Below are 115,343 nucleotides of genomic sequence, written 5' to 3'. Positions count from 1 at the left end.
CCACATCATCGGCGGCATGTGCGAGACCGATTATTCCGGCTATCCGGATTGCCGCGATGAGACCATCAAGGCGCTGCAGTCGGCGCTGAGCCTCGGCATGGCCAAGCCATTCGAATTGCACACGCCGCTGATGTGGCTGGACAAGGCGTCAACCTGGAAGCTCGCGCATGAGCTCGGCGGAGCAGGGCTGGTCGATCTGATCCGCGAACACTCGCACACCTGTTATCTCGGCGAGCGCGGCGTGCAGCACGACTGGGGCTATGGCTGCGGCGAATGCCCGGCCTGTGCGCTACGCGCCAAAGGCTGGCGTGAATATGCCGGGCGCTAGCACTTTTGCGCTCTAGCCAGGGCGTGGACTCATTGGCGCGTAGCCAAATCCGGATTGATGCGAACTCTCGGCATGGTGGAGTCGGCCGGACTTACAACTGGTTTGACCCGACGTTGATCTCCTGTCCGCGTTTCTCCTGTGATATTAATCACGCAATCGGCCCAAATACGGCGGCGCGCTTTGTCGGATGACCGACATTGGTCGGACTCCGCGATGATTCTCCCGCTAAACCTGATTTCACAGAGCCCCGCTTGACGGGTCCATGCGCGACCGGCGCCACAACGGCGCAATGGAATTTCGACGGTCGCTATTTGGGCTGCGGGGAGATTTGGGTTGTCTCATTTTGTAGCGTCTGAAGGCGCGCTGGAAACCGGTGCGGCCGTTGTTGCGCGCAAGCGATCGATTAGCCGCTTTGCGGCGCTGACCTTGGCCGCGTTGTCCCGCCGCCTGCTGGGCACCAGCTCCATGGTGGCGCTCGGACTGGTCCTGGCGACATCGACGCCATCGCGCGCCATCGACTGGACCGGCGGCACCTCAACCGACTGGTTCATCGGCACCAACTGGTCGGCCGGCGTTCCAACCAGCGCGGACGTCGCGACTATCGACACGGTCGCGCCCAATGCCACAGTGGTCGGAGCGGCCGGCGCGCAGGCGAGCCTTGTCCGTGTCGGCAATTTCGGCACCGGCACGCTGACAATCCAGAGCGGCGGCAACTTGAGCGACGTCAACGGCTTCCTTGGCTACAATCCCGGCTCGACCGGCACCGCGATGGTTGATGGCGCCGGCTCGTCCTGGACCAATTCCGGCCCGCTCTATGTCGGCCCTGGCGGCACCGGCACGTTGACGATCCAGAACGGCGGCAAGGTGAGCAACGTCACCGGTGTGCTCGGCGACAATGCCGGCTCGACCGGCACCGCGACGGTCGATGGCGCCGGCTCGGCCTGGACCAATTCCGGCAACCTCTATGTCGGCAATTCCGGCACCGCCACGCTGACGATCCGGAACGGCGGCAAGGTGAGCAACGTCACCGGCCTTCTCGGCAACAGTGCCGGCTCGACCGGCGCAGCCACGGTGGATGGCGTCGGCTCGTCCTGGACCAATTCCACCGACCTCTATGTCGGCAATGTCGGCGCCGGCACGCTGACGATCCGGAACGGCGGCAAGGTGAGCAACGTCGGCAACGGCTTCCTCGGCATCATTGCCGGCTCGACCGGCACCGTGACGGTCGATGGCGCCGGCTCGGCCTGGACCAATTCCGGCTACCTCCATGTCGGCTATTCCGGTGCCGGCACGCTGACGATCGCCAATGGCGGCGCCGTCTCGACGACTTCGGGCATGCAGATCGCCAATTTTGCCGGCTCGACCGGCACGCTCAATATCGGCGCCGCCTCCGGTCAGGCCGCAGCCGCGCCCGGCACGCTGACGACCCCCTCGGTCACGTTCGGGGCAGGCACCGGCCGCATCGTCTTCAACCACACCGCCTCGAACTACAGCTTCGCGCCGATTATTTCCGGCGTGGGGTCGGTGACGGTGGAGAACGGCACCACGATCCTGACCGCAACCAGCACCTACAGCGGGCCGACCACGGTCAATGGCGGCACGCTGGCGGTCAACGGCTCCATCGCCAATTCGGCGGTGACGGTCAATGCCGGTGGCACGCTCGGCGGTAACGGCACCGTCGGCAATACCACCATCAACGCCGGCGGCGTGCTCGCGCCCGGCAATTCGATCGGCACGCTGACGGTCGGCGGCAATCTGGCGTTCGGCGCCGGCGGCATCTACCGCGTCGAGGTCTCGCCATCGGCCGCCGACCGCACCAACGTCACGGGCATCGCGAGCCTGACCGGCGGCACCGTGCAGACGAGCTTCCTGTCCGGAACCTATGTCCGCAAGAGCTACACCATCCTGTCGGCGGCCGGCGGCCTCGGCGGCACCACCTTCAGCAGCGTGAGCAGCGGCATGCCCGGTTTCAACGTCGGCCTGAGCTACACGCCGTCCGATGTGCTGCTGAACCTCACGGCCTCGCTTGGCCTCGGCGGAGCATTGGGCGGCACTCAGCAGAATGTCGCGGGCGCGCTCAACAATTTCTTCAACACTGGTGGCGCGCTGCCGCCCGGCTTCGTCAGTCTGTTCGGATTGAGCGGCGGCAATCTCTCAGCGGCGCTATCACAGGTATCGGGCGAGACCGCGACCGGCTCGCAGCAGACGACCTTCAACGCGATGAACCAGTTCATGGGATTGCTGACCGATCCCTTCATCGACGGTCGCGGCGATGGCGTTTCGGCGGGATCGTCGGCGGGCGCATCGGCCTACGCCTCGCAGGACAGACCGCGCTCCGGTGCGGCGCGGGACGCCTATGCGATGTTCACCAAGGCGGCCGTCATGGCCGATCCGTTCGCGCAGCGCTGGAGCGTGTGGGCGGCGGGCTATGGCGGCTCGCAGACCACGGACGGCAACACGTCACTCGGCTCCAACAACACGACCAGCCGCATCGCAGGCACCGCCGTCGGCGCCGACTACCGTATCTCGCCGAATACGCTGGCAGGCTTTGCGCTGGCCGGCGGTGGTACGAACTTCAGCGTCGTCAATGGCGGCTCTGGCCGCTCCGACCTGTTCCAGGCCGGCGCCTTCATCCGGCACAATGCCGGTGCGGCGTATCTCTCCGGCGCGCTGGCCTATGGCTGGCAGGACATCACCACCAACCGTACCGTGACGGTCGCCGGCATCGACCAGCTGCGCGCGCAGTTCAACGCCAATGCGTGGTCCGGTCGCGTCGAGGGTGGTTATCGTTTTGTCAGCCCAGGGATGGGCGGGGTGGGCATCACGCCTTATGCCGCAGGCCAGTTCACCACGTTCGAGTTGCCCGCCTATGCCGAGCAGGCGGTAACCGGCGTCAACACCTTTGCACTCGCCTACACATCAAAGAGTGTCACTGATACGCGCAGCGAACTCGGTCTTCGCACCGACAAATCATATGCGATGCCGGACGGAATCCTCACGCTGCGAGGGCGCCTGGCGTGGGCGCATGATTTCAATCCCGGCCGCAATATCGGTGCGACGTTCCAGACGTTGCCGGGCGCATCCTTTGTCGTTGGCGGCGCCGCGCAAGCCACGGACTCCGCGCTCGTCACGGCTTCCGCCGAAAAGAAATGGCTGAACGGCTGGTCCGTCGCCGGCACTTTCGAAGGCGAGTTCTCCCAGCTCACCAGGAGCTACGCCGGCAAGGGCGTCGTGCGGTATGCGTGGTGAGGTGACGACTTCCGGTTTTGATGGCCTAGTGAAATCCGAACGAGTGCGGCAACCACAGCGAGATCGCGGGGATGTAGGTCACGAGCATCAGCACCGCGAACATCACGTAGTAGAACGGCCAGATCTCGCGCATGATGTCGTCGACCGAAACCTTGCCGATCGCGCAACCGACGAACAGCGTTGTGCCCACCGGCGGCGTCAACAGGCCGATGCCCAGGTTGAGCAGCATGACGATGCCGAAATGAACGGGGTCGATGCCGAAGCTCTTGACTACCGGCAGCAGGATCGGCGTGCAGATCAGCAACAGCGGCGCGAGGTCGAGCGCGGTGCCCAGCACCAGCAGCATGATGTTGAGCCACATCAGCAGCACGTATTTGTTAGCTGAAATCGCGACGAAGAATTCCGTCATCTTCGCGGGCATTTGCATGATGGCTGCGATGTAGCCGAAGCAGGATGCGGTAGCGACCAGCGTCAGCACCATCGCCACGGTCTGCAGCGTCCGGTAGGCGAGCTGCGGCAGTTCCGACCATTTGTAGTCGCGGTAGATGAACATGGTGACGAAGAACGCCCAGACGCAGGCCACCGCGCCGGCCTCGATCGGCGTAAAGACGCCTGTCAGGATGCCGCCGAGCACGATCACAAGCGTCACGATGCCCCAGAGGGCGTCGACCAGCATTTTGGCGGCCTGCCGGATCGGCACCGGCTCGCCCTTCGGATGCTTGTCGCGATAGGCGTAGAACAAGCACAACAGCATCAGCGAAAAGCCCAGCAGCAAGCCGGGCAGGATTCCCGCCAGGAACAGGCTCGTGATCGAGACGACCCCGCCGGTCGCCAGCGAATAGATCACGGCGTTGTGGCTCGGCGGAACCACGATGGCCTGCAGCGAGGCGCTGATGGTGACGTTGGTTGCGAAGACACGCGGGTAACCCTTTTTGGCCATCTGCGGGATCATGACCGAGCCGATCGCGGACGTATCAGCGACGGAAGATCCGGAGATGCCGCTCATGATCGTCGTTGCAAGGATGTTGACTTGCGACAGCCCGCCGCGCATGCGCGTGAATCCGACGATGACGGCGGCAAAGTCCACCAACCGTCGTGCCATGCCACCCTCGGCCATGATCGCGCCGGCGAGGACAAAAAACGGAATGGTCAGCATCGATACCTTGCCGACGCCGCTGGACAGTTGCTGCATGATCGCGGCGACCGGAAGGTCGATCCACAGCGCGCCGACCAGCGCGGACAGCGCCATGGCATAGGCGATCGGCATGCCGATGGCGAAGAACACACACATGCTGAGAAGGAGAACTGCGATATCCATCGGACGTCCGTGCTGGAAGAGAAACGCTATTCGATAGGGACGTGAGGATCGCCGCCGCTTGACGGCGGAGGCCCGATGGTCAGCCGTTCGATCACGAACAGCAGCATCATCGCGCCGCTGACCGGGATCGGCAGGTAAGTGATGCCGACGGAAAGCCAGGGAAACTCATCGACTGAATTTCCCCAGGTCGCCAGCGCGAGCTTCATGCCCCACACCAGCATGAAAACCGCCACGGCACCCATCAGCAGTTCGCTGATCACGGCAGCTGCCCCGCGCAGGCGAGGGGGCAGGAGATCGGTGCCCACCGTCATGTTCATGTGGATGCGCTGGCGATAGCAATTCGCGGCGCCGATGAAGGTGATGCCGACCGTCAGCAAGACGGCCAGCGGCTCAGGCCAGGACGAGGCGCTGTTCAGGACGTAGCGGGTGTAAACCGCCCATGGAATGATCGCGGAGACCAGGACGAGCGCCACGCACGCAACCACGGCGCCGGTCCAGTAGACCGCATTCATGGCGCTGCGGAACAGCCCGGCGCCGGGATCGCCGGCCACGCCGGACTGCGTGCTCATCCGCCAGGTCCTACTTCACGGCGTCGATGCGCTTGACCATCTCGGCATATTTGGCGCCGTACTTGTCCCACACCGGCTTGACCGCCTCGCGCCACGGCTTCTTGTCGACGTCCATGATCATTTCGGTGCCGGCGGCCTTCATCTTGTCGATCGCGACTTTCTCCGCCTCGTGCCACAGCACGCGCTGTTCGGCCTGGCATTCCTTCGACAGTTTCTTGATCAGCGCCTGATCAGCCGGCGTCAGTTTCTGCCACGAGATCTTCGAGAACACGAGCAGTTCTGGAATGATCAGATGCTCGGTCATGGTGAAGTATTTTGCCACCTGGTTGTGGTTTTGGGCGATGAAGGAGGGCGGGTTGTTCTCCGCGCCGTCGATCACCCCGGTCTGCATCGAACTGAAGACCTGGTCGAAGCCCAGGGCGACGCCGTTGCCGCCAAGCGCGTTCATCGTATCGACGAACAGCGGGTTGCCCATCATGCGGACCTTGAGGCCCTTCAAATCGGCCATCGTCTTGATCGGCCGCTTGCTGTTGTAGATGTTGCGCGAGCCCGCATTCATCCAGCACAGTGCGATCAGGTTGGTCTTCTCGTTCGCCGAAATCTTCGCCAGCAGCTCGTCGCCGATCTCGCCATCGATCACCGCTTCCATGTGCTTGGAATCGCGGAACACGAACGGCATGTTGAAGACGTTGACGTCGTCCACGACCGGGCCGACGGCGCCGACGGAAATCCGGGCCATCTGCAGCGCGCCGAGCTGGGCCTGCTCGATCATCTCCTTTTCGCCGCCAAGCTGCATCGACGGGAACATCTGAATGGTGAGGCGGCCGTCGGTGGCGGTTTCCAGCTTCTTGCCCATGCGCACCACGGCCTCGACCGTCGGATAGCCGAGCGGATGAACGTCCGATGCTCTGATGACCATTTTGGTTTGGGCGAACGCGCTTCGCGCACCGCCGATGCCGCCTGTCGCAGCCAAAGCAAACGTCGCGGCGCCAGCTCCGAGAAAATCTCTTCGCTTCATGATTGTCCTCCCTCGATGTTTTATTTGTCGCTGCCGGCATCGTTGGCCGACAGCCTTATTTTCGTGAACAGACTATGCAGTCCGGATTGGCGAAGTAAACAGGGACCGATGCCGCGACAGATTAATTATTGGATCGAATGATCCATTGATTGGATGGTTCAGGCACCGTCGGCCAATCGCGGGCGATCGACACGTTGGAAATAACGGGCCTCGAAAGGCGCATAGGTGAGGCTAGCCGAAATCACCTGGCGCCAGCTCGATCGGCGCGCCGTGCGGGGTGCGGTCGGCAGCGTGATCCCAGGCATCGCGATAGCGGTGCAGGACATCCGACGTCGTGACGCCTTTGGCGGCGACGAGCGTCTCCAGCGTCGCCAGCCAGTGCTGGTAATAGGTCTCGCCGGTGTCGGGATCGCCGGCGGCCTGGGCGCGCTTGATCTCTGCGCCCAGAGTCTCTGCCCACTCCCTCCAGGTGAAAACCCCGGCCTCGTGCAGTGCCAGCGCCATCGCAAAGGCGCGGGCTTCCCAGGGCTCCCGGAACACCGGGCCATCCTCGTCGCGCGGCACGCCGGGGACGGCAACCGCCGCCCGCATCGCCTGTTGCGGGGTCAAATTCATCACACGCGCTCCAGATAGGATTCCCAGGCGTCGACCGAGATGCTGAGCGTCGGATCGGTGTCCTTGCCCCACAATTCAGGTCCGTCGAACCGCACGGTATAGAGCCATTGCGGGTTCTCGCCGACGCCGAGCGAATTGAGATCGGCGAACACGTGGCACCCGTGATTGAGCTCGATCGTGCCGAGATGCCCGCGGACATATTGCGGCAGCCGCGTATGTGTCTGCGGATGAATCTCCTTCATCCGCACCGTTTCGCCGACCGCGAACAGCGCTGGCGACGTTGCCGTGCGTTCGGTCGAGGCGCCACGCCGGATCGTCGGCACGACGTCCTGCGGGGGGAGGGTCTTTACGTCGGGCTTGGGCGGCGAGAGCACCTTGCCGGCCTTGATTTCCTCTGATGTCACCAGTCCGCGTTCGATCATCAACGTTTCCAGACCGGCGAGCCAGATCTGGAAATAGCTCTTGCTGAGGTAATCCTCGGGCGGGCGGTTTTCGCGCGCAAAGCGCGACATGTCGATGTTCCAGCCGCCGGGACGCGACATCGCGACCGTCAGCGCAAAGGCACGGCGCTCCCATTCGCCATGAAACACCGGCTCGTTCGGTTCGGGCACGACGGGCCCAAACCCTTTGGCGCCGCCCATGTCGTGCGCGCCGTCCATCAGGCGGTCTCGCCGGGCTGTTTCGGCAGTCCGGTGCCGATCATGCTGTCGCGGGTGACGAGTTCGGCCAGCTGCTCGGCGCTCCAGCCGTCGGTGCCTTTGGGCCGCATCGGCAGCACGAGGTAGCGGATTTCGGCGGTGGAATCCCAGACGCGGATCTTAGTCGTCTCGGGCAGGGCGACGCCAAAATCCTGCAACACGCCGCGCGGATCGGAGACGGCGCGCGAGCGGTAGGGCGCGGATTTGTACCACACCGGCGGCAGCCCGAGCACCGGATGCGGATAGCAGGAGCAGAGCGTGCAGACGACCATGTTGTGCTGGTCGGGTGTGTTCTCGACCACCACCATGTGCTCGCCTTGCCGCCCGCTATAGTCGAGCTCGGCGATCGCCGCCGTCGCATCCTTCATCAGCCGCACGTGATAGGCCGGATCGCTCCAGGCTTTGGCGACGACGCGGATACCGTTGCGCGGGCCGATCTTCTTTTCATACAGGTCAATCAGGAGATCGAGCGAGGCCGGATCGACATAGCCCTTTTCGGTCAGGATCGATTCCAGCGCGCGCACCCGCAGCTCGGTCTCCGACAATTCCGAATGGTCGTGATCGTGGTGGTGATGATGGTCGTGGTGATCGTGGTCATGGCCTGTCATGCGGCCAAGATAGTCGCAAAATCCGGGCTATGTCGAGGCGAAGACTCTGCTAGCATTTGGCCATGGGGATTGGGGCAGGGCGCATCGCAATCGCGGCGGCAGCGGCCATTTCGGCCTGGCTTCCGATTTGGCTTCCGGCTGGCGATGCGCGCGCCGCCAACGGCGCCTATGCGGTCGACGCCGCCGACGTTGGCGAAGTCGGATCCTGCAAGGTCGAGAGCTGGCTGCAGGCCGCAACCAGTACGGATTTTACGGCCGTGGCCAATCCTTCCTGCGTGGTCGATGTTTTCAGGCCGGTGGAATTGAGCATGCAGTCCGTCCGGTCGCGCGGCGACGGCGACTGGAGCACGAGCCTCGCTCCCAAGGCCAAGTGGAACTTCATCCCGACCGGCGTCGGAAGGTTCGGGCTGTCGTTTTATGCAGGCGGATCATTCGACGCATTGACCGGAGATAACCTCACCGCATTCGCGGTCGTGCCGGTGACGTACAGGCTGTCCGAGACGATGCGGATCAATCTCAACGGCGGCTGGATGTGGGACCGCATGGCCGATCGACATTACCTGGTCTATGGCGCCGGCTTTGACTGGAAGCTCACGGACACCTTGCAGTGGACCATCGAAGCGTTCGGCCAGGCCGGCCAGTCGGACGAGCCGAGCGCGGTCCGGCCGCGATTCCAGACCGGCATTCGCTACCGGCCCAACGATATATTCTCGGTCGACCTGATCTACGGCCACAACATATCGGGCGAAAACGCCAACTGGATCACGCTGGGCACCACGATCCGCTTTCCCGTCCCGGGAGGCAAACCCGACCACCAGCGTACGGGCCATTTGTGAGAAAAGTTTGAGCAGGCGCCGCCCAGGGGCCTAATTGCCTATCCATGGCCGTCGCCGTCCACAACGAGGGCCATCAACTGTGTTGCGTTCCCGATCGTGGCGAGCCGCCGATAGTAGTCGGTGGGTGGTCCGCCGCCAAGCTTCCAGGCGCCGTCATACCATCTGTGGAGCAACGCCTCCTGGATAGCCCGAACATCGCCCCTGACAACGGCAAGCCGAACGTCCTCCGGAATTGATCGTGCCGCGTTGCGTAGCTCGGCCTCGGTTTGCAATCTCTCAACTTCATCAGCCGAGCGGCCGCTTTCATCCCAGAAGAAAGCGGACCGCATCATGGGAACGATTTTGTCAGTCCACAAGAATTGCTTGCCTCGCCATGTCGCGTAGCCGGCGTGCGCAAGCGCTTGCATGAGATCCTGCACGTCGGGGTCGGCATCGAACCGCTCGCGCCCGGAGGATATGGCGCCGAAGTGGCCGGCGCACTCCAGCCAGGTCGTCAGGACTTCTTCAAACGAACACGATTCGATGAGATCCGACGAGACGCGCTCCGTCACCACGGCGGCAATCTTGCTCGCATCGACCGTCAGCATGAAAAAGCCGGCGTAGAGACAGCGGTGCTTGTCGTCCGTTACCGGGTTTCCCTCGCTGTCGATCGGTTGCGCGACGCCCAATCTAAAGAGGAGCACGCAGGCGCTTTCGAAGCTATTCAGAAAATGACCCCAAAATCTGCTTCCAGCGACGGCCCGCAAGGGCTCGGGTGAGCCGGGCAGCGCAGTGCGTGGTGGTTTGGGATGTTCCCACCTATCGACGGCATATCTCGCAATGCCGGCGGCGAGGGCGCCATAGAGTTCTGGGCTGTCCATGGGCGGAAGAGTAGGCCAACGGCATTAACGAAAATCCAGCACCACGTTGCCAGGCGTGGTCGTTAGACTGCGCGCCGACCGCCAACCGACGGTGCGCTTCCGCGCCACGCCTTCGGCACCACCATCCGCTTGCCGGCGCCGGGAGCCCAACCCGAACATAAGCACACCGGCCATTTATGAGCTAAGCTTGCCCGAAATAACGGGCAGGGAGACGCGCGTGACCAGGTTTGTCACCATTGAAAGAGGCCTTGGGCCCGATGGCCGTATCGCCGTCGTCCGCTTCGACCGGGGCGATGGCATCAACGCGATGTCGCCGGAGGCGATGCGCCAGCTTACCGAAGCCGCCCGCAGCTTTGAGGATGACGGCGCGACCTCGGTCGTGGTGCTAACCGGCGCCGCCAAGGCGTTCACGGCCGGCTTCGATCTCAAGGACCCCGAGGGCCGGGCGCGGAAAACCATGGACCTCGGGACCCTGCGCCGTCACCTGAAGCTCGGGCCGCGCCTGACGCGGGCCTGGCAGGACATGGAACAGATCACGATCGGGGCCATCGAAGGCTTCTGCGTCGGCGGCGGCGTCGCGCTGGCGGTGGCGCTGGATTTCCGCGTCATGGCCCGCGACGCCCATATGCGCGTGCCCGAGATCGGTCTCGGCATGAACATGAGCTGGCAGAGCGTGCCGCGCATGCTGCACCTGATGGGACCGGCGCGGACCAAGCAAGCCGTGATCCTGGCCGACCACCGCATCACGGCAGCCGAGGCTTATGAATGGCGGCTGGTCGAGGAGGTCGCCGAACCCGGCAAAGCGTTCGACGCCGCGATGGCGCTCGCCGCCAAGGTCGCGGCTCAGCCGCCGCTGTCGGTCGCGATGACCAAGCTGACCGTCAACCGGCTCACCCACGCGCTCGACGATCTCACCAGCCACATGGACGTCGACCAGTTCGCGCTGGCGAGCCTGAGCGAAGACCACAAGGAAGGCGTCGCGGCGTTCCTGGAGCGACGGAAGCCGAAGTTCAGGGGACGGTAGCCCATACCAAGAGGCCAAGCGCAAAATCACGAAAACAACCCCATGCAAAGAAAGGCCGGTTCGGCTGCCGTATACCCGTAATTCGCATAAGGTATATTATGGAATATTTATATCTACAATTAGATCAGATATTTAGCGAGAACTCCTTTCAAGCCAGGTCAGACTGGCCCGGTTTCTTCGATCCAGAACGCGGCCCCAGACAGATCGCAAAAACAAACGCATGACTGCTCGCGGCTGTGTCCCGAAAACCGATATTGCCGCGGCCGGCGGACGCTGCAATAAGCCGCCCCGGGGAGATCGCTCGCAATGCCCACGCAGCATCCGGTCCGTACAGGATTGGGTCTCAAGAACAACAACCCTCAAGGGAGAAACCAGATGAGCTTTTCACGACGCACGCTTCTCAAGGCATCCGCGGCATCAGCGGTTTTGGGTGGCATCGGCGCCCCGTTGGTGGCGCGTGCCCAGACCGCCGAATTCACCTACAAATACGCCAACAATCTCCCGGACGGCCATCCGCTGAACACCCGCGCCAAGGAGATGGCGGCGGCGATCAAGGCCGAGACCAATGGCCGGTTCGACCTGCAGATTTTCCCGAACAACCAGCTCGGTTCCGACACCGACATGCTCAGCCAGATCAGATCCGGCGGCGTCGAATTCTTCACGCTGTCAGGCCTGATCCTGGCGACGCTGGTGCCGGCGGCGTCCATCAGCGGCATTGGTTTCGCTTTCCCGGATTACGACACGGTCTGGAAGGCCATGGATGGCGGGCTGGGCGCTCACGTCCGCGGCGAGATCACCAAGGCCAACCTCGTGGTCATGGACAAGATCTGGGACAACGGGTTCCGCCAGACCACGTCGTCGAGCAAACCAATCAACGGGCCTGAAGACCTCAAGGGCTTCAAGATCCGGGTGCCGGTTTCGCCGCTGTGGACCTCAATGTTCAAGGCGTTCGATGCAGCGCCCGCCTCGATCAATTTCAGCGAAGTCTATTCCGCGCTGCAGACCAAGATCGTCGAGGGCCAGGAAAATCCGCTGGCGATCATCTCGACCGCCAAACTCTACGAAGTTCAGAAATTCTGTTCGCTGACCAACCACATGTGGGACGGCTTCTGGTTCCTGGCCAACCGCCGCGCGTGGGAAAAACTCCCGGAGGATGTCCGGACCATCGTCGCCAAAAACATCAATGCGGCGGGCGTCAAGGAACGCGAAGACGTCGCCAAGCTCAATGCCGGCTTGCAGCAGGAATTGGCCGGCAAAGGCCTTGCGTTCAACCAGCCCAATGTGACGCCGTTCCGCGACAAGCTTCGCTCGGCCGGCTTCTATGCCGAGTGGAAAGGCAAATACGGTGAACAGGCCTGGGAGCTGCTGGAAAAGTCCGTCGGCAAGCTGTCGTAGCCGGATAGGGGTCTCAGACCCCTATCCTGTCTTTGGTTCATGCTGTGGTGCAGGGCGCTGCGATGGCTCATGCCGAACTGACCGAGAACGTGACCGGCGAGGTGGTTGAGCCCCCTCGCCGCCGCTCGCTGCTCGCGTCCATTGAAAACTTCCTTGGGATGCTGGTTGAGATCCCGGCAGCACTCCTGGTGGTCGCCGAGATCGTCATCCTGTTCGCGGGCGTGGTGGCGCGTTACGGGATGCACCGGCCGTTGATCTGGTCGGACGAACTGGCCTCGATGCTGTTCCTGTGGCTGGCGATGCTGGGAGCTGCCGTGGCGTTCCGGCGTGCCGAGCACATGCGGATGACGGCCGTGGTTGCGAGCGCCAAGCCTGCGCTGCGCGCCTATCTCGATCTGGTCGCGACCTCGGCCGCGCTGGCGTTTCTCTTGATGATCGCCTGGCCGGCCTTTGAATACGCCTATGAGGAAAGTTACATCACCACGCCGGCGCTGCAGGTCACCAATATCTGGCGGGCGGCGGCGCTGCCGGTCGGCATCGCCCTGATGGCGCTGTTTGCGTTGCTGCGGCTGATACGGGCGGGCAACGTCCGTACCGTTTTCGCAGCCATCCTGTCGGTTGCGCTGGTCATTGCGGTGTTCTGGCTGCTGAAGGGCTCGCTCAGGCCGCTCGGAAACCTCAACCTGATCATTTTCTTCGTCGGCGTGGCCGGATTTTGCGTGTTCGCCGGCGTTCCCATTGCGTTCGGCTTCGGGCTGGCGACCTATGGCTATCTGGCGCTGACCACCAATACGCCGCTGATGGTGCTGGTCGGCCGCATGGACGAAGGCATGAGCCATCTCATCCTGCTGTCGGTGCCGCTGTTCGTGTTCCTGGGGTTGCTGATCGAGATGACCGGCATGGCGCGCGCCATGGTGGCGTTCCTCGCAAGCCTGCTGGGCCATGTCCGGGGCGGGCTGCATTACGTGCTGGTCGGCGCGATGTACCTGGTTTCCGGCATCTCCGGCTCCAAGGCCGCCGATATGGCTGCCGTCGCCCCGGTGCTGTTTCCGGAAATGAAGGCGCGGGGCGCCAAGCCGGGCGATCTGGTCGCCCTGCTCTCGGCCACCGGCGCCCAGACCGAAACCATCCCGCCGAGTCTGGTGCTGATCACGATCGGCTCGGTCACCGGCGTATCGATTGCGGCGTTGTTCACCGGCGGCCTGCTGCCGGGCGTGGTGCTGGCGATCACGCTGTCGGCGCTGGTCTGGTGGCGCTACCGCGACGAGGACCTGACCCACGTCGCCAGAGCCAGCGGCGGCGAGATCGTCCGGGCGTTCATGATCGCCCTGCCCGCCGTGGCGCTGCCCTTCGTGATCCGCTACGCCGTGGTCGAGGGCATCGCGACCGCGACCGAGGTTTCCACCATCGGCATCGTCTATGCCTTCGTTGTCGGCTACCTGATCTACGGGCTGTTGATCTACCGCAATTTCGACTGGCGGCGGATCATGCCGATGCTGGTGGAAACCGCGTGCCTGTCGGGCGCGATCCTGTTGATCATCGGCTGCGCCACAGGGATGGCCTGGGGCCTGACCCAGTCAGGATTCTCGCGGACGCTGGCGGCGGCGATGACCGGCCTGCCCGGCGGTTCGGCGACCTTCATCGCGGTGTCGATCGTGGCCTTTGTGATCCTCGGCAGCGTGCTCGAGGGCATTCCGGCCATCGTGCTGTTCGGGCCACTGTTGTTTCCGATCGCGCGTGCCGTGGGTGTCCACGAGGTTCACTATGCCATGATCGTTATTCTGGCGATGGGTATCGGGCTATTCGCGCCGCCGTTCGGAGTGGGCTATTATGCTGCCTGCGCCATCGGACGCGTCGATCCGGCCGAAGGGATCAAGCCGATCTGGGGTTATCTGCTGGCGCTGATGGTCGGACTTATTATTGTGGCGATCTTCCCGTGGATTTCGATCGGGTTCTTGTAGGTTCAATTTTACTGACGGGACAAAGCCGATGAGCGCAGCCCAAACTCCAGACCAAGGTCAATACAGCATCGGATTGGACAAGACGCCGGCGAATTACGTGCCGCTGACACCGCTGAGCTTCCTTGCACGCAGCGCGGCCGTTTATCCTGACGCTGTCAGCACCGTCTACGAGGGCCGCGTCTTCACCTGGTCGCAGACCTATGGGCGCTGCCGGCGCTTTGCCTCATACCTCGCCGGCCGCGGCATCGGCCATGGCGATACGGTCGCGGCGATGCTGCCGAATATTCCCGCCATGAACGAATTGCACTTCGCGGTGCCGATGGCGGGCGCGGTGCTGAATGCGCTCAACATCCGGCTCGACGCGCCCTCGATTGCGTTTCAGCTCGATCATGGCGGCGCCAAAATCATCCTGGTCGATCCGGAGTTCTCCGGCGTCATCGCCGAAGCGCTGACGTTGATGAAGGGGCCCAAGCCTTTTGTCATCGACGTCGACGATGCGGCATTTGCCGGCGGCAAGCGGATCGGCGAACTCGAATATGAAGCGGCGGTGGCGCAGGGCGATCCCGGTTTCGTTGCGCGCCTGCCCGGCGACGAATGGGACGCGATTGCGCTGAGCTATACGTCGGGCACCACGGGCAATCCGAAGGGCGTCGTGACCCATCACCGCGGCGCCTACCTCAATGCTGTCAGCAACATCCTGGCCGGCAATCTCGGCCAGCATCCGGTCTATCTCTGGACGCTGCCGATGTTTCACTGCAACGGCTGGTGCTTTCCGTGGACCGTCGCGGCTTCCGCCGGCGTCAATGTCTGCCTGCGCAAGGTGGACCCGTCGAAGATTTTCGAACTGATCCCCAAACATGGCGTCACCCACATGTGCGGCGCGCCGATCGTCTACAACACGCTGATCAATGCGCCGGACGCCCCGAAGGGCGCCAAGGCGCGGCCCGTGGTCGGATTGATCGCGGGCGCAGCGCCTCCCGTTGCCGTGCTCGAGGGTGCCGAGAGCATCGGCATCAAGCTGACGCATGTCTACGGCCTGACCGAGGTCTACGGCCCGGCGTCGGTCTGCGCCGAGCAGCCGGGCTGGGATGAACTGCCGGCCGATCAACGCGCCCAGCTCAAGCGTCGGCAGGGCGTGCCCTACCCGCTGCAGGAAGGCGTCACCGTGATCGATCCCGAAACCATGCGCGAAGTGCCGCGCGACGGCGAGACCATCGGCGAGGTGATGTTCCGCGGCAATATCGTGATGAAGGGCTATCTGAAGAACGAGAAGGCCACGAGCGAGGCGTTTGCCGGCGGCTGGTTTCACACCGGCGATCTCGGCGTGCTCGATGAGAGCGGCTACGTCATCATCAAGGACCGCTCCAAGGACATCATCATTTCCGGCGGCGAAAATATCTCCTCCGTCGAGGTCGAGGACGTCCTCTACAAGCACCCGGCCGTGCTGTTCGCGGCCGTGGTGGCCAAGCCCGATCCGAAATGGGGTGAAGTGCCCTGCGCCTTCGTCGAGCTAAAGGACGGCGCGACAGCGAGCGAGGCCGACATCATCGCGTTCTGCCGCGGCCACATGTCCGGCTTCAAGACCCCGAAGACCGTGGTGTTCGGCGTCATTCCAAAGACGTCGACTGGGAAAATTCAAAAATTCCTGCTGCGTAATCAGGTCGACTCGGCGAAGGCGATTTCGGCTTGAGTTCGTAGACCGTAGGGTGGGCAAAGGCGCCTAGGCGCCGTGCCCACCATCGTTTGTCAGATTTCCTCGAGAGTGGTGGGCACGCTTCGCTTTGCCCACCCTACGAAGCTACGCCTGCTCTCGCTTCACCGGCGGGTAATACTGCGGCGCCTCGGCCCGTTCGTACATTCCGTAGTCGCGCATGACTTCGAAGACGCGGAAATATTCCGTCGTGGGATCGGCAAATAGCCCCCCACCGAATGCGGCACCGCCCGCTTCGTTCGGCACGTCGATCAGGTGGGCATACTGACCTTCGCGATAGACGCTCGTGAACGCGTCACGGCGCCAATCGGTTGCGACTGGAAGTTCGGCGCTTCGCGATTCCGCCGCCAGCACATAGGTCGGCGGACGGCGCGAAGGATCGTTGTAGGGCGTCCGCTTCTTCGGCTGCCAGACAGGCTGTCCCGGCCTTTCTTCGTGAATGACCTGAGCGACGCGAATACGGTAGTCCGAAAAGACTTTCTCGCGGCCGATGGTCTGGACCTCGTGATGGTGGCCTTGCGCCCGCCAGGCCGTCAGAGCCGCCTCGTCCTGCCATATCTGGTAGGACAGCAACAGGTTTTCCTGTGTCAAACTCCTGAAGCGGTCAATGAAAAGACAGCCACCCATCGCCTCAAGCTCGGGCTTCAGTGAAGCGGCGAGATTGAGATACTGGTCCCGGCGCCCGGGCCTTGTCTGAACTCCGAAGAACAGGCCAATCATTACGCTACCCCTCTTTCTTCCCAACGTAGTCCGTTTGCTCCACCCGCTCCAGCGTCAACCGTCATGGGCCGGATCACGCCAGCCTGTAGAGGCTGCGCAGCACTTCATAATCCTGTTGGCGATGACAAGAAGCGGCGCGGCTTGAACCGCGCTGGGACGATCTAGCTCTTTCCGCTCGCCGGCGGCTGCTCGACGAAAACGACCACTGTTCCCTTCTTGACGCTCTTGCCCAGCAAGCCGGCATCCCAATTGGTCAGCCGAACGCAACCGTTGGATTCAGACTTGCTGACCGTGGAAGGGTTGGACGTGCCGTGGATGCCATACCCCTCCGCTGAAAGCCCGATCCAATAGATTCCCACGGGGTTGTTCGGGCCGGGTTTGATGTTGAACGCCTCTTTTGATTTGACGCCCTTGAATTTGTAGTCGGGATTATAGCGGTAGTTCGGATTGGCATCGGCGGACACGACCTTGAGCGTGCCGCTCGGGGTTGGCTTTTCCTTACTCCCGACGGTCGCTGGAAAGAATGCGACAAGCTCGCCGGACGAGGCAAAGACCTTGACGGTCTGGCGCGATTTGTCCACCTCAATCCGCTCAGCCTTCAATTTGGCGTCGTTGCCGGCCACGGCCGTGACCATAACGACTTCACCTGCCTTATCGAACTTCTTTCCGGGGTTCAGCGCTTCCAGCAGTCCCTCACTCATGTGAAATTTCTCGGCAAGGCCCTCGCGCGGGCTCACATAGCCAACAGTCTTGAGGTCCTGCATGGCTTCCATCCTGGCGGGAAGCTTTTCAAGGAAGGGTCCCTTAATATCGTCGCTGGAAATCTTGTACTCGATGACGACGGCGTCCGAGCTTGTCCCGGCAAGCGCCTGCCATACCTCCGGTGTCAGTGCCTGAGCCGGCTTCAAGCCCTTCGCCTCGGCGAAAGCCTTCAAGGCCTTCTGCGCGTTTTCGCCGAGCTTGCCGTCGATCTCTCCCGGAGAAAAGCGCGCGCGATCGAGCAGGACCTGAACCTTGACGACGAGCGGATCGGCTTTTCTTTCTGCCGGAGGTCTTGCAGATTCAAATTCTGCATTGTTGATCGATGCGGCGTCCATTCCGGCCGCCGGCAACATCAGCCAGACCCACAGGACCGGCGCGACCAACAAGCGGCGGATCATCTCTGCTCTCCCGAAACGGAGCTTTCGATGATAATCGGTTCGTGCCGACGAAGTTCCTCACGCCGCCCGGGCCTTAGCCCGCCCGCTCCAGCGTCAGGCGCATCCCGTCAAAAGCCGGAATCACGCCGGCCGGGAGGCTCTGGCGCAGCACCTCGTAATCGAGGTCGGAATGCATGTTGGTGATGACGGCGCGGCGCGGCCTGAAGCGCTCGATCCACGACAGGGCATCGTTGACGCTAAAATGGCTGGGATGCCCAGCGTAGCGCAGCCCGTCGATGATCCAGAGCTCGAGGTTTTCGAGGGCATGCCAGCTCTCCTCGGGAATGTCGTGGAGGTCGGGCGTGTAGGCGGCGTCCCCAATGCGAAATCCCAGCGCGGGAATCTTGCCGTGGTGAACCAGGAAGGCGGAAAGCTCCACCGGCCCTCCCTTCCCCTGTGTTGTGTGGCTCTCGCCGGCTTCGATCGAGTGACGCGTCAGGATTGGCGGGTAATCGCTGCCCTCGGGCGCGATGAAGCAATAGGAGAACCGCGCCATGATGTCTTTCGCGGTCGACTGATTGAAGTAGACGGGAATGCGGCGGCGCTGGTGCAGCACGACCGAACGCAAATCATCGATGCCATGGGTCTGGTCGGCGTGCTCATGCGTCAGGAACACCGCGTCGATATGGTCGACATTGGCGTCGATCAATTGCTCGCGCAGGTCAGGCGAAGTGTCGATCACGATCCGCGTGGTGCCGTGGGCGCCCGCGCGCTCAACCAGCAGCGAACAACGGCGGCGACGATTCCTGGGGTTGCTGGGATCGCAGGCGCCCCAACCCAGCGCCGGACGCGGCACGCCGGCGGAGGAACCACAGCCCATGATCGTCAGCGTCAGCGTCATGCGGTCGCTTTCGGCGCGGGTACCTTGGAGAACAGGCGAAAGAAGTTTTCGGTGGTCTGCCGCGAGATCTGCTCAAGCGAAACCCCGCGCGCCTCCGCCAGCACCTTGGCTACCTCGACCACGTAGGATGGCTCGTTGCGCTTGCCACGGAATTTGCCGGGCGCCAGATACGGCGCGTCGGTTTCGACCATGATGCGATCGGCCGGCAGTTCGGCGGCGAGTTCGCGCAAGGCTTCCGACTTCTTGAACGTCAGGATGCCCGTGAACGAGATCGAAAGTCCCAGCGCGATCGCCCTCATCGCCAGTTCGCGTCCGCCGGTGTAGCAATGCAGCACTGCACGAAACGGTCCCTTGGCCATTTCCTCTTCGAGGATGCGACCGCAACCTTCATCGGCGTCGCGGGTGTGAATGATCAGCGGCAGGCCGGTTGCGCGCGCGGCGGCGATGTGAGCGCGAAAGCCGCGCTCCTGCGCTTCCGGCGAGCCGTCGTCGTAGAAATTATCCAACCCCGCCTCGCCCAGCGCGACCACCTTGGGGTGCTTCGTCAGTTCGATCAGCTCGGCTGCCGGAATGCCGTCTTCCTCGTCGGCGTGATGCGGATGGGTTCCGACCGAGCAATAGACGTTCGGAAACCGCTCGGCGATTTGCAGCAGGCCGCCAAGCCGCCTCACCCGCGTCGAAATGGTGACGATGCGGCCGATTCCAGCGCTCTCGGCGCGCGCGACAATGCCGTCGAGATCCTCGGCGAAATCGGGAAAGTCGAGATGACAGTGGCTGTCGACGAGCATGGCGTTCGAACCGATCAATCTGCCTTTGGTTCGACGTAGCGCGGAAACACCCCGACCGGCGCCGGCAAGACTGTACCTGCGGCGATGCGCGTGGGTAGTGCCGCAAAATTACGCGACTTGATATCTTGGGGGATACCGAGGCTGTCCAGCAGCTTGCCGGAGGATTCCGGCATCACAGGCTGTGCCAGGATGGCGACCTGACGCACGACTTCCGCGGTCACGTACAACACAGTCTTCTGCCGCGCCGGATCGGTCTTCGCCAGCGCCCACGGCGCCTCGCCCGCAAAATAGCGGTTGGCTTCCGCCACCACGGCCCACACGGCGCTCAGCCATTGGTGGATCTGCTGCGTCGCCATCGCCGTGCGCGAGGCCTCCAGCATGGCGTCGGCCTGCGCCAGGATTGCCTTGTCGTTGTCGCTGAACTCGCCGGGCTCCGGCAGGATGCCGCCGAGTTGCTTGGCGATCATCGAAAGCGAACGCTGCGCCAGATTGCCGAGATCGTTGGCGAGGTCGGCATTGATACGCGCGACGATGGCCTCGTGGTTGTAGCTGCCGTCCTGGCCGAACGACACTTCGCGCATGAAGAAATAGCGTATCTGATCGACGCCGTACTGCGCCGCCATGGCGAAGGGATCGACGACGTTGCCGACGGACTTCGACATCTTCTCACCGCGGTTGAGCAGGAAGCCGTGGCTGAAGACACGATGGGGAACCTCGACGCCGGCCGACATCAGGAAAGCGGGCCAGTATACGGCGTGGAAACGCACGATATCCTTGCCGGTGACATGCAGATTGGCCGGCCAGTAACGCCGGAAGTCGGCGCCTTCGACATCCGGATAGCCGGCGGCCGTGATATAATTCGTCAACGCGTCCAACCAGACGTACATGACATGAGACGGGGAGCCCGGCACCTCGATGCCCCAGTCGAACGTCGTTCGCGAGACCGATAGATCCTTCAGGCCGCCTTTGACAAAGCTCGCAACTTCATTGAGCCGCTCGCGCGGCAGCACGAAGTCGGGCACGTCAGCATAGAGGGCGAGCAACTTGTCCTGATAGGCCGACAGGCGGAAGAAATAGGTCTCTTCCTCGGTCCACTCGACCGGCGAGCCCAGCGGCTCGCGGCGAACGCCATCGTCCCCGACGGTGGTTTCCGCTTCGTCGAAATAAGCCTCCTGACGCACCGAATACCAGCCGGCGTACTTGTCGAGATAGATATCTCCGTTCTTCTCGATCGCGCTCCAGAGTGCCTGGCACGCCCGCTTGTGGCGCGGTTCGGTGGTGCGGATGTAATCGTCATAGGAGATGTTGAGCGCGGCCATCATGTCGCGAAAGCGCGCGGAGTTGCGATCGGCAAGCGCGATCGGCGTGAGGCCCTCGGCGACCGCGGTTTGCTGCATCTTGAGGCCGTGCTCGTCGGTTCCCGTCAGAAACCGCACGTCGAAGCCGTCGAGCCGCTGAAAGCGGGCGATCGCGTCGGTGACCATCGCGGTATAGGCATGCCCGATGTGCGGTATGCCGTTCGGATAGAAGATCGGCGTCGTGACGAAGTAACTGTTGCGTGGCGTCGCCACCGCCGGCGTGGCAGCCTTCGGGCGCTTCGGCGCGGACGGCGGCTTTGCGGCCGGGACTATTTCCCTGGGCGCATTCTCATGCGTATTCTTGGGAGTATTGTTGGGAGTATTCTTGGGCGCGGTGGCGCGCTTCTTCGATGTCGTGTTCTTTGCGGATTTCTTCGACGATTTCTTCGCAGGTTTCTTGGCGGCCTTCTTCGCCGCCGACTTCTTCAGGGCTTTCTTTGCCGTCTTCTTCACGGATTTCTTGACGGCTTTCTTGGCAGCCTTCTTCGACGCCTTGCGCGATGTTTTGACAGCGCGTTTTTTAGCGCCCGCCTTTTTGGTGGTACGCGCAGGCGAAGACTTGCGGGCCTTGGCCTTCTTCTTTTTGGAGGTTTTCTTTTTAGCCTTCGCCACCACGAATTTCCTTTAAACGTTCAAATCAGATTGTCCGGATTATATCGAACGGAGCGTCACCGCGTGGCTTCCGCGAGCATCCCGAACACCGAGAAAACCAGCGGTTTTCGTTCCAGATTATACGATTCCGTATCGCGCGCGGCGCGGATGATCTTTTCCCATACCTCCGCCAGCCGTGCAAGGCGCGGCAGGTTGGCGTTGGCGTTATCCGCGCGCAGCTTTTCGCTGATCCAGCGATCGACGCCATCGACGAAGGCCGCAAGGGCCACGCGGTCGCTGCCGCCGAGCGCGTCGCCGAGCGCGTGCAATTCGCGCGGGTCGACATTTGGCAGGGTCGCCAGCAGCGCCGCGGTCCGTTGCTGCAGCTTGAGCGCATCGCCGCCGAGCAGCGTGACCGCGCGCGAGACACTGCCCTCCGCCGCCTCTGCCGCTTCCGCAAGCGCGGGATCATCGACCATCATGTTCCCAGCCTGTGCGGCGGCGTCGATAACGTCTACGGTCGCCAGCGGTCGCAGCGGCAATTTGCGGCAACGGGACAGGATGGTCGGCAGCGCCCGCGCCGGCGAATGACTGACGAGCAGGAACAGCGATCGCTGCGGCGGCTCCTCGAGAATCTTGAGCAGCGCGTTCGCCGCGTTAGGATTGAGCTCGTCGACGGTATCGACGATGCAGACCCGCCAGCCGTCGACCGCCGCGGTCGAGCCGAAGAACGAGATCGTCTCGCGCGTCTCGTCGACGGTGATGACGGTGCGCATCACGCCGCGGTCGTTGAGGCTGCGTTCCAGCACCAACAGCCCGCCATGGGCGCCATTGGTAACCTGCCGCGCAACGGGATCGGCGGGATCAACGGCCAGCGTCTCCGCGCGTTGCGCCGATGGCGACAGCGGGTTGGGATGCGTCAGCACGAACCGCGCCATGCGATAGGCCAGCGTCGCCTTGCCGATGCCCTGCGCGCCGCCGATCAGCCAGGCATGCGGAATGCGGCCGCTGCGGTAGGCGTTGAGCAGTGCGATCTCCGCATCGCGATGCCCGAACAGGTCTGGCGTTTCGCGGGGATGCCGGACCGCGGTGTCCTGCTCAACCTTGCGGGCACTCATGCGGAACTCGCCGTCGAGGAAATAGCGAACAGGTGATCGCGCAAGGCCTTCCAGACACGGGCGGCAACCACGTCCGTATCCGCATTGGCATCGATCAGCGCGCAGCGCTGCGGATCTTCCGCGGCGATCTGCTGGTAGGCATCGCGCAAATCCTGGTGGAACTTGACGTCCTCCGCCTCGAAACGGTCGGGCGCGCCGGTGCCGCGGCGGGCGGCAGCGCGCTTCAGTCCGACTTCAACGGGGATATCAAGGATGATGGTCAGGTCCGGCTTGAGGTCGCCGATGGTGACCCGCTGCATGGCGTTGAGCACGGCGGGCGAGACCTGTCCCAGCCGACCCTGATAGGCACGCGTCGAATCCGAAAACCGGTCGCACAGCACCCAGATCCCCTGGCTGAGCGCCGGCTGAATCACCGTGCGCACATGGTCGTCGCGGGCGGCGGCAAACAGCAGCGTTTCCGCCTCCGGCCCGAGCAATTTGCCCATGCCCGACAGCACGAGATGACGGATGATTTCGGCGCCCGGCGAGCCGCCGGGCTCGCGGGTGACGATCGCGCGCAGCTTTGCCGTTGCAAGGCGGTCGGCAAGTTTCTTGATCTGCGTGGACTTTCCGGAGCCCTCGCCGCCTTCGAACGAAATGAACTTCCCGCGTCCCGAAGGCCGGCTCACCGTTGCTTCGGCCATAATCAGAGCTTCTCTGCGCTCGCGCGGAACATGCCGATGACAAGCTCGCTGGCGCCGTCGATCGCCCGGCGCATCGTCGAACCGGTCGCGACCGCCTCCGCAGCATAGACCGGCGCCTCCATCGCTACATTGCCGCCGCGCCAGACCCGCACCACGCCGACCGGCTGGCCCTCGGCGACCGGCGCACGCACCGGGCCGCTATAGACCAGGCGCGCGATCAGTTTTTCGCTGCCGTTCTTCGGCACCATCACCTTGATCGGCTCGCGGCTCGCCAGCTTGACCGACCGGCTTTCACCGCCGAACACCTTGGCGTATCCGACCTGTTGATTGGCCGCGAACAGCGTCCGCGCCTCGAAATTGCGGAACCCCCATTCCAGCATTTTCTTGGCTTCCGACGCGCGATCGTCGGGGTCTTCAAGCCCGTTGATCACGACAATCAGCCGGATGTCGTTTTGGACGGCGGAGCCGACCATCCCGTAGCCGCCGTCCTTGGTGTAGCCGGTCTTCAGCCCGTCGGCGCCACTGAGCGAGTTCAGCAGCGGATTGCGGTTCTGTTGCCGGATCTTGTTCCAGATGAATTCCCTCTCCGCGAACAGCTTGTACATGTCCGGATAGGTTTGAATGATATGGCGCGCGAGGACAGCCAGTTCGCGCACTGTCATCTTGTTGGCGGGATCGGGCAACCCGTTGGAATTGCCGAAGGTCGACCTGGTCATGCCGAGCTCGCGTGCCCGCTTGGTCAAGAACTCGGCGGCAAAGATCTTCTCGTTTCCGGCCATCCCCTCGGCGAGCGCGATGCAGGAGTCGTTGCCGCTCTGGATGATCGCGCCCTTCAGCAGATCGTCGACCGAAACCTTGCTGTTGAGGATGGCAAACATGGTCGAGCCGCCCGCCGGCGCGCCGCCTTTGCGCCAGGCGTTTTCGCTGATGCGGTATTCGTCGGTCAGTTTGACCTTGCCGGTCTTGACGGCGTTGAACACCACCTCGGCCGTCATCAGCTTCAACATGCTCGACGGTGCCCGCAGCTCGTCGGCGTTCTTTTCGAACAGCACGCTGCCGCTGGTGCCTTCGATCAGGATCGCGGTCGGCGCGTCGCCGTCAAAACCGCCCTCCGCTTCCTTCTTGGCGCCCTGCACGCTGTTGTTGGCGGCGTAGACAATCCCGCCCCAGCCGACGGCCAGTGCCAGGGTGGCCGCGATCAGGCCCCGCCACGGACGTGCGGCCGCGGCGTCAGATTTGCGGGAAACGGGTCTGTCGGCAGCCATTGGCGATGTCCTGAATCCCGGCGTTCTAACAGTTGGAAGTATCGCAAACAACACAGGTTTTCGGACTTGTGGATCAACCGATCCAATTGCGGCGCCGACCGAACGACCGTATCCTTCGGGGGCGCTGCAATTTCCCGACAAGATACGAAAAACGGGGCGGAAACGCGATGCCATCCTCACGGACCATTTCTGCCAACGGGATCGAGTTGTTTGTGCTCGAGCAAGGTCAGGGTCCGCTGGTGCTGCTCTGTCACGGCTGGCCGGAATTGTCCTATTCTTGGCGGCACCAGATCCCTGCGATCGCGGCAGCCGGTTTCCATGTCGTGGCGCCGGACATGCGCGGGTTTGGCCGCAGCAGCGCGCCCGCCGAAATCGGGGCTTACAGCATCTTCGACAATGTCGGCGACATGGTCGCGCTGGTGTCGGCGCTGGGCGAAAAGCAGGCCGTCATTGTCGGCCATGATTGGGGCGCGCCGGTTGCCTGGCACGCGGCGATGTTCCGCCCGGACGTTTTTACGAAGGTTGCTGGCCTCAGCGTACCGCCCCCGTTCCGCGGCCGTGGCCGGCCGCTGGACAGCCTGCGTGACGGTGGAATCACCAATTTCTATTGGCAATATTTTCAGACCCCCGGCGTTGCCGAGGCCGAATTCGAGCGCGACGTCGCCTTGACCATGCGCCTGGTCCTCGGGCGCGGGGTGTCCGACCCGGCCGCGCTCTACGTCACCGAGGGCAAGGGCTTTCTCGGCAACATCGGCCCCGTCGTGAAGCTGCCGGATTGGCTCGATGAGGCCGACATCGCCTATTTTTCCAAGGTCTATAGGGAGTCGGGCTTCCGCGGCGGACTGAACTGGTACCGCAATCTCGACCGCAACTGGGAACTGACCGCCCCTTGGCAGGGGGCGCAGATCCATCAGCCGTCATTGTTCGTCGCGGGATCGAAAGATTCCGTCATCACCGGCCTGATCGGCGCCAAGCGCGTTACCGAACTGGAGCGGGTGCTGCCCAACCTGCGGCAAAAGCTGATCATCGACGGCGCCGGTCACTGGGTTCAGCAGGAACGGCCCGATGAGGTCAACGCCGCTTTGATAACCTTCCTGAAGAATCAGTAGAGCCCGCGCCCGCTCAGAACCTCGCTCGGGCCGCGCGGATCGATCGGCAGATACGCCGAGCGCGGCGTGGCCGCATAGCCCGGCTCGTTTTCGTAAGAGACCGCACGCGGATTTTCCAAAGCCCGGCCCCGGGTGCGGTTGGAGGTCGACATTTCCGAGGTCGCATTGATCGAGGCGTAGTCCGCCGACGTGTTGCCGAGGCTATAGGGCCGTCCCTCAGGCATCGGAACCTCGCCCCGGATCCGGCCTGCGGATGACGGCATCTCGGGAACGAACGGCCGGGCGGAAGCCACCCGCACCGTGGACGGTGACGGCGCCGGAACGCCGGTCCGCAAAGTTGCCATCAGCTGGCGATCGTCGGAACCCTCCAGGGGGGCCCGCCCAACATACTCAACGCGGACCTTGGCGACGCCATTGCTTTTGAAATCAAGCAGATCGGCCGCCTTGTTCGAGACGTCGATGAGGCGGTTGCCGTGGTATGGGCCGCGGTCATTGACGCGAACCACCAGCGATTTGCCGTTACGCAAATTGGTGACGCGGGCGTAGCTGGGGATCGGCAGGGTCGGATGGGCTGCGGTCAGCGAGAGCATGTCGAATACTTCGCCATTGGCGGTCAGTCGGCCGTGGAAGTCGTCGCCATACCAGGAGGCCATGCCCTCCGCGCGATAGTCGGGGTCTTCCTCGGGCACGTAGACCCGCCCAGCAACGGTGTAGGGTTTGCCGATTCGGTAGGTGCCGCCGCCCTTCGGCACGGGCTCGCCCATCGCCACCACCCGGGGGCTCGAGGAAACGCCGTACTTGGGATCGACGCGGCTCGCGAACTTGCCCGACGAGGCGCAATTGGCAAGGAAGAGACAGGCGCCCACGGCAGCAGCGCCACGCGCCACCCGGACCATCGATTTCGGCCGTCGAATCCCCATTTGCCCCAATTACCATTCCTACGGCCGCATGCCTACGTTGAGGCTGCATGGCCTGATTCCTTGATACGGCCCACCTCCGCACCAAGTCGTAAAGATATCGCAACCCGAACACGGCGGAAATGCGGTGCGCGCCGCCGTGGTGAATCAATGGTTGCTTCCGGTGTGGTCGCCTTGGGTTTGCCGTGGTCCCCCGGCGGTTTACGGGCTTCATTGTGACGATCGCCCATAGACCACCCCTGCCCTGTCCCGCTTTCAGACAATCTGTTGCACCAAATCATCACTCGGCCCGGATCTGTCGTTTCGGCCACTGAATCTTTTTGACTGTGCAACGTCGCAGTCGTTCTGTGCGTGCAGGGGCGCAAAGGATTTGTGCGATGATTGAGACGGTTACAGCAATTATGGGCCTGGTGAGCGCGGCGATTTTCCTGGCCCATGCGTTTGAAGGCTATCGTTCCCGGGCCTGAGTTTCAGGTCCTGCCTGGGGCATTGGCCCCGGGCAGAAAGACGCATCACCTCTTTCGAGGCGGGAGATTCGGAAAGCTTTAATAAATTCGGACGAGCATCCAGAGTGGCAGGTGTTTCATGCGCAACCACGATTTGGTCTCCAACGGATTCCTCGCACTGACCACGGCCAGCCTGGTGCTGCTGTGCTCGAGCTTGCTGGCTTTTGCGCTCGGCTAGGATCGCAAGCCCTCCCTCGCCCAGTGCGTTTCGCGGAACTCCTTGTGCGCCTCACCTTGCGCCATCAAAACGGATCATCCTTGTCCCCCGTTCGGATCACATCTCTGAATCGGAGATCGCCTTCGGTTTGGGCGGAACGAACAAGCTCAGGCCTGGTCAAATTTGCCACTCAGATGACCGCCATTTGCTCGAAGGCCCGTGGCTGCGTGCTGCTCACGGAATAATGCCTAGGTCCCGCCCCGCAGCCACCGGCCGAATGATGCCATAGCCGTAATCGTAGTTGGGCACAGCGCTGCCCGCAGGCAGCGCCGTCGCCTGCAACACCCCAATCATGGTTGCCGGATCCGTCGCCGTCGGCGGCCGCCGGGTTCGCAGCGCGGCGACGCACCCGGATGCGACAGCGCATGCTGTCGACGTTCCCGTGTCCGGCGCGAAGCCGCGTGGGCCCCGCTGGATCTTCGAGCCGAGAAACTGCGTGTAGGCGGTGATGTCCGGTTTCTGCGGAGGCATGCCGGCGATAGACGGCCCTTGCGAGGAATAACAGACGCGCACGTCGTTGACGTCACAACCGGCGAGCGTCAGCACTTCGTCATATGCGTTGGCGCCCATGATCGTTCCCGCCGTCAACTGCAGACACACAGCACTTGGGCAGCCGCTTCCGCAATTGCCCGCAGCGAAAACCACGTCAGCGCCGAATGCGTTGAGAAACCGGATGTACAGTCTGAAGATGTGATTGGGATTGTCGATGTAGCGCCGCGGGTCGGCGGGCGGATATTCGTCGAGGCTCGGATGAAATATGCCCCAACTATTGTTGACCACGAGCGCGCTCTGCGCAATGAAGCCGAGCGCCCAGCGCCAGAGCAGGACCCAATAACCGCGCATCATTTCCCCGATCGTTGCGCTGACGGTGTGCTCGCCGGCCGGCCGCCCAAGCAGTAGCGGATAGTCGAGCAGCGTCACATTCGGGGCAACCGCGAGCACGCCGTAGGCGCACATTGTGCCGTGACCGATGCGATTCCGGCCCGGGCTCGTCGCCACGGTCGGTGGCGTCCATGAATTGCCAACATCGAGCGCCGGGTTGAAACCAAGCTGCCTGGCGAGGTGCCGCCTGTAGATGCCGGTATCGACGATGGCGACGGCAACGTTCCCACCATCAAGGCCGTTGTCCTGCAGCGTCTCCGTGTCGAGGTCCTGCCGAACCGCATTCGTGTCGCCCGTGGCCTGGCTTGCGCCGTTGGCATACTGGCCAATTAGATCCGGATCCGACCAGACCGGTTCGCCATCGTTGAGACGCAATTTGGCGAGGCTGTCTGGAGCAACGTAGGCGCGGATCAGGAATTTCCTCGAGTTCGCCGGCGCGAGGAGTGCGTGCGCTTTTTCGCCCCTTTCCTTGATCAAGACCCCCGGTTGGTGATCGGCGCCGTCCCAGATCGGCACTGCGCCGAACTCACTGTCGATTAAAAATTCGAGCGTCGCGTTCTCGTGCGCGTAATCCCGCATCGTGTCGGCTGGGCTCTGGCCTTCGAGCAAGTCATTCGCGGCCTGGACGAGCGCGGGGTGACTATTGCGCTGCGCCAACACCCGTACATAGCCGATACCTTCCCCAGGTTTCATGGCGACCTCCCGGTCCCGTGGTTTAGGTTGCCCGCGATCTCACAGCCATTCGGCCTGCGCGAGCGCGAACGTGGCCGCGTAGAATGGGCAAGCCACGAGGAAAGGTTTCAGGGCGCGCGCTGCGTTCGCGCCTGCATCGATGTCCTCACGATAGTGCAGTCCAGCGATTATCCGGTTCATCCCAACTCGCGCGGCCAACGCTGCCAATGGCTGGGCGTATTGAGGCAGCAGGTCGGCCAGGCATGCGGACGTGAGCGTGCCAATGAGCGCGTGCCCGGCAGGATAGGCTGGGTGCCCCGGGACCGGGACTGGCGGATACAGCGTCGCGCAGACCTGGTTTGGACGCGGCTGGTACCAATAGGGCGGCGGGCCGCCGCCAGCCAGGTTCGGATATTGGAGTTTGAGCTGGACCATCGCGAACTCGCCGACCCGAGCCATGAGCTTGATCAGCAGGAACGTCTGCGGATGGGACGCGCGGCTGATGTTGAGAAGTTGCAACCAGCGCAGCTGAAAATTCTGGTTCTCCTCGACGATTTCGCCAAGCGCTTCCGGCCGCTCCGCGACGGCAAGCACCAAGAGCTGGTCGATCATCGCTGACGTAACCGGATAGGTGGGTGCCGGCAGCGCGACCGCCGTCTGCCAGTCTTGGCCTCCGATCCGCGCAGCCAGGAACTCCGGCAGGATCGCTATAGCGCGCAGATCGGGATCCCATTCAGCGTCCCTGAACTTCGCGTTGTAATCCCGCGGTATGACGATCTCGGCAAGGGGCCGGTCGGCCCGCATGGCAAAGACGGGCGTTCCATCGCCACCGCCCGAACTACCCGCCCAGTTTCCTCCGAACCAATTGCCACCAAACCAGTTTCCTCCGAACCAATTGCCCCCCATGACGGGACCCTCCTCTGGTTCGCTGCCAAATGCAGCGCGGTTTCAATCTGGCAAACCTGCCTGCCGTAAATGATCAATGAAGCGCTCCCGCAGACCTGCTCTGAAAGGGCATCGCTCACTGTAGGCCGAAAGTTTGAATCGAGGCTGTACGTCAAGAAGCGTCTTGGTAACGGTCCGCGCTTCCGCGCTTTGGCCCGTCGCGATATAGGCGGCTGCTAAGACACGCAGGTTAGCGGACAACCGTCCGTTCAGAGTTGCGGTCTTGCGTGCCCATACAACCGCCTCATCGTAGTTGCCATTGATATAATGCGCTTGGCCGAGGAACATCAGGTAAAAATAGGCCTGCGTGTCGGCTGGCGATAGACGCAATCCTTGTTCAGCGCGCTTAATCGCCGATTGACCTTCCTCAAGGTACCCGTACACGCCACTGCTAAGGGTCCAAGCCATAGCATTCCCGGGTGATGCGCTCAACGCCCTATCGAAGAGGTCGAGCGCTGCACCGTAGTCCTTGAACAATAGCGCCTTTGAGTGACCAAGAACGGCTAACGCGAAGCCGTCGGCCGGCGCACGATCGACCGCGGCAGCGGCAAGGCGCGCCGCTTCCGCCGCATCGGGACCTCCCTCGGCGCCCCAGCCTTGCGCGACATTATGAATGTGCCAGAGCGCTGCATAGGCATAGGCAGTCGCATAGTTCGGATCCGCGGTAATCGCGGCTTGTAGCAGCTCGCCTGCTTTACCGAAGTCATAGAAATTCATGCGATACATGAAGTCGATCGCCTTCATGAGCAACTCGTAGGCATTAAGATTGTCCGACCGCTTGTGGAGCGCCCGCTTCAGCTCGGCCTCCCGCACCTGAGGTGCGATGCTCCACACGATGCGCGTCGCAATGCGGCTCTGAAATTCGAACAGTTCGGATACATCCCCGTCATATTGATCTGCCCACAGCACGATGCCGGCTTCGACGTCCTTCAACTCAACTCCAATGCGAAGCTGCTTGTCGGCTCGGCGGATGCTGCCACTCAAGACGTACCGGACACCGAGTTCTTGGCCGATTCTCTGGCTGTCGATCAGACCGGTGCGATAGGGAAACGTGGACGTGCTGGAAATGACGAATAGGCCACGAACACTCTGAAGCGCGACAACGATCTCGTCGGCTGTCCCATCGCCGAAGTAATCGTCCTCCGGGCTCCCTCCCTGCGTGCGAAACGGCAGTACCGCGATAAAGGGAACCTTGGCCTGCCGACTCGCCCTGCCGCCACTCGGCGGTAAACGTTCAGCTTCTGGTAGCAAAAGAGAATAAGCATGCACAGGTCGCGACAGATGCTTGAGGCGGAGTAAGCCCAGGTCTTCTACTGAAACTTCGAGCCGGTCCTTGATACCCTGGTACATGTCGTGTGAAAGTACCACGCCGCCCGCCGGCGCTGACTGCTCGAGCCGCGCCGCTATATTGACGCCCTTTCCGAAGATGTCTTCTGATTCAACGATGGTCTGCGCAACGTTGAGGCCCATCCGAAACTGGATCTTCCGATCGTACCCCTCTCGGCTCTGCGCCGTGGCGACTTCGTGCTGCATGGCCACCGCGCACCGAGCGGCATCAAGCGAGGAATCGAACGAGGCGAGAAAGCCGTCGCCCGTATTCTTCACGATCTTGCCGCGGTAGGAGACGATGCACGGGTTGATCACGCCGAAGCGAAGTGTCCGCAGGCGGATGTGAGTAGTCTCCTCCGCAACCTCGGTTAGGCGAGCATAGCCAACAACGTCGGCGGCCAGAATAGCGAGCACGCGCCGCGTTGGCGGAACTTCGCCGATATCGGTTCCCGGATGGTTCACCGCATCACCGCACTTGTCCCGCGCTAGGCGAGTGGTGACAGTATAGCAGAACCAGCCGCTCCTGACATCGCCTGCTGATCGTCGATGAGCGAACTTAGATTTAGGAAAACATGGCAAGGGTAGTTGGACTATGCAGTTTGTGCCATCGCTTCCGGCGGTATTGGCAGGCTGGAAAAGTGGGCAACTGTATCCAACTTGGCGCGGCCCAAGCGATCTTCTTCAACCATTTGCCGTCGAGGCGGGAGATTCGGAAAGCTTTGATAAATTCGGACGAGAATCCAGAGTGGCCGGTGTATCATGCGCAACCACGATTTGGTCTCCAACGGATTCCTGGCACTGACCACGGCCAGCCTGGTGCTGCTGTGCTCGAGCTTGCTGGCTTTTGCGCTCGGCTAGACCCGCCGGTAGGCAACTGACGGGCCCAGTGCTCCGGCATCAACGCGGGGCGCATCCGACGAATCCTCCACTTGGCATTGAAGGTTGGCCGCCAATCAGCACTTGCTCAACATAACGTGCCGCCGCATGCGCACTGCGGGTTATCGCCCACCTCTCCGCCTGCGCGCAGACAAGCGATCTATCCAACCATCGCCAGGGTAATATGATTCCCGCTCAGGTGTTGCAGCGCGGTCACACACGCTTCCGCGCGATTTGATAGAGTGAATCGGGTCATACGATTAAAGGGTGCTGGGAATGAAGCGTTTGTTGCTTGGTTTGGTGATCGCGGTCGCCACGGTTGCATCAGCTCAAGCGGCGGATCTCGCGGCAAGGCCGGTAAAGGCTCCGATCGCCGCGTCGGTCTACAGCTGGACTGGTTTCTATATTGGCGGCAATTTCGGTTATGGAGTCGGGCACAATTCCAGCGAACCGTTCTTCGGCGCACCTCCGACCGACAGGGTAACACTCGCCCCGCGCGGCGTGCTCGGTGGCCTACAGATCGGATATAATTGGCAGGCAGGCAATTGGGTGCTCGGCGCCGAAGCCGACTGGCAGTGGACGGACCAACGGGATTCGTATTGCTTTAACTGCATCAGTTTCCCTCCTGGCGTTATTGGTCGTGGCGTCGCCCAGGAGATGCCGTGGTTCGGAACCGTGCGCGGACGGTTGGGATATGCGGCCGGCCCGGCCCTGTTCTATGCCACCGGCGGCTTGGCGTATGGGGAAATCCGGCAGACCCTGGATTGCTGTTTCGGCGCGCCGACCGCGACCGCGACGAATAGCAAGACCGGATGGACGGCCGGCGGCGGCGTCGAGGCCGCGCTGGCCGGCAACTGGACTGCCAAGGTCGAATATCTCTACGTCGATCTCGGCAGTGTTTCGAACACGCAGATCATCCCTCTCGCCTTCGGCGGTGGTACGCAAGTCGCCACCAGCGACGTGCGCAACCATGTCGGACGCGTCGGCGTGAACTATAGATTTGGCGCCCCGCCGGCCCCGGCAGCTGCGCCTATGTTCGCCAAAGCTCCCGTTCTGCTCGCCTACAACTGGACCGGCGCTTACGTCGGCGGCAATGTCGGCTATGGCGTCGCCCGCAATGCTGGCGTCCAGACCTTTGCACTTCCCAACGATCAACTCACCATCTCGCCCGATGGCGTCGTCGGTGGCGCGCAGGCCGGCTACAATTGGCAGTCCGGCAGTGTCGTGCTGGGTCTGGAAGGCGACTTTCAGTGGAGCGGCCAGAAGGACACGATCTGCAGACTATGCCAGCCGACGCTGGGCACGCTGACGCAGAATTTCACCCAGGAGATGTCGTGGCTCGCAACGGCGCGCGGACGGCTGGGCTATGCCGCCGGACCCGCGCTGTTCTACGTCACGGGTGGTGCTGCGTTCGGTGAGATCAAGACTACCATCAACCAGCAGAGTCCGCCCCTGAACCAGACATCGCAGTTCAACAGCACCAAGACCGGCTGGACCGTCGGCGGCGGCATCGAGGCCGCGCTCGGCGGCAACTGGAGTGCCAAGGCCGAGTATCTCTACGTCGATCTCGGCAACGTCACCTACACGGTAACCCAGCCTGGATTCGGCCCCCTCACGCTGGCCACTGACGTGCGCGATCACGTCGGACGCGTCGGTGTGAACTACAAATTCGGAAGCGGTCCGGTCGTCGCCAAGTATTGAGACGGCGAGCGAGCGGCGTTGGCAGCAACTTTCGCCCGGTCGACCACAAAACCTGCCTCGCATCGACCCGCGGACGACGTGCCCTGCTCTCTCGTCAGGAGCGTCATCCTCAAATTGGGTCCAGGTTCGCATTGCGTTCGACTCCGCCCTACGCTAAGCGACTGAAATTACTGGTTTGGAAGGGTGGCCGAGTGGTTTAAGGCACCGGTCTTGAAATACGCCCAGCCCGATATGGTCCCGTCTTGCCTGATACCGGTCTGTTTGTTTTTCCGGCGATTTCTGGCGGACCTTGTCCCGGTGAATTTGGCTGATTAGGTCTAGTCCTGCGCTGTTTGGGTCCAAACTTGGGTCCAGCACACGAATAGAAGGACAGGCGACGTGGGTGCATTCGTTTTTGGCCAAAAATGGCCCGATGAATTGGCTCGGGGCGGCAATACGTATTGGATCGGCTTCGACCACACGACAAGCCGAATTCAGCGGCCCGGGGTCTTCGTCCTGGGCAAAGAGTGCACGTCGATTGCCGAAATCGAAGCCATTGTATCTACGCTGCATCGAGAGCTTGACGAAGCGCTGAACCAGGCGCGCGAAAAGCTTGAACCGCAACCTGCAAGACAGGGCGAGTTCCAGGCGCAGGTGGGGCCGCAGCGTTCTGGCAGACGTCGCTAGAACATCGAGCGAGACCCCGAGAATGGCGAATGATGATCCGACCAGTCTTAGGATGGGCTTTGGCTACCACCAGGCCCGAGCCTCTGGCCTTGGCGGAGTGCGTACGGATCGATCTCCAAACCAAGTGAATAGGTACGTCAGCGCGAGCAAGGCTGCCCGAGAAATACAACGTGCTTGAGGCTGATCCAGACTGGCGCCCATTTGTGGCGCATTGGCTTCAGGCCGGTCTCGGAGCGCCCGAGGTTGCCTACATGCTGTCTCTGGCCCAAATCTATGCGCGCCAGACGGCGCGCGGGTTTTCCCTAAAGACCAAATCGCATTATCGCCCCTACATTTATTGAGACTTGCTTGCCGGTGCCTGCCGCCCGGGCACGTCTTGGCCAATGACGTTCCTTACCTCGGGGCGAAGGTCCGCCCCGCCACAGCGCCAAACGCTCCTGTGAATAGCGGGAGAAGGCCCGACAATCCTCGGTAGGTTCCATCTTCGCGTGTCAACGTTGGGGACACCCCGATTCGGAGGGAAGCGAAATGACTGCCGCGCCGGCTATTGATGAGATTTGGGCTCGAGACCGTCTTGGGAGAGCGGCAGATGCTGGATTTCTCAAATCGTTTCTCTTGAACCGCATTGTTGAGCGGGAGAAAGCTGGCCTCCCCGCCTCTTACGTCCTCAACATAGATGCTCAATGGGGACAGGGAAAATCGTTCTTTCTTTCCCGTTTCGGTCAAATGTTGCGGGGTGATGGATTCCTCGTTGCCGAAGTAAATGCCTGGCAGGATGACCATGCTGACGATCCACTTTTGTCCGTCATGGATGCGATCGACATCGCCGTTACTCCTCTGGTGAAGCGCGAGAGGCGCGCGCGAGACCGCTGGAACGAGGCCAAGCGAACTGGTGCCGCCATAGCAGTCGCGGCGGCCAAGGGCGCCACCATCCAAATTGCAAAAAAAGTCATCGGCTCTGGAATTGAGGAAATTGGCTCCATCTTGCAAACCGGTGTCCCCGCCGACTCCGACAAGGCCGCTGACGCATTAGCAAAGTCCTTGGGCGACATCCTAGACGAACAGGGCAAAGCCTTACTGGCTACCTTTCGCGAAGGGAAAAGGACCATTGCAAAATTTCGCGATAGCCTCTCCGAATTCCTCAAGGTGGCCGCCGCCAAGAATCAGCCGCTCCCTCTTTTCGTCCTAGTCGACGAACTCGATCGCTGCCGTCCTCCCTTCGCAATCGCAATGCTGGAGCGAATGAAGCACCTCTTCGAGATCGACCAGGTCGTTTTTGTCGTCGCCACAGATACGGTACAGCTCAGCCATTCAATCGGCGCCGTCTACGGCGGGGGTTTCAACAGCGGAGGCTACCTTTCGCGATTTTTCAATCGTACCTATTATTTCGATGAGACCTCAAAAGGGGATTTTGTCCATGGCTTGTTTGAGCAGATACCACTCGATCCCGCCAAGATTTCGCTTCCCGAAAGCACGGATATTCCAAGTTATTTGACCGGCGGCTTTGATTTTTTTGGACTGTCTCTTCGCGATATCGAACAGGTCTACGACATACTCCGGAGCGTCGTTACCGCATGGAATAGTCAGTTGAAGCTTGAAATGGCCGTCCTATTTCCCCTAGCAGTCGCGCATCAACAGAAGCAACATCTGGCGCTTGACGGCAACTTCGCCACGAGCCTCAACCGACTTGCGCAAAAACTGGGCGGAGATCAGTTCGAGTGGAGAATAGCCTTCAGGCCACTTCGACGCGGTGAACAGCCTGCAAGCGTTTCGGGCGTCACTCTAGCTAGCGATTTCGTTGTGCACTCCGAGCGAGGACTGAACAATCTAAACGATGAGGTGACGGCGCTGCACTCGAGATGGGTTGTTCAAAGGTTGCAGGAGGAGTTTATTATGAGTCCCGCCAATCGTTCGACCGCGGCAAAGGTGCCGTCAGCCATTCGGCGATATCCCGATATGGTGCGCAGCGCCGGCAGACTGCTGCCGCAACAATGACGACATGAACCACATCGGCCCGACCCTTAGCTTCGTGGCAAGAAACCCGCCGGTTCGCGCCGGCGGGCTAGACGATCGGCGAGCCTTAGTTGGAAGTGGTCGCGGCAGGACTCGCGTTTTCAATGCCCTCGCCTATCTAAACCGGATGCGTACGAGTGCCTTCGAACCCTGCATCCCGACCCGCGCCACCAAGGTTCCGACCTCCAAAAGCTGGATCCATGAGGTGAAGCACGATGGCTACCGGCTGATCGTGCACCGCGAGGGCAAGCGGGTGCGGCTGTTCACCAGGAATGGACACGACTGGAGCGACAAGTACCCAATGATCACCGAGGCCGCGCTGCGCATCCGGTCAACGTCGTTCGTACTAGATGGTGAAGCCGTTCTGCTAGCCATCGACGGCATTTCCGACTTCGACGGCTTACATTCCCGCAAGCACAATGACGAGGTGCAGTTCTACGCCTTCGACATGCTGGTGAGCGACGGGATGACATCCGGAAGCTGCCGCTGACCATGCGGAAGACCAACCTCGCCCGGCTGCTGGCGCGGCGTGTGGACGGCATCTTCATTTCGGACTTCGAGCGCGGCGAAATCGGGCCAGAACTTTTCCGGCACGCCTGCCTCATGGGCCTGGAGGAATTGGTCTCCAAGCTGGACGATCGGCCTTACCGTCCCGGTCGGTCTCCTCATTGGGTCAAGGTCAAAAACCCCGCCTCGCCGGCCATGAACCGCGCGAAGGATGCTTTTTCATGAACGTCTGGGTCTACGTCGATACCAGCAACCAGGTGGGAGACCCCGACCATCTGCAAATATTCGCCAGCGAGGCCGCAGCCGATGCATGGTTTCGAGATCATGATCCTGAGGGTGTGGCGTTCGAATATCCTGTCAAAAATAACGGTCCGAAACGCGCGTTCCCCTGATGGAGCGGCGCAAACGGCCCCGGCGCGGAGAACGCCACACCAAGGCCGCCAACCCTGAGCAGGGGTTTTCTCCCGGTCGGGGGCTGAGGAATCTACCGGGAGCGCAGAATCGATTCTTGGGGCGCTTAGGAGTTCCAAAGAAACGGCCCCAGCGTGCGCGGTGGGCGAACACTGGGGCCGGCATTTCCTCGAATGAAGCTCGGGGGGACGTTGCATCCATTCGGTCGTGCACAACTAAGCGATCCGGTCAGGAATTGTTCCGCTCCCTTAGCGGTCGGCTCATTTCGACATTCCTACGGAGGATAACGTCTCGGTGAACGAAACCGATTGCCTTCCCCCACGCAGTCGTCCGGAAACGAAGCTGGCGCAGTCTCACCGTCACAGGCAACAGGGGATTTTCAAAATGATTGCTCTCACAGTCACCGCCATTTTAGCCGTCTGTGCCGGAACATTGATCGCGCTGGCATCGAGCGATTTCGGCCCCGAACTAGTCCTCGCCGTTGTCAGCCTCGTATAAGTACGGCAACAAAGAAAAAGCCCCGCCTTCACCCGGCGGGGCTAGTGGGGTTGGTGCGTCTCGAAAAACGCAGGGCATACTTGCCGGTTTTCCCCGAGTCTCCATCAGGAGAACTACTGACTGGTCCGAACTAATTCGGGGCACCCCGACGCATGGTAGCCCCGCCTGCGCACCATCGGCACACAGGCGGGACAACTAGCTCGCCAACGTGTACGCCTTTCGGAGTCGTTCTTGGATTGCCTCTATGCGGCTTGCCCAACGGCCTGCCCTGGCATTGCGAGTCGTTATTGCTCGCCAACCTGCATTCGCCGTTGGCACAATCGCGATCGAGATCCCGTGAAGAGGAAAGTCGTCGAACGCCTGCAACTCCTCGTAAAATAACCATGCGAGATCAGTGCTCGAAATTTTGGTTTTCGCCATCCTTGCTGGCTCGCTGTTAATAAGGCTCGGCCGGTTTGAGCCGGGCACCGGTGATGAAAAGTGCTTAGATAAAAAAACAACTCTAGCGCGAGTGTCAGTGATTCAGCCAGCGTTTCCAGTCAAAATACGACCCGTAACAGCGCGGATACCCCACCCGTGCGCGCCCAAGCGCACAGGTGGGAGCACTATCAGATGCCAGCGAGGCACTTCCCAAGAATGGCAAAAGCAATGCTGCCAGGCGAGCATCGAGCCTTATCGATGCTCGCCTATGTTTGGCGGCGGACGCGCGAGGCAGAAACAGGTCCCGCGAGTTTGAAGCAGGCGCGGCCCGCGTACAGTCGGATCAGGCGCATTCGGTCAGCACCGGCTCGTTGCTCTCCCTGTCGCAGTCGTCGAGCTCGCGATCGTTGATGTCACCCAGGACGCCGCAAACCGTCCAGCCAAGGGACGGCTCTCCGTCCCCGTCCGGCTCCGCGCCGTCGTGCTCGTCCTCCATGTCTCTCATGCCACTACAGGCCCAGCGCTCTTGGTCCCCCCACTCTTGCCGCTCCAGCGAACCGAGGGATGGTTCGTCATCGCAATCGTCGCCCTCGGGATCGGCAACGTTAGAACCTTGAGGCCGGTCCTGATTGAATGACTTCGATTGCCATGGGGTGCGGCCCAGCCAATCGCCGCCGATCGTGACTGGCTCTAGAAAGCCTAGGGACGGCTCCGCGTCGGCGTCGTCGCCCTCGTCCTCGGGTTCGCAGTCGATCGCCATATGGTTCTCGGTGCTGTCGAGAAACCGGATCAGCCGGTCAATCTCGTCTCTGGCGTCCCTGCGGAGCTTGCCGATCGCTCGGAACAGTTGTTCGGGCGTGATGTCGGTCGGAAGGAAAAGCGAATCCTGGGGGCTCCTGGAGTCGCTGGCGGGGGTATCTGAAGACGTGTTTAGGGGTGGCGTGCTATGCACGCTGTCAGCCTGGGTCATTTGGATTCCAGTCCTTCGTGGCTCGGGTTAGAGCCGGGGCGGAAGTTACAGCTTCCCCTCGGCTCGGTTATTTGCTAAACATTAAATATGAAGAAGTCAATAGTTGCTAAACAGAAAAGCCGCGGTCGGCCTGCAACAGGCCAGACACCCATGCTGGGTTTTCGAGCTACAGACGAACTGCGCGGCAGAATTGTGCATTGGGCGGAGTTTCAGACCGACACACCGAAGCTGTCGGAAGCCGTACGCCGGCTGGTCGAACTTGGCCTAACCGTGAAGACGAAATCGGCGCCTTCGGAGCGACAGCGCGCGGCCCTCGCGGATCTCGCATCAAAAGCGATTGATAGTTTGACGGTTGGCACAGCTGACGGTGAAGAAAAGGCAAGCCGGAAGCGTCGCTTGATCAAAGGGCCGGAAGAATTTCGAGAAGCCCGCGTCGATCGCCCAAAGAAGAAGTGACGCCGATGGACGGAAAGATATTCAACAGCGAAGGAGATTACGTCGCCTTCGTCCGTGCGAATGCAATTTATGATCTATCCGGCAACAAGCTATATGAACTCAGGGGCCAAAATATCTACAAGACTACCGGCGAACTAGTAGGACATCTAAACTCGACAGGTGCGGACAAGCGGTTGGACAAATCGACGGACAAATTGTTTCCTAGAAGATAGATCGGCCGGCTCGTCGAACTGGGACTGAAGTCAAAAGGGAAATAGCTGCAGAGGAGTTGTCCGATGCGTAAAGCCCGCGATTTTGACGCTGTTGAATATCTGCTGATCGCGGGCCTTTCAGTCGTTTGGGGCGGCGCGGCATGTCTGGCAGTCTTAACGATGTGGGGCTGAAGGCGAAGGGGGAAATAGATGGACCTGCTTTCGTCGAAAAACTTCCCGCACCGGCTTGTAGAGCTCGGCCTCACCGTAGGAACGAAGGCCTCGCCCAGCCAACGGTTGAGAGTAGCGCGCGCCGATCGCGCCAAGGATCTAGCCGGGAAGACAATCGAAAAGATCATCGATCCCGCGGCAACGTCTGAAGAACAAGCCCAGCGCAGACGGCGGCTAACGAGAGGGCCTCCGGAGTTTCGTGAGGCTCGCGTTGATCAGCCGAAGGCCAAAGGGAAGTGAGCGCGGCGGGCAACGACGACAAAAGCCCGCTGATCGATCTCATTAGCTGCATCGTATGCAACCGAACGATGAAGCTCGAAAAAAGCTCCCCTGACGATGAAGGAAGAGACATCATTCAATATCGATGTGGACTGTGTAACAGAATTGAGCAGGTGCGATTATTGCGCCGAAGTCGAGATTCGACGGACTGATCCAGCGATTTGCCAAGCCCCCTCAGGGGCGGCTTTCGCACGATTGAGTTTGCCCTCGCTCGTTCACTTCGGGGCCTGAAGGCCTGGAGATGAAACCCATTCGTTGATATGGGATGCCATCTCAATCTGGCGCGCCCTGCGGATCAGGTCGTCTCGCTTGACGCCGCTCGGTATGCCTTCGGCCTCGCTGCGAAGGCGTTTGGCCTCCGCACTGCGAAAGCGTTTAGCCTTCTCAACCATGCGCTCTTCTAATGGTGCAGTTTGTGTGAAATGGCGTCGCTGCATCGCGCTGCTCCATTCCATTGAGAGGAAGGCGGGAGCGCGACCGGCGTTCTCATCACCGATGGAGGCCACTGGCGGTGCGGTGATCCCTTTCAACGGCCCGGACTTCTGTCCGGTTCCCGACAAGCACCGATTTAATGAAAGTTCCGGAGCGGCGGGCGCCCTGTTTCTGTGGCGCCACGATCGATATGGCGGTAACCGACCGTCACGTTCACGAAGCGCACATGGATTCGCAGCACGCATGAAGTTCAGCACTGACCGCCCCTATTCCGATCCTGAAAAGGCCGCGCGCAAGCTGCTTGAAATCGCCAACGCGACCGAGCCGGTAGACGGAAAGATTTACATCGAGAAGATAAACGCGCCGATGCTCTACCTGGAGCGCGCCACCCCGGCCGAATACAAAGCCGGCCTTGATCTGGCGATATCGCGCGGTTGGCTGGTGCTGCACGAGAGCGGCACCTTCGTGAAGTTCACGCCAGCCGGTGCGGAGCTGTTTGCATAGGCAAACCTGCGCGCAAATCGTGTTGATCTAGATCAATAATGCCTCAGCTCGGCCGGGTCGAAATCCCGGGATGAACCAGCGCCAGCAACGGGACTGGGTGCAACTCGCGGGATACGCCTCGCTGATTCTCGCGATGGTGGCGCTTGTTGTTGTTGGGGTTTCCCTGACTTCACCGTAGCCTTGAGCAGCTCAAAATGGCTTCGGCAGTCGCGCTTGCGCCGCCCGCGAAGCGGTTAGTTAGGACGGGTACCAATTGCCTCTCGACTCAGGGCGAATACCGCATCGGTCGCAGCCAAATCGGACCGCGCCAACGCTGTGCCACTGATGTCGACGGCGCTTAGTCATGGACCAAAATTTTTTTCGCTGTCGCTTAAAGAAACGGCCCCAGCCCTCGGGAGAGGCAACTGGGGCCTGGTCGGCTAGGGATTAGATAGCCTCATACGTCGGGCTGAGTGACGCATTGCAGACCTAAGTCTCGGCGGTCGCCATCGTTCCCTAATGTACCTGGCGCGGTACTGGTCCTGTTTCGACCCGCATTTGAAATAGTTCCTCCCCATCAAACTTTTCCCGGAGTGAGCAATAATGACCACTATGTCGGCTGCGGGACATGCCAGATTATCCCGATCACCGCACCGCCTTCGGCTTCCATCGGTGACTGAGAGTGTTGCGCTCCCGCCAGACCAAAAGGGATGCACATCACATGCCCCAACCCCATGCCCGTCCTGAACCGTCGCTGATTCCAATTGAGCGGCCCCGCTGCCCCCAATGTTCTAAACGAATGATGCTTACGAGCATCAGCCCGGCCTCAGAGGGTTATGACAGCCGGACCTTTGGATGCCCCAGTTGCAATCACACAATGATGCGCACCGCCCCGTGCGATTCGATGTCGGACAAGTCGGGCTGGCAATACAGCAGCCTCAAAGCCCCGGAGTGAAGTCCATGCAGCGCCGCCGTTTCAACCACAGCACGACACTTGAAGAACGCTTGATCGATTTGGCTCGACGGGTTCGGTCAGATGTGGAGACGCTTGCGCCATGCAGTGAGCGCGACGATTTGATCCAGAAGCTTCGCCAGATTGAAACGGCACTTGATATGAGCGAGTTCCTGTTGTTACCCACTAGCTCAAATCGCTCGTAAGGCCGCCTCAGTTGGCGGCCTTTTTTCATTCCTGAACCGCAAAAAGAGCGGCCCCAGCAGGGGCTGGCTGTGCTGGGGCCGCCCATTCCAGCCGCAACGCCGAAAAATGCGCCAACGGCGCCAAAATTAATGCAACTTGGTTGGATCGTCCCCGGCTACTTTGAAGTACCCCGAGGCCTTCGAGAAGCACGTTGCGCGCCCCGGAACCCCTGGGCCGGAACAAGAAGTGCAAATGTCATTCTAGGTTCAAAATATCAGCCTAACGTATGGTTTTTTGTAATGGACTAAAATTTTTTATCATGGAGTGAAATTGTGAGTGATGTGCAGGAATTTGATAGATTGGTCGGCGCTCGGTTCAAGATGAGTGAACTCGGAGCCACTCGATTGCGATCGCTGGCAGGCAAGACAGGGATCGTTGTCGAGGTTTCCCATCGGAATACGGGTGTCACCGTGCTGTTCGATGGCGCAAAAAGACCGAGTTGCCTGCACCGGGATTTTATCACGCCGATCTCGCGGTAACGCATCGGCATCGGCGCCGGACCGAACAACTCGACGAGACAGCTCCGCCGGCCCTAGCTCGGAGTCACCACCCCCATTGTAATCAAAGCGTCACAGACGTGCGGCAGGCTTAGCCCGCCGGGATTTAAAGACCCGGCCGGGGAAATGCCGATGCCGCCAGCGAATATACTCCGCTCTGGCCGGCGTTGTGCCGCATGAGAAGGAACTAAACCCCTCGTCAAGGGACGACAAATGATTGATCAACAGTTGACTCGCTTGCGTACACACCGCAGCAATATTCAACGCTATCGCAACCTATTGCAGACCAGCCTGACCGAGCTCGAGCGCCAGTTTGTCCAAAGGCGCTTGACCGAAGAGCAATCCAATCTGGAGAGGGTGGTCACTTCACTTCCGAACGGGGTGAAGTGCGCCCCGCCTCCTCTGGCTTAGCAAAGCGCGTCGCCAAGACCTTCGGCCTTCAGCTTTCGCTTCCTGTACGCCCTTTTCGGTTTGGGCGGCGGTGCCGGCGGATCGAAATGCTTTCGGAGTCGGTTGCTCAAGCTCACGGCCATGTATCGGGCCAGCGACGTTTCATGGAACAGATCGAGGCCGCGCATCGTCTCAACGATGGCGAGCAGCGGGATCGAATCGAACGCCTCAATCCAGGCCAGCCCTTTGTCCGTCCAATCCCGGCGACATGACATCACCGACGAAACGGCGCTGATAACCGGATCGATCAGCGCACCATCGTTTCCCTCGGATTCTACAATGGTACGGATCAACAGCGTGACGTGCTGCGGCCCCTGAAAATAGATCATCCTTTGTAGCCGATGACGGGCCGCCTCATCGATCGCGGGCGGCTCCAAGCTCGCAAGTAGCCCGGTCAATTGCTCAGCTGCCCAGCGCTCGCGCTCCAGCTTGTAGCCTTAGTCCACGATGGGCTCCAGGGCGCCGCTGGCACGCCCGGCTTTGGGGCGGCCTTCACTTCCCTCGACCCGTCTCCAGCGTAATCGACGCTCGGAGATTGTTCTTCGTGACGTGCGAGATTTCCCCGCGCTCGATCATCTTCGTAAGCCGCGAAACGACCCCCGCTTCCAGCGCTTGCACGCCGGCCGTGTCGAGATCGCCGGCACCGGCGCGAATCATTGCGCGATCGTCTTTGCTCAGTTCAATGGGCATGCTGTTCTCCGTTGTTTGAGTAGCCGGGCGACAGCGGTGGCTTCTGCCGCCCGGCTTTCGCGCTCTGCCCGTTGTTGGATGCCGGGCGCTCGCGGTCCTAAGCCGTTCGAACCAATTGCGGTCGTTGCGGCGTGTCTTCGCGTAGTTCTAGGGCGATATCGTCCGCCGCGACTTGCGCCGCCCTCGCCGCCGTCGTCAGCGCGCTTTCGATTTCGGTCAGTTCCTCGATCTCGGGTCCGTGACGCTTCTGCAGTGCGCCCCGCTCGAGTTCGGCGCGAAGCGCGGGGCTGATTGCCACCATGTGAGCTTTCGCTTCGAGCACGGCTTCTACAAAGAGCGGGTCGGCATCGGATCCAGCGAGGATGCTGACAGCCTGCTTGTGCGGCATCGTCCGCAAGATTGCCCGGGCTTCCGCCTTCTGAACTTCTGAAAACTTCGGTTCTGCGGTCCCCGGCTTGATGCTCGATCGCCGGGCGGCCAAAGCCTCATTCGCGGCCTGGAGTTCGGCCTTCGCCTTCTCCAGCACCGGCGCCACTAGCGCGGCATGGAATTTCTTGAGTTCTTCGCGAATGCCTGCCGTCGTGTAACGTCCGCTCGATTCCAGTTCCTTCTTCCGGGCCTGGAATGCGTCGCTGGCGGCCAAGGATGCATCATAAACTTCGTTTTCGAGCTTCTTGAGCGTGCCGTTCCTCTCGCTATCCCAGCACCAGGCGCCGACGCGAGCGCCTCGCACATACGTTGTGCGGCCGTAGGCTTGAACGCCGTGCAACTGAGGGCGGCCTCGCCAGTTCTTCGAATCCATTATCAGCGACATTGTCTCTCCTAGTTCCATGTGACGACGTGGCCGGGTTTGATTTCCTGGCCTTCGGGGAAAAGTGATTTGGGAAGCGCCGGCGCGGTGTTTAGTTTGATGCCGTCGGAAGAATAGCTGCCGAATTGCGCCGGTGCCGCCTGGTGGCGCGCTGACGTGAGATAGACCAGTACGCCCGCAACTGAGTTGGCGACGTCGTCCTTTGCGCCCGGGGCATGGTCGATGCTGTCGCGCCCTCCGCGTGCCGTGCGCCTCTCCAGGCCGTGCAGTTGCGTGATTAGCCGGCGATTGTCGAGAAGGTCGACCTCGCCGCTGTTCAGCCGCGGGAGGAAATCGCGATAGATTTCGCTCTTGGAGAGATCGGCCGGCCGATAGGCGATGCCCACTTTCTTGAAGGCCTCGGTAACCCACTCCGCCGCATACCTGTCCCCCCGGACACTCCGGATGCCGTAGCTCTTCAGCAGCGTGGCGAATTCGGCCACCGCGGCATCGGGCGAAAACGGCGCGGTGATCTCCCGCACCGCATCCAGCACCGCGAGTGAGGTTTTGCGGTCCGGTGCAAGCTGGCTGTGCCCGATTGCCAACGTCATGCTGTCAGAAGCACCGCCGGACGGGTCGACGAAGGCCGCATATTGGATGCCCTGCACGCGGGACCGCTCGAGCACGCCGGGCGATGTGCAGGCGTCTAGGGCCTCCTGGCTGACAAACGCGGCAATGTCGTCCCGGAACTCAGCCAGCCATTCCGCGCGCGCCGCCGCCGGATCTTCTTCCAGCGCGTCGGCGATGATCTGAGGGTCGATCGTTGGATTGAGAAGAGCCGTTGGCGCCTGGATGACCAGGACCTTCCCCGGCTTGCCGTAGTGGGCCCGATACTTCGCATGCAACAGTCCGGCTTTTCGATATGGGCTGCTGATCCCGATGATCATGCTGCCCGGCATCGTGGCCGTTCCTGGCTTCAGGGCTTTGTAGGTTTCAACGTCCGGAGTTGCGCTGCTGTCATCGCGCCAGAATGCGATCTCGTCCAGGATGGCGCAGAGCACCGGCCGCCCGCGAACGGCCCGGAAGCTGTTGGTCGAAACCGCGATGTCGATCTTGTTGTTCAGCTCGAATCCGTAGGCCGTCTCCCGCTCTACCATGCCCTGCAACAGCGGAATGTCCGTGAAGTATGCCCGCGCATAGTTCAGGACGATCTTCGCCTGATCCCGGTCATTTGCGAGGCACATAACGAGGGCTCGCTCGCCCGGCCTCAGCTGCCCGCCTTCCCTGAACAGCGCCGCTGCGTGGGCTGCAATGACGCTGGCGATGGAATCCTTGCCGCCTCGCCGGCCGGCCACGATCCAAAGCTCCTGCACCCGTTCCGCTGGCGGGTCGCGATCGGCAACCGAGCGAAAGAACGCGATCTCCTCGGGGGACATTGGAAGGGCAAACGCCGCCTTCAGGATGGCCCGCCATGCGTTCCACGTCACCCCGGGGAACCAGGGAGCGAACAGCGCGGGATCGTCCAGAGCTTCGATTATGTTAAGGGCCGCCGTCACGTAGCGCTCACTCCGCAGCCGCTTCTGCGCGCTCCGCCGCGCGTCTAGCGAGGTGATCCTGCAGGGTCGGTGCCGGAGACTTGCGCTTGCTGGCCTTCTCTCCGAGTGCGGACAGAATGCGCTTCGCGGTGCCCGTCAGCCGGATCAATTGATCGCCATCCACGGGGGTGCCGTTGACTAGATCGGACTGGAGCTTTTCGGCCTTAAAGGTCAGGGCCGCAGCCTGCCTGATCAGGCCGCGGTCGACCTCAGTCAGGCTTCCACCGACCTCCGCCTCATAAGCGCGGACCAAATCACGGAATCGACGCGCCGAACTGGATCGGCCGTCTACGTTTGTAAGCAGGCGCGTCCCGTTGGAGACCTTACTCCGAGTGGTGGCGCATGAGTTAGCGGTAGTATCGCGAGCATGTTGCATACCGAAGAGATGACACACACGCGCGCGATCACAAGTGGACGAACCCCCTGTGCCGCGGGCCTAACTGTTAACGAGCGTTGTGCGCTGTTGAGCGGTGTTATGGAGCGCTGAAGTATATTTTGGGCTTGGTCGGGAAAGCGCGGTGGTGGGGCCGTATCGCGGTGCTGTCGCTCACTCACTCGCGCCGCCCACCGCATCACCAAACCGGTGCCTAGTAGATCGGAACTGCTTGAATTTGTTGGGCGGTGCCGTCTCTTTCGCGCGCGCTGGACCCAAATCTGGACCCAACCGGAGGCCGGACGACCGCATTCAGCCCGCCGGCTCGGCTTTTTTCTTGCGGCTCGGCGTTTGCGTTGGGCGGACTTTGATCAGCTTCTCACGGGCCGTCGAAAGGATCTCGCTCTTAAAGGCAAAGACGGTACTCTTACCCGCGTGGTGCTTATAGACCGGGATCATTTCGTCCTGGATCTGCTTCCTGATTTGGCTAACGGTGAGGCCGCGCCACGCGGCCATTTGCTCATGGCCCTGCAGCAAGTCGCAGTCGCTGGCGGGGAGCAGTGGTCCGGCAGAGTCGGCGTTGGACGGAAGCTTCACGCTGCGTCCTCCCTACCCGAGATATAGATAGTAGTGGTGGTTTCCGCACTGACGCATGTAGTGGTGGTTTCCGCACTAAGAGATTCCGATTTTGAGTGTCGGTTATCGCCACTGAGGATTGGCGGTTTTCGCCACTGGGATTTTGTTTTGGCTGGGTTTGGTGCTTTTGCCTTACGAGCCGCGGCGGCGACTCCTTCGGCTTGTTCTTCCCCGACCTTCATCCATTCGTGGGTGCCGTCGCCGACGTCATGATCGCTGCGGCAGAATGTCAAGCGATAGAGGCTCGGCTTGCGCCATTCGGCGTTTCCGGCCCGCCCGCGTTCGGTGACCTCAATAAACCCAAGCGCTACGGCCTCCCTGACTGCGGGGCCGATCGCGTGGCGGTGGATCCCATAGCGTTCGAAGTCGTCATAGGTGACGGGAAGGCGTCCGTTCATCGTTCCACCGTGCCGGCACAGCTCAATGGCGATACGGTCAATCACCCGATGACCTGATAGGCTTAGGGCCCGATATGCGGGCGACTCCAACATATCGAGGCGGCGCGGCGAAAAGGCGGCTCCAATCGCCGTGCGTCTACGTCGCGACCTCATGCAGCGCCGTCCGACGCCGAGATGCCAAGCTGAGATCGGATAGCCGCTTCCATGCACCCTAATTCGCGGGCAATGGTGTCCTCATCGATGCCCCTGCGCCGCATCGTCTCCGCTTGAACGTCGAGCTGTTGTTGGATGTGCCGCTGCGCGGCATCTGGGCCGATCTCCGATGCGTACCTGACCTGGCGATCGATAAGCGGACGGCGCCGGGCCAGCGGGAATGGATAGATCACTGCGCTCATGACATCTCCAGTTCTGCTTTTTTGAGGATCCGGGCCGGCAGCGCCACCAGCACCGTGTGGGCGTCTGGCTCGATCTCGCCAGCGTATTCACGCGTGCATCGGAGCAGCGCTTCTTTGGTCCGGCAGTAGGACCGCCCGCGCCAATCGTCCCCCCGTGCCCTTTCTGGCGAGCCGCGGCGCTGTAAAATCCACTGCAGCCCGTCGCGGCACTCGATAACTCGCCAAGCGCTGTTCAGCACCGCTACGATACGCGGATAGTCGTCCGCCGTTTCGCGGTCGCTCATTTCGCGCCCGCGTCTTCCAGCATCCTGTGGAAAGCCAGTTTCGGCACCCGGATCAGTTTTCCGATCCTGATCGTGGGGATGTCACCGCGCTTTGCTGCTTCGTAGCTGCCGTTGCGAGTTAGGCCGAGCATGGCGCCGGCTTCTGGGACCTCGTAAACGAGCCTCCGATCTTGCTCATCGCCTGTCATCGAACGCGTCCTTCGCTAGTAGTGGTGAATTACGCCTACTACACGCCTATACGGTCCCGACCCGCCTCGCAAGCAAATAGTGGTGGACGACGCCCTCTATTCGTTCTATACCCTTCCGTCATGATCGGTGGCCTTAAGTCATACTTGCCGCGATTTTCCGAGATCGTTGGCATTACTCCAGCGGCGCTATATGAGCGGCAACGCGCCTTAATGCGGCTTGGATTGTTGGTTGCCGGCGCCGGACGTGGCCCAGGTAGTGGTGTAAAGCTGTCGGCCGACAGCCTCGCTGTGATGATTATCTCCGTCTTAGCCACTGAGAGTCTCTCCGACATCGACAAGCGTATGCTGCGCTTGTGCAATGCCCGGCCTAGTGAGGGGGAAAAGTGCGCTGTCACAGGTGCAGGAACCTTGCGACAGGCGGTGGCAACATTGCTCGCCGACCCCTCTTTTTCACGGGAGGGTGAGCGCATGCTCTTTTGCGGCGTTGAGGACTATCGGAAGGCTCAAATCGACTATTTTGAGCGCGGTTCGAATGTTCGCTTCACTGTGTTTGCGCTCAAGGAACGGTCGTGGCCGCGGATCACTAGGAGTGGACGCATAGACTCGGGGCTTATCCGCGTCATGGTCGACGACCTCGTTGCAGTTCTTCCGGCGAAATCCTTGAATCAAGAGGGCAAAGCATGAAGCGACCTCACGGTGACGGCGGCATCGACGAGCGCGGCCCGAACAAGTGGCGCCTACGCTACCGGGTGAACGGGAGGCGGATTTCCGTCGCCTTCTCAGGCACAAAAACCGAGGCTCGCTCGAAGCTCAGAAGTTTGCTGGATGCCGCCAGCAAAGGCGAGCACGTCGACCCCAGCAAGGTGACAGTGGGGCAATGGATTGATCAATGGATCCTTGCCGGCGCGCCCGGTCGGAAAAAGAAACGAGTCTCCCAGAGGACACTCGAGCGTTACGAGCAACTGTTGATGACCCACGTTGAGCCCGTGCTCGGCGCCCGCCCCTTGCAAAAGCTGAAGGCGGCGGAAATCGACAAGCTCTATATGGGCATGGCGACTGCCGGTGAGATCGCACCCCGAACTCAGCACCATGTGCACGTCGTTTTCGGTGCACTGCTGGCTACCGCGACGCGCAAGGGATTGATTGTCGCAAACCCCATGTTTCGTGTCGAACAGGTGCCCAATCCAGAAGAGCGGCTATCTGATGATGATCCGGCGGAGGATGCAGACGACGACATCGGCGAGGGACTGGACGAAGCACAGCTTGCAGCCTTAATTGCCGGCTTCAAACCGTCGTCCCTCTTCCCGGTGGTCGCGCTTGCCGCTGCCAGCGGGGCGCGTCGCAACGAGCTCCTGGCGCTCCGCTGGACCGATCTCGACCCGGATAAGAAAACCCTCAGGATCGAGCGTGCATGGGAGCAGACCAAAAAGTTCGGCCTGCGGCTAAAACCGCCCAAGACCAAGCGCGGGTTGCGAACCATCGAACTCGACGACGGCACCATCAAGATCCTGTTGGCGGAGCGCGAACGCTACCAGCGCTTTCAGGCGGGCATCCCCGACGGCGCCGCGGACGTGGACCTTAGCCTCATCCGCCTGCCCGCCCGGGCCCTGATGTTTCCAGGCGCCCCCGAAACGGGCGTAGAGTTCGACGTCTCGGTGCCGCGCAACCCCCGCAATTTCTCAAAGGAGTTCGCCCGGCGCGCGGGGCTGCTCGGCTTCGGAGCAACCAGATTCCATGACTTGCGGGGCATCCATTCTACCGCCCTCCTCGATGGCGGGATCCCCGTGCACATCGTTGCCCAGCGAATCGGCGATGACCCGGCGGTGCTGTTGCGGAACTACGTGAAGCGGAAGCGGACGAAGGCCGCCGATGCCTCTCTGTCGACCGCGATCGGCGCGCTGGCAGCTGGATTTCTTGGGTCCTGAGGGCGATTGGGTCCAGGTTGGGTCCCGTTTCCGGCCTGTTCTTGATCTTCTGGTCGCTAAGTGCTTGATACCGCTGCAACGGAAGGGTGGCCGAGTGGTTTAAGGCACCGGTCTTGAAAACCGGCGTGCCTGCAAGGGTACCGTGGGTTCGAATCCCACCCCTTCCGTCAAAATTAGGCGAATATCCGACCCATCCTGTTATCCTGGGCTTTTCATCCCTCAAGCTTTGGCAAGTGGCCATGAGTGATCTCGAAAAAGCGACGCGCGTGCTGGACGCCTTGAAAGCTGCCGAAGATCAGCCGGCGCAGTTGGCCTTGCCGATACTGAACGGACTGGTCGGCCTGGTTCAGGGAAGCGGCGAGCAGCCGCTGGAGGTCGAAGAGGCGCGCTCTGGCGCATTCATGGCGATTTGCGAGGTCGGCAAGGCGCTGCACCGCGGTCAGCCTGCGGACCAGCTTTGGTCGGCGGCGATCGGCGCTACGGAGCGCTGGATGTCGCTTGCGAAGTGAGGCCTCCCCCTCACCGCCTGAATCCTCAGGTTCCGACGCGTAAAGCTGAACCTTGCTTGCGCAGATAGGCAATGACCGAGAGTGCCGTGATGCGGCCGGTCTTGGGGTTTTCCGAGGGAATGTTCTCTATCGTCATCGAAAAGCGTGCGGAATCCGATTCCACTTCAACGCGGTGCACGTTTCGGGTCACGGTTGGATCGGCCCAGATCTGCAGCGTGGTCCGGTCGGGCCCAAGGCCCGCCAGCGACAGCGCCACGGCCACATTGAGATTTGCCGGGAAGCCCTTGGCGGCATCACGGGCGGTGCCCTCGAAAATCTTCAAGGGCTCGGTGATGCCGGCAATGTCGATGTTGTTTTCGACCAGATAGGGAGCCCCGGCGAGGCCGTTGAGCGGCTTTCGCGTCACCATCCTGACCGACTGGATATTGCCTTCCGCCGCGGCGGTGACCGCGTCGAGACCGATCAGCGCACCGGTCGGCACCACGATCTGGCCGCCGTTCTGCCTGGCCAGCGCAATGAGATCCTCGTTCTCGAGAAGCGCGCCCACGCTCAGGACGATCGCAGTTTTACCGCGGCTCACGAACGGGATGACAATCGATCGAACGAGCTTGCTTGGCGCGCACTCGATCACGATATCGGCCGCCGCGAAGAGATCGTCGATCGGCAAGACGGCGGGCGAACGCTTCAACTTGGCGAGAAAATCGCCATGCTTCGCCGGGTCCTGTGCCGATACCGCCGCGAGGACCAGACCGTCGATGCCTTGATCCAGGGCTTCCACAACCTTCCGCCCGATCGGACCAAGGCCGACGACGGCGACGCGCCGAGATGGGTTGGGCATCGTACGAACTCCCTGGAAATCGCTCACGTGTGCCCTGCATAGCATTTCCCGGGCGCGCGTCGAGAATGGCAACGCGGCCACCGGGACGTCAGAACATTAGCCGGGATGTTTCGGGGCGGCTCGCCAGAATCCTGGCCGCGTGCCTATCCGGGCACGTTTTGCTTGGGGAACATCAGCAGGGGCCGGAAGATGAACCGGCCATAATATTCGTAGTGCCGCTGGGTGGAGATCGCCAGTTTCAGGGGCGTTGCATAGCTGCCCTCGAACGTCAGCGACGGCGCCACCGTCCATGAGAACCCCGCCCCGATCGAAGCCAATTCCACGATGCCGGGGAATGTCGAGTACACCGCGCCCCAATCGGTGAACACATACGTGTCCAGGCCCTTGAGAATGGACGACCAGTTGTAGTGCAGTTCAGCGTTGACGTAGTAGCCGCTGTCGCCCGCCACCGCATTGGTGGGATAGCCGCGCACCGTGGTCGGGCCGCCGATCGAAAAGATCTGGTCGCCCGGCAACAGCTTCGTCGGCGAATATTGCCAGCTGCCCAAGAGATTGGCGCTGAAATTGGCAGGACCGACCCCCGTCGCTATCGCGCTGCCGGTATAGGTATTGAAGGTTCGGTTGCCGTTCAGAATGTAATCGTGCCATTCGATGTAGTTCATCGACGGCGAGACGGTGACGGAATAATTGTTGCCGGAATTGGTGAGCGAAAACCCGCCCGTGGATCGCTGATAGCGGTCGCTGGTGACCGCGACGGTGCTAAACCGGCTTACAGTATTGCCGTCGGTCTGGGCCGCGTTGAGCAGCAGCAGCCAATTCTGGGTAACCCAGGCCGGCTGGCTGAAATTGATGGAGGCCTGGGTCGACCGCCCGGTTACGTCGAGCGCGACGAACGGTCCGTCGATGATCTTGATCTTGCCTTGCGTGTAACTCAGGCCGACGCGGCCGCCCCAGGGGTTTACCGGAATGTTGTAGGCGACGTTGCCGTTCAGATTGCCGTCCGACCTCACCCCATAGAACGTCAGGCGATCATCCACGCCGAACAGGCCGTGACGCCGGTAAAACGCGCCGCCCTCGAACCGGCCGGTGTTCTGGACACCCTGATTGTCGGTAAATAATTGCAGCGTATCGGTGGGTGGTTCGAGCACGGCGAATTGCAGGTCGGTCAGGCCGAAGCTGGTCCCCGGCTGCAACAACGCCTTGATCTGCACGTCGTTGGTTCGATTGAACCAGATCACATCGCGGTTGAGCTTCGGCACATCGAGGACTTCACCTTCCGGCGCCTGGACGCGCGGCAGGATATAGGACGTCGACGTCTGCTTGTTGCCCTCGATGGTGGTCTTTTGCAGACGACCTTCCGTCAGCTTGATGCGAACGATCCCGCCCTTGGCATCCTGATCCGGCAGCGTCGCGATCCCCGTGACGATCCCGCGTTCGGCGTAGACCGCGTTGATATCGGCTACGACCTGCTGAAGTGTCGCGATGTCGGCGTTCTTGCCGACATATTTCTTCGCAATCTCGTCGAGCTCTTCGGGCGTAATGAACTTGGATGAATCGAACTCAAGCTTGCGCAGCAGGAATTTTGGACCACCTGGCTTCAGGGTTTGGGTCTTTTCCCGCTCGCCGCCGACCACGCCCGGGCCCTGGAGTTTGGGCGGTTGGCTCTGCCGCTCGAGTTGCTGCCGCTGGCGGTCGATGTCGGTCTGGATGGCGCCGGGGTTGACCTGCGGGGCGAGCTGCGCGCGCGCGGATGCATTGCACAACAGTGCAAGCCCGATGCCCAATGCTATTGCCTGCCTACGCATTGAAAACCTGTCGCCTTAGAACTGAACTACCGGATTGCCATTCTCCCTGGCATCCGCGAACCGATTGGCATTCCCTTTTGCGCGTCCATCAAGCCCGGTGCTGTTCCAGCTCGGACGGTTATTCTTGCGGCCTTCACGCTGGAGCTGCCGAAGCTTCCTGGCTTCCGTAAGCCCCTCAATATTCACAGCCGGTCCCGATCCGATCACCTCAACCGGCTTCGGGGTGAGCAGCGCCTCCAGTCTCGCGTTTCCGGCAAGGCCAAGCAGGTAGAACGTTTCGGCGCCGCTCTTTTGCGCCAACGAGGTGTTGAGCGTTTCCGTGCCCTCGGCGTCGTTCGCGATGTTGCGGATCGCCATCGAGCCGGTGAAGCTGCTGCAGCAGGCGTGCGAACCCACGTAGTTGGTCACGGTCGCCGAGATGTCGCCATTGTAGAGGACTACGTAGCTGTCGGTGACGTTGGCGTTACCGTTGTGGCTCATCGTGAACACGCCGCCCGGCTGGTAGAGCTGCAGCGTCGCCCAGTTCGACGGCGCCGGCGAACGGTTATCCAGCAGGATCCGTTGGGTCAGCGTCGTCAGCATCAGTTGGCCCGGCACGAAGCCGTTGACGACCGTGACGTTCGGCGCATCGGTGACGAAGTTCGCGTCAACGACCCTGAACTGGTTCACGATGATCGTGTCCGGATCGATGTTGAGATTGGCCGAGGTCGCGACGCCGCCTTTGTAACCGGTGACGTTCATGATCAGCGGGATCGACGGCGTCGATGGAATTTGCCCGCCGACGACGTTGATGGTGTTGGCGGCGAGATCCAGTCGCTTGACGACGCCAACCCACTTGATGGTGAGGTCGCCAGGCGCGGACAGCGCTACCGTATTGCCCCGGATCTGATCGAGGCTGATCGAGCCCGACGTATCGAAACGGGTGTCGCCATTGGCATAGACCGATCCGCCCAGGATTGACCCGAAGCTGGAGCTCAGATTGACGTCGCCGGCATCGCCGGGGATGCCATTGGCAGTCAGCTGCTTGAAGACGATGTCGCCTTGCGCCTGCAAAGTCTGGGTGCCGCCGCTAATCGCCGTTCCCAGCGTGATCCCGTTCGCCGTCGCGGTGATGCCGAGTGCGCCGGCAACGTTGAGGTTGGTCCAGTCGATCAGCGTTCCCTGCAGCAACGCGCCGCCGGTAACGGCCGTGAGGTTGTTGCCGGTGTTGCTGGTCGCCGCGATCAGGCTGGCGGAACCATGGGCATTGATCGAGCCGCCGGCTAGCTTGCCGGTATCGGCGTTGATGTTGACGTTCCCCGCGTCACCTGTGATGCCGCTGGTGGTGAGCTGGTTGAACGTCACGTTCTGCCTGGCGTGCAGCGTTTGCGTACCGCCGCTCTGTGCTGAGGCAAGCATGATGCTGCTGCCGGTCGAATTGACCCCCAGCGTCGTACCTGCCGTCAGAGCGGTCCAGTCGATCAGGCCGGCGGCCAGGAGCGAGGCCGAACCGGTCGTCGCCGCCAGCGTTGTGCCGGCGATGGTCGTGGCTGCCGTCAGCGAAGCCGAGCCATTGGCCGCGACCGAACCCGGCGTGGTGACGCCGCCGGCCGCGACGGTCTCCGCCAGGATGAAGCCGTTGTCGGCATTGACGTTGATGTTTCCGACGTCGCCGGTGATGCCGGTGGCGGCCAGCTGATTGAACGTCACGTTCTGGTTGGCGTGCAGGGTCTGGCTGCCACCGCTCTGCGCGGTCTTGAGCGTGATGCTGCTGCCGGTCGAATTGATCCCCAGCGAGGTGCCAGCGGTCAATGCGGTCCAGTCGATCAGGCCGGCTGCCTGGAGCGACGCCGAACCGGTGGTCGCGGCCAGTGTCGTACCGGTGATGGTCGTGGCCGCCGTCAACGAAGCCGAGCCATTGGCTGCGACCGAACCCGGCGTCGTGACGCCGCCGGCAACCACGGTCTCTGCCAGGATGAAGCCATTATCGGCATTGACGTTGATGTTTCCGACGTCGCCGGTGATGCCAGTGGCGGCCAGCTGGTTGAACGTAACGTTCTGGTTGGCGTGCAGGGTCTGGCTGCCGCCGCTCTGCGCGGTCTTGAGCGTGATGCTGCTGCCGGTCGAGTTGATCCCCAGTGTGGTACCGGTGGTGAGCGTGGCCCAGTCGATCAGGCCCGCGGCCTGGAGCGAGGCCGAACCGGTGGTGGCGGCCAGTGTCGTGCCGGTGATGGTCGTGGCTGCCGTCAGCGAGGCCGAGCCATTGGCTGCAACCGAACCCGGTGTCGTGACGCCGCCGTTAACGACCGTCTGCGCCAGGACGAAACCGTGATCGGCGTTGACGGTGATATCGCCGGGATCGCTGCCGGCGCCCGTCGCGCTGAGCTGGTTGAAAGTCACGTTGCCGTCGGCATGAACCGTCTGGCTGCCGCTGCTGGCGGCTGTGCCGACGACGATGTTGCTGCCGCTGGTGGTTGCCCGCGCGGTGAAGGTGCCGTTGGCGCCGGTCGCCGTGCCGGCCAGGACGCTGTTGAGCGTCAGGTTGCCGCTGCCCTGCACGTCCACGCTACCCTTGACGGCCGACAACAGGCTCGCCTCGAGGTCAGCCAACGCGCCGATATAGATGCCGCCATCGGTCGCCGTGGCGGCCAGGTATGGCGCGTTCAGGGTGATCCGCTGCGTCGATGTCCCGATGCTGTTGGCATTGAGCGCGACCCGGGCGTTGGCGCCTGAGGCCACCAGGTTGGTCTGGCCGTCGGCGTTGCTCAGGATCGCGCCTGCGGAGACGCCGCCGGCCGAAACCACGATGGACGCCGCATTGCCGGCCGCCGCATAGGACGCCGACGAGTTGAGCTGGCCGAGCGTGGCATCCCCCGTGTTCGCCACGGTGATCACGCCCGCGGCGTTGATGGCGGTGTAGGCGCCCATGGTGAGCGAGGCCGAAGCCAGCGTCACCGCACCGTTGGTGCTCTGGGCGACGACCGGATCGGTGCTGGTGCCGGCCGTGAACGTCACCGCGCCATTGGCGAGCAGTTGCATCAACCCGTCGCTGGTGATGTCGGCATTGATATTGAGCGCGCCAACCGACGTCTGCAGCGTCATCGCGCCGCCGGCGGAAAGCCCGCCGTAGGTTCCGCTCGTACCGATATTCAGGTTGTCCGACGGGGCCAGGATCGTCATGGCGCCGGCCGAAGTGCCGGTGATCGCACCGGATATCTTGACCTGGAGCGGCTGGGCCGTGGTGCCGTTGAAGCCGACATTGCCACCGGCGCGCACGTCCAGCGACGCGCCCGCAATATGGACTGTGGTACGGTCGGTAAACTGCGGCTGGGCGTAAATGCTGCCGGTCGCCGCGAACTGGATCGCACCAGCGGCGGTGACGTTGCCGAGGACGAGATCGCCGGTGGTCTGTTTCAGATAGATGCCGCCCTGCGCCGCCACGACCTGGTCGAGCTGGTTGGTCGACGGGTTGGCGAAAGCGATCTGAAGGGCGTTCGGATTGTTCGCCGGGTTGGTTCCGGCCGCAGGCGCCTGACCGATGTTGCCGGTTTCCGAGATCAGGGTGAGATCCCTGATGTTGCCGGAGATCACCGGCTGATTGGCAATGCCCGCGAAAATGTTGCCGACGGCATCGAGCTTGACGTCGCCGACACCCACGATCTGCACGCCGTTGGTCCGTGCCGCCGCAATTGGACCGAACGTTGCGTTGGCAATGCCACCCAGCTTCAAGTCGGACTTGCTGGCCAGATAGATATCGCTTTGCACCTTGGCGGCAACGGCGTCGAGCGGGTTCAGAACGACGTAGCTCTGTTGCGAGACGCTCACATTATACGTGATGACACCGGTCACCGGGTCGGTCGTCGGCGTCACCGTCAATTGCGACGGACCGGCCGAGGCCAGCAGGGCCTTCTGCACGTCCGACAACGTCGAGGAACCTGTGCTGCTGGTGAAGGAGAAGTTCTCAGGTCTGGCCAGGTTGCCGATCGAGCCGTTTGGCGCATACAGCATGACCTGCCGGCCGCTGACGTTCGCGGGCGTGAGTTCGCCGATCGGCGCCGGCGCCACTGCGGTGGCCGGATTGGCCGCGGCGCTCACGGTGTATTTGAGCTGGTCTTGCGTCCACTGCGAACCCGACGTGATCGTTGCGTAAAGCGTCGAACTGGTCGACAGCGAATAACTGAAATTCGGGTTGTAGGCCGTGAGCGACACGGTCAGATCCGGCGCTGCCTGCAGGCTTGCATTCGAGGCAAGGTTGGCGCCGAACAGCGTCGTGAGCGAATTCGAGAGCTGGGCCGCGGTCTTGATGCCGAGCAGATACTCTGCCCTCTCGAAGCGCGTCGTCGCCTCGGTCATCATCTGGGTGGTCGTGACATCAGCGGGATCGATGCCGAGCTTGGCCGCGACCTGGGCCTTGAGCACGGTGGTGCCGAGCGTCGTGAGCGCGTAGGTATTGCCGTCGGCGAAGGCCAGATTACGCAGCTGCCAATAGTCGTTGTAGGCCGCCTTGATCATCGACTCGTAGGCGGTGACGGAGGCCGCAGCAGAGCCGCTCACCAGGTTCAGATCCGTCCAGACACTCTGCAGGTGCGCGCTCTGCTCGGCGGTCAATCCGCCGGCCGACAGGCCGTTGAGGATGTTGGCGGTGTGACCATCGGATGCGGCGGCCGCCAGGAAGACCGCGCCTCCGGATGAAACCTTGCCGAGCCTGAGATCGCCGGTCGATTGCACGATATAGGTACCGGTCGAGGAAGTGCTGTCGAGAACCCCGCCGTCGACACTGCCGTTGACCAGAGTCGCTCCGGTGGCCTGGACCACCAGCGGATTGACGTTGGTCAGGACGGTCGCGCCGTTGCTGACGCTTGAAATCGCACCGATCGCGCCGCCCGTCGAATTGATCTCGATCGACTTGCCGACCACGACCGGGTTGGCGAAATTGTAGGGCGAACCCGAATTGATGTCGCCGGTCGCCGACAGGAATATGCTTCCTTGCGGCGCGCTGCCCGGGGTCGCCGAATTGGCCTTCACCTGACCGATCAGCAGCGATCCCTGCGCGGCAATGGCGATGTCACGGTCGATCGATGTTGCGTTCAGCCTGCCGCCATAGACCTGTACCGGTACCGGAGTCTTTGACCCGGCGAGCGAGCCGATGCCGCCGGGCGCAGTCAGCGTCACGTTGGTTCCGGAAATCAACGGATTATTGGCGGTCGCACCGACCGTAATGGACGAATTGGCGCCCGTCGCGGTGATGGTCGTCGCGCCCTGCAGATTGTTGATCGGCCCGTTGATCACGATGCTGGCGTCGGATGTCACCGCCACCGAGCTTGAGCCGCCGCCGTTGAAGTGAATGCCGATGTCGTAGGAAGCCTTGACAGTGTTCGTCAACGTCAAGGTCAGACGGTGGTAGATCTGCTGGAACCAATCGTACTGCTTGAGGCTGCCGCAGCATGCACCGCTGCCGGTGTTGAAGTTGTTTGAGTGGTACTCGCCGGTCGCCGTGATGACTTCCTGGAAGTTGGCGGTCTGCAACTGTCCGGTCGCAACGCCATTGACGACCTGCTGCACGTTCGAGACGAGGCTCGTGGTCTGTGTGTAGGGATAGGTCGGCGAGTTGGCCGAGACGCCGCTGAAGGTCCAGCCATAGTCGGCGGCAGTGCTGGTGACGGGACGCGTCAGCGTCGCGGTGTCGACCCATTGATAATATTGGTTGGCCAGCGGCTGGTAGACCACGCCCGAGGTTCCGCTGAGTCCGACCAACATCCCCGAATTGTAACCGCTCGCGTTGACGCCTGCGGTCCGATAGGTGCTGACCTGCTGTCCGCCCGGTGCCGCCGCATTGTAGACGTACCAGGTGGTCTGCTGCTTGAGCTGGTCGACGATCTGGATCACGCTTGCGGCGCTGACCCCGGTGTTGATCGTGTTGGTGACAAGCGTCGTTCCAGTCGTGTTGTTGACGGTGATCGTGCCGGCGCCGCCATTGACGATGATGTTGCCCTGCGGAGTGCCGCTCGTGGACGTGCTGATGATCCGGCCGTTCAGGTAGACATAGCCACCGGTGCCCTGCACCACGCTGTTCAGCACGATCTGGTCGGTCAGCACATTGTAACGCGCGCCGACCGGCACGTCGCCGCCGTTCACTATGTTCAGGTATGGGGTCAGATCGAGATAACTGCCGTGCTCCGCATTGCTCCGGGCCTGGGCGAGCGACAGGCCTGCCAGCGAGTCGGCGCGCAGGCTGTCGATGACGTTCCTGGCGTTGGTGCCGAGACTGACCGAGTAATTGCTGCTCTGTCCGCTCTGGATGGTTCCGTTGACGTTGAGCACCGACGCCGACAGGATGATCGCTTTGCCGATGGCAAACGCGTTGGGCGCCGCCGCCGTGAGGGTCGTCGCAGCGGTTACTGGCGTCACCGCCGCGGACTGGATGTTGATGACCTGGAAGAAGGCTGCGCAGCCCAAGCAATGGAACGGGCTTCCGTTGTCACCATACACCGTCTGACCGTCATAGGTGCTCTTCTCCCAGGGCCTGGTCGAAACGATGGCAGGATTGGCTCCCTCGATCTGAGCGAGGTTTCCAGGAATGCCCTCGCCTGCCGGCAGGAAGATCGCCGAGTAAAGCGAAAGGCCGTCATAAAACAGGTTGAGCATGCGCGCCGTGAACACCACGCTGTTCGGAACAGCAGCCGCGCTGCCGCTGCCGCCGTTGCAGCAATAATGCGTATACGGTTTGTAGGTGCCGTTGCCGGCAATATAGACCTCGCCTGGAACGTATTGGCCGTACGTTCCGAGCCACGTCGCCGCCGTCATGACGGCGGTCAGCGTGTCGGTGGGCCTGAACTGGACACCAGCCCACTGCGACGACACGACGCCATTGGTGTTGTAGATGCTGCCGACCCCGCCATTGAACGTGAAGGTGCCGTTCGGGACCACCACCTGGATCGTCGCCGCGTTGTAGGTCTTCGATGCGACCACGTTGCCAAGCGCGTTGGAGATGTTGAGCAGGCCGTTGAGGTTGGTGACCTCACCGTTGAAGTAGATGTCGGGGGTTTTGGTCAGCGGGATCCCGTTCAGATCGACGCCGAGGCCGGTGTTCGGGTCCTTGCGGTTATAGCTGGCGTTTACGGTGACGACCGGCGTCGAGCCAGTCAGATCCTGCTGGAATGTGATGCCGGGCGACGTGGCGTCGGTCGCCGCACCCGTAAAGACATTGTGACCACCGCTGACGCCAGTCACCGTCATCCTCGACACCGACATGAAGTTCAGGCCCTGGTTCTCGATGTTGATCGAGACGGAGTCGCGGGACGAGACCCGCGGTGCGGCCTTTCCGGCCACCTGCGTGCCGCTCATCGTATCGGCCAGGATCGAGACGTTGCCGCCCGAGACCATGATATCGCCGAGCGCGATCGATGCGCCGGCGACGTTGGCGGCGAACGGCGCCTGCTGGATCAGCGTGTTGACCTGGCGCTGGATATCGCCGGTCGGATCATTGGCATTAGCGATCGTGATGGTGGGATTGGTACCCGACAGCACCGTCTGCACGTCCGCCGTCGACAGCCCGCTCAACGTGGCGATCTGCGAGACGATGGTCTGATAGGGATTGAACCCGTTGACGACCGCGTACTGGATAGTCTGGTGATTGTACTTCTTGACCGTGCTGAAATTATTGGGATCGGAGACCAGTTCGAGGGTCAGCGCGTACGGGCTGGTCGTCGTTAGCGTCGGCGCGTTGGCGCCGACCGCAATGAGGATCGATTCCTGATTGTAGATACCGGCCACCACGACGCCGTTCTGCGAGATGTTGCCACGGCCCTGGGTAGCATCGCTGTGGTTGTCGTGGTTCTCGGTGCTGAACAGCGTCAGATATGGATTGTAATTGGTGCCCCTGCCGTTCGCTGATACGGCGCCTTTGGTCGCTGCAAGCGAGACGTTGTTCACGCCAAGCACCTGCGCGCCGCCGGCGATATTCAGGTCGGTATAGCTGCGCGCCGTCGCCGTGCCGCTGTATACGGCGGTAATCGGGACCAGGGCCTGGTTGTAGACCACGGTGGTCGCGTTCGCGCTCACCTGGCTGTACTTGCTGCCGTCGCCGGCCTGGCCGGCGGTGAGATTGAGCAGGCCCCAGGCCAGCAGCGTCGTATCGCCACTGACGTTGACGGTCTGGTTCGCGGTCAGCGAGGTATTCGTGCTGGCGCCGGCGCCGGTGATCGCGCCGTAGAGGTTCGCGTTGGCGTTGTTGTACGCGATCAGCGAGGACGCGGTGCCGATGAAGAGATTGCCGGCACTGAAGATCTCGGTCGCGTCGATGTTGACCGTGGCGTAGGCGTTCGCCGTCATGTTGGACCGGGCGCCGCCGCCGGCAAACAGGCCGCCCGCGGTCAGGCTTACGCTGTCGACGGTGCGCAGCGAGTTGTAGGCTTCGATGTTGACCTTGGCGGTTGATGTCAGGGGATCGTCGTTCAGGCTGAGGATCGTGCCGCTGCCGATATTCGTGGCCGACCTCTGGGTGACATGGGCGTCACTCACTGTCGCCGCTCCCGCGGCCACGCCGCCCGACCCTGCCCGCGCGCCACCGCCGAGTTGATTGACGATGTCGTTGGAGATGACGAGCATGTCGCCGCCGGCGGAATGGATGATCAGGTTCGATGCGGCGCCAGCAATCGGGTTGGTTCCGACCCCGGCCGTCGTGGTCGAGGTGATATTGTTGGTCGCGTTGCCGCCGCTGGCGCCGGCAAAGGACGCCTGGAAGGCGTCGCCATTGCCGGCATAATTTGTCTGGTGCTGAGCCTGGATATTCAGCCCGCCGAGGTAAAGCGTATTGGTCGCCGCGTTGCCGTAAAGGTTCGCGCGCGTCGTGGCGGTGTTGTTGATCAGCGCGGCCGCCGCGGCGCCGGCGATGGTGCCGCCCGAGCCGGCCGTCGCGCTGGACGCAAGGCTATCGGTGCCGACCGCGGTGATCTGCAGGATCCCGATATGGTTCGCGGTGGTGATCGCCCCTACCCCGAGATAGGCGTCCGTGGTGGCGTTGGATGTGACCTTGCTGATGGTCGCGCCCGCCGCGACATAGCCGGCCGCGATACCCGTCGCCGTCGCGTACTGGTTGCTGTCGTTCTGGGCGGCGATGATGAAGTCACCGTCCGGCAGGGTAATCCCGGTCCCGCCATAGGCACTGACCGTCGAGTTTTCCCTGGTCTCGGCGTAGCTGCCCTGGACGCCGATCAGCGATCCGCCGCCGCCCGCGATCGCACGGGCATAGATGCCGTTGCCGCTGCTCGGCGCCAGCGCCATGGCGGTGACGGAAACGTCGCCTCCGGTGAAAGTGGTACTGTTGCCGACGCGGGAGGTGACGTTGAGCGACGAATTTGCCAGCGCTACGGAGACACCGATCGCGCCGCCGCCGACGGCGACACCCAGCGAGGTCGCCGAGACGTCAGGCGTCGCCGACGCCGATACCAAGGTGCCGAGGCCGGTCGCGGACGTGGTGATCGCGGCGCTGTTGCCGATCTCCGCCAGCACGGTGGAGTCTTCTTTCGCGGTCGCGGCCGCGCCGGTGCCGGAGACGATACCGCCGGCGACCGCCGTCGCGGACGCCGACAAGGCCCCGCCTTCGGTTGCCGTGACGGCAACGGTCGAACTGTTGACGCTGGCGTTATCCAGGATCTTGGCGGCGACCGAACTGGACTTGGCGGTGGTGGCGATCGTAACGCCGATGGCTGCGATACCGCCGCTGCCGCCCCCGGCCGTTGCCGCCTGGGTCGAGGTGTCGCGCGCGCTCACCTGGACGCCGTTGGCGCCCGTTCCCGTCACCGTGCCGCCGAGTTGCGCCGTCACGGTATTGCTGACATTGCCGACCGCCACGGCCGCCTGGGCGCCGAAGTAAAGCGACAAGCCGCCGGCAATGGATTCGGTGTCAACGGTCTTGCCCGCGTAAGGCCCGGTGGTGGCATCCTTCACGACAGCTGCGACGCTGACGGTGGGCGCCGAGACGATGGCGCTCAGATTGGCGAGAACGCTGCTGTTGACGCTGGTCCAGCCGATGCCGGCGCCGATGCCGACATTCTTGCCGAAGCCGGCGCCGAGCAGGAATTGCTGCGCGGCATTGGCGCTGGTGGCGTTGACGTTGACCTGGGTGCCGGTGACGTTGCCGCCCGCGATCTGCGCCGTGACGCTGTCATTGCCGCCGGTCAGCACGGTGCTGATGTCATAGGTCGAGGTGGCGTTGGCGCCGCTCGGATTGCCGGCTGTACCGCTCGCGACCGCACCGCTGCCCTGGCTGGAGTTGGTTCCGGCGTTGGCGGCGGCGATGGTGCCGCCGAACTGTCCGGTCTGGTCGCCCTGCGTGTCGGCGTCGGCCGTGTTGGTGCCGATCAGGATGACGCCAATCGCCGCGCCAATGCCGACCGAGCTGCCGGCGCCCACGGTCACGGCGTAGGACTGCACTTCCTTGATGCTCTGGGCGTTGACGTTGATCGCCCCGGACGAGTTCAAATTGCTGTTGCGGGTCTCTGCGGTGGTCTGGCTCTTGAACACCAGCACGTTGGCGGCAGCGCCGACGCCGACCCCGCCGGTCGCAACCGACAGCGCGCCCGCGATCTCCCGGATGTAGACTTCCTCGTTGGCGTTCACCGTAACCGCGCCCGCAGTGGTGCCGGTCGGGGACGTCAGCGTGGTGTCGTAGATGCCGGCAATCGTGACGTTGTTGGCGATCTCGATGTTGGCCATGCCGGCGACAGCCCCGCCGCCGGTCGAGATCGCGCCGCCAACCGAAAACGCCTGGAAATCGTTGACCGTTCTTGCGTCGACCTCGAGCGCGCCGGTCAATTGCAGTGCCGTCGTATGCGCCGCGCTGTTGCCCCGGTAGTGGAACTCATCGCCGATATAAGCCAGGGTCTTGTTCGAACTGACCTGGACCAGGAACGCCGCTCCAATCGCAACATTGCTGCCATAGGCGCCGGAGCCGTTGGCGGACGCAATACCCGTGCTGTTCTTGGCCTTGACCGACAGTGACGAGGCGGTCAGGGAGCCGCCATCGACATAGGCTTGCGTGGTGGCATTGAAGACGTTGAGCCCGACCGAACCACTGTTGAAGCCGACCGCGACGGAGGACGCGTGCTGCTCGGCATTGGCCTTGACCGTGACCGCACCGACCGTCGGAGAAACCACGCCGCCAACGTTGGCCGTGCCGCCGACTTCGGCGTTGGTGATATAGGCGAACGTTTCGCGCGACATCGTCGTGCTGATGATGGTCGCGCCGCCGCCCGCGGTGCCGGTCGGCGCCACGATGCCGAGACCGAAGGTGCCGGAGTAAGACATGCTGCTGGCGGCGACGTTGATTTGCGGCAGCAACGTGGAACTGGTCAGGCGGGTGTCGATGCTGGCGCTGTCGATATAGGCTTTGGTCGAGCCCGACATCACGTTGACGATCGGGTTGATCATGATCGAAACGCCGCTGCTCGCGGCAAGGCTGGCCACGTTGGCGACGACCGCCTGGTGCGAACTGGCGACGACCGAAAGGCCCCGCACATTCTCACGCGCCTCGCTCAGGTCGGGCGTGTCGTCGGTCGGAGCGCTGAACGCACCGAGATCGAGCCCATACCGGAGTGTGCCGCTGTTGACCGACACGGTGTCCGACGAGCTGGTGCCGCGGGCATCGACCTTGGTGTCCGCGCCGCTGATATAGGCCGACGTGTTGCCGGTGATCTTGTTGGTGACGAGCGAGCCTGCGCCCCCGGCCGAGCCCTTCGAGATCGCAAAGGCGCCGGCGAAGACCGCAGCGTTGTCGGTGTTGGTCGCCAGCACGGCAACGCTGTTCTCGCCGATGACGTCGGCACCGCCGGAAATGCTGGCTGTGACATTGGTGCCCATCAGATTAGTGGCGACCGATCCGGCCAGACCGAGCTGTGACGACAAGGCGACACCGACAGCAACTGTCGAAATCGCGGCGACCGATTCGGCTGCGACGGCAACGCGACCGCTCGAAACCACCTTGGAGCCCGTTATTCCGGCGCTCACATTGTTCGAGATGTCGCTGTAGACAATGGCAAGGCCAGCGGCGCTGCCTCCCGTCGACACGCCGGCCACGGCCGCAGTCCCGGTAATTTTCGAGGTATCCTCCGCGATCACAAAGAGAATTGTCGAAGTAATAGTCGAATTCGTGGTGTTCGACTGCGCGTTGCCAACGGTCGCCGAAACCGTGTTACCAATCGAACTGATGGTCATCCCGGCCAGGCCCGAGAACTGGCCGTTTCCGCCACCAACACCGATTGCAACGGACTGGATCTCCGACGAGTCGGTCGCAGTCACCGAGACGGAGCCACTGCTTGAGGTCAGCAGCACGCCCGCGATGTAGGCTGAATGTGTCGTCGCGATATCGTCGTATACGATCGACGCGCCAACATTGTTCTTGCCAACCTGGATCAAACCGGCAATCGAAATGATGGCGGCGCCGGGTGCCTGTGGCGTACCCGTTGTGCCACCATTTAGAGCCGCGTAGCTGAAATCAACGCAGGTTTGAGGGCTGCCACTGGTTCCGCAATTGGATGATGCGAGTTGATTGTTGTTCGACTCTCTCACCAGATCAGACAGCGCGTTGTCGAGCGCCGAGATAGCCACACTATCAGCGGTCACAACGACGGCGCCGGTGACATTGATGTTTACGGTGGCACTGCTGCTGATATAGGCGGTCGTCGATGAGGTGATCTCGGAGACGACGATGGCGCCGCCAAGACCGTTGCCTCCGACTCCGCCGGATGCTCCGCCCGCCGCGATGACGCCGGCGTTATCCGACAGCACGGTAAGCGTGTCGTAATTGTTGATCGACGTCGAGCGTATATGCGCGTCGGCGGCCTTGCCGCCCGTCGGATCGCCAATGGAGGCGTAGGTCATCGTGACGCCGATGCCGCCCTTGCCGCCCGCCATATACAACGAGCCGCCACCGATCGCGATATTGCTGGTTTGATACGCGTCCACCTCGACCGAGCGCGAAGTGCCGCCGCTGACGCCGTTAATGGTGGAGTTTTGAATATAGGCATTCGCGCTGTCAGTGATAATGCCGACAGAAGCCGATACCGCGGCGGCATTGCCCCCCTGCGATCCGGCGATGGCAATGGCCACGACGGTTTGCTCGCCGCCGTTCAGTGCCTGCACCGACACCGACCTGTGGTTATTGATGGTCGTGTTATCGATATAGGCCAGAGTTGCGTTGTTCGACATCGCGGAGGCAATCGCACCGCCTATCGCGAGGCTGCTCGGCGAACCGCTTCCGGCGAGGTTGGCCGAAGCAGATCCCGATCCGTTGTTCAGTACAGTGTCGTTGAGCGCCTGAACCAGCGTCCTGGCCGTGGTGCTCGACGCATCGAAACGGTTGACCGTCACACCGGAAATAAAGGCGCTGGTACCCATGCTGACATCGCTGACCGACGAACTTCCGGCCACGTCGATGCTGAAGCCATCGGGTGAGGTCCCTGATTTCTGGCTGACCTTGCTCGCACCGGTAGCGATGCCAGCGGTTCCTCCGGTGGCGGCGTCGGTTACGGCTTCCGCCTTGTTGGCAAAGCTGGAAAATGTCGGACTTGTTATCGCGGCCGCGATTGAAGCGGCGGTGATGCGGCCTGCGGTAGTCGCGCTAAGCGCGAGGGTGTTGGCGGCGACTGTGCCGTTTCCACCGCCGTTACCCGAGAAGCGATCATTGTCGATGAACGGACCCGACCTGATATCCCAACGGTTGTCACCGATGTAGGCGGCGGTGTCGGTGTTCGCACCGAGATAGGCGACCGCTATGCCGACAGCGGAGCCGGCGCCGGCCGAGAACGCGCCGGCCAGAGAAATCATCGAAAGTTCCTGGGCCGCGTGAATATTGACCGTCGGCGCAGACACATGGGCTCCCTGCCCAATCGATGCGTGCGTGGTGTTGTCGACCAGCGCGATCGACGTGATCCCATTCAGTACCAGGGCGCCCGCAGCCTTGCCCGATGTCGGCGCCACACCGAAGAATTGGTCGGTCGTCGCCGCCTCGACGGCGATTTTGTTGGCCGCACCGAGTGAGGCGCCGGAAGCCACGCCGGCAATGGTATTGCTGGTAAACAGGACGAGATTGAGCGCACCTCCCAGCGAGGAGCCGCCTGACGAGCTACCCCAGCCGAGACCGAGCGCGCCGGTATTGCCGGCGGCATTGATAGAGTTCGTTGTCGTATTTGCAGCGATGGTCAGGTTCGCGCTGAAATCCTGTGTGTCGCCGCTGTTAAGCGGCACCGACCACGAGCCACTACCGCAAACCGCGATAGTACAGGTCGCGTTCAGGCTTGCGCCCGTCGCGACCCATGCCGAACCGGCGATCGCGACGGTCTCACCCGCAGTCGCGCTCGAGTTGGCGTAGCTGGTCAGGATGTTGCCGCCGACGCCGAGCGTGCCGTTGAGGTGGCTCAACACCTCGCCAAGGCCGGCCCATTTCAGCCAGGTATTGGTGATCGGCATATAGGTGTTCGCCGTCACGCCGATATTCGGTGCGTCTATCAAGGTACCGGCACCGATATAGGCATTCGAATTATGCGTGAATTTGCCCCATGCCACCGCCGCACTGACGGCGGTGGGTTCCGGCGTACCGCCGGGGAAGCTTGAGGCAATCGCAGAGGCCGTCGAATTGCTGCGGACGCCGATGTCGATCACGTTGCTGACGACGGCGACATTTCCGGTCGAGTAAATCGATGGCGCACCGCCGCTCGGATTTTGCGCGACCGCCGCCGTTGCGTTTTGGGTACTATTCGCGACCGACAACGCAGCCGCCGCCTTGAGACCCAGGTCCGACTGGAACAGCGTGCTCATCTGCAGCAAGAACAAATTGGCAGGCGCCGTAGCGCTGGGAAGCAGCGCACCTTGCAGGGCTCCAATCAATGCCGGCGTGCCGACCGTAGTCGAGGCCATGGTCGAGTTTGACTGGGTGTTGGATGTGGCCTCGACCAGCACGGAGCCGACCATTCGGTTTGCGAAGGTGCCGAGCGATGCGCCGAGCGTCGCCGTCGCGGTCGTGGTGGCATTGCTGATGGCTACCGCGCCGCCAACGCCGCCATTCAGCGCCGGGGTACTGAGGGCTACCGACGTCGCTGACGTCGAGAAACTGTTGTTGTTCAGCGCGCGCAGCGCGAAGCCGCCGGTCGACCCACTCGCCGTGCCGACCGTCAGGTTAGCGCCGGTCGCGACGTTCGCCGTCGTCGTGACGTTGGCCTCCGAATAGGCGACGGTCGCAACGACGAGTGCGCTGGTGGTCGCAGCCACCGCGGAAACCTTGAGCGTCGCATCGTTGATGGCGTTGATGTTCAGGCTGCCGCCGGCGCTGATCGTCGCGCCGGATGCGACATTGGTCGAAACGTTTCCTGAGAGGGTGCCGACGACCACGCCTGCGCCAACGGGCGAGAGACCAAGCAAGGTGCTGGCGATGACGGGATCTTCGGCGACCTCCTTGCCATTCGCGCTGATCGTAACATTGCCGGTGCCGGTAATGTTTGCGTGACTGTTGATGGCAACATTCGCCGTCGCGCTTGCGGCGACATATCCACCATTGAGGCCCAGGATCAAACCTGGAATGGCTTGTCCGAGAACTGCAAAATCGGACACGATGTTGCTCGAGAAACTTGATACGGCCTCCGACGTTGCGCTGATGTTGATCGCCCCGCCCGTGATCTGGCCGTCGATCGTAATGCCCGTCGTCGCGCTCGCGTGGCCGGATGACCGGTTGTCGCTCGCGGTCGCGTTGAGCGTGACGGCACCGCTGGTGAAGGTCGAGCCACCGAAATTGACGGCTTGAGCAAGGATCTTCGATCCCTGGGCCATCGTGATCGTCGGCGCGCTCAACGTGACGTCCCGCGAGTTGGCCTGCGAATTCTGCGAGGCGTTCAGTGAACGTGAATCGATGACGGCGGTTGCGTTCAGGGTGATCGAATTGTTCGCCGATATCTCGAATCCGCTGGCTCCGGAAAGCGCCAGCATCAACGAGGCGATCTGGGTGTTGTTGACGAACCCGGCGCTCCCGGCACTGGGATCGGCCGAGCTGCCGATGATGACGTTGTCCTGGTCGAAGGCAAACGCGGCGGCGCCCGCGGTGATCTGTGCGCCCGACGTGACGTTGAGCGTACGGGCCTGCAGCGCGACCTTCATCGTGCTGCCGGCGTTAATCACCGCATCGGCGTTCAGATTCAGCGTGTTGGCCTGAGCCGACAGCAACAACGTTGCGGAGCCGTTTACCGCCGCGATGTATTTGGCGATCATCGCATTCGACAACTGGCCGGCCTGGCCGTTGTTGGCGAGTACGTTGCCCCCGGTAAGCGAGGCGCCACCGACCGTCAGCGCGCTTTGGTTGAAGAAGAAGCCGACGGTGCTGCCGGTGATGCTCGCGCCGGTGGTTACGGTGATCGCTGGCCCGCTAAAATTAACGACACGGGTCGGATCGGCAATGATAACGGCCGTCGATCCCACGGTGATCGAGGCCTGGTCCGTACTGAAGCCAAGGAATGCACCCTTGACCGTGCCCGAAATCTTCAAACCCGAACCCGCGCCGAAGGCGTTCATGATGACCCGGCCGGAGGTAAAACTGGTGCCGCCGGCATTGACCGCCTGCGCAAGAACCTGCCCGCCGTTGTCAATGTTGATCGTCGGCGCGCTCAATACGATGTTTTCCACCGAATGTGCGTTCGAAACGGCGCCGTTCATCCGGCGGCCGTCGACAATACCAGTGGAGTCGACGGTGATCTGCGACGATGCGCTGAGCGAGAGAGTGGCGCCGCCGCCTAGTACGCCAGCGTAGCGGGAGATCGTGGCATTGGAGACAAAGCCGGCCGCGCCGGTGTTGGTGCTCGTGCTGCCGTTGCCGACGATCATGTTGGCGGCGCTGGAGAGGACGACCCGCGATGCAGTGATCTGCAGTGCCGTGTTGGTCAAAACCTGAGCGCCGCCATTGCTGGCCGCATTGATATTGATCTGGCCACCCGAAACGTTGGCAGTCAGAGCAACAGTATCGCCCCTGACATAGCTGCCCGCCAGCAGGTTCAGCGTCGGCGCATTCAACGTCACATTGACGGCGGTCCCGCCGTCGACGACGCCGTTTCCATTGATCGTGATCGAGTTGCTCGCCAGAAGCGTGAACGTTCCGGTGCCGTTGAGCGCGGAGATCGCGGCGGCGACGGTAGCATTCGACATGTTGACACCGGCGACGCCGGTGGCTGCGCCGACGACGATATCCGTCGGATCGAGGATCAGCTTGCCGGCATTACCGTTAGGCGCGGCAAGGTTGACCTTGACGCCGCTGTCGATGCTGACGATGCCGTCGGCGCTGAAATCAACGACAGCCGCGTTACCCTTGGCGGAACTGGCATTGATCCGGGCGCCGCTCTTCACGGTCAGGTCGCCGGTGGTCTTCAACGTGATGTTGCCGGCGTCGCCCGCCTTGGTGGCGGCGGTGCTCAGGCTGGCGTTCTTGCCGAGCTGGATATTGCTTCCGGCAGTGACCGTGATCGTGCTCGGCGTTGTGGTGCGGCTGCGCGCCGTCAGCCGTCCGGAGATGGTTGCATTGTTGACCGCGCCAATATGGATCGATCCGTTGCGGACGGTGATCGCGCTGGCGCTGCGCAGGCCCTTGGAATTGACCGAGGCCGCGAATTTGGAAGCGTGTTCGTGGTTGACACGCTCGCGCTGGCTCCTGGCACCGCCGACGAAGACGTTCTGGCCCGTAAGCCGGACGCCGTCCGCGGCGTTGATACGGCCGAGAATCCGGATGTTGCCGTCCGGCGATATCGGGAATGAGCCGTTCATCAGGCTGCTTACGGCAGCATTGTTGATCTGCCCGGAGGCGCCGATGATGCTGTCGGTGAATTCCTTCGACGGCGTGGAAACGTTCAGGCTGCCCACGTTGACGACGCCGGTCTTGCCGACCACGAAGCCATAGGGATCGGCGAAATAGACATTGCCGCCGATTTTGCCGTTCTGATAGGAGTTGAGCGTGCCGTTGACGTAAGCCGGCGCGTCCCTGACGATATTGATCAGGTTCTGGCTGCCGTTGGGCACCTGCAGGTTGACGGTGTTGCCCTGCCCCACGCCGAACTGCGAAAACGAGTTAAACGCGTTGGCGCCGGATACGGTGGTCGTGGTGATGTTGGTGACATTGCCCGACGTCTGCAGGCTCGTTCCGGTGCGACCGTCGGGAATGATCACGTTGGCCGTCTGCGCCTGAAGACCCGTGCCGAGCAACGGCAGGATCGTCATCTGCGCGATGCAGATCAACGAGACGAAACGCAGGCGCGAGAACCTGCGTAACGTCAGACCACCCTCGCTTCTGGCTGAGAGCGGCATACGCATGTCAGCTCACCTTCGCTGGTGACAAGATCGTGCGACCGGCGGCCATGCGTCGGGTTGATCCGGAGCGGGACGACATCAGAACTGACCGGGCGGGAGCTTGAAAACGTCGGGGCTCTTGGTGTCGGCCACATAGAACAGCAGCAGGCCGGTCGGGGTCAGGACCCGCTGGTTGTTTTCCTTGGTCTCGAACGTTCCCTGCAGCAGCAGGATCACCGATCGATCCTTGGCATCGCTGCCGCGAAACATCAGGACTCCGCCGGCGACGGGCGTGTTGACGGCGATGGTATCGGGCTTGAAGCCTTCGCCCAGGAAGTGGGCGCGGAGAATATTGGCATTCGAGAACAGCTTCTCCGGCGTCATCGCCGGATCCGTCCCTTTCGACCAGACCGTGCCGACCTGAATGAGCGTCTTCGACTTGTAGCCGAACACGTAGGATACCTCGGCGGTCCCGCCGCTCGGCAGCAGGTCCGGAACGGCAAGCAATACGCTGCGGGTCAGTTCGGCCGGATTGTCCTGCGACTTGATCGCATCCGGCTTGACGCCGAAATCCTTGGTGATCGCCGCGCGGACATCCGCCTCGTTCATGCCGAATTTCGAAGAACGGAATCCATCGATCGCTTTGGCGGATTTTTCATCGGTCGCCGCCGCTGCCGCCGGCACCGTTGCCTCGGCCTGGGCTGCGGGCCTTGGCGCCGGCACTGCCTTCTGTTGCCTGGGCGCGCCCTGCCCGTACGCCGGGCCGGCAACGACAGATGCGATACCGCAAAATGCCAGAAACATCGAAAACTTGCGCATTCCAAAACCTTCCGAAACACCAGACATAAACTTTAGGCAACGCCGCAATTCGGTAACCGGAAATTAGCAATTGGCCTCGTTACCCCGTATTAATACCGCGTTCCCCAAGCCGAACATAGCGGCGATGGGAGAATGAGCACCGATGGCTAATATCGACGCGGATGCGTGGCAGGCCCGACACGAGTGCGCGCTGATGTGGCATGCTGCTCACTTCCGACAGCCGAGCCAAACGCCATCAGAGAATTTTGGATTGGCGATACAAATCAGCTGCTTATAGCGACAGCGCCGCAAGCCTCTGTCGATGCCTGGGAAGGTTCAGGCCGGTGGCATTCAGGCGAACCTGTCGATCGTTAATGTCGGTGGCAGCGAGAATTCGAACGATGTCGATTCTCATCCAGCGCACGATCAGATCGCCGCATCTCTCACGCGGCGCACACTCGCGTGGCATCGAAAAATCGGGATTCGCCCACTCAAAAAAGCCAGGAGACGGCGCGGCCCCAGCTGCAGACTGCGAAGAAGCCGCGCTTGGCGCGCGGCTTCAAGATCGCGATGCGTATGTTGCGCCGACTTCCATTAGCTCAGCAGGAAGTTGTTGTTGGTCAGCGTGCCCGTGTAGCCCTGCAGGCTGACGTCCATATCGCTTGTCCCGTCACCATTGGTGTCGATGTGGAGCAAGTCATTGCCCGCACCCAGGTTCTGCAGGTACGCCGAAGCCTGGCCACCGCCCGCGAAGGCCCCGCTGTCGATATACTCGATGTGGCCAACACCCGACACGCTGATTCCCGAGAAGGTGAAGCTGTCGTCGTCGGCATCGAAGTTATGGATGGTGTCGGCAGCGCCGGCAGCGGAATCTCCGATGCTGGCAAAGCGGAAGTTATCGTGACCAGCACTGGCCGTAACCTCATCGGCACCGGTGCCCGCGGTGATCGTCGTGTTCCCGGACGCCGTGTTGCTTATCGTAATACTGTCGAAGTTCGAGCTACCGTCAATATTTTCGGTGTTGGCGACCGTGACGCCAAACACGTTCATGTTGAAGTTGACGGTGTCGTTGCCGTCACCCATATCGATCACATTCGCCGGGCTACCTTGCAACGTCAGGGTGTCGTTCGAGGAACTTCCGCTGAGGAGATTGACGTTCCAGAGATTGTCGAACGAGTTGTCGCCGGCGCTCAGGTTCAGGACGTTGGCGGTACCTTCTCCCATATTGACCGTAACGCCGGACACGGTGTTCAGCAGCGTAATCGTATCGTTCGACGGGTTCAGGTTGCCGGTAAAGTCGCTGGCACTGAGGTTCTCGACGCCGTTGATGGTAAGCGAGTTGGTGCCATTGGCGAGCGAGACCGAGTCGTTTCCTCCGCCCAGATCGATCGCGATTCCGGTGACGACACTGGTCAGGCTCAGTTGATTATCTGAGGCCGAGCCGTTGATGTGCTCGATACCGACGGCGGAGAATGCTGCGACGTTTCCGGCAAGGACGAGTGTATCGTCGCCATTGCCGAGATCCACGGTGGTTCCGTTCGCAGCTGCGATCGCACCGGTAATCGTCAGCGTGTCGCCGCCTATGGTTCCGTTCACGAGGTTGACATCGTAGATGTTCGTGAACGAGTTCGGGCCGGCAGCCAAATTCATCGTATTGTTGCCGTTGCCGAGCGAGATGTTTACGCCGATCACCGTGCTCAGCAGGTTGAGCACGTCATTGACGCCTGGCGCGGCGCCGAAGTCCGATCCGCCGATGCTATCTACTCCCGTGATATTGAGCGTATTCGTGCCGCCGGCAAGGTTGAGAGTGTCATAGCCTGCGCCGAGGTCGACGATCAGTCCATTGGCATTGTTGGTGAGATTGGCGAACTCGTCTCCGCTGGTTCCATTCAGGTTCTCGACCCCGACCAAATTCAGCGTGGCTCCTCCATTGCTGACGATGACGGTGTCGGTTCCCAAGCCGAGATTGATCTGACGGCCGAAAACATTGTTACCGACCCTCAAGAAGTCGTCGCCGCCCGAGCCCGTTATCCCGCCATTGCCACTAAGCAGCTGACCCGAGATATCGATCGGACTGACCGATGTACCCGACGATAGCAGCACAATGGCGTCGCTGAAATTCAGCACCTCGACATTGGTGAGCGAGTCCGTTCCGTCGCCATTTCCCGAGGTATTCGCAACCTGAATCGTCCCGGTGCCCGTTATGTTGTAGAGGTTCTGAGCGCCGGTGAAGGTCACCAAGTCGGTGCCGGCACCACCATCGATAATGTCGCTGCCACCCTGGCCGGCGATACCATCATTGCCGTCGCCGGCGTTGATGGTATCGCCGCCGCCGCCGCCGAAGAAGAACTCGTTGTCGTTGCCGCCGGTGATGGTATCGACCGAATTCGATCCCTGGACGCTGTTTACTCCGGTGAAGGTATCCGTGCCGATCGCCGTACCAGTCGCGGTTCCCGCACCACCCGTGAGGGTCACCGATATCCCTGCGGAAGATTGGGAGTAGGAGATGCGCGTACTGCCATTACCGGTGATCGTATCGTCGCCGCCGAGACCTTCGAACTGGTTGAAGGTGCCCGTGTTGCCGATACCCACAAAGCCGGTCGCCACGTAAGTGTCGCCAAAGTTGCTTCCGTTGACGCTATTGACACCGGTGAAGGTATCGTTGCCGACCGAACTGTTCCCGCTGGTGGTTCCCGCCTGAAGGTTAATGCTCACACCGTCGGTGGCATTGTTGTAAGCAAGCCGCGTGTTGCCGTTGCCGGTGATGGTGTCGTTGCCGCCGAGGCCTTCAAACTGGTTGAAGGTGCCGCTGTTGCCGACATTGAGGGCGCCCACAATACCAAAACCGGTGGCGACGAAGACGTCGTTGAAGTTGGTCGCTTGAACAGACTCGATCGCGCGAAGCGTATCGTTACCGACCGATGCGTCGCCCGTTACCGTACCCGCCGCAAAGTTGACGGTTATCGCGCCGGTCGAGAAATAGATGTTGTTGTAGGTTGCAATGTCGAAGCCGCCGCGGCCGTCGATCAAGTCGTCACCCGCCCCTCCGAAGAAAGTTTCGTTGATGGTGACGCTGTTGCTGCCGCGCAAGGTATCGTTGAACATCGACGCCTGAATGGCATTGACGCCAGAGAAGGTGTCATGACCGGTCGACGCGTCGCCATCCGCGATGCCGGTGCCTGCCGTACCGCTGCCAGGCGTGATACCGTTGTGTTGCAGGTCGACAACGACACCACCGGTCGCGTTGATGTAGGTAACCCGCGTAGCAAAGTTACCGATGATGTTGTCGTCACCTCCCATGCCGTTGAATTCGTTGAAGGTGCCGTTGGATCCGGCATTGGTGCTGGCGCCGGAGAAATTGAACGCATTGAACGTATCCGCCTCGTTCGAACCGCGCACGGACTCGACCGAGATAAGCGTATCCGTACCGACCGTCGTGGCATCGCCTGTCACGGTTCCTGCGGCCAATTGGACGTTGATGCCCCCGACCGCCAATGGGTCCAGTGCATAATCCGCGCGGTCGAAGCCGGCACGGCCATCGATCGTGTCATTGCCGGCGCGGCCTTCGAAAACTTCGACCGTACCGTTGGCATTGGTGCTGCCGAGCAACTGGTCGGCATGTCCGGACCCGACGACGGTCGCAAATCCCGAACCGACAAGGGTGTCATTACCATCACCGCCGGTTGCAGTGTGCGCCATGAGGTCGACGGCAACGCTGTTCACCGCGTTGACGTAGGAAATCCGCGTCAGCAATGCGCCCTGGCTGCCGACGGCGCTGGTGATGGTGTCGTCTCCGCCGCCACCTTCCAATTCGTGGAAGCCGACGGGGGTGCCCGCGATGCCTGTATCGCCGCTGAACCCTGCCCCGTTCAGCGTGTCGGCGAACGCACTGCCAACGATGCCTTCGATATTGAGGAGCGTGTCGCTGCCGACCCCTGCTCCCGACACCGTGCCTGCCGCGAGATTGGCAGTGATGCCAGCCGTCGCATCGCTATAGACTGCGCGATCGAGCCCCGAACCGCCGTCGAGCGTATCGTTGCCGTCAAGGCCCTGCAGCCGGTCGTTGCCGCCGAGACCCTGAATGAGGTCGTCGCCGGACGAGCCGGTCAGCGTGTTGGCGTTGGCGTCGCCGACGATAGCGCCGAAGATGAAGTCGCTCGCCACGAGGTTCGCGGCCGTCACGTTCTGCAGGGTGATGCTGTCGCTGCCGAAGGTCAGCACCGTGTTGCCACCGACCTGAGCCGCATGTGCCTGAACGTCGGCAATGCTGTAGATGCCGTTCATGCCTGTCAGGTCAATCTGCTTGCCTAAGCCGAGGACAAAGTCCGTGACGGTGTCCGCGCCGGTGCCGGTTGCGAAGACGAACTTGTCGGCTCCCGCGCCGCCGCTGAGGACGTCGTTGCCGGCGCCCCCGGAGATCGTGTCGTTGCCGTTCTGGCCCGAGAGATTGTCTGAGCTGGCGGTGCCAACGATGGTGTCGTTGAAGTTCGATCCGAAGACGTTGAAGACGCCGCCCGTGATGGTATCGGTGCCGACAGATCCGTCACCGGTGGCAATACCGGTTGTGAGATTGACGTTTACGGCTGCACTTGCATTGGCATACGAGATCTGGGTGTTGCCGTTGCCGGTGATGGTGTCGTTTCCGGCAAGGCCCTGGAACTGGTTGAAGTTGCCATTGCTGTCGCTGACGTTCAGTGCCCCCGCCTGGCCATAGCCGGTCGCCACGTACGTATCGTTGAAGTTGGTGCCTTGAACGCTCTCGATCGAGCGCAGCGTATCGGTTCCAACCGAGGCATTCCCGGTGACGACACCGAAAGCCATGTCGACGCTGACACCACCGGTCGTGTTGAACCCTGCGTAGAGCGCCGTGTCGAAGCCACCCCGGCCGTTATTGAGATCGTTGCCGGCCAGACCAAGGAAGACGTCGCCATTCGCGCTGCCAAGGAGAGTGTCTCCGAAGGCCGAACCGTTGACGCTGTTGACGCCCGTGAAGGTATCCGTGCCAACCGAGGCATCGCCGGTCGCCGTGCCCGCAGCAAAGTCGACGGTCACTCCGGAAGTCGCGTTGGTATAAACAAGCCGCGTGTTGTTGTTACCGGTGATGACGTCGTTACCACCCAATCCTTCGAATTGGTTGAAGGTGCCGTTGCTGCTGCTGAAGTTCAGCGCCCCCATGGCGCCATAGCCGCTCGCATCGTAGTTGTCCGCCAGCATCGTGCCCTGGACAGCTTCAATGTTGCGCAGGGTATCCGTACCGATCGACGCGTCGCCGGAGGCGGTGCCCGCTCCCATGTCGACGGTGACGCCACTGGTGACGGTGCTCAGGCTGTTGTAGCCCGCGGTATCAAACCCGCCGCGACCGTCGATGAAGTCGTTGCCGCCAAGTCCGGTAAGCGTGTTGCCGAAGCTGCTGCCCAGCAGCGTGTCGCCAAACATGGAGCCCTGGACGGCATTGACGCCGGTAAAGCTGTCGGTCCCTTCGGTGGCGCTGGTGGCGACACCGGCGACGGTAACCCCGTTGGTTGTTCCAGGCGTGCTCGTCTCGAGATCGACGCTGACGCTGCTGGCCGCGCTCTGGTAGTTGAGCCGGGTGCTGCCGTTACCGATGATCGTATCGTTGCCGGCCGCTCCGCCGAAATCGTTGAAGCCTCCGTTATAGCCGACATTGGCGCCGACGCTTCCAAAGCCAGTCGCATCGAATATGTCATCAAAGATGGTGCCGCGGGCCGCTTCGACGTTGCGGAGCGTGTCGGTGCCCACGGAGGCGTCGCCGGTCACAACCCCGTTTGCAAGCTGGATCACGATGCCCGACGTCGTCACCGGATTATTGTTGTAGTTGACCTGGTCAAAGCCGCCACGACCGTCGATGTAGTCGTCACCCGCGCGACCCTCAAAGGTCTCATAAGTGAAGAGCGGGTTATCGCTGCCGTAGAACGTATCGTTATGGTTCGACCCAATGATCGAATTGACGTTCGTGAGCGTGTCGTGGCCCACGCTCACATTGCCGTCAGCGGTACCCGCAGCCAGGTCCACCGTCACACCGCTGGTTGCGTCGATATAGGTGGCGCGGGTGGTCATTTGACCGAGTGCATTCACGGTGCCGATGATGGTGTCATCGCCGCCGCGGCCTTCGAAATCGTCCTGGCCGACAACGGTGCTAGGTACGCCGACCGAGCCCGTGAACCCGGCACCATTGAAGGTATCGGCGAAGTCACTGCCGGTGACGGCCTCGATGCCGGTCAGCGTGTCGCTGCCGACATCCGGGCCCGTAACGGTGCCGGCCGCCAGGTTGACCGTGATGCCGCCAGTGGCGTCGCTGTAATCTGCCCGATCAAAGCCGAGCCCACCATCGAGGCTGTCATTGCCGGCCAGACCTTTCAGCAAATCATTGCCGCCCAGGCCGTTCAGCGTGTCAGCTTCGGAAGTTCCAATCAACGTATTGTCGTCGCTGCCACCACTCAGGGTGACACCGGTCACGTCAGCCACGCCAATGGTGAAGTTCTTGTCGAAGGTGTTGCCACCGCCGTCCGTTACCCGGACCGTGATCTGATGCGAGGTTGCCGTTTCAAAGTCCAGCGCGCCGGCGACGACGATCTGGCCGTTGCTGACGGCGAAGCGGCCACCCGCATTGCCGGTCAATGTGTAGGTAGCGGAATCGCCCGCGTCCGGATCGACGTCCGAGAGCGTACCGACGACCGTTCCATTGGCGCTGCCCTCGGCGATCGTGTCGCCGCTGAGCCCGATATTGGTCGGTGCCTCGTTGACGTTGGTGACACTGATCGTGACCGCCCTGGTGCTGGACAGAGTCCCTCCGTCGGTCGCGACGACGTTGATGCTGTAGGAGTTCTTGAGCTCGTAATCGGCAGAATTCCTAAGCGTAACCTGGCCGGTCGCGTCAATGTCGAAAGCCGCGGCATCGGTGCCTGCCAGACTCCATGCGATCGTGGAATTCGGTCCGGCCGCATCCTGATCGCTCGCCACTGCCTGATAGACCACGGTGCTGGTTGCCGCGTTCTCGGCGACGCTGCCCGTCGCACCCGAGATTACCGTGGGTGCATCGTTCGCGTCGGTGACACCGATGTTAAACAGCTTGTCGTACGTTGCGCCGCTGGCGTCAGTAACGCGCACCGTCACCTGCTGTGATGCACCGGCCTCGTAGTCGATCGGACCGGCGACGACGAGATCGTTGCCGTTGATCGCAAACATCCCGTTGGGATTGACGACGCTGAAGGTGAGGATGTCACCGGCATCCGGATCGGTGCCGGACAAGGTGCCGACAACGGTTCCAGCCGTCGTGTTTTCCGCGATGGAGGACCCGACCAGCGAAATGTCTGTAGGCGTGTGGTTGACGCCGGAGGTGACGAAGTTGGCGTCGGTGAGCGTGCCGTTCAGGCCATTGAGGGTGATCTCCATGTCACCCGCGCCAATCTGCCCGTCACCGTCGACGTCGATTTGCAGAATGTTGCCGTTGAGGCGGGCTTCGGAATGGAAGTCCCCTGGCGAGCCGGTGAACACGCCGTTGCTGACGAAATGGATCTGCCCGGCCAGGCCAGCGACGTGATCGAGCACGAACGTATCGTTGGCGACGTTGAAGTCGTTGACGGTTTCGCCTCCCCCGATCCCGGCTTGCGCTGCGCTGGTGTAGCGGATGTTGTCCTGTCCGGCGCTGGCGGTGATGAAATCCGAACCCATCCCACCAGTGACCGTGGTCGTTCCGGAGGTATTGGCGATCGTGATGGTGTCGTTGAACGTGCTGCCGTTGACGTTCTCGACGTTCTTGACGGTGACGCCGGTGGCGATGACGCCAAGGTTCAGCGTGTCGATACCAGCACCGAGGTCGATGGTGCTGCCGGCGGCGTTCTCGAGCGTTGTGAGCACATCGGCCGACGCCGTGCCGTTGATGGTCTGGAGGCCGTAACCCAGAACTGAATTGGTTCCGGCCGCGAGGTTAAGGGTATTGTTCCCGTCGCCGAGATTGATGAGAATGCCGCTGACATTATTGAGCAATGTCAGCGTATCGTCGGACGGATTCAACCCGCCGAAATCGTTGCCGCTGATGGCTTCGACGTCCACTACGCCGACAGAGTTCACGCCGTTGGCGAGGTTGACGCTGTCGTTGCCGGCACCGAGATTGAACGTCACTCCCGTCACTGCGTTCTGCAAGGTAATGAAATTGTCGCCCGTTCCACCCGTTACGTTCTCGACGCCGGACAGCCCAAGGGTATTGAACGCATTGGTCAGGATCAGCGTGTCAGTTCCGTCCCCGAGATTGACCGTGGACTGAAACAGTCCGTTGACGACGGTAAGCGTATCGGCGGACGACGTGCCGTTGATGGTGTTGGTGCCAAAGGCGTTGACAAGCGAGTTGCTACCCGCCGCCAGATTGATCGTGTTGCTTCCAAGGCCGAGATTGATCGTGAGGCCGCTGACAAGGTTCGTCAGCGTGAGCGTATCGTTACTGGTCCCGACCTCGTTGACGCCGAGATTATCGACATTGACGACACTTACCGTGTTGGCGCCCATGGCCAGGTTAACGTTGTCGTTGTTGCCGGTGCCGAGATCGATCGCGAGGCCGTTGACGTTCGTGATCATGCCGACAAAATCGTCACCGCCGGTGCCTTTCAGGTTCTCCACGCCGGCGAGGTTGAGGTTGTAACCGCCGGTGATACCGAGCGTGATCGTATCGCCGGTACCTGCTCCGAGATCGATCAGGCGGTTGGAGAGCTGCTGCCCGATTGTCAAGAAGTCATTGTTCGAGCCGGTCGCTGTCGTGACCATCAGGCCCCCAACAAAGTTCAACCCTGTCACGTTGACCTGTGAACCCGAGGTGCCCGACGCCGTCAGCAGATAGCGCGCGCTGAACTGCAGAACTTCGACATCGGTGAAGGTGTCAGTCCCGTCAGGCCCGGAGATCGTACCCGTGCCGGCACCCGTGACGGTGACCGCGTAAGATGGATACGCGGCGGAATAAACCGCCATGTCGGCAAAGCCGCTGCCGCCATCGATTGTATCGTTTCCGGCGCCACCGGTGATGGTGTCGCTGCCCTCGCCTCCGTTGATCGTGTCGTCACCGGCGCCGCCATCGAAGATGTTGTTGGTGCCGTCGCCTGTGATGCTGTCGCCGAAAGCCGATCCGGTGATGCTGTTGACAAGGGTAAAGGTGTCCGTGCCGACCGACGAATTGCCGACAACCGTGCCGGTGCCTGCACCCGTGAATACGACGGTGACGCCAGCTGTTGCGTTGAAATAGCCCAGGCGCGTATTGCCATTACCGGTGATGTTGTCGTCGCCGCCGAGGCCTTCGAACTGGTTGAAGTTGGCGCTGCTGTTGCTGAAGTTGAGCGCACCCGCCTGACCGTACCCCGTCGCAATGAACGTGTCGGCGTAGCCGGTGCCCTGAATGCCCTCGATCGAGCGCAGAGTGTCGCTGCCGATCGAAGTGTCGCCAACCGTGGTGGCAACGGCGGTGCCTGCCGCAAGGTTGACGGTGACGCCACTCGTCCCCAGCCCGAGGCTGTTGTAGCTGGCGGTGTCGAAACCGCCGCGGCCATCGATAACGTCATTGCCGCCGAGGCCGGTAAAGGTATTGTTGAAGTTGCTGCCCAGGAACGTATCGTCAAAGACCGACCCCTGAACGGCGTTTACGCCGGTAAATGTGTCGGTGCCCTCCGTGGCGCCATTGGCGGAGCCGGCCACGGTCAGCGCGTTGGTTGCCGCACCGCTGATATCGAGGTTGACCGAGACGGCAGCTCCTGCGAGCGAATAGCTGATGCGGGTTGCGCCGTTGCCGATGATCTGGTCGTTGCCGCCGGCACCCGCGAAATCGTTGAAGGTTCCGGACGAGCCGATGTTGACGGCACCCGCGCCGCCAAAATTGCTGGCGTCGAACAGATCGTCGAAATTCGTGCCGCGCGCGGCTTCCACGGAGCGAAGCGTATCAGTCCCCACCGAGGCGTCGCCGGTCACGGTTCCCGCGGCCAGGCGGATCACGATGCCGGATGTTGTGGCCACATCGTTGTTGTAGGTGACCTGGTCATAGCCGCCGCGGCCGTCGATGAAATCGTCGCCGGCACGACCCTCATAGGTCTCATAGGTACCAAAGCCGTTGTCGCTGCCGCGCAGGGTGTCGTTGTAAGCCGAACCCCAGAGCGTCGAAATGTTCGTGAGTGTATCATGGCCAACCGACGCGTCGCCGTCCGCGACCCCTAGAGCGAGGTCCGCCGTAACAGCGCCCGTCGCAGAGAGGTAATTGGCGCGCGTTACCTTCTGTCCCAGCGCGTTGACGGTACCAATGATGGTGTCGTTGCCGCCTTTGCCTTCAAAATCGTTCTGGCCGATGCTTGATCCGGGAAGGCCGTTTACTTCCGCAAATCCGGTCGCATTGTAAGTGTCGTTAAAGTTGCTACCGACGGCACCTTCGATGCTTACCAGAGTATCGTTGCCGTCGGCACCAGACACGGTATGTGCGGTGAGGTTGACGGTAACGCTGCCCGTCGCATCGGCATAGGACGCGCGATCGTAGCTGTTGCCGCCGTTCAGGATATCATCGCCGGCGCCACCGGTCAGCGTATCCTTGCCGTCGTCACCATAGAGTTTGTCGTCGCCGTCGCCGCCAAAGAGCTTGTCGTTGCCGTCGCTGCCATGGATCGTGTCCTTGCCGCCAAGGCCGCTGAGCGTATCGTTGCCGTCGAGACCGTCGATGACGTCGTTGCCGCCGGCACCTGTGATCGTGTCATTGCCGAGCGTACCGACCTCGGAGCCGTCGGGATCGCCAACAGGAGCGTTGGAAATGGCAGTGGATAGGTTCGTGCCGGTGTTGTTGGCGATGGCGTCAGCAAAAGTGGCGCCGCCAGTACCCGCAGCGGCCGCCGCGAGTTGATCCGTTCCCTGTCCAAGTGCCACAGTAGCCGCTTGAGCCAGGCCCGTCAGAACTGCCAGCGGATCACCTGTACCGGCCGCGGCGCTGGCGATAGCTGTATTGGCCGCCGACACGACTTGCGTCGCGGCGTTGACTGCCGCGGGGTCCGCGTCCGGTGCCGCATTCTGGATAATCGAGGTCAAGGTTACGGTATTTGTCAGATTAACCGTACCGCCCGCTGCACCGGAAATCGCGCTTGCTACCGCGGACACAACATCCGCTCCTGTAGTATCCGACCCTGCCGCCGCGGTGATCTGCGCGATCGTCGTCTGAACTTGAATGCCTGCCGCCAAAATCTTGGTTGCGGCAGCAGCGCCGGAACCGCCTTCTGCGGCGGCAGCGACCGGATCGAATGTCTGCAGGTCGACGGCGCCAAGCCCGAACGCGTTCAGCACGGCGGTCTGCGCGATCGCGATGTCAGCCGCACTCGACGAGGCCGCCAGCGCCGCTACCAGCGTTGTCAGGGGTGTAATGACGGTCGAGCCGGCAACTGCGCTGAGTGTGCCGTGGAACGCCAGACCGGTGGAAACGTCGGTGCCGCCGAACATGACCAGCTTGCCGCCGCCCGCGCCGGTAATCGTAAATGTTCCGTCAGCCGCCGTGGTTGCGGATGCCTCCACACCAACGTCGAACTCGCCGTCACCGTCGTCGTCGGAGAATACGGTCGCGCCCGAAATGTAGCCGTCGACGACGCGCGAGCTGAATGAATCGGGGTCCGGCGCCACGTTGACGGTGACATCGATCGAGGTCGTTGCAACGCTGGCCCCATCGAAGGACCTGGCCGTCACATGCAGGTGGAACGGTCCCGATGCGCCGACGGTATTCGCCGTCCCTGGCTGCATCTTCAGACCGTCAAGCTGATCTGCGGGAACGAGCCAGTAATCACCGTCCTCGTTATAGACGCCGGCGGATAACACATAACCACCGGTGACGCCGCTGATGGTCACGGCACCGAGGGTCTCCGAACTGTCGGTGAGCGCCAGATGCAGATTGAGCGGAATCGCAGCGGTCGATGCATCCACGTCGATGGGGTCCAAAGGACCAGTGAGGGTCGGCGCGTCCGCGACGCCGGCCACGTGCACGGTCAACGTCTGCACGGCAGTCGACAGTTGCGAGCTTGTCGCCGTATCCGTGCTGGTTGCGGTGACCGACAGATTGATGGTGCCGGAGAAGTCGGACGCAGGGTTAAGGGCAAGGCCCGCCAGATCCGAACCGCTGAGGTGCCAGATGCTGCTGTCGCCGGCGTCGACCGTGCCATTGTTGAGCGTTGCACCGGCAGGAACGCCGGTGATGGTCAGAGACAAGGCCGAGCCGGAATCGACCAGCGCCGACGAGATCGACAGCGGAATCGCGTTGTCCTCAGCACCGTTGGCTGTCGCGACGCTCAGAGTCGGGGCATCCTGCGCGCCATGAATGTTGAAGCTTACCTGCTGGGGCGTACCGTCCAACGACGTGATCGTGAAGGTGTCGACATGGGTGGCGTTCGGGCCAAGCGACTGGGTGGCGCTGTTGGCGACCGAATAGGTGTAGGAGCCATCGGCACCAAAGGTCAGCGTGCCTAAGTTTCCGGCCACGCCGGTTGCGCCCGCCTGGAACGAGCCTTGGCCCTGATCGTCGTCGGAAACGGAGAGCACTCCGGAGAGGCTCAGATTGCCACCGACGACGTTTACCTCTTCGGTAACGTCGACAAGCACTGGTGTTCCGATCACCGCGGCATCGTTGCTGCCGTGAATCGTGAAGCTGAGCTGCTTGGGGGTGCCGTCCTGCGACTGTACCGTGAACGTATCGGTCCTGGTAACGCCAGCGCCCATCGACTGGGTGGCGCTGTTGGCAACTGAATACGTGTAGTCACCATTGGCGGCGAGCGTCAGTGAACCGAGATTCCCAGCACCCGGGCTGACACTGGTCTGGAACGAACCCTCGCCCTGATCGGCGTCGAAAATCGAAAGTGTGCCGGAGAGGCTCAGATTGCCACCAACGACATTGGCATCCTCGGTGACGTCGACGACGGTCGGCGTTCCGATTACCGCGGAATCATTGACGCCGTGGATCGTGAAACTGACCTGCTGGGTGGTGTTATCCAGCGACTTGACCGTGAACGTATCGACATGGGTGACGTTGGCGCCGAGCGACTGCGTCGCGCTGTTGGGGACCGAATAGGTGTAGGCGCCGTTGGCGCCGAGCGTAAGCGAGCCGAGAGCCGTGCCGACTGCTGTAACGGTGGTCTGAAACGAACCCTGCCCCTGGTCGGCATCGGTAACCAACAGCGTGCCGGAGAGCGACAGGTTGCCATCCTCGGTTACGTCGACGACCGCGGGTGTTCCGATCACCGCCGCGTCGTTGGTACCGTTGATTGTAAAAAGCACCTGCTTGGTTGTGCCATCCAGCGAGGTGACGGTGAAAGTATCGACCTTGGTGCTGCCAGCGCCCAGCGATTGGGTGAGGCCGTTGGCTACCGTGTAGGTGTAGCTGCCGTTGCTGGACAGCGAGAGCGTGCCGAGATTTCCCACAGCCGAACTGACCGTGGTTTGGAACGCGGCCTGCCCTGCACCATCGGAATCGGAGATCGAGATCGTGCCGCTCGCCGTAAGATCCGGCGTCGTGGCGTCCTCAGTCACGCTCGTAACGGTCGGGTTACCGATCACCGCAGGTTGGTTGGTAGAGGTCGGACCATGGACGACGAATGTGACCTGCTTGGTCGTGCCGTCAAACGAGGTGACCGTGAAGGTATCGATCTTGGTGCCGCCGAAGCCGAGTTGCTCAGCCGCGCTTTCCGGCACGGTGTAGCTGTAGGTGCCGTTGCTGTTGAGCGAGAGATTGCCGATATTGCCCGCCGCCGAAACCACCGTCGTTTTGAACGACGCCTGGTTCTGATCGACATCCGAGATCGAGATCGAGCCCGTCGCGCTCAACGTCGTCTGATTGGGATCGGCGGTAACGTCGCGATGGGTCGGCGTACCGATCACCGCAGCGTCGTTGGTACCGTGGATCGTGAAGGAGACCTGCTTGGTGGTACCGTCCTTCGAGGTAATCGTAAACGTATCGACCTTGGTGTCGCCGGCGCCGAGATACTGCACCGCGGAACCCGCAACAAGATAGCCGTAGCTGCCGTTGGGCATCAGCACCAAAGTGCCGAGCGCGCCCTGGCCACTGATCATTGCCGCCTTGAACGAGGCTTCGCCCTGGTCAGCGTCCGTAATCGAGATCGATCCGAAGGCATACAGGATCGGCTGGGTGGCGTCCTCGGTCACGTTGCTGACGGTCGGCGTGCCGATCACCGCAGCGTCGTTGATGCCGGTGATGACGAAACTCACCTGCTTGCTAGTGCCGTCAACCGAAGCAATCGTGAACGTTTCAGTTTTGGTGACGCCTACGCTGAGATAGCCCACGGCACTCTTGGCGACCGAATAGGTGTACGACCCGTCCGCGTTGAGCGACAGCGCTCCCAGATTGGTGCCTACCGAACTCACCGTGGTCTTGAACCCGGCTTGCCCCTGATCGACATCCGAAACCGAGATCATGCCGGTTGCCGTCAATGACGATCCGCCCGTGTCGGTCGTGTTGCGCACGGTCGGCGTGCCGATCACGGCGCTATCATTCTTGCCTTGAATTGTGAAACTGATCTGTTTGGTGGTGCCGTCAAGCGCCGTCACGGTGAAGGTTTCGGTCTTGGTGTCGTTGGCGCCGAGATACTGCGTGGCAGAATTGGAAACCGAGTAGGTGTACGATCCATTCGCGGCGATCGTCAGCGTTCCAAGATTGGCACCGACTGAAGTCACCTGCGTCTTGAAGGAGGCCTCGCCCTGATCGACATCCGAGATCGACAGCGTACCCGTGGACTTGAGATTGCTGCCGGAAACACCGGTATCCTCGGTGACCTGCGAATTGGTCGGCGTGCCGATCGCCGCGGCATCGTTGGTGCCCTTGATCGTGAAGCTAATTTGCTTGGTTGTGCCGTCGATCGACGTCACCGTGAAGGTCTCGACCTTGGTCTTGCCGGCCCCCAGATATTGAACGGCGCTGTTGGCGACCGAGTAAGTGTAGGTCCCGTCCGCGGCAAGCGTCAGCGTTCCCAGAGTGCCTGTGGCTTTCTTCACCGTGGTCTTGAAAAAAGCCTGTCCGGGGTTGGCATCGCTGATCGGGATGAATCCAGCGGCTGTCAGGAACGGCAAGCTCGCGTCTTCGGTGACTTCGTTGTTGCTCGGTGAACCAATGACCGCCGGTGTATTTGCCATAGCACTAACCCCACGAAAAATCGGTTGGTCTGACGTTGTCAGATCAATCCACTGCTTTTGATTGGTTGTTGTTCAAAGCCCCAACGGGCCTGTATGAGTTTTTCGAAATAAATTTTAGAATTGCTTTTGATGTAGTCTTTAGAAATCGTCGCGGTCAAGTCAAGCCACGCGTCAACAACAAAATAGCCTCCCCCAAATGGGTTAGGCGTTAACCAGTGATCCTACGTGACTTGATTGATCGTTACGCCGAGCAAGCTGACCAATTCCGCTTGCCGCTGCACTCCTGTTTTTTGAAACACTGATTTCAGGTGCGATCGAATCGTGTTCTGGGCTATTCCGGTTGTGGACGAAATCTGTTCGATGGATTTGCCTTCGGTGATCTGACTCGCCGTACGCGCCTCCGCCGGTGTGAGATCAAAAAGGGCCTGCAACAATGGCGACGCCGGGCTGGTGCTCGGCACCATCGACGTGATGAAAACGATCGACAAGGCTCCGGTGAAAACATCCCGTCCACCGCCGTGCAAGGGCACGACGTGGGCGACAAAAGCCGGGTCAGTCTTGGTAGCTCGGACCGGAATGGACCGGCCGATTCCATTGGAGGAACGCCCGCCGCGCGAAATGGCTTCCATCAACAATGTCTGAGCCGGTTCGGACGTGAATTGAATGAGGTTTCCCGCGCCGACGCGCACATGCCCCTTGCTGGCGAGGAAACCCGCATTGGCCGAGATAACGCGACCGGTGGACGCCAACGCCGCAGCCGGCAAGCCGATCGCCTCCAGCGTCGCGACCGTCGATATCGCCCGGTCCAGTCCCAGTCGCGCCGAGAGGACCGATGCCCGGGCAAGATGCGGACGCAAATGATCCAAAGTCTCCGCAACCGATCGCGGCACCGGCCCCTTGCTGTGAGCCTTCTCGATCGAGAACACCAGCGTGTCGCCGGCCGGTGAACGTATCGACGTTCCAACGCACCATCCAAGTCCACGGGGGCGTAACAGTTCGGTATAAAAATCGGAGGCGTCGATCTCCTCCATCGTCAACTCGTCCAGATCAGTCAGGAACCTCGGCTCGTCGATCGGAACGAGGCGCTGGCCGCGTGGATTGTCGAGATACCATTTGCTGCCGGTCCATTCCGCGATGAACGCCTCGATGGATCTGGATGACAGCCATCTGGGATCCCCAGGGCCAGCTGCGAACAGCAGCGTACCCTCGGCATCGGCAATTTCCGCCAGGCGATCGAGAATGGATCGCCATTTTTCCGGAACGACCGCCGCTTCATAGATCTCGTCTATGAATGGATCTATCGCCACTGCACCCTCACCCTTCTTTGCCCGCCGGCTTTACAAGCCAGTTCGTCCGGCATGAATGGATTGCCGGAATTTCCCGGTCAACTGCGATCGTCGATCATCGTAAGCAAGCACGATTAATTCAACCGTGCGGATCGCAGGCCGTTACCTTGTACACATCTCCCGCGAGTGAGTATGTCCAACTCTGGTAGCCCGACCATGCGGACGGCATCCGTAGTTCTACGTGATCTCACTGAAAAATCTGCTGTGGGTCTGTCGCCGTCACGGTCTCGAAAAGCACTGATCCATTTCCGGCAAGGCGGGTGAGCTCGGAAGTTCCGGAAACTTCCGCAGCAATAAACCCTGAGAGGTCTGCAGCCACCCCATCGACTTCAGAACGTTTGCTGCACGCGTCGGCGACGGAGCGCTGACCAGGGATTTCGGCAGCCATGACGGCGCGTTAGCTACACGTGGCCGGTCGCTGCTGTGACACATCCGGCTTTCGTCTTTGCCTGTTGAAGAATATAGATAATTTCAGGCACGGAAGAACCGGATAGACTCTCCCCACCCATCAATTTGGAATAACCCGTTGAACGCCCCTCGCTGCATCGCTTTTGTTGCCCTGCTCGCTTTCACCGCGCCGTTTTCCGCAGGCCCCGCCGTCGCCCAGAGCACGATGGCGGCGGCTGTCGCCAAGCCGGTGTCGCTGCCGGACATCGCGATCGGATCGCCGAAGGCGCCGGTGACCATCACCGAATACGCGTCGATGAGCTGCTCGCATTGCGCCGCCTTCGGCGAGAACGTCTTTCCGATGCTGCGTTCCAAATATATCGACACCGGCAAGGTCCGCTTCGTCTTCCGCGAGTTCCCGCTCGACGTCGCGGCTGCGGCGGCCTCGATGCTGGCGCGCTGCATCGCCAGGAACGATTCGGAAAAATATTTCGGTGTCATCGAGACCCTGTTCAAGCTGCAGGACCGACTGATCGCGCGGACCAAGGAAACGCTGAACTTGGTCGGCAAGCTGAACGGGATGAGCGAACAGGACGTGACGACCTGCGAGAGGGATCAGGCGATGCTCGACAAGCTCGCAGCGGATCAGAAATACGCCCATGAGACCCTCAAGGTGGATTCAACGCCGACTTTCTTCCTCAATGGCGAGCGGTTGAAAGGCTCGATGTCATTCGAGGAACTGGAGCAACGGATCAAGCCGCTGCTGAAGAAATAGCGCCGGCCCCCGCGCCTCCCCTTGTTCTGCGCTGCGCCGTCGTTGATGATGGCGTCAACAAACATAAAATCCGGGGGGCGTCATGGCGGCCGTTCTGCAAACCTTGCTTGCTGCCGCGCTGCTGCTGGGGGCCGTCCCGACTGTCTCGGCACAGGGCTATCCGAACCGCCCGGTGCGCGTGGTTGTCGGGTTTCCCGCCGGCGGCCCGACCGACGTAATCGCGCGGATGGTGTCGCAAAAGCTCTCCGATGCGCTCGGTCAGCAGTTCTTTGTGGAGAATATCGGCGGCGCCGGCGGCAACACCGCCTCCGGCCAGGTCGTCCGAGCGACGCCCGATGGCTACACCCTCATGGTCGTCAGCACCGGCTTTGTGGTCAATCCCAGCCTCTACGCCAAGGTGCCGTACGATGCCGTCAAGGATTTCGCGCCGGTAACGCTGGTGGCGGTTTCCCCGAACGTGGTGGTGGTAAACCCGTCGGTGCCGGCCAGGTCGCTTCCGGAATTGGTGCAGCTGATCCGTGACAATCCCGGCAAATACGGTTTTGCCGGACCCGGCGTCGGTTCGACGCCGCATCTGGGGGGTGAGCTGTTTCGGCTGGCGTTCAGCCTCGACCTGGTGCACGTGCCGTTTACCGGCGCGGCGCCTGCGATCCAGTCAACCGTCGGCGGGCACACGCCGATCGCTTTCACCGCGCTGCCGCCCGCCCTTTCGGCGGTTCAGGCCGGCCAATTGCGCGCGCTCGGCGTTGCCGCAAGCGAGCGCGCGATCCAGTTGCCCGACGTGCCGACCTTCGCCGAACAAGGCATCAAGGACCAGGAGGCCGACACCATAACAGGCGTCCTTGCGCCGGCGGGAACGCCGAAAGAGATCGTCGACCTGCTCTATCGCGAAATAGCCAAGGCAGTCGGGCAGGCAGACGTGAAGGAGCGCCTGACCGCGCTCGGATTCAAGCCGGTCGCAAACCGGCCGGAGGAATTCGGCGCCCGTATCAAGCTGGAAATGGAAAAATGGGGCAAAGTGGTACGTGACGCGAAGCTCAGGATAGAGTGACGCGTCGCTTCATTCCTGCGGTTCCTGTACGACATTCATGAACGTCAGGCCGATCCGGTTCTTCTTGATCCAGGCGACCCGGCACTCATGAACGATCGAGGAATCCTTCGCCATCACGAGGCGGAAGTGCTGCGGAACGAATGCAGGGTTCTCGACGTCGATCGCCGCACCCTCGAGCGAAATATTCCTCACCACGCAGCGCATCACGGAGCCGCCCGATGAGACATAGGCGGGCTCCTCGATCTCGGTTCGCGGATATTTTCGCTTTTCTTCCATACGTTCGGCCGTGGACATCGCTCGACCTATCTAAATAGACGCAAAACCTTAAGCAAATGGCGTGTGTGCACCGCAATGCGGTCGGCGACGATGGACCGCGACGTTCCGATTTGTGCGGAACGGCAGGATGGGCTTCCATCGCTTCTGCGCAGATGTGCTCCGCGTCTTCGTGGGCTTGTCGCGCGCGACGGCCCGGCGCATAGGCGGTGACAGCGTTCGTCTATCTGGGCTGCTGGTTCCTGATGGCCGGCATCGTGTATTATTTCATCGGCTTCGAGACCAGGAGCAAGTCGATCGAGCAGATCGACAAGGAACTGGCCGACGGGCTGAATATGTCGGCGGCGAGAGTCCGGCAGGCATCGCCTTGAATTCAATGCGTCGATGGAGGTTTGGATAATTTGATCGCGACTGCTGCCGACCTTGCCGGTGACCGGGCGATCATCGCCCGTGCCGAGGCTGTTCGTCCCGAGGTGGCGGCGGCCGGAAACGACATCGAGAATAAGCGCCGGCTGCCGCCGGCGTTGCTCGACAGGCTGCACGACGCGCAGCTGTTTCGTCTGTTGCTGCCGCGCTCGACCGACGGCATCGAAACCGATCCCGTCACCTTCTTCCATGTCATTGAAACCATCGCCAAGGCGGATGCCTCCACGGCCTGGTGCCTCAGCCAGGCCGGCGGCTGTGCGATGTCGGCGGCTTATCTCGATCTGCCGGTAGCGCGCGCGATCTTCGGGGATCCGCGTGCAGTACTCGCCTGGGGTCCCGGGCGTGTGGGCCTTTGCCTCCGGTGGTCGGCACGCGACCTGGCTCGGCGCGCATTGTCCGATCCTTGCGGCCGACGGCACTCCCAGGCTGGAAGCCAACGGTATGCCGCTGGAGCGGACCATGCTGGTGCGAACCGAGGACGTCGAATGGACCGACATCTGGAATACGGTCGGCCTGCGCGGCACCGCCAGCGACCAGTTCGCGCTGAATGACCTCTTCGTTCCAATGGACCATTCCATCACCCGTGAATTCGACCGGGAATGCCGCGAAAGCGGTCCGCTCTATCGCATGGGGGCCGGCACTTGCTACCAGGTCGGCTTTGCCGGCGTTGCCTGCGGCATCGCCCGAAGCACGCTCGACGATTTCGTCGAGGTGGCGCGCAACAAGGTGCCGCGCGGCGCCAAAGGCATCTTGCGCGACAACGCCGTGGTCCAGACCGGCCTCGCCCAGGCCGAGGTCAATCTGCGGGCCGCCCGCGGCTTCGTGCTGCAGTCGATGGCCGAAATCTGGAAGGACCTCGTCGCCGGCGCCAGCATCACCGTCGCGCAGCGCATCACCGTCCGCATGGCCGCCACGAATGCCATCCACAAGGCACGCGAGGCGGTCGACTTCGCCTACAACGCGGCGGGAGCCACCGCGATCTTCGAAGGCCACCCGCTGGAGCGCCGCTTTCGCGACATCCACACCGTAACCCAGCAGCTGCAAGGTCAGATCAGACATTTTGAAACGGTCGGCGCCTGGATGATGGGCGTCGATGTCGATCTCACCTTTGTATAAGGAAAACAAACCATGGGACTTGGCGGATTACAGCACTACACCATCGAACCTTCCGATCTCGAACGCACCAAGGATTTCTACTGCGACGTGCTTGGACTGGAGAACGGCGACCGTCCGCCGCTCGGTTTCCCTGGCTACTGGCTCTACTCCGGCGGCACCGCCACCGTGCACCTGATGGGTACGCGCGAGCCGCGCGAGGGCATCGTGGTGCGCGGCACCGAGAAGAAATACGAGGACACCGGGCGGCTTGACCACATTGCCTTTGCCGCGACTGACGTCGATGGCGTGCGCGAGCGCCTGCAGGCCAAGGGCGTAAAATTCCGCGAGAGCATCGTGCCGCGAACCGGTGATACGCAATTCTTTCTCTACGATCCCGACGGTGTCGGTGTGGAGCTGAATTTCGCGAAGGCGTAACCGGCCACCGCCGCGAGCAAGGTTCGACTATTCGGCCAGCCCAGCGCTGGCCGAACTTGTTTTAATTCCGGCTTTTTGATTTCGGCTTTGCGTTAGCGGTTCCCGACAAGGCCGCAAGTCAGCCATCAGTCGGGCGCGATCCCGTCAGGGTTTCTTCATCATTGCATGGCGATTGGAACCTGCCGCGCCGCTGCGGCAGGATAGCCGGGTGCCTCGCCTTTCACCTACCCCAGGGCATGCGTGCCCGGCTATTCGCCCAGGGGCAAACCCTCAATGATGGGGAAGCCGGCCCGGACTTGATCCGGGGCGGATGACGTTTCGTGCGAATGCGTCAGTTTTTCCGCGCTAATCCAGCCCGCGCTCGTGGCTCAGATTGACCATTTCCTGGATGAAGATCTTCTTCTGCTTCTCGTCCAGGCTTGCAAATAAAGGCTCGGCGGCATCGGCCACATTGCGCTGGTCCACCGCACGGTCATTGAGAAACTGGGCTTCGTTCCGCATCTGCTCGATGATGTCGTCGGGCGGATCGCGTTTGGCGCGCGCAATACGCAGATTGAGGCGATCGGCGCCATTATGGCCGAGATAGTGCATCGCACTGTTGAAGCCGGACCAGTTCTTCTCCTGCTCGGGCGTCAGATTCAATTGCTTCTTGATGCGCTCGATATTGGCGTCGCTGTTGGCGACGATCTGTTCGGCCGTGATTTGCGGTGCACCGGTCTGGGTCAGAACCTGCGGCTGCTTCGCCGCCGTCTTTGTGCCCTTGGCCGCCTTGCCGGATTTGGCGGCATCGTCCTGCTTTGCGGTATCGCCCTGTTTGCCAGCCTTCGCCGGGGCCGTCTGTTGTTGTTGCTGTTGTGCGCCGCCGGTGAGGACACCGGTCACACCGGTCACCACCCCCACGACACCGCCAATAGCGCCGCCAAGCACGCCGCCGACCGGTCCGGCCGCCTTGTTCCCCTCGCGGGCGCCCTTTTGGACGCCCTCAACCACCTGTGCCTCCACCGTGAGCGACGCGCTAAACAGCATAAGGGCGGCCACCCCAAGGGCTGCGCACAGTCTGAGCCGCGCGCGCAGCTTCGATGTCGGGCTGGTCATTGTCTGGTCTCCATGGTCGATCGTGAGTTTCCGGCGTGGTGGTGCTGGGCCAAGGACCGCGGCCGAATCCGATTTTATCGTTCTCGCGCCGTGCAAGTCTACCTGCCGCCCCCGGTCATCCCAGTGATGAAAACGGCGGCGTATCCCAAATTAGAGACGCGGCAGGGGAACCTGCGGCGCTATTTCGCATCCTCACCCTCACCGATGGGTTCGATAGGTGCAACGCAATATTCCGCGTCATGAGTCAGGAATGAGCGGTAGACAACGGGCTCACGGTCCTCGCTGCCTGCCAATTGCACACAACGTTAGTTCTAGAATCGCGCTTACGTGATTTCTCGACAGACGCTGGCAATTCTGCTCTGATCGTCAATAATGAAAAATCTGCGGCGTCCGAACGGAGCCGAATAAAAAAGCAAGAACGGGAATTTCTTCACATCCGATTGGCCCATCCAGGGAGGAACGCCATGACACGGAAGAAGCTTACTCGACGCCAATTCATTGCTGCGACAGCGCTATCATCAGCCGCACTCGTGACCGCACCCTACGTGCGCGGCGCGCATGCCGCCGGCAAGCTATCGATCGGATTTTGGGACCACTGGGTACCCGGCGCCAACAAGGCTTCTACCGATATTGTCAATGAGTGGGCCGAGAAGGAAAAGGTCGAGGTCACCATCGACTACATCCCGAGCCAGGGTAACAAGAACCTCCTGACGATCGCCGCCGAAGCCCAGGCGAAGTCGGGCCATGACATTCTGGCGATGCCGACCTGGTGGCCGCACGCGCAGGCGGAATTGCTCGAGCCGATGAATGACGTGGTCGAGGGGCTCATCAAGCAGAACGGCGAAGTCAACGGCACCGTCCAGTACCTCGGCAAGGCCGGCAACAAATGGCTGGGTGTTCCGGCCTGCGTCGGCAGCCAGATCAAGGGGCCGTGCTCGCGCATCGATCTGATGAAGCAGCACGCCGGCATCGACGTCCAGGCCATGTACCCGGCAGGTTCGGCGCCGAAAGCCGATGGCTGGACCACGGACACGTTCCTGAAGGCGGCGGAGGCCTGTCACAAGGGCGGCGTTCCCTTCGGCATCGGTCTTGGCGAGACCAGCGATTCCGTCGATACCGTCGGGGCGTTCTTCCTGGCCTTCGGGGCGGAGGTCGTCGATGCCAAGGGCAACGTCGTCGTCAAGAACGACAACGTGCGGCAGGCGCTCGAATATTACAAAAAGCTGATGGCTTTCCTGCCGTCGGACGCGCCGTCATGGGACGATGGCTCCAACAACAGGTGGCTGGTCTCGGGCAGAGGCGCCCTGATCATGAATCCGCCGAGCGCGTGGGCCGTCGCCAAGCGCGATGCGCCGCAGATCGCGGAGCAATGCTGGACCCACGGCTTCCCGGTCGGTCCGAAGGGCCGCTTCGCGCCGTTCCTGCCCTACTTCTGGAGCGTCTGGAGCTTCTCCAAGAACAAGGAGGCGGCAAAGAGCGTGCTGACGCGTCTGTCGCAACCGGATGCGGTCGAGAAAATGGTGGCGGCGAGCGGCGGTTACGACCTGCCAGCCTTCGAGAAACTGACGACTTTCAAGACATGGGCCGAGGAAGGACCGCCGAAGGGCACGCTCTACCACTATCCGAATCCGCACAAGCATCAGCTGCTTTCGATCTCGGCGTCGCCCGCGCCGCCCAAGGTCGCCCAGCAGATCTACACCCAGGCAACGCTCACCAAGATGTGCGTGCGCTTCTACCGTGGCGAGCCCATGGAGAAGACGCTGGCCTGGGCGGAAGGCGAACTCGAAGGCTTCATGCGTAGCTGAGGCGATTTCGCCGCCCCGGCCCGTCGGATTTCGGGCCGTGGCGGCGTGCATCCGCCTGCCGACACGATGGGAGCCGGTGCCGCGCCGGCTTCTCGACGAGGAAACCGCCCTGCTCTGAATGAAACTCGCGAGGAAGATGCATCATGGCTGATGTCGCGATTGAGCGTAACGCCGCTCCGCGAACGGCGCGCAAGCGCGCCAGTTTACGAACCGCCCTGAAGCGTAAATCGACCGCAGCCTTCCTCATGACGCTGCCGCTGATCCTGCTGATCTTGCTGCTCGTCATCTATCCCGCGTTCTACTCGCTGCATCTGGCCACCTTGAACAAGTCGATGCAGCGCTTCATCGGACTCGGAAATTTCCAGTTCCTGTTCAAGCGGGAAACCTTTTGGCTGGTGGTCGAGCAATCCTGCATTTTCGCGATCACCGCCGTCTTCTTCAAGGCCCTGATCGGCTTCATCGTGGCGCACTTCGTCCACAACATTCCGGCCAAGGGCCAGCGCAAATGGCGCGGCATGCTGCTGGTGCCCTGGGTCATCCCACCGGCCATGAGCACGCTGGCGTGGCTGTGGCTGTTCGATCCGTCGTACAGCGCCTTCAACTATCTGTTGGCCGGCGTCGGCGTCGACCGGATTCCATGGACCGGCGAGACCGGCTGGGCCCGCTTCTCGGTCATCCTGGTGAATATCTGGTTCGGCGCCCCGTTCTTCATGATCATGTACCTGGCTTCGCTGAAGTCGGTGCCCGATCAGCTCTATGAGGCCGCGGCCATCGACGGCGCCAACTGGTGGCAGCGGATCTGGTACGTGACGCTGCCGATGATGCGCAACATCATCGCGATCACGACGCTGTTTTCGGTGATCGTCACCTTCGCCAATTTCGATATCGTGCGCATCCTGACCGCCGGCGGTCCGCTGGACCGTACCCATGTCTTCGCCACCTGGGCGTTCCGCATCGGTATCGAGGGCGGCGACATTCCGCTCGGCGCCAGCGTCTCGCTGTTCATGGTGCCTATACTCGCAATCGCGGCAGTATTCATCCTGCGCGACATCAACAAACGCGGGAATGAATCCTGATGACCAGCACCGTCGTGATCAACAAGGCCGCCCCGACCCGCCCCGTCAAACTGCGCAGCATGAGCCGCGACCGCACCTGGGCGCTGCGATGGTCGTACTTCTTCCTCACCTTGTTCGCGGTGTTCGCGCTGGTGCCCCCGCTCTACATGGTGATTACGTCGCTGAAGACCAGCGCCGAAATCTCCGCGGCGACGAACCCGTGGTGGGTTTATCATCCGACATTGTCGAACTACGTCGAGTTGCTGACATCGAACCAGTTCCTGACCTTCTTCCGCAATTCGGCGCTGGTCTCGATCTTCGTCGTGACCATTACCATGCTGATCAGCGTGCCGGCGGCTTTTGCACTGGCGCGGATGCGGTTCTGGGGCTCGGCCACGCTTGCGACCGGCGTCTTCCTGACCTACCTCATTCCTGAAACGCTGCTGTTTCTGCCCCTGTTCAAGATGTTCGTGGCATTCGGCGAGCTGACCGGGATCCAGCTGATCAACAAGTGGTACGTGCTGCTGGTGATCTATCCGACGCTCACGGTGCCGTTCTGCACCTGGATCATGATCGGTTACTTCGCCTCCATCCCCAAGGAGCTCGATGAGGCCGCGATCATCGACGGCGCGTCCTGGTTCCAGACGCTGACGCGTATCTTCATTCCCGTCGCCCTGCCCGGCCTGATCGCGGCGACCATCTTCGCCTTCACGGTTTCCTGGGCGCAGTTTCTCTATCCGCTGGTTTTCACGACGTCGACGGATCAACTGGTGCTGCCGGTCGGTATCGTCACGACCCTGATCAAGGGCGACGTGTTCGCGTGGGGCCAGATCATGACCGGCGCCCTGCTCGGCGCTGCGCCGCCGCTGATCATCTACGCGTTCCTGATGGACTATTACATTGCCGGCCTCACCGCCGGTGCGACAAAGGGTTGAACTCATGGCTGACGTGACGTTGCGCAAGGTTGTCAAGAAGTACGACGACGTCGAGGCGGTGCGCGGCATCGATCTCGACATCGCCGATCATGAGTTTGTCGTGCTGGTGGGCCCGTCGGGTTGCGGAAAATCGACCACGCTGCGGATGATCGCGGGGCTCGAAGACATCACGGACGGCGATATCATGATCGGAGGCGACGTCGTCAACGACGTGCCGCCAAAGGACCGCGACATCGCCATGGTGTTCCAGAACTACGCGCTCTACCCGCACATGACGGTCGCGGAAAACATGTCGTTCGGACTGCGGCTGAAACGTTATCCGAAGGCCGAGATCAAGACCCGGATCGACGAAGCCGCGCGCATGCTCGACATCGTCGAACTCGTCGACCGCAAGCCGAAGCAGCTGTCGGGCGGTCAGCGCCAGCGCGTCGCCATGGGCCGCGCCATCGTGCGTAATCCCAAGGTGTTCCTGTTCGATGAGCCGCTGTCCAACCTTGACGCCAAGCTCCGCGTCCAGATGCGGATCGAGATCAAGAAGGTGCATCAGAAGGTCCGCACCACAACGGTTTACGTTACCCACGACCAGGTCGAGGCGATGACGCTCGCCGACCGGGTCGTGGTGATGAACCATGGCCGCATCGAACAGATCGGAACGCCGAACGAGCTCTATCACAATCCCGCCACCAAATTCGTCGCCAGCTTCATCGGCTCGCCGGCGATGAACTTCATTCCTTGCCGGCTCGAGGAATCCGGCGGCAAGCTGCATGTCCGGATCACCGACCGTCTCGCCTTCCCGCTGCCGCCGGCGCGCGCCGCCAGATATCAAGGCGTGTCCCGGACCGACAAGCTGCTGCTGGGACTGCGGCCCGAGCACATCACGGAAGCCAGCCCGCATCCGGAAACCGGCGTCGAAAACTTCGATGCCACGCTCGACGTCACCGAGCCGATGGGAATGGAGACGCTGATCTATTTTGCGCTCGAGGGCACGCAGGTCTGCGGCCGGGTCAATCCCAACGCCGGCGCGCAGGATGGCGCCCCGCTCCGATTGGCAGTGGACCTCAACAATATGCACCTGCTAAACGAGGTGAGCGGCGCCGTCATTTGACGGCGGAGACAACAGTCACCCAAGGGCAGGAAATGGCGACCAACAAGAAGAAAATCTTCGTCACGGAATCGATGTCACAGCAGGGGCGCGCGTTGCTCGACGCACGCGAGGATATCGAGCTCGTCGAGTTCCCCAACATGATCTCGCAACCGGATTTCCAAGCCAAGCTCAAGGAGCATGCGCCGGTCCATGGTGTCGCCCTCGGCGGTACGCGGTTCGGCGAAACGGAACTGGAAGCTTCCAGGGACATGTTGGTGGTGACCCGGATCGGCGTCGGCTTTGATGCCGTCGATGTGCCGGCGTTGAGCCGCCGCAAGGTGCCGCTGATGGTCGCGGGTACCGCGAATTCGCCCTCCGTTGCCGAGTGCGCATTGTTCATGATGCTGACATTGGCAAAACGGGCGGTGGAAATGCACTCCATCGTCAGGGACAACAAATGGCCGAGCCGGCTCGGCATGCTGCCCTACGATCTCTATGACAAGACCGTCCTGATCGTTGGCTTCGGCCGCATCGGCACCCGCACCGCCAAGCGCTGCCAGGCGATGGAAATGAACGTGCTGGTTTTCGATCCCTACAAGCCCGCGGCCGACATCAAGGCCGCCGGCTGCGAGCCTGTCACCGATCTCGACGCGGCGTTGCCGCGCGCCGACTTCGTCAGCCTGCATTGCCCGAAGACCCCGGAGACGGTCGGCATGATCAATGCCGCGCGCTTGGGGCGGATGAAGCCGACCGCCTATCTGATCAATACCGCGCGCGGTGGCATCGTCGACGAACCCGCGCTGCATGACGCGCTGCTGTCCGGCAAACTTGCCGGCGCCGGTCTCGACGTGTTCGAACAGGAGCCGCCGCCGGCCGGCCATTCGCTGTTCGCGCTTCCGAACGTCATCTTCGCACCCCATGTCGCCGGGGTGACCAGGGAAGCCGTCGATCGCATGAGCGAACAGACCGCACGCAATATCCTGAGCGTTCTCGACGGCGATCCCTTGCGTCAGAACGTCATCAATCAGGACGTGCTCTGACCGATCCGGCATGATCAAACCGGGCGTCCGCTGAACCATCGAGCGGCCGCCCGGGAAGTTCATACCGGCGCAATCATAAGGAAACCTTATTCCGCATGACGGGCTAAACGCCAGGTCCGCACCCGGCATAGCCGGTTTTGCGCCTGAACGGACAAAACTCAGCCTCATTCGGAAGCGAGGAAAAGATACCGGGCGGCAACGGGGACACCGATTCCGCAGACGGAGTTCGATCCGGAGGCCGAATCTTGAGCCAAAACGACCCGACCGACAACGCCTTGGCGGCGATCGCCAGCATTCTCGATCAGCCGCCCGTGATCCCCCGCGAGCGGGAACGGCCTGCCGTTGAAGAGGTGTCGGCCACCCCTCCGCCACTCGAAGAATTTCAACCGATCGAAGCACTGCCATCGCTCGCGGTTCCTCCGCCGCTTGAGACCGCCGCGCCGATCGAGGCCGCGCCGCCGCCTGAGGTCTTTCTGCCGTTCGAGGCCGATGGCTATTCCAAGGTCGGGCCCGGACCGATGGCCGCGATCCGTTTCAAATGGACGGTCCGCGAGGACGATGGCGAGTATTACGTCGATGAGACCATTGGCGAGAATTCAACGCCCATTGTCAGCGGACCGATGAACAAGGATGCCGCGATCCAGCTGGTCGACGACCGCGAAGCCGCGGCACGTCGCCGATTCGAGCAACTGAAAAGCGAAATGACGGGACGCGCCGCCGTCGCCAATCTGGTGCGCAAAGACAACGGCGAGGCGTAGCGGATCGCGCTATCTCGGCGGGCCCAGGAAATCCTTCTTGGCGAGATCCACGCCGGCGTCGCGCAGGATGTCGTAAGCCGTGGTGACGTGGAAGAAGAACCGCGGTGTCGGGAAGCACGTGCGGCTCGCCTGTCATCGAATGCACCGGCGGAGAGGAACTGATGTTTCGAATGCTATTTGGTCTGGGCATGGCTGCCCTGTTGACGATGTCAGCCCATGCCCAGCAGCCGGCCCCTTCCCGCCTCGACGACATCATCAAGCGCGGCACGCTGCGGGTCGGCATGACCGGCGACTACCGGCCCTTCAGCCATCTCGACAAGACGACGTCGAAATTCAGCGGCTTTGACGTCGACATGGCGGAAGCGCTCGGCAAGGCGCTCGGCGTCAAGGTCGAATTCGTCCACACCGCATGGCCGCAACTGATGAAGGATTTCGAGGCCGACAGTTTCGACGTCGCGATGAGCGGCGTATCGATCACGCTCGACCGGCAGAAGAAGGGCCTGTTCTCCACGCCGATCATGCGTGAGGGCAAGACGCCGATCGCCCGCTGCACCGACAAGGGCAAGTACGAAACCATTGCCGACATCGACAAGCCCGGCACGCGCGTGATCGTCAATCCCGGCGGCACCAACGAACGGTTTGCCCGCGCCAACGTCAAGAACGCGGAAGTGAAACTCCACAACGACAACGTCACGATCTTCGACGAGATCGCCAAGGGCAATGCCGACCTGATGATGACGGATTCGTCGGAGACATTGTACCAGCAGAAACTGCACCCCGGCGTGCTGTGCGCGGTGCATCCCGAAAAGCCGTTCGACTTCGCCGAGAAAGCCTATTGGCTGCAGCGCGACGTCGCGCTGAAAGCCTTCGTCGACCAGTGGCTGCACATTGCGAGAGAGGATGGCAGTTTCAGGAAGATCTACGCCGCCTGGTTCGACTGATCGGCCGGCAAAATATGCAATTTTCGCCGCAAATTGACCGTCTGTCGGGGCCAAATTAGGCTGCGCGGACGACATTGAACCAAAGCCGCTAGTACACGACTTATCATTTGAAAGTGATCTGGATCACGTTTTGAGAGCTGCCATTGCGTAGCTTCGGGGGTTGGGATTCCCTGCTCAGGAGGTCATCATGAAGAAGCTTCTGGCGATCGCCGCGTTTTTGCTGGCGAGCAGTGCGGCGCAGGCGCAGTACACCTTCGATTACGGCGGCCGCACCATTCGGATCGATCCCGATCGCGGCACCGTCCAGATCCCGGGCGTCTACGACAATACGCCGAAGGCCAAACGCTCGCGCAACGAGGACGCTGATCGCGATCGCCCGCGCAAACAGTCGCCGCAACAGGCGAAGACGGACTCCAGGACGCCACCCGACTCGGTCGCTCCCGCCGCACCTGCTCCGGCCGTGCCTGTCCCCGCCGAGCAGGCCGCTGTGCCGCCGGCCCCTGCACCCGTTCCTGCAGCTCCCGCACCGGTCGCGCCCGCTGAACCTTCGGCCGCCACGGTCGCCGTTGCTCCGGCGGCGGATCCGGTGACTGTGCCGGCCGCTCCACTGCCGCCCAGCGCACCCGCCCCGCACGTCCAGCAAGAGCCGCCTCCCGCGCCGAAGCCTGCGCCTGCCGTCGCCGCGGTCACGCCGCCGCCCGCCCCGCCGCAGGCGGCCCCGCAGGCGGCAAACTCACCGCTTGGCGTGTGGCTGACGGAAGAGAAGGAAGGCAAGGTCCGGATCGAACAATGCGGCCCCAATCTTTGCGGCTATTCCATCGACAAGAAGTCGAACCGCAACGGCGAGCAGGTGCTGATCAACATGAAGCCTGGCAAGGACAACAAATGGAGCGGCCGGATTTTCGATCCGAATTCCGGCAGCACGTATGATTCAACGCTCGCGATGAAAGGCTCCGACAGCCTGCGCGTTCAGGGCTGCGCCTTTGGCGGCATGTTCTGCGGCGGTCAGACCTGGACCCGCGTGAACTGACGCGCGAACGACGCACATTCAACCAGGGCCCCGCCTTCGCCGGCGGGGCTTCTTGTTTGCGGTTTGCCGTGTCGCTTCAGGCCATCGGGTTCACGCTTATGGGCGATGAACGGCAGGGCCCGAACAAGAAATCGCGAAAACAACCCCATGCAAAGTAGAATGGGCCGCGGCTAGCCAACCTGATCTGTTCCCGCTCTACCCGACCTTTGCCGCATACTCGGCGTCCGTGACCTTCTCCATCCAGGTCGCGTAGCTGCCGTCGAGTGCTTCCTGCATCGCGATGTGGGTCATGCCGTTGGTTGGCGAGGCGCCATGCCAGTGCTTCTCGCCGGGCGGGATCCAGACCACGTCCCCGGGCCGGATTTCCCGGACCGGCCCACCCACGGCCTGCACACGGCCGATCCCTGAAACCACGTACAGGGTCTGCCCGAGCGGATGCGAGTGCCACGCCGTACGCGCGCCGGGCTCGAAAGAGACGCGGGTGGAAACCAGCCGCGCCGGCGCCTCGGTGGCGATGATAGGATCCTGCCAGACCGTACCGGTGAAATAGTCGGGTGGAGCCTTGCGCGTCGGCCGCGAGCCGGAGACGTGGATATCCATGGCGTTACCTCGCTTTGTTGACGTTATTTCTTGCTCGCCGCGTAGCGCGCCTTGGTCTCGGCATTCATCGGGTAGAGGCCGGGCAGCGCCGCGCCGTTGTTCACTTCGTTGACGATCCAGGCTTCCATCCGCTCCTGCTCGGCGCCTTCGGCCAGGATGAGGTCGAGGAACGCTTGCGGGATCAACACCGCGCCGTCCTGGTCGGCGACCACGACGTCGTTCGGAAATACCGCAACCCCGCCGCAGCCGATCGGCTCGCCCCAGCCGACGAAGGTCAACCCGGCCACCGACGGTGGCGCCGCGTAACCATCGCACCAGACCGGCAGGCCGGTGCCGAGCACGCCCTCGACGTCGCGCACGACGCCGTCGGTGATCAGCGCCGCGACCCCGCGCTTGACCATGCGCGCGCACAGGATGTCGCCGAAGATACCGGCATCCTTGACGCCCATGGCGTCGACCACGGCAATGCAGCCCTGCGGCATCGCTTCGATCGCCGTCCGGGTGGAGATCGGCGAGGACCATGACTCGGGGGTGGCGAGATCTTCGCGCGCGGGCACGAAGCGCAGCGTGAAAGCCGGTCCGACCAGCCGCGGCTGTCCCGGGCGCAACGGTTTGGTGCCGCGCATCCAGACGTTCCGCAGGCCCTTCTTCAGCAGGACTGTGGTGATGGTGGCAGTGGACACGCGGGACAGGGTCGCGATCGCTTCAGGGGTCAGGGACATCGGTAAGGCAACGCTCCAATGGGAGGGATCAAAAGGTAGCGCATCTTGCGGGGCGCGGGCATCGCGTCAAGGGTTCGTTCGCAGCGGAGCGATCACAACAGCTTATCGCTGCCATGCAGATTAATTTATTGAACTTGCTCAATGATTTCGCACGAAGCGAATTCCACTGGCGCGCGAAACACGCTACAGCTTGATCTCAGCGCAAGAGTCCCTGAGGCAGTCCCTGAGGCAGTCCCTGAGACAGTCCCCAGCCAGTCCTGAGACAGATCCGAGGCAGTACCGAGGCCATGGCCGCGACGCTACCCCCGCCCCGCCTTTTGCCCAGTGGCGACAGCGCCATCACGGTGGAGTTTTCCCGCAACATCGATGATGCCGCCAACGGGCGGGTGCTCGCGCTCGACCGCGCGATGGCAGCGACGCCAATCGAGGGCGTCACCGAGACCGTTCCGACCTATCGCTCGCTGCTGGTGCATTACGATCCCGTGCGAATTTCATTTGAAGCGCTTGGCGAGCAGATCCTGGCGCTGGCCCAGCTGCCGGTACCGGAGGCGACAAAGGCCCGGCGCTGGCGTATCCCTGTGGTCTATGGCGGCGAGCACGGCGTCGACCTCGAGGACGTCGCCAAGACGCTCAAGACCACGCCCGACGACATCGTGGCGCGGCACGTCGCCGGAGACTACCGCGTCGCCATGATCGGCTTTACGCCGGGCTGGTCCTATCTCTCTGGCTTAGCGGCCTCGATGCAGATGCCGCGGCGGCAAAATCCGCGTCTGCTGACGCCGGCCGGCACGGTCTCGATCGGCGGCGTACAGACCGGCGTGCAATGCCTGGCCGGCCCGAGCGGCTGGCATCTGCTCGGACAGACTGCAGTCCGAACCTATCAGCTGCATCGCGATCCGACTTTCCTGCTGGAGCCCGGCGACGCCATTACGTTCGTGCCGGTCGACAGCAAAACCTTTGCCGAGCAGGACCGCGCCGCGGCAGCGGGCGAGATCGTGGCCGAGTTGATGCCCTCATGAGCAAGCTCGTCATCACCTCCATCGGCCCGGCCAGTTCGGTGCAAGACGGCGGCCGCCCCGGCTCGCAGCGCTATGGCCTGGTGCCGAGCGGCGCGATGGACCGGCTGGCGTTGGCGGCGGCCAACACGCTGGTCGGCAACGAGCTGTTTGCAGCCGCTGTCGAGATCGGCCCGTTCGGCGCCGCCTTCACCGCGCGCGGCGGTGCCGTTCGCATCGCGCTGTCAGGGGCGTCACGCAACGCCGACATCGCCGGACGCCCGGTTGCGATCGATACGTCGGCGACGCTGGCCGACGGCGAGACCCTGACGCTTGGCTTTGCCCGCAGCGGTTCGTTCAGCTACCTCGCCATCGAGGGCGGCATCGCCGGCGAGCCTGACTTCGGCAGCCTCGCCGTCAACGCCCGCGCCGGGCTCGGCAGTCCCTACCCGCGGCCGCTGCAGAGCGGCGACGAATTGCAGACGAAACCGGCCAGCGGCGCGCCGGAACGCCGGATCGAGCAGCCGGCCACGGCAGAGGCGCCGATCCGCATCGTGTGGGGGCCACAGGATGACGAATTCGGCGATGATGCCAAAAAGCTGTTTATCGACAGCGAGTGGAAGATTTCGGCGACCAGCGACCGCATGGGTTACCGGCTCGAAGGCTCCGTCATCAAGCATCTGCACGGCCACAACATCGTTTCCGACGGCACCGTGAACGGCAGCCTGCAGGTTCCCGGCAACGGCCAGCCGATCGTGCTGATGCCGGATCGCGGCACGACCGGCGGCTATCCCAAGATCGCGACGGTGATTTCCGCCGACTTCGGACGGTTTGCCCAGACGTCGGCCGGCCGCGTCTTTCGCTTCAAGGCCGTGAGCATGGCTGAGGCACAAGCCGCGGCAAGAAGGTTTTGGGAATTGCTGCGTTCCCTGCCTGACCGGCTGCGGTCAATCGAAAGCTTTGATCTCAACATCGACGCGCTGCAAGATGCCAACGTCGCCGGCTATGCCGTCAGCGCCGTCGACGCAACCACCTGGCAGGTCGCCTCGCCCGCGGACGTATCGGGACCGGACTAATTCAATATCCACTCACCAAGAAGCGGACCAGCACCATGACAACCATCGACCTCAACTGCGATCTCGGCGAAGGATTTGGCGCGTGGGAAATGGGCAATGATGCCGCGATGATCGAGCTTGCGACCTCGGTCAACGTCGCCTGCGGTTTCCATGCCGGCGATCCCGATATCATGCGTCGCACGGTCGAGCTTGCGAAGGCGCGCGGCGTCAGCGTCGGCGCTCACCCCGGCTACCGCGACCTGCACGGTTTTGGCCGGCGGCCGATGCCCGGCCTGAAATCATCCGAGATCGAGAACCTGATCGCCTACCAGATCGGCGCGTTGCAGGCGATTGCGACCGCGGCCGGCCACAAGGTCACCCACGTCAAGGCGCATGGTGCGATCTCCAATGTCGCCTGCGAGGACGACATGACCGCACGGGCGATCGCCAACGGCATCAAGGCGGTCGATCCCAATTTGATTTTCGTGGTGCTGGCCAATTCGAAGCTGGTGACCGCGGGAGAAGCCGCCAACCTGCCGATGGTGCACGAAGTGTTCGCCGACCGTGCCTATGAGGACGACGGCCAGCTGGTGTCGCGCAAGAAGCCGGGCGCGGTGCTGCATGATCCCAAGATGATCGCCGACCGGGTGGTGCGGATGGTGCAGGACGGCGCCGTGGTCTCGGTATCAGGCAAGGTGATCAAGATGCGCACCGATACCGTCTGCATTCATGGCGATACGCCAGGCGCGGTCGAGATCGGGCGCGGCGTGCGTCAGGCGTTGAAGGAAGCCGGGATCGCGGTCGCACCGTTCAAGACGGCGCACTGAAGTTTCAGTATCCGATCGCGGCGCCGTCGCTGCGCGGGTCCGAACCGCCGCTCAAGGTCCCGTCCTGCGATGAGATGGTGATGCCATGGGCGTGGCCGGCCATCTCCTCCCACGGGGCCCAGAGATGGACGGTGTGGCCCCGTTGCTCCAGCGCACGGATCGTGTCCGCGGGAAAGCGGTTTTCCATGTGCAGGGTATCGCGGGATTCGCCGAGGGCGAAGCGGCCGGAAAGGAACCGCGGCAGTTCGATCGCCTCCTGAATATCGAGCCCGTGATCGATCATCGCCGAATAGAGCTGCAGCTGGATCTGCGGCTGGCCATCCGCGCCCATGCAGCCCAGCACGCTGCAGAGCTTGCCGTCGCGTTTGGCCATCGAGGCGATCAGGGTGTGCAGCGGGATTTTTCGGGGCTCGAGCCGATTGGGATGATTGGGATCGAGCGAGAAGTACGCGCCGCGATTCTGCAGCACGACGCCTGTGCTACCCGCCACCACGCATGACCCGAAGCCGCCATAGAGGCTCTGAATGAGCGAGGCCGCGTTGCCGTCGCGGTCGACCGCTGCGATGTAGACGGTATCGCCGGCCAGGCTGCCGAATGACGGCACCTCATCCCATTTCAGTGCGCGCGCCGGATTGATCAACCGGCCCCGCTTGCGCGCGTAGTCCTTGCTGATCAGCGTTTCGACCGGCACATCAGCAAAGGCTGGATCTGCAAGCACCAGATCGCGGTCATGATAGGCAATCTGCTTGGCCTGCACCATCAGATGTAATCGGTCGGGTCCGAGCAGGTCCATGCGGTGCGGTTCGAGCGGCTCGACCAAATTGAGCATCTCGATCACGGTAAAACCCTGCGTGGGCGGCGGCGTGTTGAAGATGGTGACGTCGCGGTAGCGGCCGGTCAGCGGCATACCCCAACTCGCCTGTTGCGCCTCGAAATCTCCGGGCTGAAAGAAACCGCCTTGCGCTTGCGAGAAATGCACCATTTCAGCGGCGACGGGTCCCTCGTAAAAGCCGGACCATCCATGATCCCCGATCGCTTCAAGCGTCCTCGCCAGATCGGGATTGGTGAGCCTTGTGCCTGGCGCTGGCACCGCACCACCGGGTAAGAAAATCCCGGCGGCTTCGCGTTGCTGAACGAGATCGTCACGCATCATCTCGATGAAGCTCGCCAGCCGTCCGGTGACCGGAAAGCCTTCGCGTGCATAGCCGATCGCAGCTTCGAGCACGCGCCGCAGCGGCAGCCGGCCATGGGCCTCATGCGCCGCGACCCAGCTTGCAACCGCGCCCGGTACCGTCAGCGTCGCCGGAACGATCCCGCGCAGCGGGATTTCTTTCAGCCCTCTCGCCGCCATGGACGCCAGCGACGCGCCCGCTGCCGCCTTGCCGCCGCCGCTCAGGTAACTGATCTCTCCGCTGCGGCCGTCATGCGCGAGCCAGAACGCATCGCCGCCAAGCCCCGTCATGTGCGGATAGATTACCGCCAGCACGGCGCTCGCGGCAATCGCGGCATCGACGGCGGATCCTCCGGCGCGAAGCACGTCGACGCCGGCTGAGGACGCCAGCGAATGCGGTGACGTCACCATGCCACGAGGCGCGAGCGAAACCGGCCGCCCGGTGCGAATATCCAAATGCGTCTCCGGTTCTGGCGAACGCCGGCGATGTCGGCCTAGCCGCGGCTTCGCCGGATCATGTAATTGTCGTAGGTGGCTTCGCAGACCTGATGCCACTGATATTGCTCGTTGCGGAACGCCGTCATGGAGTCGTTCAGGGCTTTAAACTTGGTGTTCTTGGCCGCGACCTCGGCGAACAGCTCATTGGTCTCCTTGAAGCAGGCGTCGAGGATGTCGGTCGAGAATGGCCGAAGCTGCGCGCCGGCGGCGACCAGGCGTTTGATCGCCTGGGCGTTGCGGGTGTCATATTTGGCGGTCAGGTCGGCGGCCACCTGCGCCGCCGCGATCGTCATCATGTCCTGATAGACTTTTGGCAGCTCCGCCCATTTGGCGCTGTTGATGTAGAGAAAGCCGTTGGCGCAGCCTTCCCACCAGCCGGGATAATAGTAATAGGGCGCGACCTTCAGGAAGCCGAGCTTCTCGTCGTCATAGGGGCCGATCCATTCGGCAGCGTCGATCGTACCTTTTTCGAGTGCAGGATAAATATCCCCGGGCGGAATCTGCTGCGGCACGACGCCGATGCGGGCCAGCACCTGCCCGGCCACGCCGCCGACCCGGAATTTCAAGCCCTTGAGATCATCGAGCGTCTTGATCTCCTTGCGGAACCAGCCGCCCATCTGCGCGGTGGTGTTGCCGAACGGCAGGCCGTAGATGCCGTAGGGCTTGTAGAGGTCGTTCAAGAGTTCGAGCCCGCCGCCATAGGCGAGCCAGGCGTTCATCTGCCGCGTGTTGAGCCCGAACGGCACGGCTGTGCCGAACGCGAACGCCAGATCCTTGCCGATGTAGTAGTAGGACGCGCTGTTCCCCATCTCGACGGTGTTGTTGGCGACCGCGTCAAACACCTGGAACGCCGGTACGATTTCGCCCGGGCCATACACGCTGATCTGGAATTTCTGCTCCGACAGATCGGCCATGGCCTTGCTGAACATCTCGCACGCGCCATAGAGCGTATCGAGGGATTTTGGGAACGACGTCGTCAGCCGCCAGCGCACGGTTGGAGCGGACTGTGCGATCGCGGGCGCGCTGACAGCCGTTGCGGCGGCGGCAAGACCGGCACCCCTTAGAAGCTTCCTGCGGTTCATGGCCCATCTCCTGTTTGGATCGGATGCGAAACCAGTCGCGTGTCAGGCACAGCACGCCCCCTTCTCCCTGACGTCGCGGCTTGCGTCGTTGCGATCGGGCGGCAAATCCATCGCCGGATTCTCGGCGAAAAATCCGTTCGGCTTGAGGGCGAACCCGACATATTCGACCGGCATGACCGGAAAATCCTCGGGCCGGCAGACATGGGTCGCGCCAAAAGTGTGCCAGACCACGATGTCCTCGTTTTCGATTGCCCGGTTCTGCGCCACGTATTTCGGCAGACCGTCGCCGCCGGCATGCTGGTTCGGGAATTCGCCGCTGGCATAGCGTTCGTCAGGCGCATAGCGCGTGACCCAGAGGTGCTTGGTGGCAAAGCCGCCACGCGCGGTCATGTAACAGTTTTCCTGCGCCAGCATGACCGGCGCCGCGTGCGCCAGCAGCTTGTACCCGGTCGGCCCGCCGACGCTGTTGGTCTGGTTGGGATTGACGATCTTCCAGTAGCGCCCGGTGCGGCCGTCGGCCTCGCGGGCCGCATCCTGTTCGCACGCCAGCGTTCGCGCTGTGGTGTCGAACACGTTGCCGTATGGATTGTCCTTACCGAAGGGCCGTGGCTTGAATTCGTGCTCGGTGACGCTGTTGCGTTCGCCATCGACCATCATGTGCAGGCGCGCGTTGAAGAAGTGCTGGTGCGTCGGACCGCCCAGCCCTTCCGCGACCATGCCGCCCCAGGGATAGGCCTGGCCGGGCGCCACCGCCGCGGTCTGGATAATGCCGGTCAGCTTGACTTCAAGCTGGATCGAGCCGTCCTGATAGAAGTACCAGTAGAAGCCGTAGTCGTAATTGCCGACGGTCGTGAAGAACGAGATCACGAGACGGCGGGAGCGCCGCACCTCGAACGTCTCGTTGCGAAACTCGTAGTGCTTCCAGAGGATGCCGTAATCCTCCTCGTGCAGGCAGATCGCGTTCTTCATGACAGACGGCTTGCCGTAATCGTCGGCGACCGGCACATCGAAATAATGGATGTGCCCAAGGCAATCGCAGCCGAGCTCCAGCGCATTGGCGAGCTTGCCCAGACCGTACTCGCCGGCGTCGAACGCGCACTTCCAGAAATGGTTCGCGGTCGGGTCGGCATAAGGAACGATCATGTCGCTGACACTGGCCCGATAGATGATCGGTCGCTCGCGTCCGCTGTCGTTGAAGCCGATCTGATGCAGTACGAGGCCTTCTCGCGCCGTCCAGCCGACGCGGAACGACCAGTTCTGCCAGGAAACCTTCCAACCCTCGACGGAGAAACCAGGACCGTCTTTCTGCACGATGTCGAGCGGCTTGACGTCCTCGCGCATTTTCGGGATCGACGCGCGATCATAGTTGCGAGACCGCTTCGGGATCGGGACGATTTCCGACTCGTCCACGAGCTGCACGACCTTGTCCTCGATCAGGTCGACCAGCGCGACTACGCCCTCGATCGGATGGGCATAGCCATTGTCCTTGATATCGCGGCGCCAAAAGGAAACCCCACTGACGAGCCTGCGGCCCTTCTCGACGTCGCGGTCGAAATAACCGGCTGAGAACGGGTCGACCTGGACCAGCTCGATGTCTTCGTCCGTCAGCCCGCGACGCTTCATCGCGTGCCGCCAGCCGGCATCACGCTTGACGATGTCGCCGACCTTGAACACCTCCTCGATCGTGACTGGAGGCTGGCCATAAGGATGCGCCTTGGTCGGATGCTCGCGCCATGCCGTCACCTGCCGTGACCCGAGATCGACGGTTGCGACATGGGTCGCCCCGGTCTTGCAGTCGAACAGCGTGACCGCCGCCTGCCGCGCAAGCCGCATACCGGGCGTCCATCCCAGAATGTCGGCCTTGGCCGGTTCCTCCAACTGGATATGGGAAAAGCGGGTATTCGGGCCGAGCTGTTTGACGGTCCGCAGCACCTCGCATGCCAGCGTCACCTCGGCCTCGCTGAGCGGATCAAGAGGATGCGTGACGGCCATACCGGCCGGTTCTCTCGTCAGGTCCATATTCACACCTTGCAACATTGGACCGCACGTTAGGGTAACCAGGGTGCACCGTCTTGAATGAACCTGCCAGCTTTTCGACCTTGCCAGCCGGCCCGAATTCGGGCGACGGTGAGCCATCACCTTGTGGAACCGCATCCGCGATGCCGATCAGCGTCTCGACAGACCAAATCCACCCCGCCGAACGCCAGGCGTTCTGGACCGAGTCGATCTGCCGGTCATTCGCCCATGTCGATACCAGGCCGATCGGCCCGACGCTGCTCAGCGGTCGCTATGAGTTCGTCGAAGTCGGCAGCGTCAAGCTGGTCCGTTTCGACAGCAGCCCGCAATGCTACAGCCGCGACGCGAAGCTCGTCAGCAAGTCGGGCTCGGACGAATTCATGTTCGATTTCCAGCGTCGCGGGCGAAGCTCGATGGCGCAGGCCGGCAACGAAGGCACGATCGAGCCGGGATATGGCGTGCTCTATGACGCGCGGCGGCCGTTCGAGGATCGGCTCGATGGACCCGAACAACGTTCCGAAGTGCTGATCGCAACGGTTCCCGCCGCAACGCTGCTCCGGATGTTTCCGCAAGCCGAGCGACTGTGCGCAAGACCCGTTCCTCTGTCGGGCGCCATAGCGCGTTCGATCGCGGCGTTCATTCGCGCTGCCATCCGTCTGTCGGATGCGCGGCCAGGCCAGGCCGAAACGGATATCGCCGCTTATCTGTCGACCCTGCTTCGTCTCGCAACCGGTGACGACCACGGGCTTACCCGCACCGAGCTGTTCGGCCTGATCGACACCTACCTGAGGGGAAACATTGCAGCGATCCGGCCGGCCCCGGCGATTGCGGCCGCCTTCGGCGTTTCGGAGCGGACCTTGCATCGCGTCTTCGCCGACCACCAGACGACGTTTGAACGCCACGTGCTCCAGCTGCGCGTCGATCACTTTCGAGACCTCCTGCAGCAACCTGCCCTGTCGCAAACTTCAATTGCCGCGCTCGCCATGCAATGCGGCTTCGCCGACGCAGCGCACGCGACCCGGACGTTCAGGAGTTTCTTTGGCGTCACGCCGCGGGATTTCCGCGGCGCGATCCCTGCTCAGACTCAGATCGGATAATGCTGCGGACCGGTCTCGATGGTGATCCAGCGCAGTTCGGTGAACTCGGCGATGCCTGCCTTGCCGCCGAAACGCCCATAACCGGACGCCTTCGTCCCCCCGAACGGCATTTGCGCTTCATCGTGCACCGTCGGGCCGTTGACATGACAAATGCCCGACTCGATCCGCTTGGCGACCTCCATGGCGCGGGCGATATCGCGGCCGAACACTGCCGCTGACAATCCATATTCGGTGTCGTTCGCGACCCGCACGGCCTCATCGACGCTGTTCACACGCACTATACTGACCACCGGACCGAACGATTCCTCGCCATAGATCCGCATGACCGAGGTGACGTGATCGAGCACGGTGGCCGACATCAATGTCCCCTCCGACCTGCCGCCTGCGACGACGCGCGCGCCCTTAGCTACCGCGTCCTTGATCAGACCCTGAATGCGATCGACGGCGTCCGCGCCGATCAGCGAGCCCAGCGGCGTGCCGCCCTTGCGCGGATCGCCCGCCACCAGCGAGTCGGCCTTGGTCGCCAGCTTCGCGACAAAAGCGTCGGCGACCTTGTTGTCGAGCACGATCCGCTCCGTGGACATACAGATCTGTCCCTGGTTCATGAACGCGCCGAACGCGGCAGCGGCGACCGCGGCATCGATGTCAGCGTCATCGAGCACGATCAGCGGCGCCTTGCCGCCGAGTTCGAGCAGTGCCGGCTTGAGGTACTTTGCCGCCGTCTGGGCAATGATGCGGCCGACGCGGGTCGAACCGGTGAAATTGATGCGGCGCACCGCGGGGTGCGCAATCAGGGCCTCGATCAGATCGGGCGCATCTTCAGGTGCGTTGGTGATGACGTTGACCACGCCGGGCGGCAAACCGGCATCGCGCAGGCACTCCGCGATCAAACGGTGGGTGCCGGGGCAGATTTCCGAGGCCTTCAGAATAACCGTGTTTCCGCACGCGAGCGGCAGCGCCACGGCGCGGACGCCGAGGATCACCGGCGCGTTCCAGGGCGCGATGCTGAGCACCACGCCGGCCGGCTGCCGGACCGCCATCGCGATACAGCCCGGCTTGTCCGACGGGATCACCTCGCCCGAGATCTGCGTCGTCATCGCGGCGGCTTCGCGCAGCATCCCCGCTGCAAGCATCACATTGAACCCGGCCCAGCCGGCGGTCGCACCTGTTTCAGTCGCCATTAGTTCGATGAACTGCGCCGTCTTGGCTTCGAGCGCGTCGGCGGCCTTGAGCAATATCTTTCGGCGCAGACCCGGCCCGGTCGCCGACCAAGCCGGAAACGCTGCCGCAGCTGCATCGGCCGCACGTTTGGCGTCGGATATCTGCGCGGCGGAAGCGCGGGTAGCGACTTCGCCCGTGATGGGGTTGAGGCGGTCGAACGTGACGCCGTCAACCGCCTGGACGTCCTGGTTTTCGAGCAGCAGACTGATCTGGTTCATGGCGTGATCCTCCGTGTTTTCAGGTTGTTTTCG

87 protein-coding genes, 1 tRNA gene and 1 pseudogene (1 of these 89 cut by a window edge) are annotated in these 115,343 nt (G+C 62.1%); 42 read left to right on the top strand and 47 right to left on the bottom strand.

Annotation, left to right across the window (positions count from 1 at the left end; genetic code table 11):
- Positions 1 to 328: the end of a 7-cyano-7-deazaguanine synthase QueC gene (gene queC, locus JQ641_RS16010; RefSeq protein WP_211996899.1), read on the top strand. 383 nt of this gene lie to the left of the window's left edge; the window shows 328 of its 711 coding nt (coding positions 384-711); the start codon falls outside the window, past its left edge; it ends in the stop codon at positions 326 to 328.
- A 333-nt stretch (positions 329 to 661) separates the two neighbouring features.
- Positions 662 to 3,577, top strand: coding sequence for an autotransporter outer membrane beta-barrel domain-containing protein (locus JQ641_RS16005; RefSeq protein WP_249150465.1), 2,916 nt, complete (start codon positions 662 to 664; stop codon positions 3,575 to 3,577).
- Between the two features lie 25 nt (positions 3,578 to 3,602).
- Here the strand turns inward: JQ641_RS16005 and JQ641_RS16000 are convergent, their stop codons facing one another.
- The 6 genes from JQ641_RS16000 to nthA all read right to left on the bottom strand — a co-directional run bounded on the left by JQ641_RS16000 (position 3,603) and on the right by nthA (position 8,403).
- A complete protein-coding gene (locus JQ641_RS16000) occupies positions 3,603 to 4,895 on the bottom strand; it encodes a TRAP transporter large permease (protein ID WP_211996898.1) in 1,293 nt (430 codons plus the stop codon).
- A gap of 26 nt (positions 4,896 to 4,921) precedes the next feature.
- Complete coding sequence (locus tag JQ641_RS15995) at positions 4,922 to 5,464, bottom strand: TRAP transporter small permease (protein WP_211996897.1); 543 nt, start codon at positions 5,462 to 5,464, stop codon at positions 4,922 to 4,924.
- A gap of 10 nt (positions 5,465 to 5,474) precedes the next feature.
- Positions 5,475 to 6,482: a TRAP transporter substrate-binding protein gene (locus JQ641_RS15990; RefSeq protein ID WP_211996896.1), complete on the bottom strand. Its 1,008-nt coding sequence runs from the start codon at positions 6,480 to 6,482 to the stop codon at positions 5,475 to 5,477.
- Positions 6,483 to 6,713: 231 nt separating this feature from the next.
- A complete protein-coding gene (locus JQ641_RS15985; protein WP_211996895.1) occupies positions 6,714 to 7,097 on the bottom strand; it encodes a nitrile hydratase accessory protein in 384 nt (127 codons plus the stop codon).
- On the bottom strand, positions 7,097 to 7,756 hold the full coding sequence (gene nthB, locus JQ641_RS15980) for a nitrile hydratase subunit beta (RefSeq protein ID WP_211996894.1): 660 nt from the start codon (positions 7,754 to 7,756) through the stop codon (positions 7,097 to 7,099). The genes JQ641_RS15985 and nthB overlap by 1 nt, the downstream gene beginning before the upstream one ends.
- Entirely contained in the window at positions 7,756 to 8,403 is a 648-nt protein-coding gene (gene nthA / locus JQ641_RS15975) for a nitrile hydratase subunit alpha (protein ID WP_211996893.1), read from the bottom strand. The genes nthB and nthA overlap by 1 nt, the downstream gene beginning before the upstream one ends.
- A 62-nt stretch (positions 8,404 to 8,465) precedes the next feature.
- Between nthA and JQ641_RS15970 the strand changes: the two genes are divergently transcribed.
- Entirely contained in the window at positions 8,466 to 9,239 is a 774-nt protein-coding gene (locus tag JQ641_RS15970; protein ID WP_249150464.1) for a PA4824 family protein, read from the top strand.
- A gap of 38 nt (positions 9,240 to 9,277) precedes the next feature.
- Here the strand turns inward: JQ641_RS15970 and JQ641_RS15965 are convergent, their stop codons facing one another.
- Positions 9,278 to 10,099 (bottom strand): hypothetical protein, encoded by an 822-nt coding sequence (locus JQ641_RS15965; RefSeq protein WP_211996892.1) that lies wholly within the window; start codon positions 10,097 to 10,099, stop codon positions 9,278 to 9,280.
- Positions 10,100 to 10,316: 217 nt separating this feature from the next.
- Between JQ641_RS15965 and JQ641_RS15960 the strand changes: the two genes are divergently transcribed.
- The 4 genes from JQ641_RS15960 (at position 10,317) to JQ641_RS15945 (ending at position 16,169) form a co-directional block, all read left to right on the top strand.
- Positions 10,317 to 11,123: an enoyl-CoA hydratase/isomerase family protein gene (locus JQ641_RS15960; RefSeq protein WP_211996891.1), complete on the top strand. Its 807-nt coding sequence runs from the start codon at positions 10,317 to 10,319 to the stop codon at positions 11,121 to 11,123.
- Between the two features lie 375 nt (positions 11,124 to 11,498).
- Positions 11,499 to 12,518, top strand: coding sequence for a TRAP transporter substrate-binding protein (locus tag JQ641_RS15955; RefSeq protein ID WP_211996890.1), 1,020 nt, complete (start codon positions 11,499 to 11,501; stop codon positions 12,516 to 12,518).
- 62 nt (positions 12,519 to 12,580) lie between these two features.
- Positions 12,581 to 14,479, top strand: a complete 1,899-nt coding sequence (locus tag JQ641_RS15950; protein ID WP_211996889.1) for a TRAP transporter large permease — start codon at positions 12,581 to 12,583, stop codon at positions 14,477 to 14,479.
- A gap of 28 nt (positions 14,480 to 14,507) precedes the next feature.
- The gene (locus JQ641_RS15945) at positions 14,508 to 16,169 is read left to right on the top strand and encodes an acyl-CoA synthetase (protein ID WP_211996888.1); all 1,662 of its coding nucleotides are present in this window, start codon (positions 14,508 to 14,510) and stop codon (positions 16,167 to 16,169) included.
- A 108-nt stretch (positions 16,170 to 16,277) separates the two neighbouring features.
- Here the strand turns inward: JQ641_RS15945 and JQ641_RS15940 are convergent, their stop codons facing one another.
- The 5 genes from JQ641_RS15940 to metG all read right to left on the bottom strand — a co-directional run bounded on the left by JQ641_RS15940 (position 16,278) and on the right by metG (position 21,309).
- On the bottom strand, positions 16,278 to 16,910 hold the full coding sequence (locus tag JQ641_RS15940; protein WP_211996887.1) for an antibiotic biosynthesis monooxygenase family protein: 633 nt from the start codon (positions 16,908 to 16,910) through the stop codon (positions 16,278 to 16,280).
- Between the two features lie 161 nt (positions 16,911 to 17,071).
- Positions 17,072 to 18,070, bottom strand: a complete 999-nt coding sequence (locus JQ641_RS15935) for a L,D-transpeptidase family protein (RefSeq protein WP_211996886.1) — start codon at positions 18,068 to 18,070, stop codon at positions 17,072 to 17,074.
- A 73-nt stretch (positions 18,071 to 18,143) separates the two neighbouring features.
- Positions 18,144 to 18,950, bottom strand: a complete 807-nt coding sequence (locus tag JQ641_RS15930) for an MBL fold metallo-hydrolase (protein WP_211996885.1) — start codon at positions 18,948 to 18,950, stop codon at positions 18,144 to 18,146.
- Complete coding sequence (locus tag JQ641_RS15925) at positions 18,947 to 19,738, bottom strand: TatD family hydrolase (RefSeq protein ID WP_211996884.1); 792 nt, start codon at positions 19,736 to 19,738, stop codon at positions 18,947 to 18,949. The genes JQ641_RS15930 and JQ641_RS15925 overlap by 4 nt, the downstream gene beginning before the upstream one ends.
- Before the next feature lie 14 nt (positions 19,739 to 19,752).
- Positions 19,753 to 21,309, bottom strand: a complete 1,557-nt coding sequence (gene metG, locus JQ641_RS15920) for a methionine--tRNA ligase (protein ID WP_349628567.1) — start codon at positions 21,307 to 21,309, stop codon at positions 19,753 to 19,755.
- Here metG and JQ641_RS38700 point away from each other — a divergent pair.
- On the top strand, positions 21,293 to 21,724 hold the full coding sequence (locus JQ641_RS38700) for a hypothetical protein (protein ID WP_349628566.1): 432 nt from the start codon (positions 21,293 to 21,295) through the stop codon (positions 21,722 to 21,724). The genes metG and JQ641_RS38700 overlap by 17 nt on opposite strands.
- A gap of 40 nt (positions 21,725 to 21,764) precedes the next feature.
- Here JQ641_RS38700 and JQ641_RS15915 read toward each other — a convergent pair whose 3' ends face one another.
- The 3 genes from JQ641_RS15915 to JQ641_RS15905 are packed head-to-tail and all read right to left on the bottom strand — an operon-like array spanning position 21,765 to position 24,753.
- The gene (locus tag JQ641_RS15915) at positions 21,765 to 22,805 is read right to left on the bottom strand and encodes a DNA polymerase III subunit delta' (protein ID WP_211996882.1); all 1,041 of its coding nucleotides are present in this window, start codon (positions 22,803 to 22,805) and stop codon (positions 21,765 to 21,767) included.
- Positions 22,802 to 23,488: a dTMP kinase gene (tmk, locus tag JQ641_RS15910; RefSeq protein WP_211996881.1), complete on the bottom strand. Its 687-nt coding sequence runs from the start codon at positions 23,486 to 23,488 to the stop codon at positions 22,802 to 22,804. The genes JQ641_RS15915 and tmk overlap by 4 nt, the downstream gene beginning before the upstream one ends.
- A 2-nt stretch (positions 23,489 to 23,490) precedes the next feature.
- Positions 23,491 to 24,753 (bottom strand): D-alanyl-D-alanine carboxypeptidase family protein, encoded by a 1,263-nt coding sequence (locus JQ641_RS15905; protein WP_211996880.1) that lies wholly within the window; start codon positions 24,751 to 24,753, stop codon positions 23,491 to 23,493.
- 167 nt (positions 24,754 to 24,920) lie between these two features.
- On the opposite strand from JQ641_RS15905, the gene JQ641_RS15900 reads away from it, so the two are divergent.
- Positions 24,921 to 25,862, top strand: coding sequence for an alpha/beta fold hydrolase (locus JQ641_RS15900; protein ID WP_211996879.1), 942 nt, complete (start codon positions 24,921 to 24,923; stop codon positions 25,860 to 25,862).
- Here JQ641_RS15900 and JQ641_RS15895 read toward each other — a convergent pair.
- The 4 genes from JQ641_RS15895 to JQ641_RS15880 form a co-directional block, all read right to left on the bottom strand.
- Positions 25,856 to 26,782, bottom strand: coding sequence for a septal ring lytic transglycosylase RlpA family protein (locus JQ641_RS15895; RefSeq protein WP_211996878.1), 927 nt, complete (start codon positions 26,780 to 26,782; stop codon positions 25,856 to 25,858). The two genes, JQ641_RS15900 and JQ641_RS15895, sit on opposite strands and share 7 nt — an antisense overlap.
- Positions 26,783 to 27,676: 894 nt before the next feature.
- Complete coding sequence (locus JQ641_RS15890; RefSeq protein WP_211996877.1) at positions 27,677 to 29,077, bottom strand: S8 family peptidase; 1,401 nt, start codon at positions 29,075 to 29,077, stop codon at positions 27,677 to 27,679.
- Between the two features lie 39 nt (positions 29,078 to 29,116).
- Complete coding sequence (locus JQ641_RS15885; RefSeq protein WP_211996876.1) at positions 29,117 to 29,962, bottom strand: phosphatase PAP2 family protein; 846 nt, start codon at positions 29,960 to 29,962, stop codon at positions 29,117 to 29,119.
- A gap of 42 nt (positions 29,963 to 30,004) precedes the next feature.
- A complete protein-coding gene (locus JQ641_RS15880; protein WP_211996875.1) occupies positions 30,005 to 31,792 on the bottom strand; it encodes an adenylate/guanylate cyclase domain-containing protein in 1,788 nt (595 codons plus the stop codon).
- 690 nt (positions 31,793 to 32,482) lie between these two features.
- Between JQ641_RS15880 and JQ641_RS15875 the strand changes: the two genes are divergently transcribed.
- The 7 genes from JQ641_RS15875 (at position 32,483) to JQ641_RS15850 (ending at position 38,002) form a co-directional block, all read left to right on the top strand.
- Positions 32,483 to 33,907: an outer membrane protein gene (locus tag JQ641_RS15875; RefSeq protein ID WP_211996874.1), complete on the top strand. Its 1,425-nt coding sequence runs from the start codon at positions 32,483 to 32,485 to the stop codon at positions 33,905 to 33,907.
- A gap of 378 nt (positions 33,908 to 34,285) precedes the next feature.
- A complete protein-coding gene (locus JQ641_RS15870) occupies positions 34,286 to 34,573 on the top strand; it encodes a hypothetical protein (protein WP_211996873.1) in 288 nt (95 codons plus the stop codon).
- Between the two features lie 528 nt (positions 34,574 to 35,101).
- Positions 35,102 to 36,568, top strand: a complete 1,467-nt coding sequence (locus JQ641_RS15865; protein ID WP_211996872.1) for a KAP family P-loop NTPase fold protein — start codon at positions 35,102 to 35,104, stop codon at positions 36,566 to 36,568.
- Positions 36,569 to 36,572: 4 nt separating this feature from the next.
- Entirely contained in the window at positions 36,573 to 37,076 is a 504-nt protein-coding gene (locus JQ641_RS37950; RefSeq protein ID WP_249150462.1) for an ATP-dependent DNA ligase, read from the top strand.
- 2 nt (positions 37,077 to 37,078) lie between these two features.
- Positions 37,079 to 37,318 (top strand): DNA ligase-like domain-containing protein, encoded by a 240-nt coding sequence (locus tag JQ641_RS37945; protein ID WP_249150461.1) that lies wholly within the window; start codon positions 37,079 to 37,081, stop codon positions 37,316 to 37,318.
- Positions 37,315 to 37,485 carry a hypothetical protein gene (locus JQ641_RS15855; RefSeq protein WP_211996871.1) on the top strand — a complete coding sequence of 57 codons (171 nt, stop codon included), beginning with the start codon at positions 37,315 to 37,317 and terminating at the stop codon, positions 37,483 to 37,485. The genes JQ641_RS37945 and JQ641_RS15855 overlap by 4 nt, the downstream gene beginning before the upstream one ends.
- Before the next feature lie 313 nt (positions 37,486 to 37,798).
- Positions 37,799 to 38,002: a hypothetical protein gene (locus JQ641_RS15850; protein ID WP_211996870.1), complete on the top strand. Its 204-nt coding sequence runs from the start codon at positions 37,799 to 37,801 to the stop codon at positions 38,000 to 38,002.
- Between the two features lie 763 nt (positions 38,003 to 38,765).
- On the opposite strand, the gene JQ641_RS15845 is transcribed toward JQ641_RS15850, so the two are convergent.
- Positions 38,766 to 39,392, bottom strand: coding sequence for a hypothetical protein (locus JQ641_RS15845; protein ID WP_211996869.1), 627 nt, complete (start codon positions 39,390 to 39,392; stop codon positions 38,766 to 38,768).
- Between the two features lie 150 nt (positions 39,393 to 39,542).
- Between JQ641_RS15845 and JQ641_RS15840 the strand changes: the two genes are divergently transcribed.
- A complete protein-coding gene (locus tag JQ641_RS15840) occupies positions 39,543 to 39,848 on the top strand; it encodes a hypothetical protein (protein ID WP_211996868.1) in 306 nt (101 codons plus the stop codon).
- A gap of 401 nt (positions 39,849 to 40,249) precedes the next feature.
- Complete coding sequence (locus tag JQ641_RS15835; RefSeq protein ID WP_211996867.1) at positions 40,250 to 40,510, top strand: hypothetical protein; 261 nt, start codon at positions 40,250 to 40,252, stop codon at positions 40,508 to 40,510.
- Between the two features lie 254 nt (positions 40,511 to 40,764).
- On the opposite strand, the gene JQ641_RS15830 is transcribed toward JQ641_RS15835, so the two are convergent.
- The gene (locus JQ641_RS15830) at positions 40,765 to 41,079 is read right to left on the bottom strand and encodes a hypothetical protein (protein WP_349628565.1); all 315 of its coding nucleotides are present in this window, start codon (positions 41,077 to 41,079) and stop codon (positions 40,765 to 40,767) included.
- Between JQ641_RS15830 and JQ641_RS38695 the strand changes: the two genes are divergently transcribed.
- Positions 41,066 to 41,485, top strand: coding sequence for a hypothetical protein (locus tag JQ641_RS38695; protein WP_349628564.1), 420 nt, complete (start codon positions 41,066 to 41,068; stop codon positions 41,483 to 41,485). The genes JQ641_RS15830 and JQ641_RS38695 overlap by 14 nt on opposite strands.
- 939 nt (positions 41,486 to 42,424) lie before the next feature.
- Positions 42,425 to 42,622, top strand: coding sequence for a hypothetical protein (locus JQ641_RS15820; protein ID WP_211996866.1), 198 nt, complete (start codon positions 42,425 to 42,427; stop codon positions 42,620 to 42,622).
- 944 nt (positions 42,623 to 43,566) lie between these two features.
- Here JQ641_RS15820 and JQ641_RS15815 read toward each other — a convergent pair.
- From JQ641_RS15815 to JQ641_RS15770, 10 genes are all read right to left on the bottom strand, one after another.
- Positions 43,567 to 43,938 carry a hypothetical protein gene (locus JQ641_RS15815; RefSeq protein ID WP_211996865.1) on the bottom strand — a complete coding sequence of 124 codons (372 nt, stop codon included), beginning with the start codon at positions 43,936 to 43,938 and terminating at the stop codon, positions 43,567 to 43,569.
- Positions 43,939 to 44,101: 163 nt separating this feature from the next.
- Positions 44,102 to 44,299, bottom strand: a complete 198-nt coding sequence (locus JQ641_RS15810) for a hypothetical protein (protein WP_211996864.1) — start codon at positions 44,297 to 44,299, stop codon at positions 44,102 to 44,104.
- 97 nt (positions 44,300 to 44,396) lie between these two features.
- Positions 44,397 to 45,101, bottom strand: coding sequence for a hypothetical protein (locus tag JQ641_RS15805; RefSeq protein WP_211996863.1), 705 nt, complete (start codon positions 45,099 to 45,101; stop codon positions 44,397 to 44,399).
- Between the two features lie 20 nt (positions 45,102 to 45,121).
- A complete protein-coding gene (locus JQ641_RS15800; RefSeq protein WP_211996862.1) occupies positions 45,122 to 46,645 on the bottom strand; it encodes a terminase large subunit domain-containing protein in 1,524 nt (507 codons plus the stop codon).
- Positions 46,646 to 46,652: 7 nt separating this feature from the next.
- Positions 46,653 to 46,937, bottom strand: coding sequence for a hypothetical protein (locus tag JQ641_RS15795; RefSeq protein WP_211996861.1), 285 nt, complete (start codon positions 46,935 to 46,937; stop codon positions 46,653 to 46,655).
- A 432-nt stretch (positions 46,938 to 47,369) separates the two neighbouring features.
- Positions 47,370 to 47,654 (bottom strand): hypothetical protein, encoded by a 285-nt coding sequence (locus JQ641_RS15790; RefSeq protein WP_211996860.1) that lies wholly within the window; start codon positions 47,652 to 47,654, stop codon positions 47,370 to 47,372.
- Entirely contained in the window at positions 47,651 to 48,136 is a 486-nt protein-coding gene (locus JQ641_RS15785; protein WP_211996859.1) for a hypothetical protein, read from the bottom strand. The genes JQ641_RS15790 and JQ641_RS15785 overlap by 4 nt, the downstream gene beginning before the upstream one ends.
- A gap of 104 nt (positions 48,137 to 48,240) precedes the next feature.
- Positions 48,241 to 48,486, bottom strand: a complete 246-nt coding sequence (locus JQ641_RS15780; protein WP_211996858.1) for a DUF6074 family protein — start codon at positions 48,484 to 48,486, stop codon at positions 48,241 to 48,243.
- Positions 48,483 to 48,770, bottom strand: coding sequence for a hypothetical protein (locus JQ641_RS15775; RefSeq protein WP_211996857.1), 288 nt, complete (start codon positions 48,768 to 48,770; stop codon positions 48,483 to 48,485). Before JQ641_RS15775 ends, JQ641_RS15780 begins: the two co-directional genes overlap by 4 nt.
- Positions 48,767 to 48,958: a helix-turn-helix domain-containing protein gene (locus JQ641_RS15770; protein ID WP_211996856.1), complete on the bottom strand. Its 192-nt coding sequence runs from the start codon at positions 48,956 to 48,958 to the stop codon at positions 48,767 to 48,769. Before JQ641_RS15770 ends, JQ641_RS15775 begins: the two co-directional genes overlap by 4 nt.
- 144 nt (positions 48,959 to 49,102) lie before the next feature.
- Between JQ641_RS15770 and JQ641_RS15765 the strand changes: the two genes are divergently transcribed.
- From JQ641_RS15765 to JQ641_RS15750, 4 genes are all read left to right on the top strand, one after another.
- Positions 49,103 to 49,642: a hypothetical protein gene (locus tag JQ641_RS15765; RefSeq protein ID WP_211996855.1), complete on the top strand. Its 540-nt coding sequence runs from the start codon at positions 49,103 to 49,105 to the stop codon at positions 49,640 to 49,642.
- Positions 49,639 to 50,883 (top strand): site-specific integrase, encoded by a 1,245-nt coding sequence (locus tag JQ641_RS15760; RefSeq protein ID WP_211996854.1) that lies wholly within the window; start codon positions 49,639 to 49,641, stop codon positions 50,881 to 50,883. The genes JQ641_RS15765 and JQ641_RS15760 overlap by 4 nt, the downstream gene beginning before the upstream one ends.
- Positions 50,884 to 50,963: 80 nt before the next feature.
- A tRNA-Ser gene (locus JQ641_RS15755) sits at positions 50,964 to 51,050 on the top strand.
- 72 nt (positions 51,051 to 51,122) lie between these two features.
- A complete protein-coding gene (locus JQ641_RS15750) occupies positions 51,123 to 51,392 on the top strand; it encodes a hypothetical protein (protein WP_211996853.1) in 270 nt (89 codons plus the stop codon).
- 25 nt (positions 51,393 to 51,417) lie between these two features.
- Here JQ641_RS15750 and JQ641_RS15745 read toward each other — a convergent pair whose 3' ends face one another.
- The 7 genes from JQ641_RS15745 to JQ641_RS15715 form a co-directional block, all read right to left on the bottom strand.
- Positions 51,418 to 52,230 (bottom strand): aspartate dehydrogenase, encoded by an 813-nt coding sequence (locus JQ641_RS15745; protein ID WP_211996852.1) that lies wholly within the window; start codon positions 52,228 to 52,230, stop codon positions 51,418 to 51,420.
- Positions 52,231 to 52,373: 143 nt separating this feature from the next.
- The gene (locus JQ641_RS15740) at positions 52,374 to 54,035 is read right to left on the bottom strand and encodes a ShlB/FhaC/HecB family hemolysin secretion/activation protein (RefSeq protein ID WP_211996851.1); all 1,662 of its coding nucleotides are present in this window, start codon (positions 54,033 to 54,035) and stop codon (positions 52,374 to 52,376) included.
- A 15-nt stretch (positions 54,036 to 54,050) separates the two neighbouring features.
- A complete protein-coding gene (locus JQ641_RS15735; RefSeq protein ID WP_211996850.1) occupies positions 54,051 to 72,350 on the bottom strand; it encodes a leukotoxin LktA family filamentous adhesin in 18,300 nt (6,099 codons plus the stop codon).
- A 75-nt stretch (positions 72,351 to 72,425) separates the two neighbouring features.
- Positions 72,426 to 73,145, bottom strand: a complete 720-nt coding sequence (locus JQ641_RS15730; RefSeq protein WP_211996849.1) for a hypothetical protein — start codon at positions 73,143 to 73,145, stop codon at positions 72,426 to 72,428.
- Positions 73,146 to 73,718: 573 nt separating this feature from the next.
- Positions 73,719 to 88,277 carry a VCBS domain-containing protein gene (locus JQ641_RS15725; protein WP_211996848.1) on the bottom strand — a complete coding sequence of 4,853 codons (14,559 nt, stop codon included), beginning with the start codon at positions 88,275 to 88,277 and terminating at the stop codon, positions 73,719 to 73,721.
- Positions 88,278 to 88,498: 221 nt separating this feature from the next.
- On the bottom strand, positions 88,499 to 89,584 hold the full coding sequence (locus JQ641_RS38690) for a helix-turn-helix transcriptional regulator (protein WP_192735977.1): 1,086 nt from the start codon (positions 89,582 to 89,584) through the stop codon (positions 88,499 to 88,501).
- Between the two features lie 226 nt (positions 89,585 to 89,810).
- Positions 89,811 to 90,011, bottom strand: coding sequence for a hypothetical protein (locus tag JQ641_RS15715; protein ID WP_211996847.1), 201 nt, complete (start codon positions 90,009 to 90,011; stop codon positions 89,811 to 89,813).
- A 138-nt stretch (positions 90,012 to 90,149) separates the two neighbouring features.
- Between JQ641_RS15715 and JQ641_RS15710 the strand changes: the two genes are divergently transcribed.
- Together JQ641_RS15710 and JQ641_RS15705 are read left to right on the top strand one after the other, a co-directional pair.
- Positions 90,150 to 90,785 carry a DsbA family protein gene (locus JQ641_RS15710; RefSeq protein WP_502754964.1) on the top strand — a complete coding sequence of 212 codons (636 nt, stop codon included), beginning with the start codon at positions 90,150 to 90,152 and terminating at the stop codon, positions 90,783 to 90,785.
- An 82-nt stretch (positions 90,786 to 90,867) separates the two neighbouring features.
- The gene (locus JQ641_RS15705) at positions 90,868 to 91,836 is read left to right on the top strand and encodes a Bug family tripartite tricarboxylate transporter substrate binding protein (protein WP_211996846.1); all 969 of its coding nucleotides are present in this window, start codon (positions 90,868 to 90,870) and stop codon (positions 91,834 to 91,836) included.
- 9 nt (positions 91,837 to 91,845) lie between these two features.
- Here the strand turns inward: JQ641_RS15705 and JQ641_RS15700 are convergent, their stop codons facing one another.
- Positions 91,846 to 92,130 (bottom strand): PilZ domain-containing protein, encoded by a 285-nt coding sequence (locus JQ641_RS15700; RefSeq protein WP_249150460.1) that lies wholly within the window; start codon positions 92,128 to 92,130, stop codon positions 91,846 to 91,848.
- Between the two features lie 188 nt (positions 92,131 to 92,318).
- Here JQ641_RS15700 and JQ641_RS15695 point away from each other — a divergent pair, with 188 nt between their 5' ends.
- From JQ641_RS15695 to JQ641_RS15680, 4 genes are read left to right on the top strand one after another with little or no spacing between them, the layout of a single operon-like run.
- Positions 92,319 to 92,480, top strand: a complete 162-nt coding sequence (locus JQ641_RS15695) for a hypothetical protein (protein ID WP_211996845.1) — start codon at positions 92,319 to 92,321, stop codon at positions 92,478 to 92,480.
- A 21-nt stretch (positions 92,481 to 92,501) separates the two neighbouring features.
- A complete protein-coding gene (locus tag JQ641_RS15690) occupies positions 92,502 to 93,086 on the top strand; it encodes an acyl-CoA dehydrogenase family protein (protein ID WP_211996844.1) in 585 nt (194 codons plus the stop codon).
- A complete protein-coding gene (locus JQ641_RS15685; RefSeq protein ID WP_211996843.1) occupies positions 92,995 to 93,651 on the top strand; it encodes an acyl-CoA dehydrogenase family protein in 657 nt (218 codons plus the stop codon). Before JQ641_RS15690 ends, JQ641_RS15685 begins: the two co-directional genes overlap by 92 nt.
- Before the next feature lie 12 nt (positions 93,652 to 93,663).
- A complete protein-coding gene (locus JQ641_RS15680; protein ID WP_211996842.1) occupies positions 93,664 to 94,065 on the top strand; it encodes a VOC family protein in 402 nt (133 codons plus the stop codon).
- A 345-nt stretch (positions 94,066 to 94,410) separates the two neighbouring features.
- Here the strand turns inward: JQ641_RS15680 and JQ641_RS15675 are convergent, their stop codons facing one another.
- Positions 94,411 to 95,160, bottom strand: coding sequence for a Spy/CpxP family protein refolding chaperone (locus JQ641_RS15675; protein WP_211996917.1), 750 nt, complete (start codon positions 95,158 to 95,160; stop codon positions 94,411 to 94,413).
- A gap of 464 nt (positions 95,161 to 95,624) precedes the next feature.
- Here JQ641_RS15675 and JQ641_RS15670 point away from each other — a divergent pair, with 464 nt between their 5' ends.
- The 6 genes from JQ641_RS15670 to JQ641_RS15645 all read left to right on the top strand — a co-directional run bounded on the left by JQ641_RS15670 (position 95,625) and on the right by JQ641_RS15645 (position 101,837).
- Positions 95,625 to 96,965: an ABC transporter substrate-binding protein gene (locus JQ641_RS15670; protein WP_211996841.1), complete on the top strand. Its 1,341-nt coding sequence runs from the start codon at positions 95,625 to 95,627 to the stop codon at positions 96,963 to 96,965.
- 143 nt (positions 96,966 to 97,108) lie between these two features.
- Positions 97,109 to 98,041, top strand: coding sequence for a carbohydrate ABC transporter permease (locus JQ641_RS15665; protein ID WP_211996840.1), 933 nt, complete (start codon positions 97,109 to 97,111; stop codon positions 98,039 to 98,041).
- Complete coding sequence (locus JQ641_RS15660; protein WP_211996839.1) at positions 98,041 to 98,955, top strand: carbohydrate ABC transporter permease; 915 nt, start codon at positions 98,041 to 98,043, stop codon at positions 98,953 to 98,955. Before JQ641_RS15665 ends, JQ641_RS15660 begins: the two co-directional genes overlap by 1 nt.
- A gap of 4 nt (positions 98,956 to 98,959) precedes the next feature.
- Entirely contained in the window at positions 98,960 to 100,060 is a 1,101-nt protein-coding gene (locus JQ641_RS15655) for an ABC transporter ATP-binding protein (RefSeq protein ID WP_211996838.1), read from the top strand.
- A 32-nt stretch (positions 100,061 to 100,092) separates the two neighbouring features.
- Positions 100,093 to 101,079, top strand: coding sequence for a hydroxyacid dehydrogenase (locus JQ641_RS15650; RefSeq protein WP_211996837.1), 987 nt, complete (start codon positions 100,093 to 100,095; stop codon positions 101,077 to 101,079).
- A gap of 245 nt (positions 101,080 to 101,324) precedes the next feature.
- Positions 101,325 to 101,837, top strand: a complete 513-nt coding sequence (locus JQ641_RS15645) for a hypothetical protein (RefSeq protein WP_211996836.1) — start codon at positions 101,325 to 101,327, stop codon at positions 101,835 to 101,837.
- Positions 101,838 to 101,846: 9 nt separating this feature from the next.
- On the opposite strand, the pseudogene JQ641_RS15640 reads toward JQ641_RS15645, so the two are convergent.
- Positions 101,847 to 101,951 (bottom strand): annotated as a pseudogene (locus JQ641_RS15640) (DUF1993 family protein); the annotation flags it as partial.
- A 47-nt stretch (positions 101,952 to 101,998) separates the two neighbouring features.
- Here JQ641_RS15640 and JQ641_RS15635 point away from each other — a divergent pair.
- The gene (locus tag JQ641_RS15635) at positions 101,999 to 102,778 is read left to right on the top strand and encodes a transporter substrate-binding domain-containing protein (protein ID WP_211996835.1); all 780 of its coding nucleotides are present in this window, start codon (positions 101,999 to 102,001) and stop codon (positions 102,776 to 102,778) included.
- Between the two features lie 187 nt (positions 102,779 to 102,965).
- Positions 102,966 to 103,808 (top strand): DUF2147 domain-containing protein, encoded by an 843-nt coding sequence (locus JQ641_RS15630; protein WP_211996834.1) that lies wholly within the window; start codon positions 102,966 to 102,968, stop codon positions 103,806 to 103,808.
- A gap of 195 nt (positions 103,809 to 104,003) precedes the next feature.
- Here JQ641_RS15630 and JQ641_RS15625 read toward each other — a convergent pair whose 3' ends face one another.
- Together JQ641_RS15625 and JQ641_RS15620 are read right to left on the bottom strand one after the other, a co-directional pair.
- Entirely contained in the window at positions 104,004 to 104,408 is a 405-nt protein-coding gene (locus JQ641_RS15625) for a (R)-mandelonitrile lyase (protein ID WP_192735992.1), read from the bottom strand.
- A 23-nt stretch (positions 104,409 to 104,431) separates the two neighbouring features.
- On the bottom strand, positions 104,432 to 105,130 hold the full coding sequence (locus tag JQ641_RS15620; RefSeq protein ID WP_211996833.1) for a ribonuclease activity regulator RraA: 699 nt from the start codon (positions 105,128 to 105,130) through the stop codon (positions 104,432 to 104,434).
- 287 nt (positions 105,131 to 105,417) lie between these two features.
- Between JQ641_RS15620 and pxpB the strand changes: the two genes are divergently transcribed.
- Genes pxpB through JQ641_RS15605 form a run of 3 tightly spaced genes read left to right on the top strand, consistent with a single transcriptional unit; the run spans position 105,418 to position 108,007 of the window.
- On the top strand, positions 105,418 to 106,149 hold the full coding sequence (gene pxpB, locus JQ641_RS15615) for a 5-oxoprolinase subunit PxpB (RefSeq protein WP_211996832.1): 732 nt from the start codon (positions 105,418 to 105,420) through the stop codon (positions 106,147 to 106,149).
- The gene (locus JQ641_RS15610; RefSeq protein ID WP_211996831.1) at positions 106,146 to 107,201 is read left to right on the top strand and encodes a 5-oxoprolinase subunit C family protein; all 1,056 of its coding nucleotides are present in this window, start codon (positions 106,146 to 106,148) and stop codon (positions 107,199 to 107,201) included. The genes pxpB and JQ641_RS15610 overlap by 4 nt, the downstream gene beginning before the upstream one ends.
- Before the next feature lie 35 nt (positions 107,202 to 107,236).
- Positions 107,237 to 108,007, top strand: coding sequence for a LamB/YcsF family protein (locus JQ641_RS15605; protein WP_211996830.1), 771 nt, complete (start codon positions 107,237 to 107,239; stop codon positions 108,005 to 108,007).
- A 4-nt stretch (positions 108,008 to 108,011) separates the two neighbouring features.
- Here JQ641_RS15605 and ggt read toward each other — a convergent pair whose 3' ends face one another.
- The 3 genes from ggt to JQ641_RS15590 are packed head-to-tail and all read right to left on the bottom strand — an operon-like array spanning position 108,012 to position 112,750.
- Complete coding sequence (gene ggt / locus JQ641_RS15600) at positions 108,012 to 109,634, bottom strand: gamma-glutamyltransferase (RefSeq protein ID WP_211996829.1); 1,623 nt, start codon at positions 109,632 to 109,634, stop codon at positions 108,012 to 108,014.
- A 38-nt stretch (positions 109,635 to 109,672) separates the two neighbouring features.
- A complete protein-coding gene (locus tag JQ641_RS15595; protein WP_211996828.1) occupies positions 109,673 to 110,758 on the bottom strand; it encodes a TRAP transporter substrate-binding protein in 1,086 nt (361 codons plus the stop codon).
- A gap of 42 nt (positions 110,759 to 110,800) precedes the next feature.
- Positions 110,801 to 112,750 carry a primary-amine oxidase gene (locus JQ641_RS15590; RefSeq protein WP_249150459.1) on the bottom strand — a complete coding sequence of 650 codons (1,950 nt, stop codon included), beginning with the start codon at positions 112,748 to 112,750 and terminating at the stop codon, positions 110,801 to 110,803.
- A 167-nt stretch (positions 112,751 to 112,917) separates the two neighbouring features.
- Between JQ641_RS15590 and JQ641_RS15585 the strand changes: the two genes are divergently transcribed.
- Positions 112,918 to 113,871 (top strand): helix-turn-helix domain-containing protein, encoded by a 954-nt coding sequence (locus JQ641_RS15585; protein ID WP_211996826.1) that lies wholly within the window; start codon positions 112,918 to 112,920, stop codon positions 113,869 to 113,871.
- On the opposite strand, the gene JQ641_RS15580 is transcribed toward JQ641_RS15585, so the two are convergent.
- A complete protein-coding gene (locus JQ641_RS15580) occupies positions 113,859 to 115,310 on the bottom strand; it encodes an aldehyde dehydrogenase (protein WP_211996825.1) in 1,452 nt (483 codons plus the stop codon). The two genes, JQ641_RS15585 and JQ641_RS15580, sit on opposite strands and share 13 nt — an antisense overlap.
- Positions 115,311 to 115,343: the final 33 nt, after the last annotated feature.

It is taken from the genome of Bradyrhizobium sp. JYMT SZCCT0180, from assembly GCF_018130165.1.
Lineage (GTDB): Bacteria > Pseudomonadota > Alphaproteobacteria > Rhizobiales > Xanthobacteraceae > Bradyrhizobium.
The sequence above is the reverse complement of the archived record's forward strand: the minus strand, read 5'-3'. Positions and strand labels throughout refer to the sequence as shown.

Bases quoted from the DNA above. Each gene is read 5' to 3' on its own strand.
- JQ641_RS15660 (WP_211996839.1), top strand. From the start codon at position 98,041: ATGACCAGCACCGTCGTGATCAACAAGGCCGCCCCGACCCGCCCCGTC.
- JQ641_RS15680 (WP_211996842.1), top strand. From the start codon at position 93,664: ATGGGACTTGGCGGATTACAGCACTACACCATCGAACCTTCCGATCTC.
- nthA (WP_211996893.1), bottom strand. From the start codon at position 8,403: ATGACAGGCCATGACCACGATCACCACGACCATCATCACCACCACGAT.
- JQ641_RS15700 (WP_249150460.1), bottom strand. From the start codon at position 92,130: ATGTCCACGGCCGAACGTATGGAAGAAAAGCGAAAATATCCGCGAACC.
- JQ641_RS15655 (WP_211996838.1), top strand. From the start codon at position 98,960: ATGGCTGACGTGACGTTGCGCAAGGTTGTCAAGAAGTACGACGACGTC.
- JQ641_RS15935 (WP_211996886.1), bottom strand. From the start codon at position 18,070: ATGATCCGCCGCTTGTTGGTCGCGCCGGTCCTGTGGGTCTGGCTGATG.
- JQ641_RS15705 (WP_211996846.1), top strand. From the start codon at position 90,868: ATGGCGGCCGTTCTGCAAACCTTGCTTGCTGCCGCGCTGCTGCTGGGG.
- JQ641_RS15650 (WP_211996837.1), top strand. From the start codon at position 100,093: ATGGCGACCAACAAGAAGAAAATCTTCGTCACGGAATCGATGTCACAG.
- JQ641_RS15605 (WP_211996830.1), top strand. From the start codon at position 107,237: ATGACAACCATCGACCTCAACTGCGATCTCGGCGAAGGATTTGGCGCG.
- JQ641_RS15775 (WP_211996857.1), bottom strand. From the start codon at position 48,770: ATGAGCGACCGCGAAACGGCGGACGACTATCCGCGTATCGTAGCGGTG.
- JQ641_RS15780 (WP_211996858.1), bottom strand. From the start codon at position 48,486: ATGAGCGCAGTGATCTATCCATTCCCGCTGGCCCGGCGCCGTCCGCTT.
- JQ641_RS15670 (WP_211996841.1), top strand. From the start codon at position 95,625: ATGACACGGAAGAAGCTTACTCGACGCCAATTCATTGCTGCGACAGCG.
- JQ641_RS15990 (WP_211996896.1), bottom strand. From the start codon at position 6,482: ATGAAGCGAAGAGATTTTCTCGGAGCTGGCGCCGCGACGTTTGCTTTG.
- JQ641_RS15985 (WP_211996895.1), bottom strand. From the start codon at position 7,097: ATGAATTTGACCCCGCAACAGGCGATGCGGGCGGCGGTTGCCGTCCCC.
- JQ641_RS15925 (WP_211996884.1), bottom strand. From the start codon at position 19,738: ATGCTCGTCGACAGCCACTGTCATCTCGACTTTCCCGATTTCGCCGAG.
- tmk (WP_211996881.1), bottom strand. From the start codon at position 23,488: ATGGCCGAAGCAACGGTGAGCCGGCCTTCGGGACGCGGGAAGTTCATT.
- JQ641_RS16000 (WP_211996898.1), bottom strand. From the start codon at position 4,895: ATGGATATCGCAGTTCTCCTTCTCAGCATGTGTGTGTTCTTCGCCATC.
- JQ641_RS15865 (WP_211996872.1), top strand. From the start codon at position 35,102: ATGACTGCCGCGCCGGCTATTGATGAGATTTGGGCTCGAGACCGTCTT.
- pxpB (WP_211996832.1), top strand. From the start codon at position 105,418: ATGGCCGCGACGCTACCCCCGCCCCGCCTTTTGCCCAGTGGCGACAGC.
- JQ641_RS15840 (WP_211996868.1), top strand. From the start codon at position 39,543: ATGCTGGGTTTTCGAGCTACAGACGAACTGCGCGGCAGAATTGTGCAT.
- JQ641_RS15895 (WP_211996878.1), bottom strand. From the start codon at position 26,782: ATGGGGATTCGACGGCCGAAATCGATGGTCCGGGTGGCGCGTGGCGCT.
- JQ641_RS15810 (WP_211996864.1), bottom strand. From the start codon at position 44,299: ATGCCCATTGAACTGAGCAAAGACGATCGCGCAATGATTCGCGCCGGT.
- JQ641_RS15970 (WP_249150464.1), top strand. From the start codon at position 8,466: ATGGGGATTGGGGCAGGGCGCATCGCAATCGCGGCGGCAGCGGCCATT.
- JQ641_RS15820 (WP_211996866.1), top strand. From the start codon at position 42,425: ATGCAGCGCCGCCGTTTCAACCACAGCACGACACTTGAAGAACGCTTG.
- JQ641_RS15915 (WP_211996882.1), bottom strand. From the start codon at position 22,805: ATGAGTGCCCGCAAGGTTGAGCAGGACACCGCGGTCCGGCATCCCCGC.
- JQ641_RS15745 (WP_211996852.1), bottom strand. From the start codon at position 52,230: ATGCCCAACCCATCTCGGCGCGTCGCCGTCGTCGGCCTTGGTCCGATC.
- JQ641_RS15940 (WP_211996887.1), bottom strand. From the start codon at position 16,910: ATGATTGGCCTGTTCTTCGGAGTTCAGACAAGGCCCGGGCGCCGGGAC.
- JQ641_RS15610 (WP_211996831.1), top strand. From the start codon at position 106,146: ATGAGCAAGCTCGTCATCACCTCCATCGGCCCGGCCAGTTCGGTGCAA.
- JQ641_RS15740 (WP_211996851.1), bottom strand. From the start codon at position 54,035: ATGCGTAGGCAGGCAATAGCATTGGGCATCGGGCTTGCACTGTTGTGC.
- JQ641_RS15750 (WP_211996853.1), top strand. From the start codon at position 51,123: ATGAGTGATCTCGAAAAAGCGACGCGCGTGCTGGACGCCTTGAAAGCT.
- nthB (WP_211996894.1), bottom strand. From the start codon at position 7,756: ATGGACGGCGCGCACGACATGGGCGGCGCCAAAGGGTTTGGGCCCGTC.
- JQ641_RS37950 (WP_249150462.1), top strand. From the start codon at position 36,573: ATGAACCACATCGGCCCGACCCTTAGCTTCGTGGCAAGAAACCCGCCG.
- JQ641_RS15890 (WP_211996877.1), bottom strand. From the start codon at position 29,077: ATGAAACCTGGGGAAGGTATCGGCTATGTACGGGTGTTGGCGCAGCGC.
- JQ641_RS15665 (WP_211996840.1), top strand. From the start codon at position 97,109: ATGGCTGATGTCGCGATTGAGCGTAACGCCGCTCCGCGAACGGCGCGC.
- JQ641_RS15760 (WP_211996854.1), top strand. From the start codon at position 49,639: ATGAAGCGACCTCACGGTGACGGCGGCATCGACGAGCGCGGCCCGAAC.
- JQ641_RS15635 (WP_211996835.1), top strand. From the start codon at position 101,999: ATGTTTCGAATGCTATTTGGTCTGGGCATGGCTGCCCTGTTGACGATG.
- JQ641_RS15845 (WP_211996869.1), bottom strand. From the start codon at position 39,392: ATGACCCAGGCTGACAGCGTGCATAGCACGCCACCCCTAAACACGTCT.
- JQ641_RS15725 (WP_211996848.1), bottom strand. From the start codon at position 88,277: ATGGCAAATACACCGGCGGTCATTGGTTCACCGAGCAACAACGAAGTC.
- JQ641_RS15815 (WP_211996865.1), bottom strand. From the start codon at position 43,938: ATGATCTATTTTCAGGGGCCGCAGCACGTCACGCTGTTGATCCGTACC.
- JQ641_RS15955 (WP_211996890.1), top strand. From the start codon at position 11,499: ATGAGCTTTTCACGACGCACGCTTCTCAAGGCATCCGCGGCATCAGCG.
- JQ641_RS15805 (WP_211996863.1), bottom strand. From the start codon at position 45,101: ATGGATTCGAAGAACTGGCGAGGCCGCCCTCAGTTGCACGGCGTTCAA.
- JQ641_RS15685 (WP_211996843.1), top strand. From the start codon at position 92,995: ATGCTGGTGCGAACCGAGGACGTCGAATGGACCGACATCTGGAATACG.
- JQ641_RS15735 (WP_211996850.1), bottom strand. From the start codon at position 72,350: ATGCGTATGCCGCTCTCAGCCAGAAGCGAGGGTGGTCTGACGTTACGC.
- JQ641_RS15950 (WP_211996889.1), top strand. From the start codon at position 12,581: ATGGCTCATGCCGAACTGACCGAGAACGTGACCGGCGAGGTGGTTGAG.
- JQ641_RS15965 (WP_211996892.1), bottom strand. From the start codon at position 10,099: ATGGACAGCCCAGAACTCTATGGCGCCCTCGCCGCCGGCATTGCGAGA.
- JQ641_RS15730 (WP_211996849.1), bottom strand. From the start codon at position 73,145: ATGCGCAAGTTTTCGATGTTTCTGGCATTTTGCGGTATCGCATCTGTC.
- JQ641_RS15995 (WP_211996897.1), bottom strand. From the start codon at position 5,464: ATGAGCACGCAGTCCGGCGTGGCCGGCGATCCCGGCGCCGGGCTGTTC.
- JQ641_RS15630 (WP_211996834.1), top strand. From the start codon at position 102,966: ATGAAGAAGCTTCTGGCGATCGCCGCGTTTTTGCTGGCGAGCAGTGCG.
- JQ641_RS15675 (WP_211996917.1), bottom strand. From the start codon at position 95,160: ATGACCAGCCCGACATCGAAGCTGCGCGCGCGGCTCAGACTGTGCGCA.
- JQ641_RS15585 (WP_211996826.1), top strand. From the start codon at position 112,918: ATGCCGATCAGCGTCTCGACAGACCAAATCCACCCCGCCGAACGCCAG.
- JQ641_RS15620 (WP_211996833.1), bottom strand. From the start codon at position 105,130: ATGTCCCTGACCCCTGAAGCGATCGCGACCCTGTCCCGCGTGTCCACT.
- JQ641_RS15900 (WP_211996879.1), top strand. From the start codon at position 24,921: ATGCCATCCTCACGGACCATTTCTGCCAACGGGATCGAGTTGTTTGTG.
- JQ641_RS15855 (WP_211996871.1), top strand. From the start codon at position 37,315: ATGAACGTCTGGGTCTACGTCGATACCAGCAACCAGGTGGGAGACCCC.
- JQ641_RS15930 (WP_211996885.1), bottom strand. From the start codon at position 18,950: ATGACGCTGACGCTGACGATCATGGGCTGTGGTTCCTCCGCCGGCGTG.
- JQ641_RS15595 (WP_211996828.1), bottom strand. From the start codon at position 110,758: ATGAACCGCAGGAAGCTTCTAAGGGGTGCCGGTCTTGCCGCCGCCGCA.
- JQ641_RS15590 (WP_249150459.1), bottom strand. From the start codon at position 112,750: ATGGCCGTCACGCATCCTCTTGATCCGCTCAGCGAGGCCGAGGTGACG.
- JQ641_RS15885 (WP_211996876.1), bottom strand. From the start codon at position 29,962: ATGGGGGGCAATTGGTTCGGAGGAAACTGGTTTGGTGGCAATTGGTTC.
- JQ641_RS15715 (WP_211996847.1), bottom strand. From the start codon at position 90,011: ATGGCTGCCGAAATCCCTGGTCAGCGCTCCGTCGCCGACGCGTGCAGC.
- JQ641_RS15580 (WP_211996825.1), bottom strand. From the start codon at position 115,310: ATGAACCAGATCAGTCTGCTGCTCGAAAACCAGGACGTCCAGGCGGTT.
- JQ641_RS15625 (WP_192735992.1), bottom strand. From the start codon at position 104,408: ATGGATATCCACGTCTCCGGCTCGCGGCCGACGCGCAAGGCTCCACCC.
- JQ641_RS15835 (WP_211996867.1), top strand. From the start codon at position 40,250: ATGGACCTGCTTTCGTCGAAAAACTTCCCGCACCGGCTTGTAGAGCTC.
- JQ641_RS37945 (WP_249150461.1), top strand. From the start codon at position 37,079: ATGCGGAAGACCAACCTCGCCCGGCTGCTGGCGCGGCGTGTGGACGGC.
- JQ641_RS15770 (WP_211996856.1), bottom strand. From the start codon at position 48,958: ATGACAGGCGATGAGCAAGATCGGAGGCTCGTTTACGAGGTCCCAGAA.
- JQ641_RS15875 (WP_211996874.1), top strand. From the start codon at position 32,483: ATGAAGCGTTTGTTGCTTGGTTTGGTGATCGCGGTCGCCACGGTTGCA.
- JQ641_RS15945 (WP_211996888.1), top strand. From the start codon at position 14,508: ATGAGCGCAGCCCAAACTCCAGACCAAGGTCAATACAGCATCGGATTG.
- JQ641_RS15905 (WP_211996880.1), bottom strand. From the start codon at position 24,753: ATGGCTGCCGACAGACCCGTTTCCCGCAAATCTGACGCCGCGGCCGCA.